Origin of the sequence: Rhizobium sp. 862_C5_N1_2, from assembly GCF_051811205.1 — a bacterium.
In the GTDB taxonomy this organism is placed as follows: domain Bacteria; phylum Pseudomonadota; class Alphaproteobacteria; order Rhizobiales; family Rhizobiaceae; genus Rhizobium; species Rhizobium leguminosarum.
Genome location: NZ_JBPWPT010000001.1, coordinates 3,810,677 through 3,925,694, shown reverse-complemented (window position 1 = coordinate 3,925,694; position 115,018 = coordinate 3,810,677). Strand labels below are relative to the sequence as shown.

At 61.4% G+C, this 115,018-nt stretch carries 106 protein-coding genes and 1 pseudogene (2 of these 107 cut by a window edge); 63 read left to right on the top strand and 44 right to left on the bottom strand.

The features are described from left to right. Both ACD590_RS19490 and ACD590_RS19485 read left to right on the top strand, forming a co-directional pair. Positions 1-2,565, top strand: the 3' portion of a protein-coding gene (locus ACD590_RS19490; protein ID WP_130717952.1) for an efflux RND transporter permease subunit. Its footprint begins 582 nt before the window's first position; only the last 2,565 of its 3,147 coding nucleotides appear in the window; the start codon falls outside the window, past its left edge; it ends in the stop codon at positions 2,563-2,565. 214 nt (positions 2,566-2,779) lie between these two features. Further along, positions 2,780-4,690, top strand: a complete 1,911-nt coding sequence (locus ACD590_RS19485; protein ID WP_439003195.1) for a beta-N-acetylhexosaminidase — start codon at positions 2,780-2,782, stop codon at positions 4,688-4,690. Between the two features lie 51 nt (positions 4,691-4,741). Here the strand turns inward: ACD590_RS19485 and ACD590_RS19480 are convergent, their stop codons facing one another. After that, complete coding sequence (locus ACD590_RS19480) at positions 4,742-5,653, bottom strand: ROK family protein (protein ID WP_018243664.1); 912 nt, start codon at positions 5,651-5,653, stop codon at positions 4,742-4,744. Positions 5,654-6,048: 395 nt separating this feature from the next. Between ACD590_RS19480 and ACD590_RS19475 the strand changes: the two genes are divergently transcribed. The 9 genes from ACD590_RS19475 (at position 6,049) to ACD590_RS19435 (ending at position 15,985) form a co-directional block, all read left to right on the top strand. After that, a complete protein-coding gene (locus ACD590_RS19475) occupies positions 6,049-6,627 on the top strand; it encodes an exopolysaccharide biosynthesis protein (RefSeq protein ID WP_026230768.1) in 579 nt (192 codons plus the stop codon). A gap of 151 nt (positions 6,628-6,778) precedes the next feature. Then, on the top strand, positions 6,779-7,732 hold the full coding sequence (locus ACD590_RS19470; protein WP_018072680.1) for a sugar-binding transcriptional regulator: 954 nt from the start codon (positions 6,779-6,781) through the stop codon (positions 7,730-7,732). Between the two features lie 146 nt (positions 7,733-7,878). Further along, entirely contained in the window at positions 7,879-9,189 is a 1,311-nt protein-coding gene (locus ACD590_RS19465; protein ID WP_115157150.1) for an ABC transporter substrate-binding protein, read from the top strand. Positions 9,190-9,327: 138 nt separating this feature from the next. Beyond that, complete coding sequence (locus tag ACD590_RS19460; protein ID WP_018497491.1) at positions 9,328-10,200, top strand: carbohydrate ABC transporter permease; 873 nt, start codon at positions 9,328-9,330, stop codon at positions 10,198-10,200. 1 nt (position 10,201) lies between these two features. Further along, positions 10,202-11,032, top strand: a complete 831-nt coding sequence (locus ACD590_RS19455; protein ID WP_018072683.1) for a carbohydrate ABC transporter permease — start codon at positions 10,202-10,204, stop codon at positions 11,030-11,032. Positions 11,033-11,050: 18 nt separating this feature from the next. After that, complete coding sequence (locus ACD590_RS19450) at positions 11,051-12,049, top strand: ABC transporter ATP-binding protein (RefSeq protein WP_018445985.1); 999 nt, start codon at positions 11,051-11,053, stop codon at positions 12,047-12,049. 84 nt (positions 12,050-12,133) lie between these two features. Beyond that, on the top strand, positions 12,134-13,615 hold the full coding sequence (locus ACD590_RS19445) for a mannitol dehydrogenase family protein (RefSeq protein WP_047622371.1): 1,482 nt from the start codon (positions 12,134-12,136) through the stop codon (positions 13,613-13,615). Positions 13,616-13,712: 97 nt separating this feature from the next. After that, on the top strand, positions 13,713-14,402 hold the full coding sequence (locus ACD590_RS19440) for an HAD family hydrolase (RefSeq protein WP_018243658.1): 690 nt from the start codon (positions 13,713-13,715) through the stop codon (positions 14,400-14,402). Continuing rightward, complete coding sequence (locus tag ACD590_RS19435; RefSeq protein ID WP_026188533.1) at positions 14,402-15,985, top strand: FGGY-family carbohydrate kinase; 1,584 nt, start codon at positions 14,402-14,404, stop codon at positions 15,983-15,985. The genes ACD590_RS19440 and ACD590_RS19435 overlap by 1 nt, the downstream gene beginning before the upstream one ends. Before the next feature lie 27 nt (positions 15,986-16,012). Here ACD590_RS19435 and ACD590_RS19430 read toward each other — a convergent pair whose 3' ends face one another. Next, positions 16,013-16,867, bottom strand: a complete 855-nt coding sequence (locus ACD590_RS19430; protein WP_018243656.1) for a MurR/RpiR family transcriptional regulator — start codon at positions 16,865-16,867, stop codon at positions 16,013-16,015. A gap of 237 nt (positions 16,868-17,104) precedes the next feature. Here ACD590_RS19430 and ACD590_RS19425 point away from each other — a divergent pair, with 237 nt between their 5' ends. Beyond that, on the top strand, positions 17,105-17,818 hold the full coding sequence (locus ACD590_RS19425) for a sulfate transporter family protein (protein WP_334545095.1): 714 nt from the start codon (positions 17,105-17,107) through the stop codon (positions 17,816-17,818). 272 nt (positions 17,819-18,090) lie between these two features. Here the strand turns inward: ACD590_RS19425 and ACD590_RS19420 are convergent, their stop codons facing one another. After that, positions 18,091-18,516, bottom strand: a complete 426-nt coding sequence (locus tag ACD590_RS19420; RefSeq protein WP_334545094.1) for a VOC family protein — start codon at positions 18,514-18,516, stop codon at positions 18,091-18,093. 83 nt (positions 18,517-18,599) lie between these two features. On the opposite strand from ACD590_RS19420, the gene ACD590_RS19415 reads away from it, so the two are divergent. Next, a complete protein-coding gene (locus tag ACD590_RS19415) occupies positions 18,600-19,178 on the top strand; it encodes a TetR/AcrR family transcriptional regulator (protein ID WP_018445990.1) in 579 nt (192 codons plus the stop codon). Here the strand turns inward: ACD590_RS19415 and nth are convergent. Next, positions 19,143-19,949, bottom strand: coding sequence for an endonuclease III (nth, locus tag ACD590_RS19410; protein WP_018243652.1), 807 nt, complete (start codon positions 19,947-19,949; stop codon positions 19,143-19,145). The genes ACD590_RS19415 and nth overlap by 36 nt on opposite strands. On the opposite strand from nth, the gene ACD590_RS19405 reads away from it, so the two are divergent. Then, the gene (locus ACD590_RS19405; protein ID WP_439003560.1) at positions 19,948-20,445 is read left to right on the top strand and encodes a DUF2244 domain-containing protein; all 498 of its coding nucleotides are present in this window, start codon (positions 19,948-19,950) and stop codon (positions 20,443-20,445) included. The genes nth and ACD590_RS19405 overlap by 2 nt on opposite strands. A 180-nt stretch (positions 20,446-20,625) precedes the next feature. Further along, positions 20,626-21,498: a methylated-DNA--[protein]-cysteine S-methyltransferase gene (locus ACD590_RS19400; protein ID WP_028733924.1), complete on the top strand. Its 873-nt coding sequence runs from the start codon at positions 20,626-20,628 to the stop codon at positions 21,496-21,498. Positions 21,499-21,533: 35 nt separating this feature from the next. On the opposite strand, the gene ACD590_RS19395 is transcribed toward ACD590_RS19400, so the two are convergent. After that, positions 21,534-22,559, bottom strand: coding sequence for a sugar-binding transcriptional regulator (locus tag ACD590_RS19395; RefSeq protein WP_018243649.1), 1,026 nt, complete (start codon positions 22,557-22,559; stop codon positions 21,534-21,536). Positions 22,560-22,964: 405 nt separating this feature from the next. On the opposite strand from ACD590_RS19395, the gene tal reads away from it, so the two are divergent. Further along, positions 22,965-23,930: a transaldolase gene (gene tal, locus ACD590_RS19390; protein ID WP_439003193.1), complete on the top strand. Its 966-nt coding sequence runs from the start codon at positions 22,965-22,967 to the stop codon at positions 23,928-23,930. Positions 23,931-24,023: 93 nt separating this feature from the next. Then, positions 24,024-24,692: a DUF1345 domain-containing protein gene (locus ACD590_RS19385; RefSeq protein ID WP_018243647.1), complete on the top strand. Its 669-nt coding sequence runs from the start codon at positions 24,024-24,026 to the stop codon at positions 24,690-24,692. A gap of 54 nt (positions 24,693-24,746) precedes the next feature. Here the strand turns inward: ACD590_RS19385 and ACD590_RS19380 are convergent, their stop codons facing one another. Both ACD590_RS19380 and ACD590_RS19375 read right to left on the bottom strand, forming a co-directional pair. Then, entirely contained in the window at positions 24,747-25,547 is an 801-nt protein-coding gene (locus ACD590_RS19380; protein WP_439003192.1) for an anti-sigma factor family protein, read from the bottom strand. After that, positions 25,544-26,296 (bottom strand): sigma-70 family RNA polymerase sigma factor, encoded by a 753-nt coding sequence (locus ACD590_RS19375; RefSeq protein WP_439003191.1) that lies wholly within the window; start codon positions 26,294-26,296, stop codon positions 25,544-25,546. The genes ACD590_RS19380 and ACD590_RS19375 overlap by 4 nt, the downstream gene beginning before the upstream one ends. Before the next feature lie 303 nt (positions 26,297-26,599). On the opposite strand from ACD590_RS19375, the gene ACD590_RS19370 reads away from it, so the two are divergent. From ACD590_RS19370 to ACD590_RS19335, 8 genes are all read left to right on the top strand, one after another. Continuing rightward, positions 26,600-27,574 (top strand): MBL fold metallo-hydrolase, encoded by a 975-nt coding sequence (locus ACD590_RS19370; protein ID WP_439003190.1) that lies wholly within the window; start codon positions 26,600-26,602, stop codon positions 27,572-27,574. 20 nt (positions 27,575-27,594) lie between these two features. Further along, a complete protein-coding gene (locus ACD590_RS19365; protein WP_439003189.1) occupies positions 27,595-28,059 on the top strand; it encodes a tetratricopeptide repeat protein in 465 nt (154 codons plus the stop codon). 57 nt (positions 28,060-28,116) lie between these two features. Then, positions 28,117-28,566, top strand: a complete 450-nt coding sequence (locus ACD590_RS19360) for a DoxX family protein (protein WP_439003188.1) — start codon at positions 28,117-28,119, stop codon at positions 28,564-28,566. A gap of 123 nt (positions 28,567-28,689) precedes the next feature. Continuing rightward, on the top strand, positions 28,690-29,181 hold the full coding sequence (locus ACD590_RS19355; RefSeq protein WP_439003187.1) for a hypothetical protein: 492 nt from the start codon (positions 28,690-28,692) through the stop codon (positions 29,179-29,181). Between the two features lie 194 nt (positions 29,182-29,375). Continuing rightward, complete coding sequence (locus tag ACD590_RS19350) at positions 29,376-29,654, top strand: hypothetical protein (protein ID WP_439003186.1); 279 nt, start codon at positions 29,376-29,378, stop codon at positions 29,652-29,654. A 231-nt stretch (positions 29,655-29,885) separates the two neighbouring features. Next, complete coding sequence (locus tag ACD590_RS19345; RefSeq protein ID WP_439003185.1) at positions 29,886-30,626, top strand: response regulator; 741 nt, start codon at positions 29,886-29,888, stop codon at positions 30,624-30,626. Next, positions 30,623-31,999 carry a sensor histidine kinase gene (locus tag ACD590_RS19340; protein ID WP_439003184.1) on the top strand — a complete coding sequence of 459 codons (1,377 nt, stop codon included), beginning with the start codon at positions 30,623-30,625 and terminating at the stop codon, positions 31,997-31,999. Before ACD590_RS19345 ends, ACD590_RS19340 begins: the two co-directional genes overlap by 4 nt. Before the next feature lie 166 nt (positions 32,000-32,165). Further along, the gene (locus ACD590_RS19335; RefSeq protein ID WP_439003183.1) at positions 32,166-32,825 is read left to right on the top strand and encodes a DUF3313 domain-containing protein; all 660 of its coding nucleotides are present in this window, start codon (positions 32,166-32,168) and stop codon (positions 32,823-32,825) included. A gap of 129 nt (positions 32,826-32,954) precedes the next feature. Here the strand turns inward: ACD590_RS19335 and ACD590_RS19330 are convergent, their stop codons facing one another. From ACD590_RS19330 to ACD590_RS19300, 7 genes are all read right to left on the bottom strand, one after another. Beyond that, positions 32,955-33,128, bottom strand: coding sequence for a DUF1328 domain-containing protein (locus tag ACD590_RS19330; RefSeq protein WP_003552965.1), 174 nt, complete (start codon positions 33,126-33,128; stop codon positions 32,955-32,957). A 150-nt stretch (positions 33,129-33,278) separates the two neighbouring features. Beyond that, positions 33,279-34,706 carry a gamma-aminobutyraldehyde dehydrogenase gene (locus ACD590_RS19325; protein WP_130717914.1) on the bottom strand — a complete coding sequence of 476 codons (1,428 nt, stop codon included), beginning with the start codon at positions 34,704-34,706 and terminating at the stop codon, positions 33,279-33,281. A gap of 13 nt (positions 34,707-34,719) precedes the next feature. Then, positions 34,720-35,532, bottom strand: coding sequence for an ABC transporter permease (locus ACD590_RS19320; RefSeq protein WP_130653081.1), 813 nt, complete (start codon positions 35,530-35,532; stop codon positions 34,720-34,722). Further along, positions 35,522-36,484, bottom strand: a complete 963-nt coding sequence (locus ACD590_RS19315; RefSeq protein WP_018446008.1) for an ABC transporter permease — start codon at positions 36,482-36,484, stop codon at positions 35,522-35,524. The genes ACD590_RS19320 and ACD590_RS19315 overlap by 11 nt, the downstream gene beginning before the upstream one ends. Then, on the bottom strand, positions 36,481-37,467 hold the full coding sequence (locus ACD590_RS19310) for an ABC transporter ATP-binding protein (protein WP_439003182.1): 987 nt from the start codon (positions 37,465-37,467) through the stop codon (positions 36,481-36,483). Before ACD590_RS19310 ends, ACD590_RS19315 begins: the two co-directional genes overlap by 4 nt. A gap of 232 nt (positions 37,468-37,699) precedes the next feature. Then, positions 37,700-38,860, bottom strand: a complete 1,161-nt coding sequence (locus ACD590_RS19305) for an ABC transporter substrate-binding protein (protein WP_018446010.1) — start codon at positions 38,858-38,860, stop codon at positions 37,700-37,702. A gap of 116 nt (positions 38,861-38,976) precedes the next feature. Then, on the bottom strand, positions 38,977-39,885 hold the full coding sequence (locus tag ACD590_RS19300) for a LysR family transcriptional regulator (RefSeq protein WP_018446011.1): 909 nt from the start codon (positions 39,883-39,885) through the stop codon (positions 38,977-38,979). 179 nt (positions 39,886-40,064) lie between these two features. Here ACD590_RS19300 and ACD590_RS19295 point away from each other — a divergent pair, with 179 nt between their 5' ends. Further along, complete coding sequence (locus ACD590_RS19295) at positions 40,065-40,814, top strand: hypothetical protein (RefSeq protein ID WP_047622386.1); 750 nt, start codon at positions 40,065-40,067, stop codon at positions 40,812-40,814. A 168-nt stretch (positions 40,815-40,982) separates the two neighbouring features. Here ACD590_RS19295 and lysS read toward each other — a convergent pair whose 3' ends face one another. The 5 genes from lysS to ACD590_RS19270 form a co-directional block, all read right to left on the bottom strand. After that, a complete protein-coding gene (lysS, locus tag ACD590_RS19290; protein ID WP_439003181.1) occupies positions 40,983-42,479 on the bottom strand; it encodes a lysine--tRNA ligase in 1,497 nt (498 codons plus the stop codon). A gap of 22 nt (positions 42,480-42,501) precedes the next feature. Beyond that, positions 42,502-43,968, bottom strand: coding sequence for a glutamate--tRNA ligase (gene gltX, locus ACD590_RS19285; RefSeq protein WP_439003180.1), 1,467 nt, complete (start codon positions 43,966-43,968; stop codon positions 42,502-42,504). Positions 43,969-44,213: 245 nt separating this feature from the next. Further along, positions 44,214-44,963: a TerC family protein gene (locus tag ACD590_RS19280; protein WP_026188530.1), complete on the bottom strand. Its 750-nt coding sequence runs from the start codon at positions 44,961-44,963 to the stop codon at positions 44,214-44,216. 215 nt (positions 44,964-45,178) lie between these two features. Further along, positions 45,179-46,018: an AraC family transcriptional regulator gene (locus tag ACD590_RS19275; RefSeq protein ID WP_018446016.1), complete on the bottom strand. Its 840-nt coding sequence runs from the start codon at positions 46,016-46,018 to the stop codon at positions 45,179-45,181. A 208-nt stretch (positions 46,019-46,226) separates the two neighbouring features. Next, the gene (locus tag ACD590_RS19270; RefSeq protein ID WP_018243625.1) at positions 46,227-46,907 is read right to left on the bottom strand and encodes a TetR/AcrR family transcriptional regulator; all 681 of its coding nucleotides are present in this window, start codon (positions 46,905-46,907) and stop codon (positions 46,227-46,229) included. Positions 46,908-47,058: 151 nt separating this feature from the next. On the opposite strand from ACD590_RS19270, the gene ACD590_RS19265 reads away from it, so the two are divergent. The 5 genes from ACD590_RS19265 to xylA all read left to right on the top strand — a co-directional run bounded on the left by ACD590_RS19265 (position 47,059) and on the right by xylA (position 54,181). Beyond that, positions 47,059-48,276 carry an HlyD family secretion protein gene (locus ACD590_RS19265; protein ID WP_282681532.1) on the top strand — a complete coding sequence of 406 codons (1,218 nt, stop codon included), beginning with the start codon at positions 47,059-47,061 and terminating at the stop codon, positions 48,274-48,276. A gap of 129 nt (positions 48,277-48,405) precedes the next feature. Continuing rightward, positions 48,406-50,004: a DHA2 family efflux MFS transporter permease subunit gene (locus ACD590_RS19260; RefSeq protein ID WP_018243623.1), complete on the top strand. Its 1,599-nt coding sequence runs from the start codon at positions 48,406-48,408 to the stop codon at positions 50,002-50,004. A 208-nt stretch (positions 50,005-50,212) separates the two neighbouring features. Next, the gene (locus ACD590_RS19255) at positions 50,213-51,238 is read left to right on the top strand and encodes a LacI family DNA-binding transcriptional regulator (protein WP_018446020.1); all 1,026 of its coding nucleotides are present in this window, start codon (positions 50,213-50,215) and stop codon (positions 51,236-51,238) included. Positions 51,239-51,259: 21 nt separating this feature from the next. Then, on the top strand, positions 51,260-52,714 hold the full coding sequence (gene xylB / locus ACD590_RS19250) for a xylulokinase (RefSeq protein WP_439003179.1): 1,455 nt from the start codon (positions 51,260-51,262) through the stop codon (positions 52,712-52,714). 156 nt (positions 52,715-52,870) lie between these two features. Next, positions 52,871-54,181 carry a xylose isomerase gene (xylA, locus tag ACD590_RS19245; RefSeq protein WP_018243620.1) on the top strand — a complete coding sequence of 437 codons (1,311 nt, stop codon included), beginning with the start codon at positions 52,871-52,873 and terminating at the stop codon, positions 54,179-54,181. Positions 54,182-54,261: 80 nt separating this feature from the next. Here xylA and ACD590_RS19240 read toward each other — a convergent pair whose 3' ends face one another. Continuing rightward, on the bottom strand, positions 54,262-55,293 hold the full coding sequence (locus ACD590_RS19240; protein ID WP_028733942.1) for a LacI family DNA-binding transcriptional regulator: 1,032 nt from the start codon (positions 55,291-55,293) through the stop codon (positions 54,262-54,264). A gap of 170 nt (positions 55,294-55,463) precedes the next feature. Here ACD590_RS19240 and ACD590_RS19235 point away from each other — a divergent pair, with 170 nt between their 5' ends. The 5 genes from ACD590_RS19235 to ACD590_RS19215 all read left to right on the top strand — a co-directional run bounded on the left by ACD590_RS19235 (position 55,464) and on the right by ACD590_RS19215 (position 61,821). After that, positions 55,464-56,990: a sugar ABC transporter ATP-binding protein gene (locus ACD590_RS19235; protein ID WP_168298710.1), complete on the top strand. Its 1,527-nt coding sequence runs from the start codon at positions 55,464-55,466 to the stop codon at positions 56,988-56,990. Between the two features lie 78 nt (positions 56,991-57,068). Further along, the gene (locus tag ACD590_RS19230; protein WP_003552935.1) at positions 57,069-58,073 is read left to right on the top strand and encodes an ABC transporter permease; all 1,005 of its coding nucleotides are present in this window, start codon (positions 57,069-57,071) and stop codon (positions 58,071-58,073) included. Between the two features lie 84 nt (positions 58,074-58,157). Then, complete coding sequence (locus tag ACD590_RS19225) at positions 58,158-59,105, top strand: substrate-binding domain-containing protein (RefSeq protein ID WP_018072728.1); 948 nt, start codon at positions 58,158-58,160, stop codon at positions 59,103-59,105. 252 nt (positions 59,106-59,357) lie between these two features. After that, complete coding sequence (locus ACD590_RS19220) at positions 59,358-60,410, top strand: sugar phosphate isomerase/epimerase family protein (RefSeq protein ID WP_439003178.1); 1,053 nt, start codon at positions 59,358-59,360, stop codon at positions 60,408-60,410. 223 nt (positions 60,411-60,633) lie between these two features. Further along, positions 60,634-61,821, top strand: a complete 1,188-nt coding sequence (locus tag ACD590_RS19215) for a Gfo/Idh/MocA family protein (protein WP_439003177.1) — start codon at positions 60,634-60,636, stop codon at positions 61,819-61,821. Between the two features lie 76 nt (positions 61,822-61,897). Here ACD590_RS19215 and ACD590_RS19210 read toward each other — a convergent pair whose 3' ends face one another. After that, on the bottom strand, positions 61,898-62,302 hold the full coding sequence (locus tag ACD590_RS19210; protein ID WP_439003176.1) for a DoxX family protein: 405 nt from the start codon (positions 62,300-62,302) through the stop codon (positions 61,898-61,900). A gap of 252 nt (positions 62,303-62,554) precedes the next feature. Here ACD590_RS19210 and ACD590_RS19205 point away from each other — a divergent pair, with 252 nt between their 5' ends. After that, entirely contained in the window at positions 62,555-63,928 is a 1,374-nt protein-coding gene (locus ACD590_RS19205; protein WP_439003175.1) for a GH1 family beta-glucosidase, read from the top strand. Positions 63,929-64,041: 113 nt separating this feature from the next. Continuing rightward, a complete protein-coding gene (locus ACD590_RS19200; protein ID WP_439003174.1) occupies positions 64,042-66,255 on the top strand; it encodes a putative bifunctional diguanylate cyclase/phosphodiesterase in 2,214 nt (737 codons plus the stop codon). Between the two features lie 50 nt (positions 66,256-66,305). On the opposite strand, the gene trhO is transcribed toward ACD590_RS19200, so the two are convergent. The 4 genes from trhO to ACD590_RS19180 form a co-directional block, all read right to left on the bottom strand. Next, positions 66,306-67,235, bottom strand: a complete 930-nt coding sequence (gene trhO, locus ACD590_RS19195) for an oxygen-dependent tRNA uridine(34) hydroxylase TrhO (protein ID WP_439003173.1) — start codon at positions 67,233-67,235, stop codon at positions 66,306-66,308. Positions 67,236-67,306: 71 nt separating this feature from the next. After that, positions 67,307-67,783: a VOC family protein gene (locus ACD590_RS19190; RefSeq protein WP_018446027.1), complete on the bottom strand. Its 477-nt coding sequence runs from the start codon at positions 67,781-67,783 to the stop codon at positions 67,307-67,309. A gap of 138 nt (positions 67,784-67,921) precedes the next feature. Further along, positions 67,922-68,830 (bottom strand): CHAD domain-containing protein, encoded by a 909-nt coding sequence (locus ACD590_RS19185; RefSeq protein ID WP_130653067.1) that lies wholly within the window; start codon positions 68,828-68,830, stop codon positions 67,922-67,924. Beyond that, entirely contained in the window at positions 68,808-69,296 is a 489-nt protein-coding gene (locus ACD590_RS19180) for a CYTH domain-containing protein (protein ID WP_018243610.1), read from the bottom strand. Before ACD590_RS19180 ends, ACD590_RS19185 begins: the two co-directional genes overlap by 23 nt. Positions 69,297-69,450: 154 nt before the next feature. On the opposite strand from ACD590_RS19180, the gene ACD590_RS19175 reads away from it, so the two are divergent. From ACD590_RS19175 to ACD590_RS19160, 4 genes are all read left to right on the top strand, one after another. After that, on the top strand, positions 69,451-70,089 hold the full coding sequence (locus ACD590_RS19175) for a 2-dehydro-3-deoxy-phosphogluconate aldolase (RefSeq protein ID WP_018243609.1): 639 nt from the start codon (positions 69,451-69,453) through the stop codon (positions 70,087-70,089). A 112-nt stretch (positions 70,090-70,201) separates the two neighbouring features. Further along, on the top strand, positions 70,202-70,921 hold the full coding sequence (locus ACD590_RS19170; protein WP_112905199.1) for a tellurite resistance TerB family protein: 720 nt from the start codon (positions 70,202-70,204) through the stop codon (positions 70,919-70,921). A 64-nt stretch (positions 70,922-70,985) separates the two neighbouring features. Further along, a complete protein-coding gene (locus ACD590_RS19165) occupies positions 70,986-71,681 on the top strand; it encodes a GNAT family N-acetyltransferase (RefSeq protein WP_283185621.1) in 696 nt (231 codons plus the stop codon). Further along, the gene (locus ACD590_RS19160; RefSeq protein WP_018243606.1) at positions 71,678-71,884 is read left to right on the top strand and encodes a hypothetical protein; all 207 of its coding nucleotides are present in this window, start codon (positions 71,678-71,680) and stop codon (positions 71,882-71,884) included. Before ACD590_RS19165 ends, ACD590_RS19160 begins: the two co-directional genes overlap by 4 nt. A gap of 58 nt (positions 71,885-71,942) precedes the next feature. On the opposite strand, the gene ACD590_RS19155 is transcribed toward ACD590_RS19160, so the two are convergent. The 3 genes from ACD590_RS19155 to ACD590_RS19145 all read right to left on the bottom strand — a co-directional run bounded on the left by ACD590_RS19155 (position 71,943) and on the right by ACD590_RS19145 (position 74,789). Next, positions 71,943-73,019: a nickel/cobalt transporter gene (locus tag ACD590_RS19155; RefSeq protein WP_439003172.1), complete on the bottom strand. Its 1,077-nt coding sequence runs from the start codon at positions 73,017-73,019 to the stop codon at positions 71,943-71,945. Continuing rightward, a complete protein-coding gene (locus tag ACD590_RS19150; RefSeq protein WP_018446031.1) occupies positions 73,013-73,654 on the bottom strand; it encodes a DUF1007 family protein in 642 nt (213 codons plus the stop codon). Before ACD590_RS19150 ends, ACD590_RS19155 begins: the two co-directional genes overlap by 7 nt. Positions 73,655-73,895: 241 nt before the next feature. Beyond that, complete coding sequence (locus ACD590_RS19145; protein WP_171377090.1) at positions 73,896-74,789, bottom strand: LysR family transcriptional regulator; 894 nt, start codon at positions 74,787-74,789, stop codon at positions 73,896-73,898. Positions 74,790-75,316: 527 nt separating this feature from the next. On the opposite strand from ACD590_RS19145, the gene odc2 reads away from it, so the two are divergent. From odc2 to ACD590_RS19125, 4 genes are all read left to right on the top strand, one after another. Beyond that, on the top strand, positions 75,317-76,450 hold the full coding sequence (gene odc2, locus ACD590_RS19140) for an ornithine/lysine decarboxylase (RefSeq protein WP_018517632.1): 1,134 nt from the start codon (positions 75,317-75,319) through the stop codon (positions 76,448-76,450). 94 nt (positions 76,451-76,544) lie between these two features. Then, positions 76,545-77,135 carry a GNAT family N-acetyltransferase gene (locus tag ACD590_RS19135; protein WP_018243601.1) on the top strand — a complete coding sequence of 197 codons (591 nt, stop codon included), beginning with the start codon at positions 76,545-76,547 and terminating at the stop codon, positions 77,133-77,135. A 228-nt stretch (positions 77,136-77,363) separates the two neighbouring features. Continuing rightward, positions 77,364-78,392 (top strand): serine hydrolase domain-containing protein, encoded by a 1,029-nt coding sequence (locus tag ACD590_RS19130; RefSeq protein ID WP_427148641.1) that lies wholly within the window; start codon positions 77,364-77,366, stop codon positions 78,390-78,392. Positions 78,393-78,555: 163 nt separating this feature from the next. Further along, positions 78,556-79,713: a GGDEF domain-containing protein gene (locus ACD590_RS19125; protein ID WP_439003170.1), complete on the top strand. Its 1,158-nt coding sequence runs from the start codon at positions 78,556-78,558 to the stop codon at positions 79,711-79,713. 31 nt (positions 79,714-79,744) lie between these two features. Here ACD590_RS19125 and cysE read toward each other — a convergent pair whose 3' ends face one another. The 5 genes from cysE to ACD590_RS19100 form a co-directional block, all read right to left on the bottom strand. Next, positions 79,745-80,560, bottom strand: coding sequence for a serine O-acetyltransferase (gene cysE / locus ACD590_RS19120; RefSeq protein ID WP_018243598.1), 816 nt, complete (start codon positions 80,558-80,560; stop codon positions 79,745-79,747). 96 nt (positions 80,561-80,656) lie between these two features. Further along, on the bottom strand, positions 80,657-81,154 hold the full coding sequence (locus tag ACD590_RS19115) for a GNAT family N-acetyltransferase (RefSeq protein ID WP_018243597.1): 498 nt from the start codon (positions 81,152-81,154) through the stop codon (positions 80,657-80,659). Between the two features lie 15 nt (positions 81,155-81,169). After that, on the bottom strand, positions 81,170-82,159 hold the full coding sequence (locus ACD590_RS19110; RefSeq protein ID WP_018243596.1) for a WD40 repeat domain-containing protein: 990 nt from the start codon (positions 82,157-82,159) through the stop codon (positions 81,170-81,172). After that, positions 82,159-83,271 (bottom strand): CobW family GTP-binding protein, encoded by a 1,113-nt coding sequence (locus ACD590_RS19105; protein ID WP_018243595.1) that lies wholly within the window; start codon positions 83,269-83,271, stop codon positions 82,159-82,161. Before ACD590_RS19105 ends, ACD590_RS19110 begins: the two co-directional genes overlap by 1 nt. Positions 83,272-83,419: 148 nt before the next feature. After that, positions 83,420-84,208, bottom strand: a complete 789-nt coding sequence (locus tag ACD590_RS19100) for a creatininase family protein (RefSeq protein WP_028733957.1) — start codon at positions 84,206-84,208, stop codon at positions 83,420-83,422. An 85-nt stretch (positions 84,209-84,293) separates the two neighbouring features. On the opposite strand from ACD590_RS19100, the gene ACD590_RS19095 reads away from it, so the two are divergent. The 3 genes from ACD590_RS19095 (at position 84,294) to ACD590_RS19085 (ending at position 86,932) form a co-directional block, all read left to right on the top strand. Continuing rightward, on the top strand, positions 84,294-84,806 hold the full coding sequence (locus ACD590_RS19095) for a MarR family winged helix-turn-helix transcriptional regulator (RefSeq protein ID WP_018243593.1): 513 nt from the start codon (positions 84,294-84,296) through the stop codon (positions 84,804-84,806). A 117-nt stretch (positions 84,807-84,923) separates the two neighbouring features. Further along, entirely contained in the window at positions 84,924-85,946 is a 1,023-nt protein-coding gene (locus tag ACD590_RS19090) for a LacI family DNA-binding transcriptional regulator (RefSeq protein WP_003542973.1), read from the top strand. Positions 85,947-85,975: 29 nt separating this feature from the next. Next, positions 85,976-86,932, top strand: a complete 957-nt coding sequence (locus ACD590_RS19085) for a 2-hydroxyacid dehydrogenase (RefSeq protein WP_439003169.1) — start codon at positions 85,976-85,978, stop codon at positions 86,930-86,932. A gap of 69 nt (positions 86,933-87,001) precedes the next feature. On the opposite strand, the gene ACD590_RS19080 is transcribed toward ACD590_RS19085, so the two are convergent. Next, entirely contained in the window at positions 87,002-87,781 is a 780-nt protein-coding gene (locus ACD590_RS19080; RefSeq protein ID WP_018243591.1) for a gamma-glutamyl-gamma-aminobutyrate hydrolase family protein, read from the bottom strand. A gap of 293 nt (positions 87,782-88,074) precedes the next feature. Between ACD590_RS19080 and ACD590_RS19075 the strand changes: the two genes are divergently transcribed. Beyond that, positions 88,075-89,181 carry a TRAP transporter substrate-binding protein gene (locus tag ACD590_RS19075; protein WP_018243590.1) on the top strand — a complete coding sequence of 369 codons (1,107 nt, stop codon included), beginning with the start codon at positions 88,075-88,077 and terminating at the stop codon, positions 89,179-89,181. Positions 89,182-89,265: 84 nt separating this feature from the next. Here the strand turns inward: ACD590_RS19075 and ACD590_RS19070 are convergent, their stop codons facing one another. Further along, positions 89,266-90,759, bottom strand: coding sequence for a TRAP transporter large permease (locus ACD590_RS19070; RefSeq protein WP_018243589.1), 1,494 nt, complete (start codon positions 90,757-90,759; stop codon positions 89,266-89,268). A 21-nt stretch (positions 90,760-90,780) separates the two neighbouring features. Beyond that, on the bottom strand, positions 90,781-91,320 hold the full coding sequence (locus ACD590_RS19065) for a TRAP transporter small permease subunit (protein ID WP_047622406.1): 540 nt from the start codon (positions 91,318-91,320) through the stop codon (positions 90,781-90,783). Positions 91,321-91,648: 328 nt separating this feature from the next. Between ACD590_RS19065 and ACD590_RS19060 the strand changes: the two genes are divergently transcribed. The 6 genes from ACD590_RS19060 to ACD590_RS19035 all read left to right on the top strand — a co-directional run bounded on the left by ACD590_RS19060 (position 91,649) and on the right by ACD590_RS19035 (position 98,419). After that, positions 91,649-93,952, top strand: coding sequence for a putative bifunctional diguanylate cyclase/phosphodiesterase (locus ACD590_RS19060; RefSeq protein WP_439003168.1), 2,304 nt, complete (start codon positions 91,649-91,651; stop codon positions 93,950-93,952). A gap of 142 nt (positions 93,953-94,094) precedes the next feature. Beyond that, positions 94,095-94,847: an N-acyl amino acid synthase FeeM domain-containing protein gene (locus ACD590_RS19055; RefSeq protein WP_003542957.1), complete on the top strand. Its 753-nt coding sequence runs from the start codon at positions 94,095-94,097 to the stop codon at positions 94,845-94,847. A gap of 244 nt (positions 94,848-95,091) precedes the next feature. Then, positions 95,092-95,316: an aa3-type cytochrome c oxidase subunit IV gene (locus ACD590_RS19050; RefSeq protein WP_018243586.1), complete on the top strand. Its 225-nt coding sequence runs from the start codon at positions 95,092-95,094 to the stop codon at positions 95,314-95,316. Between the two features lie 155 nt (positions 95,317-95,471). Then, positions 95,472-96,620, top strand: a complete 1,149-nt coding sequence (locus ACD590_RS19045; RefSeq protein ID WP_193444315.1) for a Re/Si-specific NAD(P)(+) transhydrogenase subunit alpha — start codon at positions 95,472-95,474, stop codon at positions 96,618-96,620. Further along, positions 96,620-97,018 (top strand): proton-translocating transhydrogenase family protein, encoded by a 399-nt coding sequence (locus ACD590_RS19040; RefSeq protein ID WP_003542949.1) that lies wholly within the window; start codon positions 96,620-96,622, stop codon positions 97,016-97,018. Before ACD590_RS19045 ends, ACD590_RS19040 begins: the two co-directional genes overlap by 1 nt. A 6-nt stretch (positions 97,019-97,024) precedes the next feature. After that, positions 97,025-98,419: an NAD(P)(+) transhydrogenase (Re/Si-specific) subunit beta gene (locus ACD590_RS19035; RefSeq protein ID WP_018446045.1), complete on the top strand. Its 1,395-nt coding sequence runs from the start codon at positions 97,025-97,027 to the stop codon at positions 98,417-98,419. Positions 98,420-98,507: 88 nt separating this feature from the next. Here ACD590_RS19035 and ACD590_RS19030 read toward each other — a convergent pair whose 3' ends face one another. From ACD590_RS19030 to ACD590_RS19010, 5 genes and pseudogenes are all read right to left on the bottom strand, one after another. After that, positions 98,508-98,990, bottom strand: coding sequence for a DUF992 domain-containing protein (locus ACD590_RS19030; protein WP_130717868.1), 483 nt, complete (start codon positions 98,988-98,990; stop codon positions 98,508-98,510). Between the two features lie 100 nt (positions 98,991-99,090). Further along, positions 99,091-100,746, bottom strand: coding sequence for a sensor histidine kinase (locus ACD590_RS19025; protein WP_439003167.1), 1,656 nt, complete (start codon positions 100,744-100,746; stop codon positions 99,091-99,093). A gap of 448 nt (positions 100,747-101,194) precedes the next feature. Beyond that, entirely contained in the window at positions 101,195-102,064 is an 870-nt protein-coding gene (locus ACD590_RS19020) for a tetratricopeptide repeat protein (RefSeq protein ID WP_018446048.1), read from the bottom strand. 134 nt (positions 102,065-102,198) lie between these two features. Further along, the gene (rpsU, locus tag ACD590_RS19015; protein WP_003585885.1) at positions 102,199-102,411 is read right to left on the bottom strand and encodes a 30S ribosomal protein S21; all 213 of its coding nucleotides are present in this window, start codon (positions 102,409-102,411) and stop codon (positions 102,199-102,201) included. 178 nt (positions 102,412-102,589) lie between these two features. Further along, a pseudogene (locus ACD590_RS19010) lies at positions 102,590-104,195 on the bottom strand (adenylate/guanylate cyclase domain-containing protein). 275 nt (positions 104,196-104,470) lie between these two features. On the opposite strand from ACD590_RS19010, the gene ACD590_RS19005 reads away from it, so the two are divergent. Next, a complete protein-coding gene (locus ACD590_RS19005; protein ID WP_018446050.1) occupies positions 104,471-106,642 on the top strand; it encodes a CHASE2 domain-containing protein in 2,172 nt (723 codons plus the stop codon). 5 nt (positions 106,643-106,647) lie between these two features. Here ACD590_RS19005 and ACD590_RS19000 read toward each other — a convergent pair whose 3' ends face one another. Further along, positions 106,648-107,658, bottom strand: coding sequence for a FecR family protein (locus ACD590_RS19000; RefSeq protein ID WP_439003166.1), 1,011 nt, complete (start codon positions 107,656-107,658; stop codon positions 106,648-106,650). Positions 107,659-107,910: 252 nt separating this feature from the next. Between ACD590_RS19000 and ACD590_RS18995 the strand changes: the two genes are divergently transcribed. The 6 genes from ACD590_RS18995 to ACD590_RS18970 are packed head-to-tail and all read left to right on the top strand — an operon-like array spanning position 107,911 to position 113,893. Beyond that, entirely contained in the window at positions 107,911-109,164 is a 1,254-nt protein-coding gene (locus ACD590_RS18995; RefSeq protein ID WP_130717860.1) for a sarcosine oxidase subunit beta family protein, read from the top strand. Further along, on the top strand, positions 109,164-109,565 hold the full coding sequence (locus tag ACD590_RS18990) for a hypothetical protein (protein ID WP_439003165.1): 402 nt from the start codon (positions 109,164-109,166) through the stop codon (positions 109,563-109,565). The genes ACD590_RS18995 and ACD590_RS18990 overlap by 1 nt, the downstream gene beginning before the upstream one ends. 12 nt (positions 109,566-109,577) lie before the next feature. Next, complete coding sequence (locus tag ACD590_RS18985; RefSeq protein WP_018243575.1) at positions 109,578-109,919, top strand: sarcosine oxidase subunit delta; 342 nt, start codon at positions 109,578-109,580, stop codon at positions 109,917-109,919. After that, the gene (locus ACD590_RS18980) at positions 109,916-112,909 is read left to right on the top strand and encodes a sarcosine oxidase subunit alpha (RefSeq protein ID WP_439003164.1); all 2,994 of its coding nucleotides are present in this window, start codon (positions 109,916-109,918) and stop codon (positions 112,907-112,909) included. Before ACD590_RS18985 ends, ACD590_RS18980 begins: the two co-directional genes overlap by 4 nt. Continuing rightward, positions 112,902-113,450 (top strand): sarcosine oxidase subunit gamma, encoded by a 549-nt coding sequence (locus ACD590_RS18975; RefSeq protein WP_439003163.1) that lies wholly within the window; start codon positions 112,902-112,904, stop codon positions 113,448-113,450. Before ACD590_RS18980 ends, ACD590_RS18975 begins: the two co-directional genes overlap by 8 nt. 44 nt (positions 113,451-113,494) lie before the next feature. Then, the gene (locus tag ACD590_RS18970; RefSeq protein WP_028733969.1) at positions 113,495-113,893 is read left to right on the top strand and encodes a VOC family protein; all 399 of its coding nucleotides are present in this window, start codon (positions 113,495-113,497) and stop codon (positions 113,891-113,893) included. Positions 113,894-113,908: 15 nt separating this feature from the next. Here ACD590_RS18970 and ACD590_RS18965 read toward each other — a convergent pair whose 3' ends face one another. Further along, on the bottom strand, positions 113,909-114,397 hold the full coding sequence (locus ACD590_RS18965; RefSeq protein ID WP_018446055.1) for a MaoC family dehydratase: 489 nt from the start codon (positions 114,395-114,397) through the stop codon (positions 113,909-113,911). 90 nt (positions 114,398-114,487) lie between these two features. Then, on the bottom strand, positions 114,488-115,018 hold the 3' end of the coding sequence (gene glgX / locus ACD590_RS18960; protein WP_439003162.1) for a glycogen debranching protein GlgX. 1,449 nt of this gene lie beyond the right edge of the window; only the last 531 of its 1,980 coding nucleotides appear in the window; the start codon falls outside the window, past its right edge; its stop codon occupies positions 114,488-114,490.

Sequence of the window (115,018 nt, the reverse complement as noted above, 5' to 3'; positions counted from 1 at the left end):
ATCTATATCGACGTCTCGTCGAAGGCGCTCGCCGAGCGCGGCCTGACGATCCTCGATCTGCAGAACGCCATCAAGGGCCAGAATAATGTCGATCCGGCCGGCTCCGTCGATACCGGCCTGCGCTCGGTGCGCATATCGGTCGAAGGCGACGTGAAGAAGGCGGCCGATATCCGCGAGCTGCGCCTTCGCGCCGGCGGCCAGGTCACGCGCCTCGGCGATATCGCCACCGTCAGTTCCGGGCTCGAAGATCCCTACCAGCGCAAGTACCGTTTCAACGGCCACGACAGCGTTCAGGTCGGCGTCGTGATGGCCAAGGGCTTTAACGTAACCGATGTCGGCAAGGGCGTGGAAGCGACCTATCAGCGTTTCGAAGAGGCGCTGCCCTACGGCGTCGCCGTCGATCAGATCGCCAACCAGCCGGACGTGGTGACCGATGCGGTCAGCGAATTCATGCATGCACTCGGCGAAGCTCTCATCATCGTGCTCGTCGTCTCGTTTGTGTCGATCGGCTGGCGATCGGGCCTCGTCATCGCTATTGCCATTCCGCTCGTGCTGGCCGCCACCTTTGCGCTGATGTACGAACTCGGCATCGACCTGCAGCGCATCTCGCTCGGCGCACTGATCATCGCGCTCGGCCTGCTTGTCGACGATGCAATGATCGTCGTCGAGATGATGGAGCGAAAGCTGGAGGAGGGGCTCGTCAAGATCGACGCGGCAAGCTTCGCTTATTCCTCGACTGCCTTCCCGATGCTGACCGGCACGCTGATCACCACGGCCGGCTTCATTCCGGTCGGCTTCGCCGCCTCGACGGCCGGCGAATATGTGCGCTCGCTGTTCTACGTCGTCGGCATCGCGCTTGTCACCTCGTGGTTCGTCGCGGTCTACTTCACGCCGTGGCTCGGCTATATGATCCTCAAGCAGCGCCATCACGCCGGCGAGCATCGCGACGCCTTCGACACCGGCTTCTATCGCCGGCTGCGCGGCACGGTCAGCTGGGCGGTGCGCCACCGCGTCATCGTGCTGCTGCTGACGCTCGGCACCTTCGTCACCAGCCTCTGGGCCTTCCAGTTCATTCCGCAGAATTTCTTCCCGCAATCCTCGCGGCCGGAAATCCTCGTCGATCTCTGGCTGCCCGAGGGCACCAGCATCAAGGAAGTCGAGGTGCAGGCAAAGGCGCTCGAAGCCAAGATGATGGATGATCCCGACAAGCGGTTCATCGCTACCTATATCGGCGAAGGCGCGCCGCGCTTCTTCCTGCCGCTCGACCAGCAGCTGCGCAATCCGAACTTCGCCCAGCTGCTCGTCATGGCCAACGACGAACCGGCGCGCGAGCGGCTGATCGTCAAGCTGCGGACGATCCTTGCGGAAGACTTCCCCGATATTCGCGGCAAGGTCGACCGCCTCTTCCTCGGTCCGCCGACCGGCTGGCCGGTGCAGATGCGCGTCATGGGGCCTGACCGCCAGGAAGTCAGGGAGATCGCCAACCAGGTAAAGGCGCGCTTCCAGGCCAATCCAATGCTCGGCGCCATCCATGACGACTGGCTGGAAGAGGTGCCGGCGATGAAGCTGGTGATCGACCAGGATCGCGCCCGGGCACTTGGCGTCTCCTCGCAGCGTGTCCGTCAGATGCTGCAGACCGCCATGTCAGGGGCTGCGCTCGACGATTTCCGCGACGGCGAGGAGACGGTTTCGATCGTCGCCCGCGAGCCGGATGCCAGCCGTTCGCTGCTGTCGGCGGTCAACTCGGTCTATGTCCCGACGGATTTCGGCGGCTTCGTGCCGGTCTCGCAGGTCGCCAAGGTCGTGCCCGTCATGGAGCAGGGCATCGAATGGCGGCGCGACAGGCTGCCGACGATCACCGTGCGCGCCACGTTGCCTGACGATGTGCAGCCGAACGACGTGGTGATGAAGATGTATGCCGACATGAAGGACCTGCGCGACAGCCTGCCAGCCGGCTACAAGGTTGAGATCCAGGGCGGCGCCGAGGATGCAGCGGAAAGCCAGATGTCGATCGCCGCCAAGGCGCCGATCATGCTCGCCGTCATCATCGTGCTGCTGATGGTGCAGCTGCAGCATTTCGGCAAGGCGATGCTGGTGCTCGCCACCGGACCGCTTGGTATCATCGGTGCGGCGGCCGCATTGCTGATCAGCGGCGCGCCCTTCGGCTTCGTGGCGATCCTCGGCGTCATCGCGCTGCTCGGTATCATCATGCGCAATTCGATCATCCTGGTCGACCAGATCGACCAGGATATCAAGGCCGGCATGCACCGGCAGGAGGCGATCGTCGGCGCGGCCGTGCGCCGTTTCCGGCCGATCATGCTGACGGCGCTGACCGCCGTGCTGGCGCTGATCCCGATCTCGCGCGGTGTCTTCTGGGGTCCGCTCGCCTACGCGATGATGGGCGGCATCCTGGTTGCGACCGTGCTTACCATTCTGGTTCTGCCCGCCGGTTACGCCCTTTTCTTCGGCCGAGAGCCGAAGGCAAAGGACGAGCCAGGCCGGCATGCCGACGCCATCCAGGAAGAGGCGGATGACAGACATCCGCCGGCGTTGGCAGCTGAGTGAGGACGGCGCGGCGAAAGCCGCGCCGTTTTCCTTGCAGATCACAGCTTACTCATCAAGCAGCGTCGCTGCCTATAGCGCCGCGCAGTCTTTACTGCCTGCTTCGTCTTGGAGCTGCGCGCCGATTCCATTGCCCCCTCGAAAAAGCTAAGCTGCGAAAGCATGCCGGGAGACCAACCACGATCCCGACCACCAACTGACGGGGCAAGGCACGATCATGGCCGATTACCATCTGGAAGCAAGCTGGAGCCCGATCGAAGGCAGCTTTGGGCGCCTGACCTTCACGCTGTTCAATCTTTCGGCCGAGCCACTGTCGACATTCTTGCTCGCCTATACATCAGAGACGCGGGTTGCCGACAAACATGTCTGCGATGGCGGCAGCCTCAAGCGGCGGGTCGCGCATTTCCATGAATTCCTGCCGCCCGAAGACCTGAGCGTGCCGCCCGGCGGGCGCTGGCGGTTCACCGTCGAGGGGCTGACCAGGGAGCCGAAACATGCGACATCAGGTGTCAAATCGGCCTATCTGACACTCGGTGACGGGCGCCACGTTCCTGTCGGTTTTGGCGATCTCATGCTCGAAGGCCGGAATGGCGGCGTGGCGCCGCCGCTTCTGCCGCCGGGCCGGGCCGAGGAACCTTACTCGCTGCTGCCCTGGCCGCTGGCGCTCGGGCTGAAGGCGGGAGAGCTGCCGGTTATCCTTTATCCGGCCGAGCGGATGCGGCCCGATGCGGTCAAGGCGCTCTCGCTGGTTCTCGCGCTCTACCAGCGGCTCTATCCGGCCGACAACGTGCCGTTTTCCCTCAGTGCCGTCGAAGGCGGGCGGGCCATTCGTTTCGTCACCGAATCGTCGATCGCCGCCTTTGCCTACGAATTGCGTTTTACGGCGCATGAGATCGTGCTTTCGAGCGCGGATGTCGCCGGGCGGCAATACGGGCTGATCAGCCTGGCGCAACTGCTGCACGGCGCCCGCGCCGATCGCGAGCGCTTCAAATTCCCCAATTTCGGCACGATCGCCGACCAGCCGCGTTATGACTGGCGAGGCTGCCATCTCGATGTGTCCAGGCAGTTCTATCCGGTGGCGGACGTCGTGCGGCTGATTGATATTCTCGCCTGGAACAAGCTCAACATCTTCCATTGGCATCTGACGGATGACGAAGCGTGGCGGCTGGAGATCAAGGCCTATCCCGCGCTGACGGAGATCGGCGCCCGGAGCGGGCCGGATGAGGTGCTCGTGCCGCAGCTCGGCGACGGGGCGCAAACGCGCTCCGGCCATTATACCCAGGAGGACGCCAGGCGGATCGTTGCGCATGCAGCCTCGCTGTATATCGAGGTGGTGCCGGAGATCGATATTCCGGGCCACAGCATGGCGACGCTGTTCTCACTGCCCGAGCTCGTCGACGGGCAGGAGGCGCCGGACAGTTACCGCTCGGTGCAGGGTTATCCGAACAACGCTCTCAATCCGGCGGTGGAATTCACCTATGAATTTCTCGGCAAGGTGTTTGACGAAATGGTGGCGCTGTTTCCCGGCGAATATCTTCATATCGGCGGCGACGAGGTGGCGCATGGCTCCTGGCTGTCCTCGCCGCTCTGCAAGGCACTGATGGAGCGGGAGAAACTTGCCGGCACCGCCGAGCTGCAATCCTATTTCCTGAAACGTATCAAAGCCATGCTGTCGGAACGCGGCAGGAAACTTGCCGGCTGGAACGAGGTCTCGCATGGCGGCGGCGTCGACCGCGACGGCACGCTGCTGATGGCCTGGGAAAAGCCCGCCGTCGGCATCGAGCTGGCACAGGAAGGCTACGACGTGGTGATGACGCCAGGGCAGGCCTATTATCTCGACATGGCGCAGGCTGAGGCCTGGGCCGAGCCCGGCGCCGCCTGGGCGGGCTACGCGCCGCCGGAACACACCTATGCTTACGAGGCCGAGGGCGAGTTGCCGGAGGCGCTGCAGGATAAGATGCGCGGCATCCAGGCCTGCATCTGGACCGAGAACTTCATCTCGCGCGCCTATTTCAACCGGCTGGTTTTTCCGCGTCTCCCGGCGGTCGCCGAGGCTGCCTGGACGCCTTCTGTGCGTAAGGACTGGGATCGCTTCGCCGCGATCGTGCGGATGTGGCCGGTGCTTTAAGGAATCGCAATTCCGGATGGAAAATCGCTTCGCACTTTTCGTGGAATTGCTTCAGGCCGTCTCGGCCTTCAGCCCCAAAAGCGCTGCGCCGATCAGGCCGGGTTCGATGCGGCATTCGCTGCGCACCACCAGTGGGCGATCGAACTTGCGCAGGATGCGGGCGCGCACGGCGTGGTCGAGTTCGGCAAGCAGCGGCTCGACATTGGAAAGCCCGCCGCCGACCGGTACGATGGTCGCGCCGGTGATGTTGATCGTCAGCGCCAAGGGCGAGGCGACGAGATCGACATAGACGTCGATCGTCCGTGTCGCCCTCTCCTCTCCACGGCGCCACTGAGCGATGATCTCTTCGCTGGCAAGGTCGAGATCGTGCAGCGTCTTGTGCAGTCGCTCCAGGCCGCGGGCGCCGCCGACAGTGTCGACGCAGCCCTTCTGGCCGCAGCCGCAGGCATAGGCGGGAATGGCCGCAGGCGGATTGCCGGCCGCGGATGCGATGATCGGCCCATGGCCCCATTCGCCGGCAAAGCCGCCGGCCTCGTTGACGAGGCGCCCGTCGGCAACCAGGCCGCCACCGACGCCGGTGCCGAGGATGGCGCCGAAGACGATGCGGTGGCCGCGGCCGGCGCCGAGACCGGCTTCGGCAATAGCGAAACAGTCGGCATCGTTGGCAATCAGCACAGGCAGGCCGAGTTCGGCTTCGAGATCGGCCGCGAGCGTGCGGTCGTGGATACAGGGAATGTTGGCGCAGATCAGGCGCTGCGTATCGGGATCGACGACGCCGGCGATGGAGAGGGCGATGCCGTTCGGCTGTTCGCCGGTTTCGGCGATGATGTCGCGCAGGGTCTCGACGAAAGCGGCAAAGTCATCCCTGGGTGTCGGGCGGCGGCCGAGGGGAACGATGTCTGTCTCGGAACGAGCGATGCCACCCTTGATGGCGGTGCCACCGATGTCGAATGAAATGATCATTGCCACTCTGCCGTTTCTCTGGTCTCCCAGCGTCTGCTTGCATTGTTGGCGGGGAATTTCAAGCGCTCATTCGGCGGGCTGTCGCCGGCTTTAAGGTCGTGTCGTGTGCCATCCCCTCTGTTCTGCAGGACATCTCTCCCGCAGGTCGAATAGGCGGGACGGTTCTCCGTCTTCCATACCGTCATGGCAAGACGTTGGAGAAATCTGGTGATCCCCAGCCCATCGGCTCCGATCGCAACGGTAATTTCTAACCCCGCAAGTCATTCAATTGGCATATTGCATCGCCAGAATCCGGCCCTACACTTTTATAAACTGTCGGACCCACGACCATCGATACGAGAGAAAACAGTACCATCCGAAGACCACGTCCCAAAGGCCGCCGCCTCTCATCCATTTTGCGGCAGATGGCCGCCGACCACAGCCGCGAACGGATCTCGATCGGCGATCTATTCGACACGATGGGTGACAGGGCGATCAGCGCGTTGATGCTGATCTTCGCGCTTCCGAACGCCTTTCCTACTCCGCCGGGCACCTCGGCCGTGCTCGGGGCGCCATTGATCTTCCTGGCAGCGCAACTGACCTTCGGGCTGAAACCCTGGCTACCGAAGGTGATTGCCAACCGTTCGATGCGCCGGGAGGATTTCGAGACCATTGTCGGCCGCATCCACCGCTGGCTCGCCTGGGCCGAACGCATGCTGAAACCGCGGCTGGCGATCTTCGCCGAACCGCCGGCGGAATATCTGGCCGGGGCGGCATGCCTGCTGCTGTCGATCGTGCTGTTGCTGCCGGTCCCGCTCGGCAATATTCTGCCGGCGATCACGATCTCGGTCTTCGCTTTCGGCATATTGGGCCGTGACGGTCTTTTCGCGCTCATCGGCTTCGTGATGACGGCCGTGTCGCTCGTTATTGCTGGCGGGGTGATTTACGGTCTCGTGAAGGCAGCGATCTATCTCGTCCTGCGATGGCTTGCCTAAGCGGGGGTTTGCCCGAGTGAAGGCGGTTATTTGGCTGGGCTCCCTGCAACAGGCTCGACATTTGCCGGAATTTTGTTTTGATCTGGCGCGATACAGACTCAAACCATGTTCGGCGACGGCGCGCCGGCTCACTTTGCGCGGTAGGCATTAGATGGTAAAAAGATCCGAGACCCCTGCACGGCTCGACGATGCGGCGCGTGCCGGCTGGCTCTACTACGTCGCCGGGCGCACGCAGGACGAAATCGCCGCTGCGATGGGCATCTCGCGGCAATCGGCGCAGCGGCTGGTGTCGCTGGCGGTCGCCGAGCGCCTGATCAAGGTGCGGCTCGATCATCCGATCGCAGCCTGCCTGGAGCTCGGAAGTCAGCTGCGCCGTAAATTCGGGCTGAAACATGTGGAGGTGGTGCCGAGCGATCCCGCGTCGTCGTCGACGACGGTCGGTATCGCCGAGGCAGCGGCGGCCGAGATCGAGCGGTGGCTGAAACGGCCGGAGCCCATCGTACTCGCCATCGGTACCGGCCGCACCTTGAAGGCGGCGGTCGACCAGCTTCCGGCGATCGAATGTCCCAATCACCGCATCGTTTCGCTGACCGGCAATATCGCCCCGGACGGATCGGCGGCCTATTACAACGTCATCTTCAGCATGGCCGATGCGGTGAAGGCACGACACTATCCGATGCCGCTGCCGGTGCTCGTCACCTCGGCGGAGGAGCGCGAGTTGCTGCATGGCCAACAGCTGGTGCGCTCGACGCTTAATATGAGCGCCCAAGCCGATGTCACCTTCGTCGGCATCGGCGAGCTCGGCATCGATGGGCCGCTCTGCGTCGACGGTTTTCTCGAGAAGGACGAGATGATGGAGCTGATGCGGGGGGGCGCTGTCGGCGAAATCTGCGGTTGGATCTTTGATGTCGATGGCAGGTTGATCGACAACCCGATCAACGAGCGCGTCGCGTCCGCGCCGATCCCATCCCGCGATGCATCGATGGTCATTGGGCTGGCCAAGGGCAAGCGCAAGTTCAAGGCGATCAGGGCCGCCGTTGTCGGCCATCAAATCAACGCTCTGATCACCGACGAAGAGACTGCTGAGTTTTTGCTCAAGAACTGAGCAAAAAATATTATATTTAAATCAATGGGATGACTGTTGCCTTCGGCACTGCAGCAACGATTGCCGATTGACATTCTTTGTTGTTTGTTGAGTAATTGCCCATGAGCGAAGCGAATGCTCACACCCCATCTTCTGGGAGGAAGATTATGACATTGAGAACTTTTCTGCTGGGCGCCTGCTCAGCACTGGCGTTTGCCGGCATGGCTTCGGCCGAGACGCTGACGATCGCGACCGTGAACAACGGCGACATGATCCGGATGCAGAAGCTGACGGATGACTTCAAGGCGAAGAATCCCGGCATCGACCTTGAATGGGTAACCCTCGAGGAAAACGTGCTGCGCCAGAAGGTCACGACCGACATCGCGACCAAGGGCGGCCAGTACGACGTCTTGACGATCGGCACCTATGAAGTTCCGATCTGGGCGAAACAGGACTGGTTGCTGCCGCTCGACAATCTCGGCGCCAACTACGACGTCGACGACCTGCTGCCGGCAATCCGCAGTGGCCTGACTGTAGACGGCAAGCTCTATGCTGCGCCGTTCTATGGTGAAAGCTCGATGGTCATGTACCGCAAGGACCTGTTCGACGCTGCCGGCCTGAAGATGCCCGACGCGCCGACCTGGGACTTCGTCGCCGACGCTGCCCGCAAGATCACCAACAAGGACAAGGAAATCTACGGCATCTGCCTGCGCGGCAAGGCCGGCTGGGGCGAGAACATGGCCTTCCTGACGGCCATGTCCAACTCCTTCGGCGCCCGCTGGTTTGACGAGAAGTGGAAGCCGCAGTTCGATCAGCCGGAATGGAAGGACACGCTCGACTTCTACGTCAAGCTGATGAAGGATGCCGGCCCTCCGGGCGCCTCCTCCAACGGCTTCAACGAGAACCTGGCGCTGTTCCAGACCGGCAAGTGCGGCATGTGGATCGACGCAACGGTTGCCGCTTCCTTCGTCGCCGATCCGAAGCAGTCGCAGGTCGCCGACAAGGTCGGCTTTGCGCTCGCCCCGGACAAGGGCCTCGGCAAGCGCGGCAACTGGCTCTGGGCCTGGAGCCTGGCCATCCCGGCAGGGACCCAGAAGGCCGAAGCTGCTGAGAAGTTCGTCGCCTGGGCAACGAGCAAGGAATACAGCAACCTCGTCGCCGAGAAGGAAGGTTGGCTGAACGCACCTCCGGGTACCCGCAAATCGCTCTATGCGAATGCGGACTACCAGAAGGCGGCTTCGTTCGCCAAGATGACGCTCGACTCGATCAACTCGGCCGATCCGAGCAAGCCGACCGTCAAGCCGGTCCCCTATGTCGGCGTGCAGTTCGTGGCGATCCCGGAATTCCAGGGCATCGGCACGGCAGTGGGCCAGCAGTTCTCGGCAGCTCTTGCCGGCCAACTTTCGGTCGACCAGGCCCTGCAGAGCGCCCAGCAGCTGGCAACCCGCGAAATGACCAAAGCCGGCTACATTAAATAAAACCTCCTGAGCAAGAGGCGGATCCTTGACAATCCGCCCCTCTGGGTCGCCGATTGCCCGAACTGCATCGGCGGCCTCTTTTTTCAACCAAAGCTGCCTTGCGGCCGCTCCCCGCTTCCGTCCAGATCGGTGATTGCCATGGCAACGTTACATACCCGCTCCGCCGCGCGCCTGATGATTGCGCCCTCCGTGCTGCTGCTCTTTGCGTGGATGATCGTCCCGCTTGTGATGACGATCTATTTCTCACTGCTGAACTACAATCTGCTCAGCCCCGGCATGGAGAGCTTCGTCGGCTTTCTGAACTACGAATACTTCCTGACGGATCCGGCCTTCTTCGCGGCGCTGATCAATACGTTGTTGCTCGTCGCCGGCGTGTTGCTGATCACCGTCATCGGCGGCATCGCCTTTGCGCTGCTGCTCGACCAGCCGATGTACGGCCAGGGTATCGTGCGCATTCTGGTGATCGCGCCGTTCTTCGTCATGCCGACGGTGGCAGCACTGGTCTGGAAGAACATGTTCATGAACCCGGTCAACGGCCTCTTCGCGCATCTTGCCAAGGCGCTCGGCCTGCAGCCGATCGACTGGCTGGCGAATGCGCCGCTGTTTTCCGTCATTCTGATCGTCGCCTGGCAGTGGCTGCCCTTTGCTACCCTCATCATGCTGACCGCACTGCAGTCGCTCGACGAGGAGCAGAAGGAAGCCTCCGAAATGGACGGCGCCGGGCCGATCTCGAAGTTCATCTACATCATCCTGCCGCACATGGCGCGTGCCATCACCGTGGTGATCCTGATCCAGACGATCTTCCTGCTTTCGGTCTTTGCCGAAATCCTCGTCACCACCAATGGCGGGCCGGGCACCGACAGCACCAACCTCACCTATCTCGTCTATGCCCAGGCGCTGCTGCAGTTCGATATCGGCGGGGCATCGGCCGGCGGTATCGTGGCTGTTATCCTCGCCAATATCGTCGCGATCTTCCTCGTGCGCCTCGTCGGCAAGAATCTGGAGGCTTGAGATGGCCAGAAAAGTCACAACGCAGCGCAAGCTCATCGTCACCGCGATCGCCTGGACGCTCGGCATCCTGATCTTCTTCCCGATCCTCTGGACGTTTCTGACCAGCTTCAAGTCGGAAGCCGACGCCATCGCCTCGCCGCCGCAATTCCTGTTCTTCCACTGGACGACGGAAAATTACGCCGAGGTGCAGAGCCGGTCGAACTATCTCAGCCACTTCATGAACTCGGTGATCATCTCCTTCGGCTCGACGCTGATCGGCCTGATCATCGCTATTCCCGCCGCCTGGGCGATGGCGTTTTCGCCGACCAAGCGGACCAAGGACGTGCTGATGTGGATGCTGTCGACCAAGATGATGCCACCTGTGGGCGCGCTGATCCCGATCTACCTGCTGTTTCGCAATTCGGGCCTGCTCGACACGCGCACCGGCCTCGTCATCGTGCTGACGCTGATCAACCTGCCGATCATCGTCTGGATGCTCTATACCTACTTCAAGGAAATCCCCGGCGAGATCCTCGAGGCGGCGCGCATGGATGGGGCGTCGCTGATGAAGGAGATCGTCTACGTGCTGACGCCGATGGCGGTGCCCGGCATTGCCTCGACGCTGCTTTTGAACATCATCCTTGCCTGGAACGAGGCGTTCTGGACGCTCAATCTCACCGCCTCGAAGGCGGCGCCGCTGACGGCCTTCATCGCCTCCTATTCCAGCCCCGAGGGCCTGTTTTACGCCAAGCTGTCGGCGGCATCGACGATGGCGATCGCGCCGATCCTGATCCTTGGCTGGTTCAGCCAGAAACAACTCGTCCGCGGCCTGACCTTCGGCGCTGTGAAATAACATAAAAGGGAGAGAAACATGGGCAGCATTACCCTTCAGAAGGTTTCCAAGGTCTTCGGCGAAGCCAAGGTCATCCCTTCGATCGATCTCGACATCAAGGACGGCGAGTTCGTCGTCTTCGTCGGTCCGTCGGGCTGCGGCAAGTCCACGCTGCTCCGGCTGATCGCCGGGCTCGAGGATGTCTCCGGCGGCAAGATCGTCATCGACGGCAGGGACGCCACCGAAAAGGCGCCGTCTGAGCGCGGCCTGGCCATGGTGTTCCAGTCCTATGCGCTTTATCCGCATATGAGCGTGCGCAACAACATTGCCTTCCCGCTGAAGATGGCCGGCGTCGACAAGGCGGAGATCGACCGCAAGGTGAGCGATGCCGCCCGGGTGCTGAACCTCACCGATTATCTCGAACGCAAGCCGCGTCAACTGTCCGGCGGCCAGCGCCAGCGCGTGGCGATCGGCCGCGCCATCGTGCGCCAGCCTTCGGCCTTCCTGTTCGACGAACCGCTGTCGAACCTCGATGCGGCGCTACGTGTCAACATGCGCCTCGAAATCAGCGAGTTGCACCAGCAGCTGAAGACGACGATGGTCTACGTCACCCACGACCAGGTCGAGGCGATGACCATGGCCGACAAGATCGTCGTCCTGAACAGGGGCAATATCGAGCAGGTCGGCTCGCCGCTCGAACTCTACAGCCGCCCCCGCAACCTCTTCGTCGCCGGCTTCATCGGATCGCCGAAGATGAACTTCATCACAGGCCAACACGCCGCCGCGCTCAACGCACATACCATCGGCGTCCGGCCCGAACATGTGCTGTTGTCGATGGAGAGCGGCGATTGGAAGGGCAGGGTCGTGGTCGCCGAACATCTCGGTTCCGACACCTTCCTGCATATTGATGCCGATGGCATCGGTATGGTGACGGCGCGCGGTAGCGGCGACTTCCCGGCCAAAGCGGGAGACACGGTCTTCCTGACGCCGGACCGTTCGCGTATTCACAAATTCAACGAGGGCGGCCTTGCCATCTGAGGCAGGCGGCCGGGCTGGGGGCAGGCATGCGAGCCGGACAATGGCGCCCGGCCGCTTCCGGAAGACCTTCAAGAGGACTGAAACATGACGTGCAAATTATCGCTGGCAACGCTTTCGGATGTGGCGCGCACTGCCGCCATCCCTGGATATGACAGGGCATCGCTGAAAGCCGGCATCGTGCACTTCGGCGTCGGCAATTTCCACCGTGCCCACCAGGCGATCTATCTCGACGATCTCTTCAACGCCGGCACGGATCACGACTGGGCGATCGTCGGCGCCGGTGTACTGCCGTCGGATGCCGCCATGCGCGAAAAGCTCGCGGCGCAGGATTTCCTGACGACAGTGGTCGAACAGGACAACAACAAGACGGCGGCGCGCGTCACGGCACCGATGATCGACATCCTGCCGGTCGGTGATGCCACTGCGATCATTGCCAAGCTTGCCGATCCCGAGATCCGCATCGTCTCGATGACGATCACCGAGGGCGGCTATTTCATCGACGCATCAGGCACATTCAATCCGACCCATCCGGCGATCGCCGCCGACGGACAAAATCCCAACGCGCCGAAGACAGTGTTCGGCCTGATCGTCGCCGGCCTGAAAGCGCGCAAGGACAAGGGCATCGGTCCCTTCACCGTCATGTCCTGCGACAACATTCCCCATAATGGCGTCGTCACCGCCAATGCCGTCGTCGGCACGGCGGCACTTTCGGACCCTGACTTTGCCGACTGGATCCGGGCGAATGTCGCCTTCCCGAACGGCATGGTCGACCGCATCACGCCGGCGACCAGCCAGCGCGAGGTCGATTTCCTCCGGGACAATTTCCAGATCGAGGACAGTTGGCCGGTCTATTGCGAGGAATTCAAGCAATGGGTGCTCGAGGATAAGTTCACGGCCGGCCGGCCGGCGCTGGAAAAGGTCGGCGTCACCTTCGTCCCCGATGTCACGCCCTACGAGCACATGAAGATCCGCATCCTCAACGGCGGGCATGCCGCGATCGCCTATCCGGCGGCGTTGATGGACATTCATTTCGTTCATGATTCCATGCAAGACCCGCTGATCCGCGCCTTCCTTGCCAAGCTCGAGAAAGACGAGATCATCCCGATCGTGCCGCCGGTGCCGAACACGTCGCTGACGGATTATTTCGCCCTGATCGAACATCGCCTGCTCAATCCGAAAATTGCCGATACCATTCCGCGGCTGGCGCAAGACGGCTCCAACCGCCAGCCGAAATTCATCCTGCCGTCGACGCTCGACAATCTGCGTCAGGGCAGGGACGTCGTCGGCCTGGCGCTGGTTTCAGCTCTCTGGTGCCGCTATTTCGCCGGCAAGTCCGACAGCGGCAAGGATATCGTCTTCAACGATGCGAGCGCAGAGCGCCTGCATGCGGCGGCGCTGAAAGCCAAGGACGACCCGTCGGCCTTCCTCGTCTTCGACGATATTTTCGGCGAAGTGGCGAAATCCGAACTTTTCCGCAAGCGTTTCGCTTATGCTCTCAAAACCCTGTGGGAAAAGGGCACGCGGGAGACGCTGCAGCTCTATCTCGACGGCAAGCTCGCAGTGTAAGGAATCCGGATGGCGGTATCTGCTGCCGCCATTCGTCCGGCCTTGCGAGTGACGCGGGACGGTAACGCGTCCGAATTGAACTCAGGTTGGGTCTTCCATGGCTGATGCTGAAACACGGCTGGTCATCTTCGATTGCGATGGCGTACTCGTTGACAGCGAGCCGATCTCGATCAGCGTGCTCGTCGGGGCGATGAACGATCTCGGCGTCTCGATCACCGAGGACCAGGCTTATGAGCGTTTTCTCGGCCGCAGCCTGTCTACTCTCATCGATACGCTGGAAACCGAATTCAACGTTCATGCCGGCGAGGAATTCCTCGAGCGTATCCGCACCGATCTCTACGCCCGTTTTCGCACGGAACTGAAGCCGATCGAGGGTATCGCCGCGACGATCGACGGGCTTGGCCTTCCCTGTTGCGTTGCCTCGTCGAGCCAGATGGAGCGAATCCGGCTGTCGCTGTCGGTGACCGGACTTCTCGACAAACTGCCCGACATCTTCAGCGCGACGATGGTCAAGCGCGGCAAACCGGCGCCTGATCTCTTCCTGCATGCGGCGCGTGAAATGCAGGTCGAGCCTGCTCATTGCCTTGTCGTTGAAGACAGCCCGGCCGGCGTTGCCGCCGCCAAGGCGGCAGGCATGACGGTCTTCGCCTTCACCGGCGGATCACACGCCAACTTCGCCGGATACCGTGCCGAACTCGACCGCCTTTCGCCGGAAGTGGTGTTTGACGCCATGCCGGATTTGATACACCTTGTCCGCAACCATAAGCTGGACGGGACCAAGACTTGATGCGTGATCATGTGGTTGCGGTAGATATCGGCACGGGCAGTGCGCGCGCCGGCGTCTTCGATGCACGTGGCCGACTGCTCGCCAAGGCGGAGCATCCGATCGTGATGAACCGGCCGCGCGAAAACCATGCCGAGCACGATTCCGAAGATATCTGGTCGGCCGCCTGCATGGCGGTGCGCAGGGCGATGGAGCAATCCGGCATCGCCGCCGCCTCGGTCGGAGCGATCGGCTTCGACGCCACCTGTTCGCTCGTCGTCCGTGACGTCGAGGGCCGGCAGCTCAGCGTTTCCACAGGCGGGGAGAGGCGTTTCGACACGATCGTCTGGCTCGACCATCGGGCGCTGAAGGAAGCCGATTTCTGCACGGCGACGCAGCATAGAGTGCTCGAACATTCCGGCCACGTGATGTCGCCGGAAATGGAGATGCCGAAGCTGATGTGGCTGAAGAAGAAGCTGCCCGCCACATGGGAAAAGGCCGGCTACTTCTTCGATCTCGCCGATTTCATGACATGGAAATCGACCGGATCGCCCGCCCGCTCGCGTTGCACGCTGACGGCGAAATGGAACTATCTCGCCCATCTCGAAAAGGGCTGGCAGCAGGATTTCCTGGAACGGATCGGCCTTGAGGACCTTCAGGCGCGCGGCCACCTGCCGGATGAGACCACGCCTGTCGGAGACAACGTCGGCCGGCTGACGCAGGAAGCGGCGGAAGCGCTGGGGCTGACGACGGACTGCCATGTCGCTGCCGGGATGATCGACGCCTATGCCGGCGCACTCGGCGCGCTCGGCGGCTACGCCGCCGATCCTGTCAAACGCGAGCACCAGCTGGCGCTGATTGCCGGCACGTCGAGCTGCATCGTTACCTTCTCGCGGGAACGTAAACCGAGCCATGGCATGTGGGGTCCCTATTACGAGGCTGTCTTCCCGCAGTCCTGGCTGGTGGAGGCCGGGCAATCGGCGACCGGCGCGTTGCTCGACCACATCGTGCGCATGCATGCGGCCGGTGGCGAGCCGACGGCAGCGCTGCATCAGAAGATCGTCGCGCGCATCGCGGAATTGCGGGCTGAGGAGGGCGATGACTTCGGTGCGCGGATCTTCGTGCTGCCGGATTTCCATGGCAACCGTTCGCCGCTCGCCGATCCGCATGCCGTCGGCGTCGTCAGCGGGCTGACACTTGATACGTCCTTCGACGGGCTCTGCGCGCTCTATTGGCGGTCTGCGGTGGGGATTGCGCTCGGCATCCGCCATATCCTGGAAATGATGAAGGAATACGGCTACATGCCCGATACGCTGCATATTGCCGGCGGGCATGTGAAGAACCCGGTGCTGATGGAGCTTTATAGCGATGCGACCGGCTGCAAGGTCGTGGTGCCGAGGATGAACGAGGCGGTGCTGCTCGGCACCGCGATCGCAGCATCCGTCGCCTGCGGCTTGTACAAGGATCTGGCGGCGGCCGGCGAGGCGATGTATCCGGGCGGCGACGAACGGCTTCCCGACAAGGCCAAGCGGGCGCTTTACGACCGCGACTACCGCCGTCTTCTCGCCATGCACCGGCACCGCGCCGAACTGGAAACGATGCAATAGACGCCGCCTATGCGCTGGCCTTTTAAATTAGTGGTTTGCCGTCTCGCCGAGGACTGTCGCGAATTCCATCATGCGGCGGCGGCGAAGCGCAGCCTCTTCTCCGACTTGGAGGATGACGGATTCCGACAGGCAATCGAGCAGCGCGATCAGCGGCGGAAGATTATCGAGATCGGGGGCGCGAGCGGGCGGCAAGGGCAGCATGACGTTCGACTGGTCCGCCATCCAGTCCGCTTGCTGCGGCGAAATGAGCACCACCTTATAACCGTAGCGCCGCGCCGTTCTGGCAAGCAGCCGTGCCTTGGCGAAGCGGCGGCAATCGATGATGACAAGCAGCGCGTCGTCGACCGCCAGCCGGGCGAAGAGTTCCGCAAAACGGTTGTCGGCGGCGTCGAGGGTGCGCACGCCGTCGCGGGCTTGCGTCAGCCGCTGACAGAAATGATTGGCCAGGCTTGAGAGCCGCGCATGCGTGGCGATCGACACTTCGCGGGCAGTGCTGATCAAGCCGACGGCCTCCGACCAGTGCGCCTGCGCCGTCAGATGATAGATATGATGGAGGGCCTGGATCTGTTCGGCGACCAGCACGGCGAGCGGTTTACCCTCCGCGGCGTCCGCATGCAGCTCGCTCATAGCGCTCTGCAATTGCGCCGGCGATGTCGTCACGGTCTCGCGAATCTCCACCTTGACGCTGTCCAGTCCCTGATAGCCGAGCGCGCGCAGGAAGCGCCCGACGGTCATCGGCGAAAGATCCAGCCTGTCGGCGACGGACGCAGCCGTCTCGAACGGCAGATCGTTCAGGTGCTCGGTGAAATATTTCGCGATACGGCGTTCGGCCGGCGTGCCGGTTTTTGCGTATTGCCTGAGTTTGTGCACAAAGTCTTCCACATCAGCCTCCCCCGTCTTCCCTCAGAGGCGTTCCGGGGGTGCGCTGTTGCGCGCCCTTGTCTTTGCAACTATTCTCGGAAGCTGCTTCTCAGGCCCATGCGTATTTTAGATGCCTTACAATATTATATTAGCATTCAGTTTTCGACAAGTTTTCTATTACAGAATGCAATTTTATTCTCTCTTGTCGATGGCCTCCACCTTTCCTACATCTTCGGCGCAACCGGAGACGCCTGAGACATGATTCTTGACGCCGCTCGACTTTCGCTCGCCAATTTATTCGCATCGGAAACACGTTCTGTCTTCTGGAAGGTGCTCGGCCTGACGATTCTCGTGCTCGTCGGCCTCTGGTTCGCTTTGCGCGGGGCCTTCATGGCCTTCCTCTTTCCCTGGCTCACGGGCTTCTTTCCCGATATGCCAGATTGGGCGGGGTGGCTCGCTTTCCTCTTCGCGATCCTTGCCGGTATCGGCCTTGCGCTGATGCTGGCGTTGCTGCTGTCGCCGGTGACGGCGCTGATCGCCGGCCTGTTTCTCGACGATGTCGCCGATGTCATCGAAAAGCGCGACTATCCCAAGGACGCGCCGGGCACCGCCATGCCGCTCGGTCCGGCGATGGCAAGCTCGATCAAGTTCCTCGGCGTGGTGATCCTCGGCAATATCGTGGCATTGTTGTTGCTGTTTATCCCCGGCGTCAATCTGGTCGCGTTCTTTCTGGTGAATGGCTATCTGCTCGGACGGGAGTTCTTCGAATTCGCCGCTATGCGCTCCCGTTCTCCTGATCAGGCACGGCTCTTCCGCGCCAAGCATGCCTCCACCGTCTTTCTCGGCGGGCTGGTGATCGCCCTCTTTCTGGCGATCCCGATCGTCAATCTGCTGACACCGCTTTTTGCCGCCGGCATGATGGTGCATCTGCACAAACTGGTTTCCGCACGCGATAGCGGTTTGCGGACCTAGAGCCTTTCCGGGTTAGATTGAAGCATTCTGTTGGCCAAACGGAGTCGGATGGTCGACCGGCCGGCGCGCGTCGTAGCCCAGTTCTACGGCCAAGCCGGCCGGTCGATCAGCCGGCCCGTTTCAGCCAACCCGAAGGGCCGGGCATCTTTCCGTCAGGTCAAAGGCGATCGGCTCGGACGTACCTTGGGGTATGCCCGTCGCCAATCGCCTTTGCCCTGACGAAAACCTGCTCCGGCAGAATGCTTCAATCTAACCCGGAAAGGCTCTAAGGCTCAACCAGGCAGGGCGGAGACGTCGTACATCGCCGCAAATTCAGCGCTCGGCGGGATCGGCTTGATGATGTCGATCAGCACACCGTTCGGATCGGCAGTGATGAAATGCCGCTGGCCGAAATCCTCGTCGCGGATTTCTCTCAGAATTGGCAGGCCGGCGCTCCGGCAGGCTGCATAGATTGCATCGACATCGGCGACCTCGAAATTGAGGAGCAGGCCAGACACCTTGCCGCGGGCTATAGTCGGGATGGTCTCGTGGCTGCTGTCAAGGATGGCAAGCGCGATGTGCTCATTCTCTGCCGATTGCAGGTGAACGTACCAGTCGCTCTCGAACAGAGCTTTGAAGCCGAAATGCGTGCAATAGAAGCTGGCGGTGCCGGTAACGTCGTCGGTCATGATGACAGGATAATAGCTCGTCGATTTCATCTCTTTTTCCTCCTTTGCATTTACATGCAATCTGTATGTTTTTGCCTATTAACATACATTCTGTTTGTATGTAAAGAGAGCGTATGAGCCGCAGCAATCGCGAGAGAACGGAACAGACGAGACAGGCGCTGATCGACGCCGGTCGGCGTCTCTTCGTCGAGAAAGGTTATGCCGAAACCGCGACGCCGGAGATCGTGGCGGCGGCAGGTGTCACGCGTGGCGCGCTCTATCATCATTTTGAAGACAAGAGGGCGCTTTTTCGCGCGGTTATCGAATGCGAGGCGAAAGCGGTGGGCGAGGCCATCGAGGCGCGCTCGGCGTCTTACGACGCGCCGCGTGCCACGCTGATCGCCGGTGCCTCGGCCTATTTCGATGCGATGAGGGCGGAAGGGCGCACGCGGCTGCTGCTGATCGAGGCACCTGCCGTTCTCGGCTTGTCGGCGACCGCGGCGATCGATGCAGAGAATGCGGAAGCGACGCTGCGGGCAGGGCTTGCAGCCATGCTTCCGGAGGCCGGCGCTATGCTCGAACCGCTGACGTCGCTGCTATCGGCGGCCTTCGATCGCGCGGCGATCGCGATAGAGGCGGGCGCTGAGAGGCGGCAGTACGAACAGGCGATCGCTGTTCTACTCGACGGCCTCGCCGATCATCTGTGGTGGTAGCTCGACGAGCGGCGCCGGCACATCCCAACTCTTCTCCGGCGATTTGCAGAGATCGGCAATGACGCAACGCTCGCATTCGGGCCGGCGCGCCTTGCAGGTGTAGCGACCATGCAGGATCAGCCAGTGATGGGCGTGATAGAGGTAATGCTTCGGGATCACCTTCATCAGCCGCGCCTCGACCTCGTCTGGCGTCTTTCCGGGGGCAAGCCTGATACGATTGGCGATGCGGAAGATGTGCGTATCGACGGCCATCGTCGCCTGGCCGAAGGCCATGGACAGCACGACATTGGCGGTCTTGCGGCCGACGCCCGGCAATCTCACCAGTTCGTCGCGCGTCTCCGGCACCTTGCCGCCGAATTGGTCGACCAGCATCTGCGAGAGCGCGATAACGTTTTTCGCCTTGTTGCGGTAGAGGCCGATCGTCCTGATGTAATCGCGCAGCCGCTCCTCGCCGAGATCGAGCATTTTTTCCGGCGTATCGGCAACCTTGAAGAGCGCGCGCGTCGCCTTGTTGACGCCGACATCGGTCGCTTGCGCCGAAAGTGCCACGGCGACGACGAGCGTGAAGGGGTTGGTGTGCTCGAGCTCGCCCCTCGGTTCCGGCCGCTGCACCGAGAAACGACGGAAGATTTCCTCTCGCTCGGCCAGTGAATAGGCGGTGCGCACCGCTGCCGCCGATTTGCGGCTGACGATCACTTTCGTATCCTGAGGCGTCTTGGTAACGGATTTGAGTTTCGGATTTGCCATGGAAACTCTATACTCAGCAGCCATGATGGAAAGCAACGCCGACAGCTCCAACGAGCAGCCTGTTTTCGCTGCCGAACTCTTTCCCCACCGGTCACTTGGCCGCCGGGGCTTCAAGGTGCTGCTTGCCCTGTCCGGTGCCGTCTGCTTCCTCTACGGCATGTTCTTCATCGCGACAGGCGCCTGGCCGATCGGCTTCTTCTTCGGACTGGATTTCGTGCTTCTCTACGGCGCCTTCTGGCTGAATTACCGCTCCGGAAAAGCGCGCGAACAGGTGACGGTGTCGCGTATGGACGTGTCGGTGCGCAAGTTTACGCCATCGGGACGGATGGTAGAGCATCATTTCAATCCGTTCTGGGCACGCTTCCTCGTTCGCCGGCACCAGGAGATCGGCATTCTTTCCATGCATATCTTCGGTGAGGGTCGGCGCACGAATATCGGCTCCTTCCTCAATCCCGACGATCGCGAAAGCTTCGCCAAGGCCTTCAAGGGAGCACTGGCGACGGTCAAGCAGCGGATCTGAGCTAGAGCGGTTCAGCTTTTTCACGGAAGCGCAGAACCGCTCTAGCTTTTGCTTTTACGCAATTCCGGACGGAAAACCGCTTCGCACTTTTCCTGGAATTGCTCTATCCAGCGGCTACGCAAGAATCGGGTGGTTTGCTCACCCCCTATTGACTATCTCCTTGTGACAAGGAGAAAGACGATGAATATGATTGCCAACCTGCAGACAGACATCACGCCTGACGGCCCTGATTATGACATTGTCCGTCGGGTAATCGAACTCATCACCGAGGATTACCGCGACCAGCCTTCGCTGGAGGCGATCGCGGCACGGCTCAACCAGTCGCCGACCCAGCTGCAGAAGACCTTCACCCGGTGGGCCGGCCTGTCGCCCAAGGGCTTCCTGCAGGCGGTGACGCTCGACCACGCCAAGCGATTGCTGCGTGGGGAAGACATGCCGTTGCTCGAGACCTCGATTGAGGTCGGTCTCTCCGGGCCGAGCCGCCTGCACGACCTCTTCGTCACGCATGAGGCGATGTCGCCCGGAGAATGGAAGGCGAAGGGCGGTGGTCTCACCATCCGCTACGGCTTCCACATCTGCCCCTTCGGCGTGGCGTTGATCATGGTGACCGACCGCGGCCTTGCCGGCCTTGCCTTCAGCGATTCCGGCGACGAGCGGGCCTGCCTCGAGGATATGACTTGCCGCTGGCCGAATGCCGAATATGTCGAAGACCTGCAGGCGACGGTTCCCTATGCCGCTCGCATCTTCGAGCCCGGCAAATGGTCCTCGGACCAGCCGCTGCGTGTCGTGTTGATCGGCACGGACTTCCAGGTGCGCGTCTGGCAGAGCCTGTTGAAAATCCCGTTCGGCAAGGCGGTCACCTATTCCGATATCGCCAACGATATCGGCCGGCCGACGGCGCAACGCGCCGTTGGTGCGGCGGTCGGGGCAAACCCGATCTCCTTCGTGGTGCCCTGCCATCGGGCGCTCGGCAAGAATGGCGCGCTGACGGGCTACCATTGGGGCCTCACCCGCAAACGGGCGATGCTCGGCTGGGAATCGGCGCACGCCTGAGCGGGTTTCCTGGGCGGAGGCGGGTCGTTCGCCGCTTATCGCTCCGGCAGTTCTCCCTGCTGGGGAGAAGTGGCAGACGGTGATGTCTCGGCCAGTTCCAGCAATGCCCGGGCAGCACTTTCGTCGGTGATCAGCGTGTTGCAGCCGATGCGCTTGATCGTCGCACGGATTGCCACGGCCCGATGGGCTCCGCCGGAGGAGAGCACGATGTGCTTGGCCTCCTTCAGCGTGTCGAGATCGACGGACATGACGCGCCGATTGATCGAATGGTCAACCGAATTGCCGTCCCTGTCGAGGAAGTTGAACATCGTGTCGCAGACGCAGCCGGCATCGATCAATTGCTGCAACTCGGCCTTTGATATCCAGCCCTCCGACAGCGAGGTCGAATGCGGGCCGATATCGCCGCAGCTGACGATCGCCAGATCGAGGTTCTCGGCGAGGCGATAGATCGTGTCCAGCCCGCATTTCTCGATCAGATTGCGCTTGGTCTCGATGGAATCGACGAGAAGCGGCGCCAGGAACATGTAGCATTCGGCGCCGAGCTGGTTTGCCAGCCGCCATGTGTAATCGATCGGGTTCGTCTGGTGCACGGCGACGATGCCGCCGAGCAGCGAGACGACCTTGCAATTGGCGCGGCGCGGCGGCCGGAAGCTCGACAGCGAGGCGGTCATGGTGCGGCCCCAGCCGACGCCGATGGTATAGTCGTCGGGGATGGCTTCGGAGAGGAACTGGCCAAGCGCCAGGCCGACATTTTTAGCCAGCGAATTGACGTCACCATTGACCGGCGCAGGGACGACGATCGCCTCGTCGAGGCCATAGGCACGCTCCAGCTTCACCGAAAGTTCAACGCAGTCCCCGATCGAATCGTTGATCCAGATCTGGACTTCGCTGCGCTTCATCGCCTCGTCGAGCAGGCGGATCACCGTCGTGCGGCTGATGCCGAGCTGTTCGGCGACGTCCTTCTGGGTCAGGCCCTCGTTGTAATAGAGCCATGCCGCCCTTAGCCGCAGCGAGGATGCCTCCGAATAGGCCGTGTGCGTGCCGCGTTTGAGCTTGACCACATCTCCTCCGCACGATTTCCTGCCCTAGATCCCTCATGGGATGAAAGGCCTTAGCGACGCTTTTGTTGCCGGGGATAATGACGGGTGTGACACTTATGTCAATTGAAATGCACAAATGTCCTTGACTTTTCGTTAGGCGAATGGCGATAGTCCGGGTGACACACGTCGTTCTTGTCCGTCCGAGGAGGACATAGTGCGGGCATGCCGAAAGTCACGACCGGCCTTCCAGCCGCAAGCGGCATCGCTTGCGTTCGGGAACACGGCTACCGTCCTTCACGTTTGTGAATCATCCGTGACGGATGCGCGCATTTTCGCCTGCAGCATGCAAACAACCTGTCGGTAGATCACCTTTGCCCGGCGGAACTCGCGCCGGTCGCAGCCCAAGTTCAACAAGGATTATTGACCATGACATCCAAGCTTGACCAACTCCGCGAGATTACCACCGTGGTCGCCGATACCGGCGACATCGAAGCCGTCGCACGCCTGAAGCCTGTGGATTGCACGACGAACCCGAGCATCGTGCTCAAGGCTCTCGGCACGCCGATGTTTGCTGACGCCATCAAGGAAGCCGTCGCCTGGGGCAAGAAACAGGGCGGCAATCCCGAAGCCGTTTCATCAGCCATCGCCGATCGTCTCGCCATCTCCGTCGGCGCAGCCCTGGTGAAGCTCGTCCCAGGCCGCGTCTCGACCGAAGTCGACGCCGATCTTTCCTTCGATACCGAGGCTTCGCTTGCCAAGGCGCGCGCAATCATCGCCGCCTACAAGGATCGCGGCATCGGCCAGGACCGCATCCTCATCAAGCTCGCTTCCACCTGGGAAGGCATCCGCGCCGCGGAAGTCCTGCAGAAGGAGGGCATCGACTGCAACCTGACGCTTCTTTTCAGCAAGGCCCAGGCGATCGCTTGCGCCGACGCCAAAGTGTTCCTGATCTCGCCCTTCGTCGGCCGCATCCTCGACTGGTACAAGAAGTCGACCGGCAAGGACTACACTGCCGAGGAAGATCCGGGCGTCATCTCCGTCCGTGAAATCTACAACTACTACAAGGCGAACGACATCAAGACGATCGTCATGGGCGCCTCCTTCCGCAGCGCCGGCGAAATCGAAGCCCTTGCCGGCTGCGACCGCCTGACCATCAGCCCGAACCTGCTCGACGAGCTGGCCAAGGATGAAGGCAAGCTGGAGCGCAAGCTCTCGCCGGACAGCCGCAAGCCGGATCCGAAGGTCTCGGTCGACGAGAAGACCTTCCGCTGGATGATGAACGAAGATGCGATGGCGACGGAAAAACTCGCCGAAGGCATCCGCGCCTTCGCCAAGGATCTGGGAACGCTGCGCACCATGGTGCAGAAGGAACTGCAGCTCGCCGCCGCCTGATAAGGCACGGCATGCATTCGGAGGCGCGGCTGCCGGCTGGCAGGCGCGCCTTTTTCGTGGTGTTATCAAGCGCATATGCTGCCGGAGACCGATATGGCGGATGAGGAACGAGCAAATTCGCTGGCGGCATTTGCCTACAAGCATGCGAGCTTCATCATCGCCGCCCTTGCCGGACTGGTGGTCTTCCTGCTTCTGACGTCGCGCGACGTCAGCGCAGGCAACATCTTGTTCGGCTGGAATGTCAGCGCCGGCGTTTTTGTCGCTCTCAGCTGGCGCAAGATGCTACGGGCGACGGTCGAAAGCATCCGGAAACGTTCCGCGGATCTCGACTTCTCCGACACCGTCCTGCTGGCTCTTTCGATCGGTGCGGCACTTGCCAGCATTGCCGGGATCGGCCTGGAGCTTCATTCGATCAAGGAGGCGGCACCTGATGTTGCGCTGGCACGGGCAGGTGCCGCGGTTCTGACGATCCTGATCTCCTGGATCTTCCTGCATACGCTCTTCACCATCCACTATGCCCATTATTTTTACGGCGGGGCGGACGAGGAGGGCGGGCTTAAGTTTCCTGACGGGATCGAAGAGCCTGGCTACTGGGATTTCCTCTATTTCTCCTTCACCATCGGCGTTGCCGCACAAACGGCGGATGTCGCGGTCAGTTCGACCAGCATGCGCAAGCTGACGCTGTTGCATGCCGTGCTGTCGTTCCTGTTCAATACGACGATCCTGGCGCTGGCGATCAATGTCGGGGCGAGCCTGCTTTAGATCATCAAAAAGCAGAACATGATGTCATCCGAAAACCGCTCACACTTTTAGGCATCATGCTCTCGCCGCCGCCCTGAAGAAGGACTCGAACTCGGCCAGGTCGCCCGCGGCGACATCCGAAATCGCCCAGAACACGAGCCCGCCATCCGACCATTGCGTCATGTTGTAGCCGTCATGCACCGCCGTCGTCTGCGCGGCCGATGCCGCCGGCCAGATGAACAGGTTGATGACATGGCCATGGCGCCGGTAGACGAGGGCCGCAACGGCGCGATCACCGATATAGTCGACACGTCCGCCGACCAGCGGAAAGCCATCCTTGGCGAGATCGCTGACCGGCGGCGAAAAATCGATCTTGCCGTTAAACCAAGGTTTTACTGTATGCTGATCCGAGGTCAGCACGTCGGTCAGATGATCGGCCATCATCGACCTGACATGGCTTGCCATGATCTGGTCCTGCAAAAGCACAGTCTGCGACGGCGCGTTGACAAATAGGATGGCGCCTGCCGCCAGCACCGCGAGCGAAGGCACGAAGCTCCATTGCCGAATGAAATCCAAGGCGCGGCGCCAGACAGGCGTCTGGCGCGGCGGGAGCAGGCTGGACGCCGCCGCTGCCTGTTCGAATGACAACATCGACAGGACCTGCGAACGCAGTGCCTCCGGCGGTCGCCACTTGACGCCATCCTGATCGATGATCTCTCTCACGGCACGGACCCTTTCCATCTCCGCCCTGCAATGCGCGCAGGTGGCAAGATGATCCTCGAATTGCGCTGCATGGGCGGAATCCAGCTCGCCATCGACAAAGCCGTGCAGCATGACGCGCCATTCCGGGCAGCTTTTCCGTTGGACTTCACTCATCCTGCGGTCTCGCTCTTGTTGCATGCATCCCAGGCTTCGCCAAAGTCACGCCGCGCCCTGGCAAGCCGAGACATGACAGTGCCAATCGGCGCATCGATGATCTCGGCGATCTGCCGGTAGGAGAGATCCTCAAGCTCGCGCAAGACAAGAATTTCCCGCATCGCCTCCGGCAGCCGGCTGATAACAGCGCGCACGCGCTGCTGTTCGCTTCGCCGGATGGTTTCTGTCTCGGGCGAATCCTCCTCCGAGGCGATCTGGTACTCACCACCCTCATCAGGGTCAGCATAGCCATCATTGCCCATAGGCTGCTCGAACCGCGCCTTGCGGCGATCCTGCTGGCGCCAGACATGGCAGCAGTTCCTCACGATGGCAAAGAGCCACGCGCGCGGATCGCCGCCACGATAGGTTTCGAAATTGCGGTAGGCGCGCAAGAACGCTTCCTGCACAATATCCTGTGCGGCATCTGCGTCGCGGCTGAGGAAGCGGGCAAAATTATAGGCCGCGTCAAGATGCGGAACGATCATATCTTGAAAGCGCTGCATGAACTCGTGCTGCATGGTCGCATCCGCCGTCGAAACGATCGGATCGCTGCTCGATTTTTCCGAGACCATGAGGTGCAATAGTCGGCCCACGCCGCCGAGAAACTCCGCTAGCGGTGATGGCCGAATGCGGGTTCTTGACGCGTGCCGGGCCAACAGCAGCGTCCAATCGGTCGATCCGACGGGATAGGTGATCTGAGCGTCTGTCATCCTCCTCCCTGCCTCAACAGCAGCCGAATTTAGGCGTGAGACCGGCAGGCATGCAATGCGGTCCCTTGCCGTCTAGACCGGTCGGCACGCGGTTTTATTCCACGCCGGCGCCGATTTTTCTGCACGCAGCGGGATACCGGTCGCGCGCGATAGAAATTACGCTTGTTTTTCAATCGCTTGAAGAAATAACGCTGGAGATCGGGAATAAGCGTTCCTTGCCGGCGATCTAGTTCGTCAGCGAGGACATCTGAGCAATGGCCGTCTTCGTCACCAGAAATGCCATCAACAAGAGGAGGCATATTCATGTTTACCATGTCACGTCGCGCCGTCCTGGGGTCGGCTGCTGCGGCCGCTGCATTCGGGCTGTCGTCGAAGCTTGAATTCGTCATGCCGGCATTTGCTGCAACACCGCTGGAGCCGACGGTCGGCTTCTATAAATACAAGGTCGGCGATATCGAGATCACGGCAATCTACGACGGCATCTGGAGAAAGCCGCATGACCCGGCCTTCATCAAGAATGCCTCGATCGAGGATACCAAGGAGGCGCTATCGAAAGCCGGGCTTACCACCGAGTTCATGCCGATCCCGCTGACTGTCGTGGTCCTGAAGCTCGGTAACCGCCTGATCATGATGGATGCCGGCTCGGGCGTCGGCCAGTGGCAGGAAAATGCCACCCATCTGCCGGCGAACATGGCCGCGGCGGGGATTGACTACAAGAAGATCGATACGATCATGATCTCGCATTTCCATCCCGACCATGTCTGGGGACTGATGGAAAAGGGCACCAACAATCCCGTCTTCCCGAATGCAGAGTTCATCGTCAATGCCGACGAATACAATTGGTGGACCGCGCCCGGCCGCGTCGAAAAGCTCGCCGAAGGCCGCAAGCCGGCAGGCAAGCGCATCGCCGAGGTCTTTCCGAAATGGAAGAACTGGAAGCTCGTCGCCGATGGCGCCGAAGTCGCACCCGGCGTGCAGCTTGTCGCCGCACCCGGTCACACGCCCGGCCATTCGACCTATCTTGTCGCCTCCGGCAGCAAGCAACTGCTCGTCTCGGCCGATATCATGTATGTGCCGGCGCTGCTCGCACCCCATCCTGAATGGCAGGGCAGCTACGACCAGGATGGGCCAACGGCCATCGACACGCGCCGCCGTCTTGTCGACCGCATCATTGCCGACGATATCGCGATTTGCGGCTCACATTTCCCGTTCCCTGGCTCCGGCACCTTTGTCAAGGACGGAAGCGCCTATGGCTTCACGCCGACAATCCAGCCCTGAAGGGCCGAAAGGAGATCACCATGACGAAATATGCAATTCTCGGATACATCTGGCTTTGCGCTATATCCGCAGGCCTTTCCGCGGTGACGGCGCTTCCCGCCTTTGCCGTCGACAACATGCAATCGACAGACGCTCCCGACCTGACCTCGGTGCGGGCCAAGATCGATGCCAGGGACTATGCTGGTGCGTTGGCAGAGCTTCGCGGCCTTGCCGAAGACAACCAGCAGGCGGATGTCTATAATCTGATGGGATATACGCTGCGCAAGACGGGCGACTACAGAACGTCGCTGACCTACTACACCAAGGCGCTAGAGCTGCAGCCAGATCACAGGGCAGCGCGTGAATATCTCGGCGAACTCTATGTCGAGACGGGCGAGATGGCGAAGGCGGAGGAGCAGGTGTCATCGCTGAAGCAACTTTGTCCGAGCAGCTGCGAGGAACTCGAAGACCTGCAAGAGGTCATCGCGGCCAAGGGCGGCAATTGACCCGCATATGAACGCAAGAACAGGCGGGAGAGCCGCCTGCTCTTCTAACTGGAGGGTATGATGGAAAACGCGTCAAGCCGGCCCCGACTGGCCGATCTTATTCTTCTCCTGGGCAGGCTTCTGCTGTCACTGATCTTCCTGCACGAAGGTTGGTCACTCGCGGCAGATATCACCGCGACCATCGACACTTTCGCGAAACTGGGACTGTCGGCACCGGTCGCGCTTGCCACCATTGCCCTTCAGATCGGCGCCGGCCTTTCCGTTGCGACAGGGCTCCTCAGCCGGCTTGGCGCACTGGCGCTGGCGCTCTTCTGCCTGGCGACCGCCTTGCTCTTTCACACGAATTTTGAGAGCCAGAACGAGCTGCTGCATTTCGAGAAGGACCTGGCGATTGCCGGCGGTATGTTCGTCCTGGCGGTTTCGGGTGCGGGATCGATATCGATCGACAAGCTGCTGAGAAAGCAAACAAACAGAATGCATCCTTGGCTCAGGGCGATGTTGTCGTGAATGCGCACCGAAATCCGAAGGCCTGATGAATTTCACGAGCCCTCAGTGGCGCAATAAAACCGAATAAAACCGAACAAACAGAAGCGTCGATGCGGGCTACACTTTTGGCGACAGGTCAGGAGTGTGCCAGTGATGTATTCCGCGCAAAACAATCAGCAAAAGCCAATTCTCGTCTTTCTCGCAAAAGACGCTGCCTGCGACATCGTCTCGAAATTGAATGGGAACGGATATGTTGCGGCGGCCGTGTCCGCGGTGCCGGAACTCTTCGACTCGTTGCGTTCGGACCGATATTTTCTGGTCGTAACGATGCGATCGGATATCGACATGGTCCGAAACATCAAGCCGATACCGGTCATCAATCTGGAGGTGTTCTTCCACACTGTCCAGTCGGCCACAAAGTCTGTCCGCTCCTCGAAAGAATTCGACAGCGATGCATTTCTAAGAAGGATCGCGGCCCTCACGGAGTCAAGGACAAGCAGGATTGCTGTTGTTCAAAGAGCCCCGGCTGCAAACGAGGCAGTGACTGCCGGCAAGGCGAAGGCATCCCGGTGGCGTGCTGCCACATCTCTTCTGTTAAGTCGCCGCGCCGCGCCCAGCGCAGAACGAGCCGATTAGACGTGGGCGCATTCTCATCGCCGACAGACCGGTCTTCGCCTGATTCAGATCCCGATGACCCGGCGCGCGCGCTCCGGCCGGCGACGCTGGGCCACGTTTCCGACGGATCCTATGGGCATCCTTCTACCGGGTTTCGTCGGCTTGAAAGCATCATTCCGAAACCAGAACTTCTTACTTGGTGCGGGTGTCTTCTCATGTTTCAGTTGCTCGGGGCAGCGTCAGCGAGCGGATATATCATCACGGCATTGTTCGTGCTCGTGGCGATCGGCCGTCTCGCCAGAAACGTTCTCCACAAGCTCACCGCACGGCTCCCGAAGCGCTCAGCGTTGAAGCATTACACGACGGCGATCGTCTCTCTGGTGTTCTTTTGCCTGCTGGTCGTTCGGATGTGTTTCATCGCCACCGTCATCATCGATAGCGCAATCCGAGGTGACCGTGTGGAAGTCAGTGGCGACCCCGAAGGGCAGTTTTGACGGCGGACTCCGTGTCGGAAATCCCACAACATATCTCAACATTATCGAATATAGCATTGCACGATACTCGATATCCTAAAGGCGAAGCCGTGTCGGCGCGGCGACAGATCGTGTGGTGTCTGATGTCCGGGAGATTAACCACGGCGGTTGACAGTGGTCGAGGCCGCCTGATGTAGACACGGTGAAACGTGGTAGTTTCGCGCCGAGAGACATCTCCCGGCAAGAGAACGAATGACGATGGCATATGAAATGGCAGTTCCCAATCAGGCTCATATCCTCATCGTCGAAGACGATCCCGCAATCGCAGATATGCTGGTGGACCTTGTTCGAACCAGCGGCTTCGAGGCCTCGTCGGTGGAGAGCGGCGCGGCTATGGATCGAATGATGGCGCGACAGCAATTCGATCTCATCGTCCTCGATGCGATGTTGCCGGGCGAGGACGGCTTCAGCATCTGCAGGCGGCTTCGTGCGTCGTGCTCGGTGCCAATCCTGATGCTGACGGCACTCCAGGAGGATATCGACCGCATTCTCGGCCTGGAGCTCGGAGCCGATGACTATGTCACGAAACCATTCAACTCCCGCGAGCTGCTGGCCCGCATCAAGAGTATTCTCCGCAGAGCGTCATATGCTCATCATCAGGAGGAAGCACTTGGACCGATGACGTTCTCGGGATGGCGCATCGATCCAAAAAGCCGTCAACTTCACGACGCCGACGGAGCGCAGGTTTCCATGACAACCGCGGAGTTCGATATCCTCCTGGCCTTCTGCTGCAATCCCAACAAGGTTTTGACGCGTGAACAGCTCTTGTCGATGACACATGCCGGATCAGCGGGGCCGGTCGAGCGCAGCATCGACGCCCACATCAGCCGGGTCAGGCAAAAGATAGAGCCAAATCTGAAAGATCCGACGTTCATAAAGACGGTGCGGCTGGGGGGCTATCTCTTCGCATCCAAGGTAGAGCGTCTCTCTTGAGAAATTTCCGGCGAGCTTCGATCCAAAGCCAGATCCTCATATTGGCGACCTTCCTTGTCGTGCTCGTTTCCGTGGTGGCGACCGCCATGGAGCCCTATATTTACGGCCGTCATGATCGCGGGTTTCAAAATGGCCTGTTTGCTGCCAGAGCGGCGATGGTCGCGGAGCAATTTGCCCAGGCAAATTCAGCGCAAGATGAAGGCGCCGTTCTCACGAGAGCAGCTTCTCTCGGTATTGGCGTTGAAAAATTGCCCCCGGATCAGCCGCTTGCCAGCAAACAGAGGATGATATCTCCAAACGAGCTCGTAGCGCGTATCGACACACTGCTCGCCGACAATATCTTCGCGGCATTTCATCGTTTCGTCATGGGTCAATCGCACCCCGATATTCTGACTGTCGGAATTGACGACAAGCGCGCCCTCATCTTTCAACTGCCGGTTTTTTCGAGCCATTTGTGGTTCGTTCCCGCAGCCGTGAGCGGATTTCTGAAAATCGTCATCCCATTGGTGCTGCTCGCATATTTCAGCAGCCGGCTTATCACCGAACCTCTGAGGCGCTTTGCTGCGGCTGCAAAACGAGCGAGCATGGAGGGCAGCTGGGAAAAGCCTTTCGAGCCGGACGGCGCATCCGAGATTCGAAGTCTGGCGGAATCGCTGAACGTCATGAGCGATCGAATCCAGAGCATGGCGGAGGATCGAACAAGAATGCTGAGTGGCGTGGGTCATGATCTCAGGACACCGCTGACGAGATTGCGCATGCGTGCCGAGCGTTCCGGCGAGCCCGAGCTTCGCAGCCTGATGCTGACCGATATCGCCACCTTGAGTTTCATGATCGACGAGTGCTTGGCCTATTTCAAAGACGCATCCACTGCGGAGGCTGATCGAAAGGTCGATATCTCAAGCCTGCTGCAGACGATTGCGACAGACTTCTCCGACATGGGCATCGATGTGAGCTTCACGGGTCCGCGGCGACTGGCGTTTATCTGCAAACCTCAGGCCCTTACTCGGGCAATTACCAATCTGGTTGACAATGCGTCTCGTTATGCAAAGCAAGTCGAAATCGATCTGCGAGAGAGCGGCGATGGCGGGATCAAAATATCGGTGGGCGACAACGGCCCTGGTTTGACCGATGAGGCCAAGGCGAAAGTTCTGGAGCCGTTCTTCAAAGTGGATAAATCCCGCCAGATCAGTGCCAAAGGCGGTTCTGGGCTTGGGCTCGGCCTTCCGATCGCCAAAGGGATCGTCACCAAAGCGCACAATGGACAATTGACGTTGTGGGACAGGAAGCCAACCGGCCTGGTCGTCGTGATCGATCTTCCCGCCCGTCAGGGGATCCAGCCCGGAGGCTCGCCGTCGATCCCTCCATCACATTGACTTACTGCCCGTCGTGGCGTCGTCACGCATCGCGCTGCCTTCGCAGCAAAAGACGGCTCGCGAACATTTCCGCATATCATAGCAAACACAGCAACATTCGAATTCCATAAAACCGGTGCCAGCAGATCCCATGCCATTCGGCATTTCCAAAGCTGGAGCCAAGTCCTTGATGAAAAATCTGAAAATCGGCGTTGCAGTGATGCTCGCCTGTTCGAGCGTTGCCGCATGTACGACCCCTGACCCCACGGTTTATTCCGGACTTGCTTCGGCATCACAGCTCCAGCCGAACACTGAGGATAAAACCGGCCGCGTGCCGTATCGCTATCAGACGAAAGTCAACTGGAGCCAGTACAGCAGGATCATCGTCGATCCCGTTACCGTCTATAACGGTCCCGACAATCAGTTCGGCAAGCTGCCGGGAAAAGACAGGACCTTCCTGGCCGACTACATGCAGGCTCAATTCACCGAAAAATTGAAGACGCGCTTTACGATCGTCAGCACACCCGCTCCGGCAACGCTCAGATTGCATCTGACGTTGACGGGGGCGAAGGCGACGACTGCGGTACTCGGAACGGTCACCCGCATCGATGTTGCAGGCGGATTGTACAACACCGTCCAGGCCGCTCGCGGCCGAGAAGGTTCGATGACCGGTTCGGTGAATTATGCCGTGGAGGTCTATGATGCTGCGAGCAATCGTCTCCTGTCTTCCTATGTCACCAAGCAATATCCCAATGCGATGAATATCGGCGCAAGCTTCAGGGCGATGGACGCCTCCATGGTGGGCGTCCGCAAAGGTGCCGATGCTCTCCTTGCCGAGTTGAAATAGGCGATAGGAGCAAAAGACCTAGCCGTGTTCCATGTACGGCCGAACTAGCCGAGACGTTCGACAACAGAGAGGAAGGGCCGCATGCAGAAGTGATGCGGCCCCGATGTCTTCAAGCAGCTCCGCAACCGATCAGAGGATCGCCTGACCGGCCATCAGCGCAAGGACAAGGAAGATCAGGAAGATCACCAGCGCGATGCCGAAAAGAACGCGTGCGATCGTCGCGGTAGCTGCGGAGACGCCCGAGAAACCGAAGAAGCCGGCGATGATCGAAATCACGAAAAATATCAGAGCCCATTTCAGCATGACATCATCCTTTGCGTTTGCCTGGGAAAGACGCAGCAACCGGGAAAATGTTCCAGATCGCTTGAATGGATCGGCGATCTCTGTGAAGCACCTCCCGGTGCTACTGATGGGCATTGCGTCGAATTTCGTACCCTTGCTTTTCCCGCCGGTTCAGCCGTGATTGATCATCACGTGGCGTACGGCGGTGTAGTCCTCCAGTGCGTAGACCGACATGTCCTTGCCGTAGCCCGACTGTTTGAGGCCGCCATGCGGCATCTCGTTGACCAGCATGAAATGCGTGTTGATCCAGGTGCAGCCATATTGCAGGCGGGCGGCGGTCTTCATGCCGCGGCCGATATCCTTGGTCCAGACGGAGGAGGCCAGGCCGTAATCGCTGTCGTTTGCCCAGGCAACGGCATCATCGGCATCGGAGAAGCGGGTGACCGAGACGACCGGGCCGAAGACCTCGCGGCGGACGATTTCGTCGTCTTGCAGGGCGCCTGCAATGACGGTCGGCGTGAAGAAGAAGCCCTTGTCGCCGGAGACCTTGCCGCCGGCAGTGATCTCCATGTGCTTGTGCTCGGAAGCACGGGCGACGAAGCTCTCGACGCGGTCGCGCTGGCGCCTGGAGATCAGCGGGCCGATCTCGTTTTCGGTATCGTCGACCTGGTTGAAGCGGATGCTCGAGACGGCCGAGGAGAGGTCGGCGACGAAATTGTCGTAGACCTTGGCATCGGCATAGATGCGGCAGGCGGCCGTGCAATCCTGGCCAGCATTGTAATAGCCGAAGGTGCGGATGCCTGCGACGACGGCATCGATATCGGCATCGTCGAAGACAATGACCGGGGCCTTGCCGCCGAGTTCCAGATGGGTGCGTTTGACGGTCTTGGCAGCGGCCTGCAGCACCTTCTTGCCGGTTGCGACATCGCCGGTGATTGAGATCATGCCGATCTTGGCATGATTGATCAGGGCGTTGCCGACACTTTCGCCACGGCCGAGAATGACGTTGACGACGCCTTCGGGAAGGATCCCGGAGAGCAGCTTGGCCATCTTCAGCGCCGTCAGCGGCGTCTGCTCCGAAGGCTTGAAGACGACGGTATTGCCGCCGGCGATGGCCGGCGCCAGCTTCCAGGCCATCATCATCAGCGGATAGTTCCACGGCGCGATCGAGCCGACGATGCCGATCGGGTCACGGCGGATCATCGAGGTGTGGCCGGGCAGATATTCGCCGGCCGCCGGTGCGTGCAGGTTGCGCACGGCGCCGGCGAAGAAGCGATAACAATCGACGATCGCCGGGATTTCGTCGTTCAGCACGGCATTGATCGGCTTGCCGCAGTTCAAAGCCTCCAGTGTGGCGAAGCCGACGGCATCCTTCTCGATCGCGTCGGCGATCTTCAGCAGGTAGCCGGAACGCTCGCCAGGCGTCGTCTGCGACCAGCTTGTGAAGGCTTTTTCGGCGGCATCGACGGCGGCGTCGACCTGGGAGAGCGAGGCTTCCGGAAGGTCGATCACTGTCTCGCCCGTCTTCGGGTTCAGGATGTGCTCTTCCGTCTCCGTGCCTCTTTCGAAGCGGGAACCGATCAGCATTTGGATATCCATGATGTTCTCCCTGTTATTTGCCAGCGCCGGCGATCTGGTCGCCATCGCGGGTGAGGTAATAGGCTGCCAGGATTGGCAGGAAGGTGACGAGCACCACGACCATGGCGACCACATTGGTGACAGGGCGCTGGCGCGGGCGGATGAGTTCCTCGAGCATCCAGATCGGCAAGGTCGATTGCTGGCCGCCGGTGAAGGTGGTGACGATGACCTCGTCGAAAGACAGGGCGAAGGCAAGCATGCCGCCGGCAAGAAGAGCGGTGCCGATATTCGGCAGGATGACATGACGGAAGGTCTGGAAGCCGTCGGCGCCGAGATCCATCGAGGCCTCGATCAGCGAGCCGGATGTGCGGCGGAAGCGAGCGACCGCATTGTTGTAGACGACGACCACGCAGAAGGTGGCGTGGCCGAGCACGATGGTCCAGACCGAAAACGGGATGTCGAACAGGCTGAAGGCGGAGCGCAGGGCAATGCCGGTGATGATGCCGGGAAGGGCGATCGGCAGGATTACCAGCAGCGAGATCGCCTCGCGGCCGAAGAACTTCGTCTGGCTGACGGCTGCAGCACAGAGCGTGCCGAGGACCAGCGCGATCGCGGTGGCGATGACGGCGACCTGCACGGAAAGGCCAAGCGCCGACCAGACGTCCGGCCGGTTCCAGGCGACGGCAAACCATTGCAGCGTCAGCCCGGGCGGCGGCCACTGATAGCTCTTCTCCTCGGTCGTGAAGGCATAGACGAAGATCAGCAGGATCGGCAGGTGCAGGAAGAGCAATCCGACGGCTGCGGCGATCTTCAAGGTCAGTGGCGATGTCCTGTGGTCAGAGCGCATCGAAAGCCCCCAATTTCCTGGCGAGCGACAGATAAAGCGCCATGATGACGATCGGCACGACGGAGAAGGCGGCGGCGAGCGGCACATTGCCGGCCGTTCCCTGCTGGGCATAGACCGCCTGGCCGATGAAGAGCCTGGACGAGCCGATGATCTGCGGGATGATGTAATCGCCCAATGTCAGCGAGAAGGTGAAGATCGAACCGGCGACGATGCCGGGGAGCGCTAACGGCAGGAGCACGGTGCGGAAGGTCTGGCGCGGCGTGGCGCCGAGATCCGCCGAGGCCTCGATCAGGTTGCCGGGCACCCGCTCGAGGGCCGCCTGCGTCGGCAGGATCATATAGGGGAGCCAGATATAGACGAAGACGATGAAGGTGCCGAGGTAGCTGACCGACAGTGAGTTTCCGCCGATGACGGGCAGGTTCAGGATGGCATCAAGCAGCCAGGAGAGATGGAGCTTTTCGAAGATCCAGGTGAGGATGCCCTCCTTGGCGAGGATTAGTTTCCAGGCGTAGATCTTGACGAGATAGCTCGACCAGAGCGGCAGCATGACGCCGAGATAGAAGAGCGCCTTCCATTTGCCTTGCGCATAACGCGCCGCATAATAGGCGATCGGGAAGCCGATCAGGGCGGCGGCGGCGGTGACCAGCGCCGACATCACCAGGGTGCGGATGATGATGTCGAAATTCGCAGGATTCAGCAGTTGCGCATAGGTCGAGAGGGTGAATTCAGTATTCACCAGCCCGGAGAAATCGTCGATCGAGAAGAAGCTCTGCAGAAGCAGGGCGATCAATGAGCCGATATAGATGATGCCGAGCCAGAGCAGCGGCGGCGTCAGCATCAGGAAGAGCAAGAGCTTCGGGTGCCGCCAGAAGGCATCCGACAGTTGGCCGAAGAAACCGCCACGCCCCGGAAGGATCGAAGTCTTGCCGCCTGTGATGGTGAGCGCCGTCATGCCGCATCATCCATGTAGTGGATATCGGCCGGTTGCCAGGCGAGGCGGATACCGGTGCCGAGATCCGGCACTGGCACGCCGGCCGGCAGCATGACATGCAGCCGGCTGCCCTTGAGGTCGACGCTGAGACGCGTCGCCGCGCCGAGGAAGCTTGCATTTTCGACTTTCGCCTCGACGCCATCGCTTGCCAGCCGGATCGCCTCGGGGCGGAGGCTCGCCCAGCGTTTCTCGCCGCCGAGCAAGGCCATCAGATCAGGCGCGATGACGTTCGACGAGCCGACGAAATCGGCAACGAAGCGGGTCTTCGGGCAGCGGTAGATATCCTGCGGCGTGCCTTGCTGGACGATGTTGCCATTGTTGAAGACGGCGACGCGGTCGGCCATGGACAGAGCCTCGCCCTGATCGTGGGTGACGAAGACGAAGGTGATGCCGAGCGCGCGCTGCAGGCTCTTCAATTCTTCCTGCATCTGCTCGCGCAGCTTCAGGTCGAGCGCGCCGAGCGGCTCGTCGAGCAGCAGCACCTTCGGCTTGTTGACGAGCGCGCGGGCGAGCGCCACGCGCTGCCGCTGGCCGCCGGACAACTGACCGGGGCGGCGGGCGCCGTAGCCCGGCAGCTTGACGAGTTCGAGGGCATCGCCTGCCGCCTTCATCCGCTCCGCCTTGCCGACGCCCTTGACCATCAGCCCATAGGCAACATTGTCGAGGATGTTGAGATGCGGAAAGAGCGCATAGTCCTGGAACACGGTGTTGACGTTGCGGCGATAGGGCGGAACGCCGTCTGCCGTCTCGCCGAAGATCTGGATATGGCCCGCGGTCGGCTGCTCGAAGCCGGCGATCAATCTCAGGCACGTCGTCTTGCCGGAGCCGGATGGCCCGAGCATGGCAAAGAATTCGCCGGGCGCGATCTCGAGATCGACGCCGTCGACGGCGCGAACCTGGCCGAAATGGCGTGATACCTGTTGGAAACGGACGGCGGATGTCATGAGGGCTCCGGGTCTTGAGATGCACTGAACGGGTGAGATTCTTGCAGACGCAAAAACTCCTCCCCAACCCCTCCCCAGAAGGGGGAGGGACTTAACCTTCAGCACCCTCCGGATACAACCTTACTGCTGCATACAGCAGGGACGAGGCGGCGCCGCTGAAGCCCCTCCCCCTTGTGGGGAGGGGTTGGGAAGGGGTCTTACGCTACAACAGTCCCCTCAGTGAGAACGCAAGTCACCGTCCGCCGATCACGCCGATATAATCCGACACCCAGCGATGATAGGGCACGCATTCGCCCTGCGTCGTGCATTTGGCGACAGGGGTTTTCCAGAACTTGATCTTGTCGAAGTGATCGAAGCCGTTGGTGGCGCAGCCGCTATCCCCCATCAGTTCATTGCCCTTGCAGGCCGCAGGAACGGAGGGCACGGCGCCGAACCAGGCGGCGGCGTCGCCCTGGACCTTGGCCTTCAGCGAATGTTCCATCCACATATAGGCGCAGTTTGGATGTTCGCTGTCGGCATGCAGCATGGTGGTGTCGGCCCAGCCGGTGACGCCTTCATCCGGAAAAGCGGAGGCGATCTTCTGCTTGTCGGCCTGCAGCAGGTTCACCTGGAAAGGCCAGGAGCCGGAGGCGACGACGCCTTCGTTCTTGAAGTCGTCGATCTGGATCATCGCGTCGTGCCAGTAGCGGGAGACGAGCTTGCGTTGGCCGCGCAACAGGTCGAGGGCGGCCTTGTACTGGTCCTCGTTCAGCTCGTATGGGTCCTTGATGCCGAGATCCGGCTTGTGGGCCATCAGGTAGATGGCGGCATCGGCGATGTAGATCGCGCCGTCATAGGCCTGGACGCGGCCCTTGTTGGACTTGCCGTCGGGCAGTGTCTGCTCCTCGAAGACGACGTTCCAGCTGGTCGGCGCCTTGTCCTTGAAGGCATCGGTATTGTACATCAGGACATTCGGTCCCCAGAGATAGGGCACGCCGTAATGCACGCCACCGACCGTATACCACGGTCCGTTCTGCAGGCGCTCGTCGACGGTCTTGAAGCTCGGGATCAGATCGGTGTTGATCGGCTGTACACGCTTGCCGGCGATGAGACGGAGCGAGGCGTCGCCCGATGCCGTGACAAGATCGAAGCCCCCTTCGTTCATCAGCGACACCATTTCATCCGAAGTGGCGGCGGTCTTGACGGAAACCTTGCAGCCGGTCTCCTTTTCGAAATCGGTGACCCAGTCGTAGTTCTTGTCGGTTTCGCCGCGTTCGATATAGCCGGCCCAGGCGACAATGCTGACCGCGCCTTCGCCCTTGCCCAAGGCCTTCAGCGGTTCGGCGGCGATCACCTGCGTCGCGAAGCTCAGGCAGGTGAGCGCCGCCGTGCAGGATTTCAACAGATTCGTCATCATCCGTCTCCCGGTTTGCCACTTCTGTGGCGGTTTGTTCCCGGATGAAAAGGTGACGCGAAAAAGCCGCTTTCGCAAATTCATTTATCAGAAAGACGGTATCGGAAATTCCGATATCAGCGGATGCGGCCGGATCTTAAGGTTTCGGCGATACCGACGAAGTCGCGCGCCGCCTGCGGCAGGCTGGAGCCCTTGCGCCAGACCATGCCGACCTGGACGACCGGCAGCGAACCGGAGACGTCGCGGCTCTCGATGCGGTCGCCTTCCAGCGACCATGGACGGTACACGAGATCGGGAAGCAGAGCCACGCCAGCGCCTGTTGCAACCAGGCTGCGCACCGCCTCCACCGAGCGGGTGCGGAAGGCGACATGCGGGCGGGCGCCGAGTGCTGAGAGCAGCTTGCCGGTATTCTCCTCGATTTCGTCGACCGTCAGCATGATCAGCGGTTCGCGGGCGATGTCGGCGACCGAGATGATGTCGGCCGATACCAAGGGATGGCCCATCGGCAGCCATAGTCGATAGGGCGAGGTTTCCAAGATCTCCGCCTGCAGCGCCATGCGGTCGCGCAGGTTTGATATCACCATGACGGCGACATCAAGTTCGCCGCCGACCAGGAGATGTTCGAGGTAACCACCATTGTCCTCGATGGCGCTGACCTCGATGCCCGGACAGGCGCGCCGATATCGCGCCAGCAGGTCGGAGAGGACGTAGCCGGCGACGAGCGAAGTGACGCCGATGTTCAGCGTGCCGGAGAGGGCGCTTTGCTGGCCGGAAAAGCTGGTCCTTGCATCGGAGACGGAGGCCAGGATCTTCGTCGCATGACGCAGGAACTGGTGGCCGTTATGGGTGATCGTCAGGCCGCGCGGATGGCGCTCGAAGAGTTCGACGCCGAGGTCGGTTTCGAGCTCCTTTAGTGCTTCCGTCACCGAGGATTGCGAGATCGAAAGGTTCTGTGCGGCTCGCGTCACCGAACCCTGTTCGGCGACGGCGACGAAATATTGAACCTGGCGAAGCGTGAAGGCCATGGGCGTTTAGAGCATGGCGGAATAGGCCGTGGCAAGCGACCCAAAAAAGCGGACCTTTTTTGGTGTTTTCTCAAAATGGCGCAGGCTTCACACGCCCACTTAAACTTTCGGAAACGTCATTTCTTTAGCGTTCTCAACACTTGTCCTGCGTTGGAGTTTCAGATGGCGGAGCAGTTGGCGTGAAGGCCTTACTGCGCATCTTCCGGCCTTCCCGGAAATTGGCAATCATCATCGGTGGAGTCGCTCTTCTGGCGGGCGTTTCCGGCGGTGCGGCGGTCTATGTCGGCAAGGACAGGCTGATCGGTGCAACTGGTGGTGGCTACGGGCTCGAATGCAGCGACGTCAACCTGGTGACGATCCGGAAGCAGGACCACGTCTGGGTGCGCAAATACATCAAAACCGAACCGACCGACGGGATGACGCGCGTCAAGACCGCGCTTCGTGTCGCCCAGGCCGTTTATGCCGCGCAGAAGCCGGATCTGGTCCAGGTGGTGGTGCTCGACGAGAACGGCCCGACCTTGCGTGCGGATATTCGCGGCCGGGCGATCGGCGCCGATGTCGTCTATATCCCGCATCCCGACAAGACCGTTCCCGGCCTCGACGACAAGTCCTATACGGCGCGCTACTACGACGGCAAGGCCAGTGAAAACGGGCTGTTCTTCGGCGAGCGGATTGAGATGCCACTCGACGAGATCGCCATGATCAGCGCTGGTTTCAAGGACCCCGAGGATTGCGTCGACCCGGTCGCGGTTGGCTCGACGAAGAACGGGGAAAAGGGCAAGGAAAAGAAGCCGGCAGGCGGCGCACATGGCGCAGCACCGGCAGCCGAAAGCGAAGCGGCGCCTGCCGAGAACGCGGGTGCCGATGTGGTGGCGGAAGCGCCGGCCGAAGAGCCGCCGGCGGAAACTGCACCATCTAAGGCCCATTGAACGAACAGCATGAAAAAAGCGGAGTGCCGGCTACAGCGCCGCGCGTCTTTTCGGACGCGCAAAGGACGCTGTAGCACTTTGAGTTGCTGCATAATTTATCCTTAAATCGATCCCGATTTAAGGAATTATGCAGTTGCACCCCGCTTCGATTTTTTGCTTTTCTTCCGGTCAGTCGGCTTTGCTGCGGCGGGCCGGGAAGAGGATGACGTCGCGGATCGACGGCGCATTGGTCAGAAGCATGATGAGACGGTCGACGCCGATGCCGAGGCCACCGGCCGGTGGCATGCCCTGGTCGATGGCGTCGAGGAACTCCTCGTCCAGCTGCTTTTCCTTTTCGCCGCGGGCATGCGCCTGTTCGAGCTGCTCGACCATGCGGCGGCGCTGCTCTTCGGGATCGTTGAGCTCCGAGAAGGCGTTGCCGAGTTCCCAGGCGTTGCAATAGGTCTCGAAGCGCTCGACCAGGCGCGGCTCGCCCGGCACTTCCTTGGCGAAGGGCGAAATGTCCTTCGGGAAATGCGTGACATGCGACGGCTGGATCAGGGTGGATTCGACCTTTTCCTCGAAGATGAAGGCGAGGCATTCGCCCCAGGTCCAATCCTTCTCGACCGCAAAACCGGCAGCCTTGGCGGCCGCGCGCGCCTCTTCATCGGTCTTGATGGCGAGGAAATCGATGCCGGTCGCTTCCTTGACGGCATCGGGCATCGGCACGCGCTTGAACGGACCCTTGAAGGACATGGTCTTGTCGCCGAAGGGGAATTCCGTCGCGCCGTGAATGGAGAGCGCTAAGCTCTCGAACAACCGCTCGACGAGGTCCATGATGTCCTCGTAGTCGGCATAGGCCCAGTAACACTCCATCATGGTGAATTCGGGATTGTGCCGGGTGGAGACGCCTTCGTTGCGGAAGTTCCGGTTGATCTCGAAGACCTTGTCGGTCAGCCCCGACACCAGCGTGCGCTTGAGGAACAGTTCCGGCGCGATGCGCAGGTACATGTCGAGTTTCAGCGTGTTGTGATGGGTCTTGAACGGCTCGGCGGTGGCGCCGCCATAGACCGAATGCAGCATCGGCGTCTCGACTTCCATGAAGCCGTCATTTTCCATGAAGCGGCGGATGCCGGAGAGGATCTTCGAGCGCTGCTGGAAGCGGAGCTTCGAATCCTCGTTGGTCATGATGTCGAGATGGCGCTTGCGATAACGCAGCTCGATGTCGGAGAGACCGTGCCACTTCTCGGGCATCGGCAGCAGCGACTTCGTCAGCATGGTGATCGTCTGCGCGTTGATCGTCAGCTCGCCACGCTTGGTGCGGCGCACGATGCCGGTGACGCCGATGATGTCGCCGATGTCGATCATCGGCAGCAGGGCGCGGGCTTCCTCGCCGGTGACATCCTTGTGCGAGAAGATCTGGATCTTGCCGGAGGCGTCATGGAGATCCATGAACATGCCGGAGTTGCGCGAGGAATAGACGCGGCCGGCGACGGTGACGACATCCTGCGTCTCGGTGTCCGGCTCCAGGCTCTCGTATTTCGCGGTAAGCTCGGCATTGCCCATCGTGCGGTGGAAATGCGCCGGATAGACATCGCCGACCTGCTCGCGCAGCAGCTTCAGCTTCTGGGCGCGCACTTCCGTCGCGTCGGAGGAAAGGGTGTTTTCGGTCTTGTTGTCAGCCATTGTCGAAATCCTCTGACTGTTCTTACTTCGAGCCGACGAGGGCGGCGACCGCCTGCGAGGCGAGCTTCAGACGCTGGCGCACGACGGACCGGCCGAGGATCGCCATGGAATCGAAAAGCGGCAGGGAACGCGATGAGCCGGATACGGCGACGAAGAGCGGCGAGACCACGACCTTCAGCTTCTTGCCCATGCGGTCGGCGATCGCGCGCAGCTCCGCCTCGATCGTCTCGACGTTCCATTCCAGGATCTTTTCGAGATCCGGCTGAACGGTGTTGAGGATCTCCAGGATCTCCTCCGGCGGTGACTTGATCTTGGCGAAGTCGGAAGGCTGCAGGCCGAGATCGGACTTCAGCAGGAAGCCGGCGAGATCGGGCAGTTCGCCGAGCTTGGAAATGCGCGTCTGCGACAGGCGCAGACCTTCCTTCAGGCGGTCGTTTTCCATCGCCCAGGTCAGCACACGCGCCTGGAACTCCTCTTCGGACAGCTTCTCGCGGATCCAGCGGCCATTGAGCCAATCGAGCTTTTGAATGTCAAAGATCGCACCGGCCTTGGAGAGGTTTTCCGGGTCAAACTTCTCGGAGAGCTCGTCCATCGTCAGGAGCTCTTCGCCCTCGGCGATCTGGACGAAGAACAGACCGAGGAAGTTCATCAACGCTTCGGGAATGTAGCCAAGCGCGGAATAATAGGAGATCGAGGTCGGGTTCTTGCGCTTCGACAGCTTCGACTTGTCGGCATTGCGCATCAGCGACAAGTGCATGAAGACCGGCTGGTCCCAGTCGAAATAGCGATAGAGCAGGATGTGCTTCGGCACGGAGGCCAGCCATTCTTCGCCGCGTGCGACGTGAGTGATCTTCATCAGATGGTCGTCGATGACGTTGGCCATATGATAGGTCGGCATGCCGTCGGCCTTGATGAGCACCTGCATGTCGACTGAATCCCACGGAATGGAGACATCGCCGTAGACGCCGTCCGTGAAGTCGCACGAGCCTTCGGCCGGAATCTTCATGCGGATGACGGTCGTCTCGCCGGCGGCGATACGCGAGGTGACTTCCTCGGCCGTGAGGTTGAGGCAGAGACCATCGTACTTCGGCGGCTTGCCGGCGGCGCGCTGGGTTTCGCGCATCTGCTCCAGCCGCGCGGGTGTGCAGAAGCAGCGGAAGGCATGGCCCTTGTCCAGCAATTCCTGCCCGTAAGGCTGGTACATTTCCTTGCGGTCGGACTGGCGATAGGGGCCGTAGGGGCCGCCGATATCGGGGCCTTCCTTCCATTCCAGCCCGCACCATTTCAGCGCGTCCAACACCTTCGTCTCGAATTCCGGGGTCGAGCGCGTCGCATCGGTATCCTCGATACGCAGGATGAACTCGCCGTCGTGCTTCTTGGCGAAAAGGTAGTTGAAGAGAGCGATGTAAGCGGTGCCGACATGCGGCTCGCCGGTCGGCGAGGGAGCGATGCGAACGCGGACGCCGGTAGCTGTCCCGGAAACTGTCATTGTGTGTGCCCGTCAATAATGCCGGACGGCTTTCATGGGGAAAGCGACGTTCGGCCGGAAGGATGCAGATATCTTCATCGGCAAACCGGCCGGAAAAGGGCATGCGCCCGCACTATCCACCGATCGTCCGTTCGGCTGGCCTTAGGCCATATTCAACCGGGCGCGTCAAGAAAAACCACGCCTGCAAAGGCCTGATGGTGGTGCGTGAGGGCGCGTCGGTTCCGCCGCGCCCTCGTGCCCAAGCCTCAATGCGCGGCGTCGCGTTTTCGCTTGCGGGCGTTGCGTGCGATCATGTTCAGCACCTCGACCAGCGCCGAGAAGGCCATGGCGGCATAGACGTAGCCCTTCGGCACATGGAAGCCCATGCCTTCGGCGATCAGCGTCGTGCCGATCATCAGCAGGAAGGCGAGCGCCAGCATGACGATCGTCGGGTTCCTCTCGATGAAGTTGGCAAGCGGGGTTGCGGCAACAAGCATGACGGTGACGGCGGCGACGACGGCGACCACCATGATCGGCAGATGCGGCGTCATGCCGACGGCGGTGATGATGCTGTCGACGGAGAAGACGAGGTCGAGCAACAGAATCTGGCCGATGGCCGATGCAAAGCCTGTCGTGGCCGACTTGGCGATGAAATCCTCTTCATGGTCCACGGGGTCGACGCTGTGGTGAATTTCCTTGGTGGCCTTCCAGACGAGGAACAGACCGCCGGCAATCAGGATCAGATCCTTCCAGGAGAAGCCGTGGCCGAAGGCTTCAAACAGCGGTTCGGTCAGCTGCACGATCCAGGCGATGGTGCCGAGCAGGACGAGACGCATGACGAGCGCAAGACCGATGCCGATCTTGCGGGCCTTCTCGCGGTGTTCGGGCGGCAGTTTGTTGGTGAGAATGGAAATGAAGATCAGGTTGTCGATCCCGAGAACGACTTCCATCACCACCAGCGTGATGAGCGCCACCCAGGCGGCCGGATCCTGAATGAGCGTCATGATTTCCTGCATCAGCGTATATCCCTTTCGCGTCACATGCGTGAATGACGCTCGCAATGTAATGTCGCCGGCCTGCCAAGCAAGCGCAGCAAGGGGTATACGAATCCGATGTGACTTTTATTCCCTAGAACAGGATTTAAGGCCGGGTCGGCCTTAAATTTGAATCCTGTTCTAAATTAAAGAGTTGGAGCATGACGTCGTCCGAAAACCGCTCGCACTTTTCGGCATCATGCTCTGATCGGCAACCAGATTTCGGTGACGCCCATGCCCGTATAGGGGTCGAAGCGCTCGTCATAGCGTTCGAACATGTCGGGTGTCTCGCCGTGCTCCAGGCCCGAGGTCGGCCACCATGCGCCAAAAATCCGGTTCATCGTCGCCGGAATGCCGGAGACGTGGCCGCGATGGGCAAAGACGACGTAGCGCTGGCCTGGAAGCTTGAGCGTTGCAAAATCTCCCGGCAGATCGTCGGCATCGGAGATTTCGACCGCGGCCATATAGCGGAATTTCTCCGCTTCGCCGTCGATATGCGTGCAGATGCCGTAGGCGACATTGCCTTTCTGACCGGAGATATGACCGAAATGGGCATTGAACTTCTGCCAGAGAGAGGGAATGGCGGCGTTGCCGCCATAGGGGTAAATCTCCTGCAAGCCGGCAAACAGCATCGGTTGGAGGGTTTCGAAGCGGGGCGGTTCGAGGTCGTTGAGGTGGGCAGGGTCCATTCTGATCGGCTCCAGCAAGACAAGGTTACGGGCGTGCCCCTGTCTGCGCACCGCATCCGGCGTCATGCCGAACTGGTCGCGGAAGGCACGGGTGAAGGCCTCGTGCGAGCCGTAGCCCGCGCAAAGCGCAACCTCGAGAATGGTGGATGAACCGCCGACCAGTGTGGGCACGGCGCGGCTGAGGCGCCGCCCTCTTATATAGCCGCTGATCGAGTGACCGGTGACGAGCCCGAAGACGCGCGACAGATGGTAGCGCGACAATCCGGCTGCTTCCGATATCTCTTCCAGCGATATATCGCTTTCGAAATGGCTCTCGATGAACCAGATCGCCCGTCCGACGGCGCTCATCCTCACTCTCCTACAGCGTCGCGCGTCTTTTTGAGAGGCGCAAAGGACGCTGTAACACTTTGAAGTGCTGCATAATTTTATCCTTAAATCGATTCCGATTTAAGGAATTATGCAGTGTTGCAGCTTCTTCCTTAAAGAAAAGCCGGCAGCCGGATTTGATCGCTATTGCGGGATTTTGGCCGATGGAGTGCGGCGGTCTAGGGTGTGGTCAGGCGGTCTCGTGCCGGCGCACGCCATAGGCGGCCATGAAGACCCGGATCGCGCCGCGGATGACGCGCTCGATTTCGTCACGCGGCGGCGGCTCTTCCATGCTTCCGAACAGGCGGAGTTTGAAGAAACTACCGCTGGCGAGATCGAGAAACTGGCCGGCGGCGAGATCGATGTCGTCGATCTCCAGCCTGCCTTCGGCGATGTGCCGTTCCAGGAAGTCGCGCATGATGGTGCGCAGGTTTACCGGGCCCTTGAAGAAGCGTTGACAGAGCACCGGCATGCGGTCGCGAACGCCGAGAACGGTGCGCATGGCGTTGATGACCTTCTCATCGGTCATATGGGTGACGAAGCTTATCCCGAATTCGTACAGGCCGGCTTCGGGATCGTCATGTTCGGCAAGCGCCGTGCGCACGGCCGCCACGAAGGCGGCGCGCTCGGTCTCGATCATCGCCGAAAACAGCTCTTCCTTGTTGGTGAAATAAACGTAGAGCGTTCCCTTGGAGACTCCGGCCTCGCGCGTCACGTCATTCATGCTGGCGGCGTCGAAACCCATCTTCATGAAGACGCGCTTGGCGCCGGCGAGAATCTGTTGGCGCTTAGCCGGATCTTCGCCTGCGGCAAATCGGCCTCCGGCAGCGGGAGGACTGAATACGGCGGCGTGGTCGGGTTTCAGCGTCATGTCCTCTTAACCGTGTTGACGGTTTCGCATTTTCTTTAAAGAAATCGAACCGATTGGTTCTATACATCTTGATATGACGATAAAACAGGTTTAAGTCAACTGAACCGAACCGTTCAGTTCGATTATTTACTCCAAGATCGGTTAAGTGGCTATGTCGAGCAACCAGAAGAGCAACGTCGCGCGTATCGTCAGCGAAAACGCCGAGACCGAAGAGGTAAAGGCCGAGGTCGCGGCCGTTGCAGAAGCTCCGACGGCGGAAGCCCGCGAAGTACCTTCCGCTCCCGCGCAGTCGGCGCCGGCTTCGGTCGTCGCCGCACCTGCGGCTGCAAAGAAGCGCCGCAGCCCGGTGCTGCCGATCGTCGTGCTCGCCCTTCTCGCAGGCGGCGGCTGGTATGGTTACGAATGGTGGACGAACGGCCGCTTCATGGTGTCGACCGACGACGCCTATATCGAAGGCGATATCGCAACGATTTCGCCGAAGGTCACGGGCTACGTCGCGAAGGTGAACGTTGTCGCCAACCAGGAAGTCAAAGCGGGCGACGTGCTTGCCACGCTTGATAACGGCGACTATCAGAACGCCCTCGACTTGGCCCAGGCCCAGATCGTCACCGAACAGCTTTCGCTGCAGCGTATCGACGCGCAGATCGAAGGCGCGAATGCGAGCCTCGTGCAGGCGCAGGCGCAGAAGGTGGCACTCGAAGCGGCCGTTCGCGGTGCCGAGATCACGCAGAAGCGCCAGAGCGACCTTCAGGCGAAGTCGGTCGGCACCGCCGCCGATCTCGACAACGCCAATATCGCCCTCGACCAGGCCAAGGCCAATCTTGCCGGCGGCGACGCCAACATCACCGCTGCACAGGCCAACATCACCATCCTCCAGGCCCAGCGCAAGGAAGCGGAAGGCTCGGTCCGTTCGCTGGAAATCTCGCGCGACAAGGCCGTCCGCGACCTTTCCTTCACCGTGCTCAAGGCGCCTTATGACGGCATTGTCGGCAATCGCTCCGTCCAGGAAGGCGACCTCGTCTCTCCCGGCCAGCGCCTGATGGCACTCGTTCCAGTGCGCCAGCTCTACATCGACGCCAATTTCAAGGAAACGCAGATCCAGCATCTGGTGCCGGGTTCGAAGGTCAACGTTCAGGTCGATGCCTATAGCGATCATCCTGTTGTCGGCACCGTCGAATCGATCTCACCGGCCTCCGGCTCGGTCTTTTCGATGCTGCCGCCCGAAAACGCCACGGGCAATTTCACCAAGGTGATCCAGCGGGTGCCAGTGCGCATCGCGCTGCCGCAGGATGCGCTCGACAGCGGGCGTCTGCGCGCGGGCCTGAGCGTCGTCGTCGACGTCGACACCCGTACGGCGCCGAGCAAGTAAGCCTTTAGAGCAATTCCTGCAAAAGTGTGCAGACGGTTTTGCACCCGGAATTGCCTGAAAACAAAGAGATAGAGCAATTCCGTAATTCGAAGAAAAACGGAATTGCTCTGGAAAGGCGGAGGTGGTCTGATGGCCGGGAGCGCGACAGCAACAGCGGGGACGATTCCGGCAGCGCCTGCCCATGCCGACGAGCGCATGGACCCGAAGAAGCTCATCGCCTTCTTCGCGATGGTGCTCGGCATGTTCATGTCGATCCTCGACATCCAGATCGTTTCGGCCTCGCTTGCGGAGATCCAGGCTGGCCTTTCGGCCGGCAGCGACGAGATCGGCTGGGTGCAGACGTCCTATCTGATCGCGGAAGTGATCATGATCCCGTTGTCTGGCACGTTGGCGCGCATCATCTCGACGCGTTATCTCTTCGCGATCTCGGCCGCCGGCTTCACCATGGCGAGCGCGCTGGCGGCGACGGCGACGAATATCGACCAGATGATCGTCTATCGGGTCATCCAGGGCTTCATCGGCGGCGGCATGATCCCGTCGGTCTTCGCGGCCGCCTTCACCATCTTCCCGCCGTCGAAGCGTAGCATCGTCTCGCCGATCATCGGCCTGATCGCGACGCTGGCGCCGACTATCGGCCCGACGGTCGGCGGTTATCTCAGCCATGCCTTTTCCTGGCATTGGCTGTTCCTCGTCAATATCGTTCCCGGCATCATCGTCACGATCGTCACCTGGAACTTCATCGATTTCGACAAGCCGGAACTGTCGCTCTTCAAGAAGTTCGACTGGTGGGGGCTGATCTCGATGGGCGTGTTCCTCGGCGCGCTGGAATATGTGCTCGAAGAGGGCAATTCGAACGATTGGTTCAACGACAGTTCCATCACCATCGCAGCGGTTGCCTCCGGCGTTGCAGCCATCGTCTTCTTCTATCGCGCCTTCACGGTGGATTTCCCCGTCGTCGACCTGAAGGCTTTCGCGAACCGGAATTTTTCCTTCGGCTCGGTGTTTTCTTTCGTCATGGGCATCGGCCTCTATGGCCTCACCTATATCTATCCGGTCTATCTCGGGCGCATCCGTGGATATGACTCATTGATGATCGGCGAGACGATGTTCGTCTCCGGACTTGCGATGTTCTTCACCGCGCCGATCGCCGGCCGGCTGTCGACCAAGATGGACCTGCGCCTGATGATGGTGATCGGCTTCGTCAGTTTCGCTGCCGGCACTTTCATCATGATGCATCTGACGGCGGATTGGGATTTCTACGAACTGTTCATCCCGCAGATCCTGCGTGGCTTCGGGCTGATGATGTGCATGGTGCCGATCAACAACATCGCGCTCGGCACGATGCCGCCCTCGCGCATGCGCGGCGCGTCCGGCCTGTTCAATCTGACCAGAAACCTCGGCGGCGCCGTCGGCCTTGCCGTCATCAACACCGTGCTCACCAATCGGCAGGACGTGCATTACGAGCGGCTGCGGGAGAATATGGATTGGGGCAATCCGGCGGCGATCGACCAGATGAACAACATGGCCGCGAATTTCAACACCTATGGCATGGATGGCGCCTCGGTCGCGATCAAGCAGATGGTCGGGCTTGCCACCAAGCAGGCGATCATCCTCTCCTTCAGCGACGTGTTCCTGATCCTGACTGCGCTTTTCCTCGCGATGATCCTCGGTGTCGCGATGATCAAGAAACCCGCGCCGCAAGGCGGGGGAGGCGGTGGCGGCCACTGACCTCCGGCCTGCCGCCCCTTGAAAAGGCCCTCTTCGGAGGGCCTTTTTGTTTGCCGTTTTCTGGCCTCCGTGCCATCAGGCAGATAAGCGTTGGCCGGATCGGTGCGAAGCGGACGGCAATACCGGAAAACAAAGCGGAAATTGGCCTATTCGATTTTTTGATTTACGTACATCAAAAATGGCGCTAATGGTCTCGTCAGGAGGAATGATGAGGCCAACCGTTCACGATATCGCCGCTGCCGCCGGTGTCAGTCTCGCGACTGTCGACCGGGTTCTCAATCAGCGCCCCGGTGTGCGCCACGTCACGCGGGAAAAGGTCGAGACCGCGATCCGCGAGCTCGGTTATGTCAGAGACGTCGCCGCCGCCAATCTTGCCAAGGGGCGCACCTATCCGCTGGTCTTCATCCTTCCGGCCAGCGACAATTCCTTCATGTACGGGCTCAATGCCGAAATCCGGCAGGCCGCTCTCCGCTCGCCGGCCGAGCGTACCGATATCCGCACCATCGAGGTGCCGGCCTTCGATCCGGCCGCCCTCGTCTCCGTGCTCGAAGGGCTTTCCCAGGAAAAACCTTGTGGCATCGCACTGGTCGCGACCGATGCGCCTGAGGTGCGCGCCGCCGTCGACCGGCTGGTGCGCGAGCGCTTTCCCATCGTTACCCTGGTTTCCGATCTCACGGGCTCGCTGCGCCATCACTATGCCGGCGTCGACAATATTGCGGCCGGCCGTACAGCCGCCCGACTGCTCGGTCGATTTCTTGGGCGGCGAAAGGGCGAGATCGCTGTGCTCGCCGGCTCCATGCTGGTGCGCGATCATCGCGAGCGGCTGGAGGGCTTTAGCGCAGTCATGGCCGAGGAATTTCCTGATCTGGCGATCCTGCCGGTTCTCGAAGGCCGCGACGACCCCGAGGTCGCCCACATGCTCGTCGCTGACGCGCTTTCGAGGAATGCCGGAATCATCGGCGTCTACAGCCTCGGCGCCGGCAATCGCGGCCTGATCCGGGCGCTGAAGGAGAAGGCCGTCGACCGCATACTGACCGTGATTGCCCACGAGCTGACCGCCCATACCCGTGCAGCACTCATCGACAACACGATCGACGCGATCCTCAACCAGGATGCCGGCCATGAGGTGCGCAGCGCAATCCGCGTGCTGAAAGCCAAGGCGGACGGGCTTGCCGTCATCGAAGCGCAGGAGCGCATCCGCCTCGACATATTCCTGAAAGACAATCTGCCGTAACGGCAAAGGGAGAAATACCACATGTATCTGGGTCTCGATCTCGGAACCTCCGGCGTCAAGGCGATGCTGATCGACGGTGATCAGAAGATCGTCGGCTCGGCCAATGGTTCGCTCGACGTCTCGCGTCCGCATTCCGGCTGGTCGGAGCAAGAGCCGGCCCACTGGGTGCGCGCCACGGAGGAGGCTGTCGCCGGCCTCAAGGCAAAACATCCGAAGGAGTTAGCTGCGGTCAAGGGCATCGGCCTTTCCGGCCAGATGCACGGCGCAACGCTCATCGATGCCTCCGACAAGGTCCTGCGCCCCTGCATCCTCTGGAACGACACCCGCAGCTATGTCGAGGCCGCGGCACTCGATGCCGATCCGCGCTTTCGCGCGCTCACCGGCAACATCGTTTTCCCCGGCTTCACGGCGCCGAAGCTCGCCTGGGTCGCAAAACATGAGCCCGATGTCTTCGGCAAGATCGCCAAGGTGCTCTTGCCGAAGGACTACCTGCGTCTTTGGCTGACTGGCGAATATATCTCGGAAATGTCGGATTCTGCCGGCACTTCCTGGCTCGACACCGGCAAACGCGCCTGGTCCTCCGAACTGCTCGCCGCCACCAAGCTTTCCGAGGAGCAGATGCCGGCGCTTGTCGAAGGCACCGAGCAGGCCGGCAAGCTGCGGTCCGAACTGGCGGCGCAATGGGGTATATCAGGTGATGTCGTCGTCGCCGGTGGTGCCGGCGACAATGCGGCTTCGGCCTGCGGCATGGGCACGGTCAGCGATGGCGCCGCCTTTGTCTCGCTCGGCACATCAGGCGTACTTTTTGCCGCCAACGGCTCGTATCTGCCGAAGCCGGAAAGCGCCGTGCATGCCTTCTGCCACGCGCTGCCGAACACCTGGCACCAGATGGGCGTCATCCTGTCGGCGACCGATGCACTGAACTGGCATTCCGGTGTGACCGGCAGATCGGCCGCCGATCTTACCGGGGAGGTCGGCGAGACGCTGAAGGCGCCCACCGGTGTCACCTTCCTGCCTTATCTCTCCGGCGAGCGCACACCGCACAATGATGCCGTCATCCGCGGCGCCTTCATCGGCCTCGAACACGAAAGCAGCCGTGTCGTTCTGACCCAGGCAGTGCTCGAAGGTGTCGCCTTCGCCATTCGCGACAATCTCGAAGCGCTGCGCTCGGCCGGCACCGGCATATCCCGGGTCACGGCAATCGGCGGCGGTTCGCGCTCGCGTTACTGGCTGGCGTCGATCGCGACCGCGCTCGGCGTTCCGGTCGACCTGCCGGCCGACGGCGATTTCGGCGCGGCCTTCGGCGCAGCCCGCCTCGGCCTGATTGCAGCAACGGGGGCAGATCCCATTGCCGTCTGCACGCCGCCGGTAACAGCCGGAACGATCGAGCCGGTGTCGGCACTGAGCGGCGCTTATGAGGATGCTTACAAGCGCTACCGCGCGCTCTACCCGGCGATCAAGTCGCTGGCGCATTGATATTGGGCAGCCCCTCATCCGCTTGTCGGCACCTTCTCCCCAAAGGGGCGGAGAGACCAGCAGCGGCGCCTCTTTCCCTCTCGCCAGCGGGAAGAGGCTAGGGTGAGGGGGAACCCCACGGAACAACAGACAAGAGTGAACCCAAGGAGAAACGACATGAGCACCGGATTTTTCGGCGATATCCAGAAAGTAAAATACGAAGGCCCGGACAGCACCAATCCGCTGGCCTTCCGCTACTACCAGCCGGACGAGATCGTCATGGGCAAGCGCATGGAAGACCATCTGCGCTTTGCGGTGGCCTATTGGCACACCTTCACCTGGCCGGGCGGCGACCCGTTCGGTGGCCAGACCTTCCTGCGTCCGTGGTTCGAGGACACGATGAAGGCCGCCAAGCTCAAGGCCGACGTCGCCTTCGAATTCTTCTCGCTGCTCGGCTCGCCCTACTACTGCTTCCATGACGCCGACGTGCGTCCTGAGGGCAAGAGTTTCGCCGAAAACACCAAGAACCTCAACGAGATCGTCGATTATTTCGCCGAGAAGCAGGCCGCAACCGGCACCAAGCTGCTCTGGGGCACGGCGAACCTCTTCTCCCACCGCCGCTATATGTCGGGCGCTGCGACCAATCCGGATCCCGATGTCTTCGCTTTCGCAGCTGCGACGGTAAAGACCTGCATCGATGCCACGCAGAAGCTCGGCGGCGAAAACTACGTGCTCTGGGGTGGTCGCGAAGGTTACGAGACGCTGCTCAACACCGATATCGGCCGCGAGCTCGACCAGCTCGGCCGCTTCCTCAACCTCGTGGTCGAATACAAGCACAAGATCGGCTACAAGGGCACGATCCTGATCGAGCCGAAGCCGCAGGAGCCGACCAAGCACCAGTATGATTACGACGTCGCGACCGTCTATGGCTTCCTCAAGAAGCACGGCCTTGAAAACGAGGTGAAGCTCAATATCGAGCAGGGCCACGCGATCCTTGCCGGCCACTCCTTCGAGCACGAGCTGGCGCTTGCCAATGCACTCGGTATCTTCGGCTCGATCGACATGAACCGCAACGACTACCAGTCCGGCTGGGATACCGACCAGTTCCCGAACAATGTTCCGGAAATGGCGCTCGCCTATTACCATGTTCTGGCAGGTGGCGGATTCAAGACCGGCGGCACCAACTTCGACTCGAAGCTTCGCCGTCAGTCTCTCGACCCGGCGGATCTGCTGATCGGCCATATCGGCGGCATGGATTGCTGCGCCCGCGGCCTGAAGGCCGCCGCCAAGATGATCGAGGACAAGGCTCTGTCGCAGCCGCTCGCCGATCGTTATGCCGGCTGGGAATCCGCCGAGGCGCAGAAGCTCTTCCGCGGCGAGTATTCGCTGGATGAGATCACCCACTATGTCGAGAGCCACGACGTGAACCCGCAGCCGAGATCCGGCAAGCAGGAACTGCTGGAGAACGTCGTCAACCGTTACGTTTGATGAAGCGCGCCGGCGGTCATCGACCGCCGGCGCAGCCTCTTCGGCCGGGCGAGGGCGCAAAGCCTTCAGCCTCTATCGGTTTACCGTTTCGACCAGTTGCGCGATGGGGCTGAGACGGAGTTTCGAACCACCAGATCCGGGCGCAGCAGGATTTCCGTTTCGGTCGGCCGGCCATCGGACAGGAGTTCGAGCAGCAGCGCCATCGCCTGCTTGCCGATTGCCGTTCTCGGCTGGCGGATCGTGGTCAGCGGCGGCGATATGAAGACCGCCTGCGGCACGTCGTCGAAACCGGTTACCGAGAAATCCCGCGGTATATCGTAGCCTCGCGCGCCGAGCCCGATCATGACGCCGATCGCCGTCTGGTCGTTGACGCACATGAAGGCGGTCGGAAGCGTGTCGCGCATGAAAAGCTGTTCAACCGCATGCCGCCCACTTTCGATCGTGCCGTCACCTTCGAGCACGATCCTGGTGTCGGGCGGGATGCCGGCGGCGTCGAGACCGGCATCGTAACCCATGCGGCGCCTGGTATAGGCAAGCCGGGTGCGCGAATCGCCGATGAAGGCGATCTTGCGATGCCCTTCGGCCAGCAGCAGGTCCACCGCTTTCCGAGCGCCCTCGGTATCGTCGACGCCCACATAGGGTATGCCGCCGTTGAAGACGGGCTCGAAAACACCGACGCTCGGCGGCAGCCGTGCGGTCATCGTCTGATGCCCGAACGGCAGGATACCGGTGAAGAGGATCAATCCGGCCGCCTGGTTGGAATTGAAGAATTTCAGATATTCCAGACCGCGCTGGGCATCGTTCTGCGTGTGGCCGATCAGGATGCCGTAGCCGTGCGCGCGCGCTTCGTTCTCCAGCCCGACGAGAATGTTGGAGAAATTGGGATCGCCGATATCGGGCGCCACGACAAGGATCATGTTGGAGCGGCCGAGCCTCAGGCTGCGCGCCATGGCATTGGTGGTATAGCCGGTGATGGCGATCGCCTGGTTGACCTTGAGGCGCGTGGAGTTGGCGACCTTCTCCGGCATGTGGATTGCCCGGGAAACCGTCGCGATAGAGACCTCGGCGATCCGGGCGACGTCTTCGATGGTTGCGGGCGTGGAATTCGACACTGAGCTCTGCCTTGGGCTGTCTTCGCCGCGACACTACACAGACTTGTCGAGAGGTCAAAGGCAGGCTTCAACTGATCTGTGTAAATCAACGATGTAAACCTTTACACGATGTATGTAAAGGTTTACATAAGGCTTCAGAGCGGACGGGGAGCCGCTTTGGGGAGGATCAGATGACCGTGGAGATCGCCGACACCGCACCCGTGGTGCTGTCCGCCAGGCGCATATGCAAATCCTTCAGTGGAGTGCAGGTCCTCTTCAGCGTGAACTTCGATCTCCGCGCCGGCGAAATCCATGCGCTCATGGGTGAAAATGGCGCCGGCAAATCCACGCTTGTCAAGGTTTTGTCCGGTTTCGAACAGCCGAGTTCCGGCGAAATCCTGCTCGACGGCAAGCCCGTCGTCCTGCCGCCCAATGGCGCCGCCGAGGCGCTGGGCATCGTCATCATTCACCAGGAATTCAACCTTGCCGAACATCTGACCGTGACGGAAAGCCTCTTTCTCGGGCGCGAAGTCACCCGTTTCGGCATGCTCGACCGCAAATATATGCGGTCGGAGACACGCAAGGTTCTCGACGTGCTCGGTTCGCATGTCGATGAGAATGCGCTGATCAGCACGCTTTCCATCGCCGACAAGCAGATGGTCGAAATCGCCAAGGCGATCAGCCGCGATGCGCGGGTGGTGTTCATGGACGAGCCGACCGCGGTGCTGTCGCGGGAAGAGACCAATATGCTGTTCAAGCAGGTTCGCAAGCTTCGCGACCAGGGTACCAGCTTCGTCTTCGTGTCCCACAAGCTCGACGAGGTGATGGAATTGACCGACCGCGTCACGGTGCTGCGCGACGGCCAGTGGATCAAGACTTCGGCGACGTCCATTCTGGACGGGGAATCGATCGCACAGCTGATGGTTGGCCGCGAACTTTCCAGCCTCTATCCCGCCAAGGTCGAGCCTGATGTCGACGAGGAGATCGTCCTCAGCGTCGCCTCGGTGTCGACGGGCTATGTAAAGGATGCGAGCTTCGAGGTGCGCAAGGGCGAGATCATCGGTTTTTCCGGCATGATCGGCTCGGGCCGCACCGAACTGATGGAAGCGATCGCCGGATTGCGGACCCGTCTCGAGGGCGAGGTGGTCATCAAGGGGGAAACTGTTCCCTCCGGCGACGTGCATGCCGCCAATCGCTGCGGGCTCGCCTACATGACCAAGGACCGCAAGTCGAAAGGCCTGCTGCTGCGCTCCGGCATGGTGACCAATCTGACGCTGCAATCGCTCGGAAGGCACGCTCGTCACGGCTATCTCAGCCCAGGCAGCGAGGCGGCCGCGATGGCAAAGGCCAAGCGCCGCTTCGATATTAGGGTTCGCGACGGCAATATCGTCGCCGGCCGGATGTCGGGGGGGAACCAGCAGAAGCTGCTGCTGGCCAAGGTCATGGAGACCGATCCTGATATCATCATCATCGACGAGCCGACGCGCGGCATCGATGTCGGCACCAAGCAGCAGATCTATCATTTCATCTCGGCGCTCGCCCGCGACGGCCGGTCGATCATCGTCGTGTCCTCGGAGATGCCGGAGGTCATCGGCCTCTGCACGAGAGTGGCGGTGATGCGCGAAGGGCGTATCGTCGGCGTGCTCGAAGGAGACGAGATTTCCGAGCAGGAGATCATGCGTTACGCCGCCGGGCTCAAGAAGAAGGCGGCCGCCTGAAGGCCGAAGCAGGGCTTTGCCGATCAGGAGGACACATAAGATGCCCAGAAAATATGGGACGGGAGGTTGGTTTTGGAAATGAGTGTCAACGAGGAGACCAGGGAAATCCGGCGCCGATCCTGGCGGGATGTCGACCTGCGTGCGGTCGCGCCCTTCGTCGCCCTGGCGCTGCTGCTAATCGTCGGAGCCCTGGTCAATCCGAATTTCATCGGCATTACCAACCTTGCCAATGTCGCGACGCGCAGCGCTTTCATCGCCATCATCGCGGTCGGTGCGACCTTCGTGATATCAGCAGGCGATCTCGACTTGTCTGTCGGCTCCATGGTGGCCTTCGTCGCCAGCCTGATGATCCTGCTGATGAATTCGGGCGCCATCGAAAACCCGGCTTTGATGCTGACGGTCGCCGCCGTCTTCACCATCGTCGCCGGCGCGCTCTGCGGTCTGGCAAACGGCCTGATCACGACGGTGGGCAGGATCGAGCCCTTCATCGCGACGCTCGGCACGATGGGCATCTATCGCGGCCTGACGACATGGCTGTCGCAGGGCGGCGCGATCACGCTTCGCTCCGCCGATATCCAGACGCTCTATCGCCCTGCTTACTTCGGCAATGTCGCCGGCATACCGGTGCCGATCGTGGTGATCCTGGCAGTGACGGCGGTTGCGGCCTTCATCCTCTATCGCACCCGCTACGGGCGCCACGTCGTCGCTGTGGGATCAAACAGCGATGTCGCCCGCTATTCAGGTATCGCGGTCAATCGCGTCAGGACGATCGCCTTCGTCATCCAGGGACTGTGCGTCGCCATCGCCGTGCTGCTCTATGTTCCCCGTCTCGGCTCGACGTCGGCGACGACGGGCATCCTGTGGGAGTTGCAGGCGATCACGGCCGTCGTCGTCGGCGGCACGGCGCTCAAGGGCGGCGCGGGCAGGGTCTGGGGCACGATCTGCGGCGCCTTCATTCTCGAACTGGTCGGCAACATCATGTTGCTTTCGAATTTCATCAGCGAATATCTGATCGGCGCCATCCAGGGTGCGATTATCATCATCGCCATGTTCGTCCAGCGCTCGCTGGTGCGCAAATCATGAATTGACCGGGCTTGCAATTGATCGGGCTTACAGGGCGTCCGGTCCCGATATGGAAAAGTCCCTGAATTATTGGGAGGAAATAGCATGCGTAAATTGATGTTGGGCCTGGCGGTTGCGGCGGTGACCTTCGCCGGCGCCGCTCACGCCCAGGACAAGAAATTCACGATCGGCGTGTCCATTCCGGCCGCCGACCACGGCTGGACGTCGGGCGTGGTGTTCCATGCCGAACGCGTTGCCAAGCTGCTGATGGCCGAACATCCCGGTCTCAACGTCATCGTCAAGACCTCGCCGGACGCCGCAAGCCAGGCCAACGCCGTACAGGATCTCGATACGCAGGGCATCGACGCCCTCGTCATCCTGCCGTCGGATCCGGATCCGCTCGTCAACGCCATCAAGGAAGTCAAGGGCAAGGGCAAGTTCGTCGCCCTCGTCGACCGTGCGCCGAGCAACAACGACAATTCCGTGCGCGATCTCTATGTCGCCGGCAACAACCCAGCTCTCGGCGAAGTCGCCGGCAAGTACATCAAGGACACCACGCCGGATGCCGAAGTGGTCATCATCCGCGGTCTGCCGATCCCGATCGACCAGCAGCGCCAGGACGGCTTTGACAAGGGCATTGCCGGCTCGAACGTCAAGGTTCTTGACCGCCAGTACGGCAACTGGAACCGCGACGATGCCTTCAAGGTCATGCAGGACTATCTGACCAAGTACCAGAAGATCGACGTCGTATGGTGCCAGGACGACGACATGGCCGTCGGCGTTCTGCAGGCGATCGAGCAGGCCAAGCGCACCGACATCAAGTATGTCGTCGCCGGTGCCGGCTCAAAGGACATGGTCAAGAAGGTCATGGATGGCGACAAGCTAATCCCGGTCGACGTTCTCTATCCGCCGGCAATGGTCGGTACGGCGATGGAGCTGACGGCGGCGGCACTTTACGACCAGGTCCCGGTTCACGGCAGCTACATCCTCGACGCGACGCTCGTCACCAAGGACAATGCCAAGGACTTCTACTTCCCGGATTCTCCGTTCTGATCCATTCATTGGAGATGTGCGCCCATTCGAAAGGATGGGCGCATTTTTTATGCTTTCCATAGAGCGGGTGGCCGAAAATGCTGCACGTACCTCTTGCCCGCCAAAGCCCATCATGATTAGCTCGCCGCCATATCGCATCTGGCTTCGCGCCAAATCACGAGCCAAGGGCGAGGAGGCGCCTTGCTCCCGCCAAATTGCGTGCTACAACACTTTCAGAAACGTTTACGGTCGATATTCAGGGAGGAATCTGACATGAAGACGATCAAAGGCCCCGGCCTTTTCCTTGGCCAGTTCGCGGGCGATACTGCTCCTTTCAACTCGTGGGACGCGATCACCAATTGGGCGGCCGACATCGGTTACAAGGGCGTCCAGGTGCCGACCTGGGCCAGCCAATTGATCGATCTGAAGAAGGCTGCCACGTCCAAGGATTATTGCGACGAATTCGCCGGCAAGGCGCGCGAAAACGGCATCGAGATCACCGAACTCTCCACTCATCTGCAAGGACAGCTCGTCGCCGTTCACCCGGCCTATGACGAAGCCTTCGACGGGTTTGCTGCACCGGAGGTGCGGGGCAATCCGAAGGCGCGTCAGGAATGGGCTGTCGAGCAGGTCAAGATGGCACTGACGGCGTCCAAAAACCTCGGGCTCAAGGCGCATGCGACCTTCTCCGGCGCGCTTGCCTGGCCCTTCATCTATCCCTGGCCGCAGCGTCCTGCCGGTCTGGTCGAGACCGCCTTCGACGAACTCGCCCGCCGCTGGACGCCGATCCTCAACCATGCGGACGAGAACGGTATTGATGTCTGCTACGAGATCCACCCGGGCGAAGACCTCCATGACGGCATCACCTTCGAGATGTTCCTGGAGCGGGTGAAGAACCATCCGCGCGCCAACATGCTCTACGATCCCTCGCACTACGTCCTGCAGTGCCTCGATTATCTCGACAACATCGACATCTACAAAGACCGCATCAAGATGTTCCACGTCAAGGATGCTGAGTTCAATCCGACCGGACGTCAGGGCGTCTACGGTGGCTATCAGGGCTGGGTCGAACGCGCCGGCCGGTTCCGTTCGCTCGGCGACGGCCAGGTCGATTTCGGCGCGGTGTTCTCGAAGATGACGGCGAATAATTTCGACGGCTGGGCCGTGGTCGAATGGGAATGCGCGCTAAAGCATCCGGAGGACGGTGCCCGCGAAGGCGCCGAATTCGTTGCCGCCCATATCATCCGAGTCACCGAAAAAGCCTTCGACGATTTCGCCGGCAGCGGCACGGATCAGGCGGCGAACCGGCGGATGCTGGGGCTCTAAGCTTCTATTCCCTTCTCCCGAGTGGGGAGAAGATGCCCGTAAGGGCAGATGAGGGGGATGAGGAGCGATAGCGACGAATGCCTTGAGCGACAAGCGAAAGGCATATCTGTCGCCAGGCCCCCTCATCCGGCCCTCCGGGCCACCGACCGGGGTTGAGCCACGGGGCTCAACCCGTCCTTCGAACCCCCGAGGGGAGAAGGGAAGAAAAATTCAGGAGGAATCAATGGCAATCGAAGCATCATCCGAACAGACACGTGAGCCGCGCATCCGGCTCGGCATGGTGGGCGGCGGCGCGGGCGCGTTTATCGGCGCGGTGCACCGTATCGCGGCACGTATCGACGATCAGTACGATCTCATCGCCGGCGCGCTGTCGGCTTCGCCCGAAAAGGCGATCGCATCCGGCCGCGACCTCGGCCTCGATCCGTCGCGGACCTATTCCAGCTATCGCGAGATGGCGATCCGCGAAGCGAAGCTGAAGAATGGCATCGAGGCGGTGGCGATCGTCACGCCGAACCATGTTCACTACGATGCGGCCAAGGAATTCCTGAAGCGCGGCATTCATGTCATCTGCGACAAGCCGCTGACATCCAACCTTGCCGATGCGAAGAAGCTGAAGAAGATCGCCGACGAGAGCGGCGCGCTCTTCGTGCTGACGCATAATTACACCGGCTATCCGATGGTCCGCCAGGCGCGGGAGATGATTGCGAATGGCGAACTCGGCGACATCCGCGTGGTCCAGGCCGAATACCCGCAGGACTGGCTGACGGAAGCGGTCGAGCAAACCGGCCAGAAACAGGCTGCCTGGCGCACCGATCCGGCGCAGTCCGGCGTCGGCGGCTCGACCGGCGATATCGGCACGCATGCCTATAATCTCGCCGCCTTCATCACTGGCCTGGAGCTCGACAGCCTCGCCGCCGATCTCGACAGTTTCGTTCCGGGCCGCCGGCTGGACGATAATGCGCATGTCATGCTGCGCTTCAAGGCGAAGGGCTCGGAGAGGCCGGCCAAGGGTATGCTCTGGTGCAGCCAGGTGGCGCCCGGCCATGAAAACGGCCTGATGGTGCGTGTCTACGGCACCAAGGGCGGGCTGGAATGGACCCAGAAGGACCCGAATTACTTGTGGTACACGCCTTTCGGCGAGCCGAAGCGGCTGATCACTCGGGGTGGCGCCGGTTCAGGCGCTGCTGCCGGCCGTGTCACGCGCGTGCCATCAGGGCATCCGGAAGGTTATCTCGAAGCCTTTGCGACGATCTATACGGAAGCCGCGCATGCGATCAACGCCCGCAAGAAGGGCAAGGCCGTCGACAAGGCGGTGGTCTATCCCACAGTCGATGACGGCGTGAAGGGTGTGGCCTTCGTCGAAGCCTGTGTCGCGTCTTCGAAGAAGAACGGCGCCTGGATCAAGGTCTGAATTTACCGATCCGCGTGGCCCAATGAAAAACGCCGAGGCGATCTCAAGTCGCCTCGGCGTTTTATTTTATTTTCGGTCAGGCGGCAGCAGTGCGGCCACGCTTCAGTAGGTTATCGACGCTCAAGGGTCCGGCGCCTGCCGCCACCAGATAAAGAAACACGAAGCAGAACAGGATCGCCGCAACGCCGCCGTTCTGGGCGGGGTAGATGCCCTTCGAGGCATGCCCGATGAAATAGGCGAAGGCCATCAGGCCGGAGAGCACGAAGGCTGCGATACGGGTCTGGAATCCCACCAGGACCAGGAAGCCGAGGGTGAGTTCGAGCAGCCCGGCAATCCAGGAGAGCGAGCCCGCGGGCGGCACACTTGCCACAGCCGGAAAATGCAGGATCTTCTGTGTCCCGTAGCTGAAAAGTACAAGTGACGAGACAATGCGCAACAGGCTCAGCAGATGAGGCTGCAGCGAATGGACCGAAGAGAGCATTGGATTCCTTTCATATTTGTGATGCCATTTCCCCCGTGTAAGGATCGCGGTCTCAACGGCCAAATCACGACTGCTGACATTGCCGTTATGAGGGCAGCTCCGTGGTGGGGGAGGGGTGGCTGCAACGCCGTTGCAGCTGTTCTGTTTTTCCTCCTGCAACGTTGCAGTTTTTCTTCCGGCCAGCCTGTACTTTGCCTTCAGGCTTGGCTAAATCCGGCGCAAACGGCTCAACCTGAGAGATAGGATTTACAGATGATCGATCCGAAGAAACTCGCGGAGCGCTTTCCCGGCGACTTCACTTTCGGCGTTGCCACCGCTGCCTTCCAGATCGAAGGCGCCAGCAAAGCCGATGGCCGCAAGCCATCCATCTGGGATGCTTTCTGCAATATGCCTGGCCGCGTCCATAATCGCGATAACGGCGACGTTGCCTGCGATCACTATAACAGGCTGGAACAGGACCTCGATCTCATCAAGGAAATGGGTGTCGAAGCTTATCGGTTCTCGATTGCCTGGCCGCGCATTATCCCCGAAGGCACGGGTCCGGTGAACGAGGCCGGCCTCGATTTCTACGATCGGCTGGTCGACGGCTGCAAGGCGCGGGGCATCAAGACCTTCGCGACGCTCTACCACTGGGATCTGCCTCTGTTGCTCGCCGGCGAGGGCGGTTGGACGGTGCGCTCGACCGCCTATGCGTTTCAGCGCTATGCCAAGACGGTGATGAACCGCCTTGGCGATCGCCTCGACCGGGTCGCGACCTTCAACGAACCCTGGTGCATCGTCTGGCTCAGCCATCTCTACGGCATCCATGCTCCGGGCGAGCGCAACATGCAGGCCGCCCTTCACGCCATGCATTACATGAACCTTGCCCACGGTCTCGGCGTCGAGGCGATCCGCTCGGAAGCCCCAAATGTGCCCGTCGGGCTTGTGCTCAACGCCGCTTCGGTCATTCCCGGCTCCGACAGCCCGGCCGATCTTGCCGCCGGCGAGCGTGCGCATCAGTTCCACAACGGCGCCTTCTTCGATCCCGTCTTCAAGGGCGAGTATCCGAAGGAATTCGTCGAGGCGCTCGGCGACCGCATGCCTGTCATCGAAAATGGCGACTTGAAGCTAATCAGCCAGAAACTCGACTGGTGGGGCCTGAACTACTACAAGCCCGAGCGGGTCACTGATGATGCCGAACGCAAAGGCGATTTCCCCTGGACGGTGGAAGCGCCGCCGGCAAGCGAGGTCAAGACCGATATCGGCTGGGAAATCTATGCGTCGGGCCTGAAGCTCTCGATCGAGGATCTCTACCGCCGCTACGAACTGCCGGAATGCTACATCACCGAGAACGGCGCCTGCGACAACACCGATGTCATCGACGGCGAGGTCGACGACACGATGCGCCTCGACTATGTCAGCGATCACCTCGAAATCGTTGCCGGCCTCATCAAGGACGGCTATCCCCTACGCGGCTATTTCGCCTGGAGCCTGATGGACAATTTCGAATGGGCGGAAGGCTACCGCATGCGCTTCGGTCTGGTCCATGTCGATTATGAGACCCAGGTGCGTACGGTAAAAAAGAGCGGCAAATGGTATCGCGAACTCGCGGCCAAATTCCCGAAGGGCAATCATAAGCCGGGTTAGGGGGTGCGTCCTCAGGCGGGGCACAAAAATAGCTCGTCAGAAACCTGCAACAGCCGGTTGCTTAAACGTTTTTGAACCCTTGGCTGGCAAAGTCCGACGGTCAGGGAGTCGTAATGCAGACAGCCGGAAAGTCGCAGAGCAAAGGATCGGGAGTAAGCCGTCACATCACCGTCACCGGCGTGCTTTTCTCCTTCGCGGTCATCGTCGCAGTCGTCACCGTCATGGTGCTGACGGCGCTCGAACGCGTGGCTGAAAATGCCAATCTCCTCGATGACGAGCGCTCGCGCGAAACGACGGTCGGCGCGCTGAAGACCTTCGAGGATCAGCTCGGCGCGACGCTCGACGATTACGCCGCCTGGGACGACGCCGCCGTCAACGTCTACGCGCCTGACGGCATGGCCTGGACGGTAAGCAATTACGGCGAGATGTCGGTCAACAGCTCGCTGTTCGACATGGCGATCGTCATCAATGGTGAGAAGCAGGCGATCATGGCCTATCGGGACGGCAAGCCGATGGAGGAGCCGCTCACGGATTTCTTCGCGCCGTCGCTCTGGAGCCTGCTCGACATGGTGAAGGCGGCCGGTCCGGCCGATCGTCCCCAGGCGATCGGTTTCGTCACCACCAAACGGGGCATTGCCGCCGTCGGCGTGGCATTGGTTCGGAAAAAGTCCGGTGCGCTTGATGTGCCCGCCGGCCAGCACCGCTACCTCGTTTTCGCCCGCCATCTCGATGACGACAGGGTGGCCGCTCTCGGCCAGACCTATGTCATCGGCGGGCTGAGGCTGGCGCCGCCGAGCTTTGCGGCCGACTATCGCGTACCGATCGTCGATCCGACGGGCGCAACGCTCGGCAAGCTCGTCTGGATCTCGCGTTCACCCGGCGATATCGCCTATGCACAGGTGCGGCCGATGGTCATCCAGGCGCTCGGCCTCGTCGGATTGTTTTTCGCAGTACTGCTGGCTATCGGCTGGCTCGCCGGCCGCCGCCTGAAGGCGGAGGAAGGCAGCGCCCGCGAGGAGGCGCTGCGCGACAGGCTGAGCGGCCTTTCCAATCGCGACGGTCTCGGGCTCGCCGTCGATCGTTTTGTCGTCGAGGCACGCCAGACCAAGCGCAATGTGCTGCTCCTCTATCTCGACCTCGATGGCTTCAAGGAAGTCAATGACAGCTATGGCCACGGCACCGGTGACCAGTTGATCCGCGCGGTCGCGGCCGGGCTCGACGTGCTCATTCCGCAAGGTGCGGTTCTTGCCCGTATTGGCGGCGATGAATTTGCGATCGCCTTTCTCTCCGACAGCGAGAATGCCGCCGCCCTGCAGCTTGCCGAGCAGATCCTCGATTTTCTCGTCGAGCCATTGGAGATCGGTCGCCGTGTCGTCGTCGTTGGGGCAAGCATTGGTATCGCCATGTCGCCTTTCGGGGCGATCGGGCGTGAGGAGCTGGTGCGCCGTTCCGACCTTGCCATGTACAAGGCGAAGGAGGCCGGCCGCGCGCGCATGACGCTCTACGACCCGTCGATGGACGCCGATCGAGAGCAGCGCAATGCGCTGGAGCTCGATCTCCGGATCGCCATCGAAAGCGGCGACCTGACGCTTGCCTACCAGCCGCTGATCGATGCGGCGACGCATGCCATGACCGGCGTCGAGGCGCTGGTGCGCTGGAACCGTCCGGGCCATGGCCCTGTGTCGCCCGAGCTGTTCATCCCGATCGCCGAGACCAGCGGCCTCATCGAATCACTTGGCCTGTTCGTGCTGCGCAAAGCCTGTGAGACAGCCAAGCAATGGCCGGACCTCAACGTCTCGGTCAACGTCTCGCCCGGCCAGTTCCGCAATCCCGCCTTTACCGACTATGTGCGCTACGTGCTGAAGCAGACGGAGATCGAGGCCGGTCGTATCACGCTCGAGATCACCGAAGGCTACATGATCCAGAATCCGCAGCGCACCCGCCAGTCGATCGAACGGTTGAAGGGGCTGGGGGTTAAGGTGGCGCTCGACGATTTTGGCTCCGGCTTCTCCTCGATCGGTTATCTCAGGCAGTTCGGCTTCGACCGCATCAAGATCGACCGCTCGCTGGTCATGGGTGTCAACGAGGACAAACGCCAGCGCGAGATGCTGCAGGCGACGGTAGCGCTTGCCCGCTCGCTCGACATTCCGGTGACGGCCGAAGGCATCGAGACCGAGGAGCAGGCGATAGCCATGCGCCTGTTCGGCTGCGACTGCCTGCAGGGCTATTGGTTCGGAAAGCCTGTGACATCAGACCTTATCACCGAGATGCTGAACGAGCGGCGTGCAGCGGAGCCGCAAGCTCGGCGCCGCATCGGCGCTGTCTGACCGGTGGCCTGATCCTCAGACAGCAAGGCTGTTCCAACCGGAATCCCGGCTTAGCTGCCGAAATGTCGCTGGCCGCGCTTTTTTGCGAGGGCGATCTGGTGCTGCCGCTGACGGTAACGCAGCCGGTCTTCCTCCGTGCGCTTATGATAGCAGTGGCTGCAGGAAACGCCTTCCTCGTAGAGCGGTGAGGTGATTTCTTCTGCGGTGATCGGGTTGCGGCAGGCGTGGCACAGCCTGTGTTCGCCTTCCTTCAGACCGTGCTCGACGGAGACGCGCTCGTCGAAGACGAAGCAGGCGCCATCCCAGAGGCTTTCCTCCTGCGGCACTTCCTCCAGATATTTCAGGATGCCGCCCTTCAGATGATAGACCTCGTCGAAGCCCTCAGCCTTCATGAAAGCGGTGGCCTTCTCGCAACGTATGCCGCCGGTGCAGTACATGGCGACCTTCGGCTTGTTGTGCAGGCCGGGATTGTTGCGCACCCAATCGGGAAATTCACGGAAGGTCTTGGTCTTCGGGTCGAGCGCGCCGCGAAAAGTGCCGATTGCCGTCTCGTAATCGTTGCGGGTGTCGATGACGATCGTATCGGGATCGGAGATCAGCGCATTCCAGTCCTTGGCCGCCACGTAGGTTCCGACCACTTTGTTGGGGTCGATGTCCTCGACGCCCATGGTGACGATTTCCTTCTTCAGCTTCACCTTCATGCGCAGGAAGGGCATTTTCGAGGCGCGGCTTTCCTTGTGCTCTAGGCCCGAAAATTCCGGCTGGGCGCGCAGGAAGGCGAGCGCGGCTTGAATGCCGGCATCCGGGCCCGCGATCGTGCCGTTAATGCCTTCATGCGCCAGAAGCAGCGTTCCCTTGACGCCATTCTCCTCGCAAAGCGTCTGCAGCGGTGCCTGCAGGCTGGCAAAGCGCGGCACGGAAACGAAATGGTAAAGTGCGGCCACGAGGAACGGGCTGGTGTGTGTCAGGCTGTCGGTCATGGGCCGGAAATACAGAAAATCAGCGGGCGGCGCAATTGCCTTCGCCGGTGGCGGCCTTGACAGGTAATCGATTATCCCTGCGCCTGCCATTCGGAAAACGGCCGCACGCCGAAGCTCCGGTCGGGGTCGGCGTCGAGAACGCTGATGAACTCGATTGAGTGCCCGTCCGGATCCTTGAAATAGATCGACAGCGCCGGCATCCAGCCGAGAACTACCGGCTCCGTTACCGGTTCACCGGTAAAGCCGAGAGGTTCCACGCCCTTTGCCCTGAGAATGTCAGGCGCCTGCAGCACGCCATCGGCGGTCATGCGGAAGGCGATGTGCAGCCGCATCTTCAGCGGCCCGGTTCCGGTTTCCCAAAGGCCGAGCATACCGGTCTTCCTGTCGTCCACCCAGAGGAAAGTGACTTTGCGCTCCTCGAACGACGCTGCGAGTTCGAGCCCGACGACATCGCGGTAGAATTCCGTGGAGGTCTTGAGATCGGCAACGGTCAGATGTGTTTCGTAGAGCCCGAGTACCTTCGGCATCGCGGCATTTTCGGCGGTCATTTTTTCCTCGCGGATCAGGTCTCTGCTTGTTTGACCACCGCAAGCTAGGACCTCAAGATTGGTTGAGGTCAACAGGGTTCTTTGTGATATTGCAGGAAATGCAGAGCAACGCGCAGGCACTTCCAGTTTCGCTGTCTCTCAACTCCCGGCCATCAGCCAGAGAAGCTCGATGCGCTGGGCTTCCTCGTCGGCATCATCGGCGAAGACGGCTTCGGCTTTGATCAGCGCTTGCCGCCGGTCTTCCTGCTGGCGGAAGATGATGATGTCGAGCAGATGCGTCAGGTCGTCATTGCGAGTGAAGAGCTGCGGTTCTGCCTCGACCAGTTCGGAGAGTACGGTGAGATCATGGATGTGGCCGAGATCCTCGACGAGTTCGCTGGCCGCATCGCGCTTGGCCTTCATCGCGCCCGGCCAGATGTCGCGCAAAAGGGCATGGTAGAGCCGATAGTCGTAGGTGCGTTTGCGCAGATCGTGGAAATCGTCGGCCGATGCCTCGCCGTGACAGGCTGTAAGCGCGGTCTTGGCCTTCAGCGCGATGCGGCGCCAGCTCTTCGCCAGCATGCGTGCATTTTTGCGGTGGCCGCCATCAAAGGAGACGGCGTCTAAGGCGGCGATCGCCTCCTTCAGAACGTCGGAGGTTTCCGCGAGCCGCTGTTCCAGGCCGCTTTCGGCTTCCGCCATCCAATCACGGCGGCCTTCGAGGATGGTGACGATGCGGCCGAGCGCCTCGCTCTCCTCGTTCCCGCGGGCTGCATGCTGCAGATATTGGGCGGTGCCGATGAGGGCGGTAGCGTCGCGGATCGCCGAAAGCGAGTTTGCGGCATCGCGCAGCCTCGCATTTTCTTGGGCTTGGAAATCCGGAATTTCGCGGGCCACGAGGCGGTAGAGCGAGCGTAGTCGCTTCAGGTTCTTGCGGAAGGAATGGATCGCCTCATGCGCGCCGTCCGGGCGCTTCCTGAGGACAGTGATGGCGTGTTCCAGCTGCTTGGTGGCGACGCTACGGAACGCTTCGGTGAAATCGGCGTCAGGCCGAATGCGATAGGCCATGCCTGTCGTGCCCGTATTCTGTGGCAAGGGCCTGGTTGGAATAGCGGAAGTCCCCGGTTACTTCGCGGCCGAGCCAAGCGGGCAGGGCCGGATCGTCGGTTTCCGCCGTCATCTCCACCTCGGCGATCACCAGTCCGCGATGCTCGCCGGTAAAGACGTCGACTTCCCAGACGAAACCCTCATGCGGAACGCGGTAGCGCGTCTTCTCGATGACGACGCCGATTGCGTTCAGCAGCAACTCTTCGGCATCGGCGATTGGGATATCGTATTCGAATTCGTCACGAGTGATGGTGCTGCGGCCGATCTTGATCGTCAATCTCGCCTTCCTGCCGTCGAGGATGCGCACCCGCACGGAACGGTCGTCCATCGAGGCGATGTAACCCTGCCTGAGGACAGACTTCGTCTCGACGGCGGAACGCCATCCATCGCTGCGTACAAGAAACTTCCGCTCGATTTCTTTCGCCATGCCGGTGAACCTTTTGTGACGATTGCGGCACGGTAGCCCACTTTCCAGGCATTTCATACCCTTCTTGTGATGCGGTCCGGTTTTATCTCGACAAGGTTCCGCGGGGGCGTTATTCGGGATGCAAATTCAATCGTTTCAAGGAAGTCGCACGACCATGGGCGAGAAAACAGAGAAGCTCCTTTCCATCCTGAAACTCCAGCCTGTCGTTCCGGTATTGATCGTCGACGATGCGAAGTCAGCGGTGCCGCTCGCCCGCGCGCTCGTCGCGGGCGGGCTGAAGGCGATCGAGATCACGATGCGCACGCCGGCGGCACTCGAAGCCGTGCGCGCCGTCGCTGCCGAGGTCGAGGGCGCCGAAGTCGGCGCCGGGACGATCCTGAATGTCGCCCATTGGGAAGCCGCCGTCGCCGCCGGTTCGAAGTTCATCGTCAGCCCCGGCACGACGCAAGAGCTGCTCGATGCCGCCGCCGATTCCGACGTGCCGCTGCTTCCGGGGGCCGCGACCGCCAGCGAAGTCATGGCGCTGCGGGAAGAAGGCTACCAGGTATTGAAGTTCTTCCCGGCGGAGCAGGCCGGTGGCGCCGCTTATCTCAAGGCGCTGTCCTCGCCGCTTGCAGGCACGTTGTTCTGCCCGACCGGCGGCATTTCGCTGAAGAACGCCCATGATTATCTCTCGCTGCCGAACGTCATCTGCGTCGGCGGCTCCTGGGTGGCGCCGAAGGAACTGGTTGCAGCTGGCGACTGGGCTGGCATTACCAAGCTCGCAGCAGAGGCGGCAGCGCTGAAGGCCTGAGTTTTGGCAGGGGGCGGGCGAACCTCACGGCTCAATCCCGCTCCCCCTATTTGTATTTCAGCCGTCGCAAACCTATGTTCTCCTCCAGTTTCAAACAGGGAGACGACGAGGAATGTTCGACGCAAAGAAGCTTCTCGACCAGTTCTTGGGTTCACAGATGCCGGGTCTTGGCGGTTCCGTCCGCGACAGGGCCGGCGACGCCGTGCAGACGGCAAAGAACAATCCGCTGGCGACTGGCGCCATTGCCGCCGTACTTCTCGGCACCAAGACCGGCCGCGGTATTGCGGGCAATGCACTGGCGATCGGCGGTCTTGCCGCCATTGCCGGCCTCGGTTACCAGGCCTACAAGAATTACCAGGCGGGGCAGGCGCCGGCAGCCCCCTCGGATGCGCCGTCGGCAAACAACCCGGTTCTCCTGCCGCCGCCTGCCGAGTCCGGTTTCGGGCCGGCGTCGCCTGCCGGCAGCAACGAATTCGTGCTGGTGCTGATCCGGGCGATGATCGCCGCCGCCAAGGCCGACGGCCATATCGACGATGCCGAACGCGCCCTCATCATGGACAAGGTCAAGGCCGCCGACGTCAGCGGCGAGGCTGCGGCCTTCATCGAGCAGGAACTCGCTTCGCCGACGGATATCGATGCGCTCGTTGCTGCCGCGACGACGGAAGAACAGCGTGTCGAGCTTTACACCGCCTCGCGGCTCACCATCGACCCGGATTCGCGCGCCGAGCGCGGTTATCTCGATCTGCTTGCCGGCCGCCTCGGACTTGCTGACCAGCTGGTCGACCATATCGAGGCAACGGTGTCCTCCGCCAAGGTGACCTTGTCACAGTGACATCTAGGCCGGTTGCCTTTGTCGGGCGGCTGGCCTATCCACTCTTCCGAAAAGGGGAGTGGACATGCGCGATCTTGCAAATTTCAAGGGCTGCCCGGCGCCGAAGCCGGTCACGCTGAAGGGCCGTTTCGTCACCGTCGAGCCTTATCGGCGCGCCGAACATCTTGAGGCGCTGTGGGATGGGCTTGGCGGCATGGGCATCAATCCGCTGCTTCTCTATTTCGCGCAGGACGACTTCTCCGGTATCGACGATTTCGCCAGCTGGCTGGAAACCGTCAACACCAAGTCCGGCTGGATCACCCATATCTTCCGCGACCATGCCACCGGCAAGATTGTGGGCATGGCGAATTACATGCGCGCCGACCCGGCAAACGGCGTCGTCGAGATCGGCGGGGTGGCGCATGGGCCTGAGATGAAGCGGTCGCCGCTTTCGACCGAGGCGCATTATCTGATGGCCAAGCATGTCTTCGAGGATCTCGGCTACCGCCGCTACGAATGGAAATGCGACAATAAGAACGAGGCGAGCAAGACGACGGCCGCCCGTTACGGCTTCAGCTTCGAAGGCGTCTTCCGCCAGCACATGATCTCCAAGCATCGCAACCGCGACACCGCGTGGTTCTCGATGATCGACAGTGAATGGCCGCTGATCAACGATGCCTTCGAAACCTGGCTTTCGCCCGGTAATTTCGATGCCGAGGGCAACCAGATCCGCCGCCTGCAGGACATCCGCGCCGATCTTGAAAAGGAAAGGCTGGTATGAGCCCGGAAAGCCGCTCGCAGGCGACCGCCGCTGGCATCATCCTGCTTAGCGCCGCCCTCGTCATCTATTTCCTGCCGACCATCGTGCTGTGGATCGGCAATTTCTCGCCGACGCTGGCGATCGTCGTCGGCATCTGCCTGATCATGGCGTTTTTCGCAGTTTTCTGGCTGCGGGCGCGCTACCAGCGCAGCCGGGGGAAATAGTCTACAGCATTGCGCAATTCCGGACGCAAAACCGCTGCGCACTTTTGCTGGAATTGCTCTAGCCCTGCAGCGAGGCCCCGAGCAACAGGGCGCCCATCAGCATGACGAGTACGGCGCCGAGGATTTCGATGGCGTTGCCGATCCAGATCGAGGCGGTCGAGCCGCGTCCGGAGAGGCGGACGGCCGCACTCTTGGCGGTGACGGCAAGTGTGGCAAGCAGGGAAACGGTGATCGCCGTGCCGAGCGACATGGCGGCGACCGAAAGCACGCCGCCGAGATAGAGCCCGTTGAGCAGCGAGAAGGTCATGACCAGCAATGCGCCGGAGCAGGGGCGCAGTCCGACGGCCACGATCGCCGACCAGGCCTCGCGGGCGCTGAACCTGTCGCCGGCGAGCAGGGACGGATCAGGCACATGGGCATTGCCGCAGGTCTCACAGACCATGCCGGGAACGAAGGTGTGGCCGGCTTCCACAGCCTGCGCCTTGCCGTTGAAGGCATAGGCCTGGCGTTCGGCGGCATTGTCCTTCCAGTCGAGCATCATGCTGACCGGACCGGCCGGCGTCGCCATCAGCCGGCGGCGCGGCATGTTACCCACCAGCGAGCGCAGTTTGCGAAACAGCAGCCAGCCGCCGAAGAGCATGACCATGACGAAGCTTGAGATCTCCATCGCGTGGGTCGCCGCCGTCAACGTAATGCCGGTGCCGCGCAGCACCAGCCAGGCGCCTCCGACCAGCGCCACCGCCATCACGCCCTGGACAAAGGCCGAAATGAAGGAAATCACCACGCCGCGCTTCAGTTCGACCTCGTTGGCGATCATGTAGGAAGAGATGACCGCCTTGCCGTGGCCCGGGCCGGCGGCATGGAAGACGCCATAGGCGAAAGAGAGGCCGATCAGCGATGCCAGCTGCCAGGGGTCTTGGCGCATCGCCTTCAAGGCACCGGTCAGCGCCCGGTAGAAGGCTTGCTGCTCGTAATTGACGTAGAGAAATAGCGGCGCAAACGGCCCGCCTGTCGGCTGGAAGCTCGGCTCCGCCGTGCCGATGCCAAGCGGCGATTGCGCATGAGCGAGGCTTGCAGCCGTCACCAGCGCAAGGGTCGCAGCGGAAAGGATGAGGGGCAGGCGTTTCGTCAGCATGTGACCTCCAGCCGGGTGGCGAAGAGTTTGGACATGTTGGTGCCGGTGGGATCGTTGAAGAAGGCGTCCGTCAGCGACTGTTTGTTTTGCGAGATCACCTCGTCGGCATCCGGCCGCACCACCTGATGTTTGCAGGCCTTGAAACCGTCTCCGACGATCGCAAGCTCGTTGTCTGTCGGAAAATCGATCGAGGTGTAGAGCGTCGGGTCGTAGACGCCGAAGGTGAGCCGGCCCTTCAGCGGCATCTTTTCCACCGGCTTTACCGCGAAGAACATCAGCAGCTGGCCATCCTTGTAGTCGACATGGATGATGTCGGGTTTCTGGACGGTGATGTTCTTCCCGTTGATCGTCAGGTTCATGTAGTAGTCGTAATCGGCTAGCGACTTCTTGACCGTGTTGCCGACGTCGGTCAGCTCGTTCGGCTCCAGCTTCAGGTCGGTGTTCTTGTCGAAATCCATGACCACGGAGGACGAAAAGACCTCGTCGAAGCGCCAGACATTGCGCAGTTCCTCGACACTGCCGTCCTTGCCGGCCACGACTTCGAGACGCGCCTCCACGAAGATGTGCGGATGAGCAAAGGCGGCGGTCGGCGCCAGCGAAAGAAGCGCGGCGATCAGTATCTTCGAATGTCTCATCTATCTCGCTGCTCTGTTCGCTGCCCCTGACTTCTTGCCAGAAATTGGGACGGAATTGGGACCGGCTCAGCATCGGTTTCGCGGGGTCGGATGTTAATGCGGGGCGGAATGTCGCATCGCTTCGCAAGGGCACTGCGCTAAAGCATGTCGCGATCTTTCAGATTCGCTTGCCACGCTTTGCATCTTTGGTTCTTCGCATGCCTTTAGCGCAAAACCGCTGCACACTTTTGCGCGACATGCTCTACGGATGCTTCTTGAACCAGTTGTGCAGGTAGTCGACGAAGATCCTTACCTTGGCCGGCAGGTAGCGCCGGTGTGGATAGACGGCATAAATGCCGCGGTCGGTCGGGATGTAATCGTTGAACAGCGTGACCAGTTCGCCGCTCTCGATCGGCTTGCGGGCTATGAAATCCGGGATGAAGGCTATGCCGATGCCGGCGAGTGCTGCGCGTAATGTTGCATGCGGACTGTTGACCTCTATCGGTCCGGATACGGCGACGGCGAACGAGGTGTTGTCGGGATTGTGGAAGCGGATGCTCGCCTGGGTGCGCGCGTTGGTGTCGACGATGAAGGGGACGTTGGAAAGGTCCGTCGGATGCTCGAGGTTGGGATGACGCTCGAGAAACTCGGGGGTGGCGCAGATATGGATGCGGAAATCCGAGATCTTACGGGCGATCATGCCGGAATCTTCGAGCTTGGTGATCCGGATCGCCACGTCGAAGCCTTCCTCGATCAGATCGACGAACCGGTCATCGGCGGCGATCTCCAGCGAAAGGTCCGGATTCTCCTTGGCGAAATCGATCAGCGACTGGCCGACATCGGCATCAACGAAGGTGCGCGGCACGGAAATGCGTAGCCGTCCTTTGAGCTGTGCATTGTTCTCACGCACGAGATCGGCGAGGTTGTCGATCTCCTTTAAGATATCGGAGGCGGTGCGGTAATAGGTATGGCCGGCTTCGGTCATGGAGAATTGCCGGGTGGTGCGGTTGAGCAGCAGGGCGCCGAGCTCATCCTCCAGTTCGCGCACATATTTGGAGAGCAGCGCCTTTGAGCGGCCGGTGCGTCTTGCCGCGGCGGAGAAGCCTTCGGCCTCGACGACATCGATGAAGGCACGTATGCGGGTCAAGGTATCCATGGCACCCCTCAGGCTGTTTCGGAATGTTGAACAAATTGGCTCGTCTTGTTCAATTATTTTTTTAGCCCGAGATCAAAAAATCGCTTGATTATGAAGGCGAATATTCTTATTTCCCACTCAGCCCAAAGTCGCACGTGCCCATGGGTGTCCGCCGAACCCTCGAATTGGTGAGGAAATCGGTAAGGTACCTGGAATTAACCCCTCCAGTCGCTATTCCGGCCAACCGGAAAATGCGAGGACGCCTGAAGCAACGACGGTGCGGGCCTTTTTGTTCTCTCCCTGCTTTCCATCAGCGGGGGTTACTGAAGAGGCACACCATCATTGCCGGAAGTGCGGTTGGGACTCTCCCTCCAATCCATGGCAGACAAAGCCGAACTTACACCGCACCGCGGCGTTGGTTCACCATCCGCGCATCGAGCGCTTGCTATGGTTCCGGGGTCTCCACCGGCTGGTTCCAATGCGAGCTATCGTATGCCCTTTGTCCTCCGGTTCATGCCGGAGCTCTGGAATTGGAAGAGGGAATCGATATGACCACTCAGCGCATCCGCGACTTTCTCGCAACCCGACGTCCCGATGGTCCCTGCCTCGTGGTTGACCTCGACGTCGTTCGCGACAATTTCCACGCCTTCCGTCACGCTATGCCGGACAGCGCCATCTATTACGCCGTCAAGGCCAACCCGGCTCCGGAAGTGCTGAAGCTGCTCGCAGGCCTCGGCTCCAATTTCGATTGCGCATCCGTTGCCGAAATCGAAATGGCGCTTGAAGCCGGTGCGACCGCCGCCCGTATCTCCTACGGCAACACGATCAAGAAGGAACGTGACGTTGCCCGCGCGCATGCGCTCGGCGTCAGCCTCTTTGCGGTCGACAGCCACGAGGAAGTCGAGAAGATCTCGCGCGCCGCTCCCGGCGCCCGTGTCTTCTGCCGCGTGCTCACGGATGGTGAAGGCGCTGAATGGCCGCTGTCGCGCAAGTTCGGCTGCGTCCCGCAGATGGCTGTCGACGTTCTCGTCTACGCCCATCAGCTTGGCCTGCAGTCCTATGGCGTCTCGTTCCATGTCGGTTCGCAGATGACCAAGGTCGATGCCTGGGATTCGGCACTCGCCGATGCCAAGCGCGTCTTTGTATCGCTTGCCAAGCAGGGCATCCACCTGCAGATGGTCAACATGGGCGGCGGCTTCCCGACCAAGTACCTGCGTGACGTTCCGTCCGCAGAAGCTTACGGCAAGTCGATCTACCAGGCGCTGCGCACGCATTTCGGCAACCAGATCCCGCAGACGATCATCGAGCCGGGCCGCGGCATGGTCGGCAATGCCGGTGTGATCAAGGCGGAAGTCGTGCTGATTTCGAAGAAGTCGGACAATGACGATGCCCGTTGGGTATTCCTCGACATCGGCAAATTCGGCGGTCTCGCCGAGACGATGGACGAAGCCATCCGCTATCCGATCCGCACGGATCACGACGGCGACGAGATGGAGCCCTGCGTCATCGCCGGCCCGACCTGCGATTCGGCCGACGTGCTCTACGAGAAGAACCTCTATCCGCTGCCGATCTCCCTTTCGATCGGCGACGAGGTCCTGATCGAAGGCACCGGCGCCTATACGACGACCTATTCGGCGGTCGCTTTCAACGGTTTCGACCCGCTGAAGGCCTACATCATCTAAGGTCGTTTCCGCCGGCCCCGTAACCAATCGGGGCGGCAACTTCACAATTTTCTTTCATCGCCGCTGATAACGGTATTGGGTACGGGAGGCCAAGATGGCCGCTGTTCTTGATTCTGTCCGCGCATTCTTTGCGCCTACCACTTTCGCCATCGACGCCGAAAATCCCTCGGATGTCGTTGCTCGCGAAAACCTGCTCGACCGCGTCATGGGCCCGGATCGCCGCAAAAAGTCGTCGGAGAAGATCCGCCGCAACCGCGTTCCGGCCGAGGGCCTTGCGCTGGTGGCGCGCGATCGCGACGGCCATGTCATTGGCTCGGTGCGCCTCTGGAACATCGAGGCCGGCGTCAATGACGAAGGCACGCCGATCAATGCGCTGCTGCTTGGACCGCTCGCCGTTGCGCCCCATCACGGCGGCAAGGGCATCGGCTCGGCGCTGATGCGCGCAGCGATCCTCGAAGCGAAGAAGCGCGGGCATGGCGCCGTCCTGCTCGTCGGCGATGCTGCCTATTACGAGCGTTTCGGCTTCTTTGCCGAGAGGGCTCGCCATCTTGTCATGCCGGGTCCGTTCGAACGTTCGCGCTTTCTTGCGCTCGAACTCACGGAAGGCTGGCTTGACGGCGCGGCCGGCATGATCGTCCCTTCGGGACGCATGCTAGCCAGCGCGCCGGTTCGCCGCGCCGCTTGAGCTGTGCCGATCGGCCGGTCGGGGTTGGGAATCTTTCCCTCCTGACCGGCAATGTCCGCGCCGCTTGACCATGGAGGCAGGCGGGCCTGTCGTGGGTGCGGCGCGGATTGTCTTTTGACGGGTGCGCGGCTGTGGTCAGCTGGGTAAGCGTCGCAGGCGAAAACACAATCGCGTGAAAAGTGGCGCCGGCACGCGAACAAATCGCTGCGATATCCTATCTTGCGCCGCATGATCCGCCTTCTCTCCCTTCTGCTTCTCTTCTGCCTGCCGCTTGCCGCAACGGGGCCGGCGGCTGCCCAGAGCACGGCTTCCGGCGTCAGCGGGCTTGGCCCGCGTCTCGACCACGCGGCGAGCGAGCCCGCGATGAGGCCTCTCAAGACGGTGATCGTCGCTCGCGACGGACGCGTGCTCGGCGAACGCGGGTTCCATGGTCATTCGCCCTCGGAATCGACCAATATCAAATCCGCTTCGAAATCGATCATCTCGGCGTTGGTCGGTATCGCCATCGATAAAGGCCTGCTGAAGGGGCCGGATCAGAAGATCGCGCCGATCCTGAAGGCCGATCTCCCGGTAACGCCAGACCCGCGCATCAACGACATCACCATCGGCAATCTTCTCTCCATGCAGGCTGGGCTCGATCGCATGTCGGGGCAGAACTACGGCCGCTGGGTCTCTTCGCGCAACTGGGTGCGCTTTGCGCTCTCGCAGCCTTTCATCGATCAACCCGGTGGCGAGATGCTCTATTCCACCGCATCCACCCATCTGCTGTCGGCCATTCTCACCAAGGTCGGGGGGCGGTCGACGCTGGCGCTGGCGCGAGAATGGCTGGGTCCTGTCGAAGGCTTCCGCATTGGCGCATGGGAACGCGATCCGCAGGGCATCTATCTCGGCGGCAACCAGATGGCGATGAGCGCCCGGTCGCTGCTTGCCTTCGGCGAACTCTACCGCAACGGCGGCAAGACCGCCGACGGCCGCCAGATCGTCCCTGCCGACTGGATCTCCCAGTCGTGGCAGCAGCGCACAAACTCGCGCTTCTCGGGCGATGAATATGGCTATGGCTGGTTCACGCGGCAGATCGGCGGCGAACAGGTGCATTTCGCCTGGGGTTATGGCGGGCAGATGCTCTATATCGTGCCATCGCTCGATCTCACCGTCGTCATGACCTCGGAAGAGAGCGGTCCATCTGCCCGAAACGGCTACAGGGACTTGCTGCACGATCTGTTGGCGGACATTATCGGCGCGGTGCGGGCCGCCTGACGACAGTGCCGCGCGTCTCTGCGGACGCGCAAAGGACGCTGTAACGCTTGAATTGCTGCATTATGCCGCAGGAAAACCTCGCGATCGTTAAATTCTTAGCGAAGCGCCCAATCAAACCGCAAAACGCTTCCTGTAAATTCCGCAAGAATTTCGGGAAAGCGCCATGCTGCTGGATCTCAGGACAATCTATTTCATTGTTGCCGTGAGTTGTTTCGTGCTGGGCATCCTCCAGCTTGCTGCCTATGCGACCGGCCGCTTCGAGAAGCGGCCGCTTTGGTGGGGTTTGAGCAACCTTCTTGTCGGCGTCGGGTCCTTCCTCGTCGCGTTGCGCAATCTCGTTCCCTACTCCGTCTCGATCGACGGCGGCAATATCGTCACCATCGCCGGCTACATGCTGATGTTCTTTGCCGTGCGGGTGTTTTCGGGGCGGGCGCTCGACCAACGCACTTTCTGGCTTGCCATCTTGCTCGTCAGCGTTCCTGTCGTCCTCATCGTCAGCGATCCATCGGCAGTCTCGGCGAGGCTCCTCTACGTCTCCGTCATCTGCTGCCTCTGCGATCTTGCCGTCGCAAGGGAGGCAATCAGCATTGTCCGGCGCGAGAAGCTGTATTCGGCAGCCCTGCTTGTCGGCCTCTATATTTGCACTGCGGCGATCTTTGCGGTTCGCAGCATTCTCGCGGCGACCGGTGAGATCGGTGGGCCGGATCCTTTCGGCGGTAGTGCAATTCACAGCTGGATGGCGGTATCGGCGGTCGCGTTCATCATGCTTCGCAGCATGGCGATGGTGCTGATGGCTGCCGAGCGCAGCCGAAATCAGCTGACGGAACTCGCTCACCACGATCCGCTGACCGGCGCCCTCAATCGCGGTGGCCTTGCCCAGCATCTGCCGGCTCTCGGTTCCCAGCCGGTCTCGCTGCTGATCATCGATATCGACCATTTCAAGCAACTGAACGACAGGCACGGCCATGCCGCCGGCGACGATATCCTGCGGCTTTTCGCCAGCGTTTCGAGAAGCATCATGCGCTCCGACGACCTGCTTGCCCGTCAAGGTGGGGATGAGTTCCTGGCGGTGCTGAAAAATGTTTCCCGGGAGGATGCAGTGGCGATTGCCGAGCGCATTCGTCTCGCCTTCGCCGCCGCCGTCCTGCAGCGGCCGGATCTGGTAGTCTTTCCGACGCTGAGCATCGGCGTTGCCGCGCGTGCGGAAAGCGGCGGAGATTTTGAACGGCTGGTGCAGAAGGCGGACGAGGCGCTCTATCGTTCGAAGCGCGAGGGCCGCAACCGGGTCGAAGCCTTCGGGGAGAATCAGCAGGCAGCGTAGGAACGGGGCGCGCGCCTATCTCAGCGCGTGCCTAGATATTCTGGTCCATCGTTTCGGCCGGGATCTCGTCCGCGCGGTGGACGCGCACGAGCGTTGCCGGCACGCCGGCGACGGTGCAATGCGTGGGAACCGATTTGAGCACGACGCTGCCGGCGGCGACTTTGCTGAAGGCGCCGATTTCGATATTGCCGAGGATCTTGGCGCCCGCGCCGATCATCACGCCGTGGCGGATCTTTGGGTGGCGGTCGCCGGTCTCCTTGCCGGTGCCGCCGAGCGTGACGTTCTGCAGGATGGACACTTCATCCTCGATGACAGCCGTTTCGCCGATGACGATGCCCGAACCGTGGTCGAGCATGATGGACGCGCCGATCCGTGCCGCCGGATGGATATCCGGGCCGAAGACCAGCGAAACGAGATTGGCGAGCCAACTGGCGATCTCCGGACGGCCTGAGACCCAGAGCGCATGGGCGATACGATGCGTCTGCAGCGCATGAAAGCCCTTGAGATTGAGAAGCGCGTGCAGAAATGTCGTGCAGGCCGGATCGCGCTCGCGCACGGCGATGAGATCGGCCTCGACCTTCCGCATGATATCGCCATCAAGTGTGGACAGGATGAGATCGAACAGATCACCGGTTTCCACCTGCGCCACGGAGAGCCGCGCGGCCAGCACGCGGGCGATGATCTCATCGTTGCCAGCGGTGTCCGTTACCTGAGCGGCAAGCAGCTGCTGCAATATCGGCTCGCGTGCGGCAAGCTCAACGGCCTCGGCGCGGATCACGGTCCAGACGGATGCGTCGCCCAAAGTCTGCGGTTGTTCGGTCAAACCGAGGCCGGTCGATTTCGACATTCCCGTTTCCTCCGTCAGCCACGGCAGCGCAAAGCGTTTCCCGCGCGTGGTTTATGTTTCGCCCGGGCCAGGCATTTGGCAAGCCCCGATTATAGTCTAGCCGTCCGACGGCTGCAGGTCAGGTGTCCGCTCCGGAAGCCGGCGCCAGTGATAGAGCACATCCGGCTCCCGTTCTTCGTTGTCGGCGCCATCGGTCTCCTCTTCGGCGGTAAAGCCGTGCTGTTGGTAGAACGCACGAGCGCCCGCATTGCGCTGGAACGTCCAGAGCCTGATCTCGTCCATCTCTTCCTTGGCGCAGCCAAGAAGCAAGGAGCCAATGCCCATGCCCTGAAAGTCGGGAAGAACGTAAAGCTGCTCTATCCAGTTGTCGCCATAGGCGATGACGCCGACGAGCCGGTTGCCCATGGCAGCGCCGAGGATCGAGCAATTCGGCAGCAGATGCATGCGCCAGTACTGCTCCTCTTCCTCGGGTGTATGCAGATCCGGCAGCCAGGGCAGCCGCTGCCATAGGGCGACACGTCTGATTTCAGCTGCGGCTTGCATGTGGTCGGCCGTCAGCGCCACGATTTCGGGTTCCGTCAGGGCGTCGTCCATTACCGGCAGCGGGGCTCAGGCCGAAATATCGATGACGCCGCAGTCGCCGGCTTCGGAGCCGAAGGCGAGCAGCTTGCCGTTTTTGCTCCAGCTCATCGCCGTGATCGCGCCCTTGCCAGGTCGGCGCAGCAGCGCTTCCTTGCTGTCGGCGATGCGCACGGCCAAGATCATGCCGTCGATGAAGCCGATGGCGAGGATATCCTCAAGCGGATGGAACTTCACCGCGGTCGCCATGATATTGGCGCGAGTGCCGAGCTCCAGCGGCGCCTTGCCCATCGGCCCATCCTTGCCCTGGAAGGGCCAGACGATTGCCGCAGGCGCGCCTGAAGACGCGAGCCACTTGCCCTTGACCGACCATGAGAGCGATTTCACCTTGGAGGGGTAGCCGGTCATGCGCATGTGGCGGGCTTCGGTGCCGGGCTTGATGTCGAGCTTCCAGCCGTGCAGTGCGTTTTCCTGCATCGAGGTGACGAGAAAATTACCATCAGGCGAGAAGGTGACGCCGGTATGCGCACCCTTCCATTCAAGATCGACCGGCTTGGCGTTCATGCCGATCCAGTGCAGCGACACGCCGTTGTAGCGCGCCGCCGCGATGCGCAGACCTTTCGGCGCAAAGGCAAGGCCTTCAACCGTGCGCTCCTCGGGGAATTCCTTGGTCGTGCCGTCGGCAAGGCGGACAAGCGAACTCTTGCCGTAGGAATAGGCAACGGCACCCTGCGGGCCGGCTGCGACCTGCGAAATCCACTTGCGAGGCGCGGTCGCGATTTCGCTGACGCTGCCGTCGGCGGCAATGCGCAGCACCTTACCGTCCTCGCCACCCGAGATCAGGCTCTCGCTGTAGGGATCACGAATGGCGGTGAGCATGCCCTGATGGGCTTCGGAAACCCTGTCGCCGCCATCCAGCCGGTGGAATGTACCGTTTGCGCTTGCGAAGAAGGGAACATCACCTAAAAATTCGACGGCCAGAACGTGGCCGTCGAGATCAAGCGGTGCAACTGTCGGCATCAGGCGGCTGCCCCGCAGGCCTTGAAGGAGGCTTCGAGCTTCTCGCGGTCGAGTTCGCGGCCGATGAAGACGAGACGGCTCTCGTGCTTTTCGCCTTCCTTCCACGGACGCTGGTGATCACCCTCGATGATCATGTGCACGCCCTGAACGACGTAACGCTCGGGATCGTCCTTGAAGGCGATGATGCCCTTGAGACGCAGAATATTCGGCCCCTGCGTCTGGGTGATCTTCTGGATCCAGGGGAAGAAGCGCTCCGGGTTCATCTCGCCGCCGCGCAGCGACACCGACTGCACCGTCACATCGTGAATCGCTGACATCGCGCCATGTTGATGGGCGCCATGGTGATGATGGTCGTGACCGTGGTCATCATGCTGATGACCGTGATGATCATGGTCATGATGGTGGTGGTCATGATCGCAATCGGGGCCGCAGACATGGTCGTCATGGCCCTGCTCGAGGAAATGCGGATCGTTTTCGAGCGCGCGTTCCAGGTTGAAGGCGCCCTGATCGAGCACGCGGGCGAGATCGACGCCGGAGCGGCTGGTCTTGTAGACGCGGGCAGCCGGGTTGATGGCGCGGACGATATCCTCGATCACATCAAGTTCTTCCGGGGTCACCAGGTCACTCTTGTTGATGATGACGACGTCGGCGAAGGCGATCTGGTCTTCGGCCTCGCGGCTGTCCTTCAGGCGCAGCGGCAGGTGCTTGGCATCGACGAGGGCGACGACGGCATCGAGCTCGGTCTTGGCGCGTACATCGTCATCCATGAAGAAGGTCTGGGCGACCGGCACCGGATCGGCAAGGCCCGTCGTTTCGACGATGATGCCATCGAAGCGGCCAGGACGGCGCATCAGGCCTTCGACGACGCGGATCAGGTCGCCGCGCACCGTGCAGCAGACGCAGCCATTGTTCATCTCATAGATTTCCTCGTCCGACTCGACGATCAGGTCGTTGTCGATGCCGATCTCGCCGAATTCGTTGACAATGACCGCATATTTCTTGCCGTGATTTTCGGAGAGAATGCGGTTGAGCAACGTCGTCTTGCCGGCGCCGAGATAACCGGTGAGCACGGTAACGGGAATAGGCTTCAGGGTGGAGATCGCGTCGGTCATGAGAACCTCTAGGATTAGGCGGGCGGCCGAGCGGCTTGGGATCGGCTGCTTGAACGGTTGGTCTCATATAATGGCTTGAGCGTGGCAGTTCAAAGGGTTTTATAATGTTATAAGATCACATCGTTTGCGCGGCGCAGACGAGCCATATTTACCGGAGCTCAGTGATGTCGAATGCATCGACATCACTGAGCAGTTCCACCAATCCTTTGACCGCATGCGCGATCAGCGCCTCACCCTTTTGCGCCGTCGCAGCCGCGGCGTTGCCTGCCACGCCTTCCGTGTTGAGATCCGACATCTTCCAGCCGAAGGCGTGCGGCCCGTAGGCGCGCAGATGCTTGAAGCGCCCGGCGAATTCCGTCTGTCGCGAGGGAAAGTCCGCCGCCTTCGCCATATCAACCTTGTCGGGATGAATCGCCAGCATCACCGAGGTCTCGATATCGCCGCCATGAATGCCGATCGCCTTTTCCTCCGACGTGATCACGCCATCCGGCACGCCGAAGCGGGTCCAGCTCGTTGCCACCGCCAGCATGGCAAAGCGGACCCGCGCCTCGGTGGCGACGACTGATATGACGGGCGAATTGCCGCCATGGGCATTCAGCATCACGAATTTACGGATGCCCTGCTTCGCCAGGCCTTCGGCGATGCCGAGCCAGCGGTTTACCGCTTCGTCGAAGGCAAGCGTCTTCGTTCCTTCAACGTCCATATGCTCTATGGAATAGCCGATGGCTTCGGCGGGCAGGAAGGTGACCGGCAGGCCGGCGGGCAGGGCTATCTTCAATCGCCCGGCAATGCCTTCGGCAATCAGCGTGTCGGTTTCGAAGGGCAGGTGAGGGCCGTGCTGTTCATGGGCGCCGAGCGGCAGCACGGCGATCAGGTTGCGCCCATCAGGGGCAAAGGCCGGGTTGCCGTCCTCGAAGCGCGGCGAAGGTGTCATCATCCGGTCGTTACCTCTTGTTTATGACGAGATCCTGCGCAATGTCATATCGCAGCGGCGTCGGGGCTTAAAGATCAAAGGGATGGCTATGGGAAAGAAGCGCAAGGACGGCAAAAAGAACAAGTCCAAGAAGAAGGACCAGACCGAGTATACGCTCGTCGATCTCTCCCCGGCTCTGACCCAGGCGGCGCGTTCCATGCGGACGGTGCTGTCGCGCAACCTGCTGGAAAGCGGCCTTTATGCCGGCCAGGATGGTGTCATTCTGTTGCTTGCCGAGAGCGATGGTATGACGGCCGGCGGCCTTGCCCAGAAGCTCGGCGTCAAGGCGCCGACGATGACGCGCACGATCGGCCGCATGGAGGCGCAGGGCTTTCTCGAGCGCAAGCCGGATGCCGAGGATGCACGCCTGACCAAGGTCTACCTCACCGACCTCGGCCGTGGCAGCGTGCAGGGGATCGAGATGGCGGCTTCGGCCTGCGACATGCTGGCGACGCAGGAGTTCTCCGAGAAGGAAATTCGCAATCTTGTCCGATTGCTGAAGGCGATCGATGCCAATCTACAAGCCGAAGCCATTCATATCGAAGAACCGGACGAAGACTGAAATTTCCCCGAAAGACGAATTGCTTCCACCGATTAAATCTTTTAATTAAACATTTTAAGGGCCGCGCCGGTTTGACGGCGGGGTCTTGCTGCTTGCGTGCTGCCTGGAGGAGGACACGTGGTCCAGAAGATCAAGCTTTCGACTATTGCCGAAACGCTCGGCATTTCAACGGCGACCGTATCGCTAGCCTTACGCGACAGTCCGCTCGTCGCCGGCAATACCCGGGAGAAGATCAAGGAACAGGCGCGCGCGCTCGGCTATATCTACAATCGCCGTGCCGCCAGTCTTCGCACCTCGCGCTCCGGCATCATCGGCGTCGTCGTGCACGACATCATGAACCCCTTCTATGGGGAGATCCTGAAGGCGATCGAAAGCGAGCTCGACCGCAGCCGCCACACCTTCATCCTTTCCAACCATTACGACAATGTCGAGAAGCAGCGCACCTTCATCGAGACGCTCCTGCAGCTCGGCGGCGACGGCGTCATCATGTCGCCGGCGATCGGTACGCCGCCTGAGGACGTGCAGCTGGCGGAAGACAACGGCATGCCGGCGATCCTCGTCGCTCGCTCGATGGAAGGGCAGGACCTGCCGACCTATCGCGGCGACGACAGCTATGGCATCTCGCTTGCCACCAACCACCTGATCGGTCTCGGTCATCGCTCGATCGCCATGATCGGCGGCACGGACCAGACATCCACCGGCCGCGATCGCTACCAGGGTTATGTCAACTCGCTGCGCAAGGCCGGCATCGAGGTCGATCCGAACTTGCGCATTCCCGGTCCGCGCTCGAAGCAGGGCGGTTTCGAGGCTGCAGTGCATTTCCTTTCGCTGCCGCAGAAGCCGACCGCAGCCGTCTGCTGGAACGATCTCGTGGCGATCGGCCTGATGAACGGCATTGCACGCGCCGGGCTAGTGCCGGGACGCGATATTTCCGTCACCGGTTATGACGATCTCGAGGAGGCCTCCATCGCCACCCCGGCGCTGACGACCGTCTGGAACGGTCAGGCCGAGGTCGGGCGCCTGGCCGCCCGGGCGCTGCTCGATCGCCTTGCCGGCAGTCATGAGCCTGATGGCATGCATCTGATCAAGCCGGAAATGCGCATTCGCCAGTCCACCAGTCCCCATCGGCCCCGCGCCTGAACCACGACCGCCATCCAAGAGGAAAAGCCATGTCCCGCATCGCCATTCTCGTTCCTGGGAAGATACACGAGCGTGTTCTTGCAAGGCTGAAGGATCGTTTTGAGATTATTGCCGTCGCACGCGAGGAGAAGCTTGCGCTGGACGGCGAGACCGCCGGCCGCATCCGCGGCGTCGCCGTTTCCGGCTCCTTCCCGGGCGCCTGGATGGAGCAGCTGCCGCATGCTGAAGTGATCGCCAATTTCGGTGTCGGTTATGACGGCGTCGACGTGAAACATGCTGCCGAAAAGGGCATCATCGTCACCAATACGCCTGATGTGCTGAACGACGAGGTCGCCGATACGGCGATCGGCCTACTGCTGAACACGGTTCGCGAACTGCCGCGGGCCGAAGCCTGGCTGCGTGCGGGCAACTGGAAGCCGGGCACGGCCTATCCGCTGTCGCGCTTCTCGCTCAAGGGCCGCCATGTCGGGCTTTATGGCCTTGGCCGCATCGGGCTCGAAATCGCCAAGCGGCTGGAGCCGTTCAAGGTGAAGATCAGCTATCACACGCGTTCGCGCCATGCCGACGTGTCCTACGACTATCACCCGACGTTAAAGGGGCTGGCGGAAGCGGTGGATACGCTGATCGCCATCGTTCCGAAGACGCCGCAGACTCACAAGACGATCGATGCGGATGTTCTGGCAGCACTCGGCCCTAACGGCATTCTCGTCAATGTCGGCCGTGGCTGGACGGTGGACGAGGCGGCGCTGAGTGCCGCCCTTGCCTCCGGCGCGCTCGGGGCTGCCGGCCTCGACGTCTTCTATGAAGAGCCGACAGTACCGGCCGACCTGCTTGAACCGACCAATGCCGTGCTGCTGCCGCATGTCGCCTCCGCATCCGTGCCGACGCGCAATGCGATGGCCGATCTCGTCGCCGACAATCTCATTGCCTGGTTCGAGAAGGGTGCGGCTTTGACGCCGGTGCCGGAGACGCCGCAGAAGGCTTAGGCGCGGGTTGGTTCGGCGGACGATGCTTGCTGCCAAGCAACAGACATAGCGCTTCGCGGGCGCCTGGAATCAGGCGATCGCCTGCGCGGAGATGACCGGCAGCTTGGCGGCGGCATAGGCGCGGACGGCGTCGCCGAAAGCGGCGAACAGCTGGTTCGAGGACTTGTCGGTTTCAGCCCAATATTCCGGATGCCATTGCACGCCGACGGCGAAAGCCTTGGCGTCGATAACGGAAACGGCCTCCACCGTGCCGTCCTCGGCGATCGCTTCCACCTGCAGGCGTGGGGCGGTTCTGGCGATTGCCTGGCGATGCAGGGAATTCACGCGGATCTCGCCCGGACCGAGAATGCCTGCGATGCAGGAACCTTCCTTGACGTGGACGGTCTGGCGAATGGCGTACATGCCGTCCCGGTCGACGCCTTCCGGCCGGCGATGGTCCCAGATGCCGGGCTGCTCCTGGATCTCGCTTGCCAGCGAGCCGCCGAGGGCGACATTCAGCTCCTGGATGCCGCGGCAGATGGCGAGCAGCGGGATGGCGCGGTCGATGGCGCGGCGGATGAGCGGCAGGCTGGTGGCGTCGCGGGCGGGGTCGAAGGGGCCGTCCTTGTCATTCGCCTCGGCACCGTAGAGGGAGGGATGAACATTGCTGGCCGAACCCGAGACCAGCAGGCCGTCGACGCGGTCGAGGATCGCGTCGGTATCGTAGCCCTCCTCGAAAGCGGGGATGATGAAGGCCATGACACCGGATGCGTTCAATGCGGCGCGCAGATATTGATGCTGCACGGCATGCCAGGTCGCGCCGTCGAAGCTACGGATATCGGCAGGAATGGCAACGATCGGTTTCGTCATATCAGCCCCGGTCAAAATCTTTATTCTCGTCGTTTCTTCCGCCTGAACGGCTGTCAAGTCAACGCTTGGCTGTATCAGGCGGCCAAATTGCGACGGAAGCGGCGCTCTGCCTTTCCGGTTTACCGCTAAGCCGCTGATTCTGATGGATACGTGCGCGTTGCCTTATTGCCGTCTTGATGCCAAAGGCTAATAGACTAAAGCTTGAATCGCGGCTTGCGCCATGCTTAGCTTTGCCCTTGCTGCGGGTAGGGGTGAGATTGGCCGCGCAGTGTCATCTATATGGGAGGTTTTTGATGGATCGTCGTTCGTTTTTCAAGAAGGCGGGAACCGCCAGCGCCGGTGCGGTTGCCGCAACGGCATTGGCAGCGCCTGCGATCGCGCAGGAGAATCCGAAGATCGCGTGGCGCATGACGTCGTCGTTTCCGAAGAGCTTGGATACGATCTATGGCGGAGCCGAGGATATCGCCAAGCATGTTGCCGCCGCGACGGACGGCAATTTCACGATCCAGCCCTTCGCGGCCGGTGAAATCGTGCCCGGCCTGCAGGCCGTCGATGCCGTTGCCGCGGGTACGGTTGAGGCAGCCCACACCACTTCCTATTATTTTGTCGGCAAGGACCCGACCTATGCCATCGGAACGGCCATTCCGTTCGGGCTGAACAGCCGCCTGACCAATGCCTGGTACTATGAAGGCAACGGCAATAAGCTGATGAACGAATTTTATGCCACACAGGGCATGTATGCGCTGCCGGCAGGCAATACCGGTGCGCAGATGGGCGGCTGGTTCCGCAAGGAAATCAACACGCTCGATGACCTCAAGGGTGTCAAGATGCGTATTGCCGGTCTCGCCGGCCGCGTCATGGAGAAGGTCGGCGTCATCCCGCAGCAGATCGCCGGCGGCGACATCTATCCGGCGCTGGAAAAAGGCACGATCGATGCGGCGGAATTCGTCGGCCCCTATGATGACCTGAAGCTCGGCTTCCACAAGGTGGCGAAGTACTACTATTATCCCGGCTGGTGGGAAGGTGGCCCGACGGTGCATGGGTTCTTCAATCTCGAAAAATGGAGCAGCCTGCCCAAGCATTATCAGGCAGCGCTGACCGACGCCTGCGCTTTCGCCAACACCAACATGCTGGCGAAGTACGACACGAAGAACCCGACCGCGCTGAAGCAGTTGGTGGCGGAAGGCGCGACGCTGCGCCCGTTCAGTCAAGAGATCATGGAAGCCTGCTTCCAGGCGGCGACGGGCATCTACAGCGAAATCTCGGGCACGAACCAGTATTTCAAGAAGATCTACGACGACCAGACCGCCTTCAAGCGGGATGCCTATCTCTGGATGCAGCTGTCGGAATACACCTTTGACACGTTCATGATGATCCAGCAGCGGGCCGGGAAGCTTTAAGGCTTTCCGCCGGCAGGCTCGGCGCTTCAGACGAATGCGATGCCAGAACCCCGGATTTCCGTCCGGGGTTTTGTTTTTGCTGGACTATTTTGCCGGTGGCGGCGGTGCTCCCGGCAGGCCGTTCAGTGGCGGCAGGGTCAGGCCGGGGATCTGCGGTGAGCCATTGCCGCCGCCGCCCATCGGCGGCAGGCCGAGCTGGCCGCCGAAGCCCGGGACTTCGATCTTGATCGAGTTCGGGTCGACCTTCGGACCGTGATCCAGCCAATAGGTTACCGATTGCGGCCAGAAGATCACGATCGCCACCAGGATCAGCTGCATGCCGACCCAGGGGAGAGCACCCATGTAAATATCCGAGGTCTTGACGTCCTTGCTGGCGATGGAGCGCAGGTAGAAGAGCGCGAAGCCGAAGGGCGGGTGCATGAAGCTCGTCTGCATGTTGACGCAGATCAGGACGCCGAACCAGATCAGGTCGATGCCGAGACTGGAGGCGACCGGTGCGAGCATCGGGATGACGATGAAGGCGATCTCGAAGAAATCGAGGAAGAAGGCGAGCACGAAGATGAAGATGTTGACGAAGATCAGGAAGCCGACCGGGCCGCCGGGAATGCCCGACAGCATGTGCTCGATCCAGCGCGAGCCGTCCATGCCCTGGAAAACCAGGCTGAAACAGGTGGAGCCGATCAGGATCATCACCACCATGGAGGTGATGTGCGTGGTCGATGCCATTGCCTCGCGGATCAGCGGCCAGGTGAGGCGCCGGTTCATGGCGGCAAGCAGCATGGCGCCGACGACACCGAGCGCGCCTGCCTCTGTCGGCGTCGCAAGGCCCATGAAGATCGTGCCGAGCACCAGGAAAATCAGGACGATCGAGGGCACCATGCCCATCAGCACTTTCACGAGCAGCGCCCAGTTGAAGTCGCCGCGCACCTCCTTTGGCAGCGGCGGCATCGATTTCGGCCTGATGATCGACAACACCAGGATGAAGAGCACGAAGATCGTCACCTGCAGGATCGAGGGGCCGATCGCGCCGAGATACATGTCACCGACCGACCTGCCGAGCTGATCGGCAAGAACGACGAGCACCAGCGAGGGCGGGATCACCTGGGTGATCGTGCCCGAGGCGGCGATGACGCCGGTGGCAAGGCGCGGATTGTAGCCATAGCGCAGCATGATCGGCAGCGAGATCACCCCCATGGTGATGACGGAGGCGGCTACCGTTCCGGTGATCGCGCCCAGCACGGCGCCGACGAGGATAACGGCATAGGCGAGGCCGCCGGGAATGCCGCCGAAGAGTTTGCCGGTGCCTTCGAGCAGATCCTCGGCAAGCCCGCAGCGCTCCAGTATCGCGCCCATGAAGGTGAAGAAGGGGATGGCGAGCAAGAGGTCGTTGGAAAGGATGCCGAAGAAGCGCAGCGGCAGAGCCTGCAGGAAGACTTCGCCGAAATGGCCGGTGACGATGCCGACGATGCCGAAAAACAGGCCGACGGCGGCGAGCGAAAAGGCGACCGGAAAGCCGTAGAGCATGAAGATGACCATGCCCAGGAACATGGCCGGCGGGATGATGCCGAAATCAAACAAGTCCGTTTCTCCCAGCCCGCGCTACTGCAGCGGTTTTTCGTATTTTGTATCGATGCTGATATGGCCGGTAACGGCTGCGATCCGCTTGATCAGTTCGGAAACCCCCTGAAGGGAAAGCAGCGCGAAGCCGGCGACGAGGATCAGCTTGACGGGCCATCGGATGAGCCCGCCGGCGTTGCCCGATATTTCTCCCTGCTGGTAGGATAGTGCGAAGAACGGCCAGCAGATCCAGGTGAGGAAGACGCATGCGGGAAGGAGGAAGAGGATGAGGCCGACGATGTCGATCCAGATCTTCGCCCTGTCGGAAACCGAACCATAGATCAGGTCGACGCGGACATGCTCGTTGTTGCGCAACGCATGCGAGGCGCCGAGCATGACGACGAAGGCGAAGAGATACCACTGGATCTCGAGCCAGCCGTTCGAACTGTAGTTGAAGGCATAGCGGACGATGGCGTTTCCGGCGCTGATCAGACAGCAGAACAGCACCATATATTCGGAAATTTTGCCCATGAACTGACTGATCGAATCGATCAGCCGGCTTGCTGCCAGAAGTACCGACATTCGCCTCCCCTGTTCTTGTCCTGCCGGTTTTCCGGCAGCTTTTCCCTCTTGCAATCGATGTAGACCACGGCCTTTGAAATTGGAAGGATAAATGCCTCGCGTTGGAGTATAGTCTTAGACGCACCGGCCCCGCGGTATGGCCATCAAATATTTCGACAACCCAGGCGTGGATAAATTATTTCAATAATCTCGCCAGTAGGCTGCATTAACGCGCGTAAGCTGTGCGGTTCATCCTATGGTTTTAGAAAATTTGACCAAATGTTTGATTCCATTGAAATCAATTTTTAAAGGGTTGGGCTTAGAATTCCCGCGCACAGGGAAAGTGTGGATGAAGCCAGATAACCCGAACAGGGTCCCTTTAGATGTGTATCTGTCGTTTGTGAGTTCCCTTTCCGGGAACCGCATGACGCTGCTTGCTGGCGTGATCGTGCATGTTGCGACCTGCCTTGCCGTTGCTGCCAAGACGCAGTCCTTCGTCTACATCCTGCTGTCGGTCTCCTTCCTCCTGGTCTTCTGCGTTCGCATGGTCGTCTTCCGGCAGTTCGATCGCGTCGACAAGGAGAGCCTGTCGCACGCCGGGATCGAGCGTTGGGAAAGGATCCTGGTTGCCGGCGCGGCCTGCACCACCGCGCTGCTTGGCATCGCCAGCGGATACGCCATCTTCGTGGTCCACGATTCCTTTGCGGAACTTGCCTGCATTGCCGTCACTATGGCGACCATGGTTTCGGTTGTCGGCCGCAATTACGGTTCGCGCCTGGCGGTCGACCTCCAGACCTTCTCCTGCTGTCTGCCGATGATCGTCTGCAGCCTGTTGGCGCTGGATTTCTATCGTGGCCTGCTGTCGATCTTCCTCATTCCGTTCTGGCTGACGACGCGGGCCATGGCGAACGGCGTGCGCGAGTTCCTCTATGAGAATGTCATCGCGCGCCGGGAAATCACCATCATCGCCGACCGCTTCGACACGGCGCTCAACAACATGCCGCATGGCCTGGTGATGGTCGATGCCGAAAACCGTATCCAGGTCGTCAATCGCAAGGCCTGCGAGCTTCTGAAGATCGGTGCGCCGGAGCGGTTGAAGGATCGCGAACTCGGCGCCGTGCTGCGCTACGGTGCGCGCTACAGCTTCATGGACGCCTCGCAGCCGGAGCTCATTCTGCGCCAGCTCACCCAGGTCGCCGAAGGCAACCTGTCGCGCACGCTCATTCATTTCCCCGAGGGCCTGTCGCTCGAATTCTCCGCCAGCCGAAGGGCCGACGGCGGCGCCGTGCTGATCTTCGAGGACGTGTCCAGCCGGGTGAAGGCCGAGCAGAAGATCATGCACATGGTCCGCTTCGATGCGCTGACTGGCCTGCCGAACCGCGAATATTTCGGCCAGCTGGTGCAGGAGTATCTCGCCAAACATCAAAGGAAGTCCGGGCCGCTCGGCTTCATGGTCCTCGATATCGACGAATTCAAACATGTCAACGACATGCGCGGCCACGTTACGGGCGACCACCTGCTCTGCGCCATCGCCGCCCGCATCAAGCAGGCCTCCGGCAACGCCATCCTCGGCCGGTTGATGGGAGACCAGTTCATCCTGTTCTTCCCGCATGCCAAGGACCCGGCTTCGCTCGACGTCGAGATCCGCCGCGTGCACGCCGCAATCCAGGGCAATTACGCGGTCGACGAGCTGACCTTCCTGGTTTCGCTCAGCGCCGGCTACGCGATTCTCGAAAGTGCCGCGTTTGCGATGGATGAATGGAGCGTCAAGGCGGATCTGGCGCTGTTTGAAAGCAAGTCGCGCTTCAAGGGCGGCATATCAGGCTTCGAGCGGGAGATGGATGGCCGCTATATCGAGCAGCAGAAGCTGAAGGCGGATCTGCGCGAGGCTGTCTCGGCGCAGGCGTTGCATCTCGCCTTCCAGCCGATGTTCCGGTCCGACGGATCGCGGATCGAATGCGCCGAGGCGTTGGCGCGCTGGGTTCATCCGGAGAAGGGCTCGATCCCGCCCGACGTCTTCATCCGGCTCGCCGAGGATATGGGCATCATCTCCGACATCACCCGCTTCGTCCTGTTCAAGGCGTGCAGCGAATGCATGAACTGGCCCGAACATATCGCCGTCTCGGTCAATCTCTCGGCGCGGGATCTGCGCGATGCCGATATTCTTTCGGTGGTCGCCGAAGCACTTGCCCATTCCGGCCTCGACGCAGCGCGGCTGCATCTCGAAGTCACCGAAAGCTGCCTGATCGACGAGCCGGCGGCCGTGCGCGCCATCCTGGCGGAGCTCAGGGCCCGCGGCATCACCATCGCTATCGACGATTTCGGTACCGGCTTCTCCAGCCTCAGCTATCTCGACACGCTGCCGCTCGATATCGTCAAGATCGATCGCTCCTTCGTGCGCAACATCGTCGAGGATAGCCGCCGCCTGAAGCTGCTGCGCGGCACGGTCCATCTCGCCCGCGAACTGGGCCTGAAGATCGTCATCGAAGGCGTCGAAACCGAGGAACAGCTCGCACTGCTCAACAAGCACCGCAGCGCCGATCTTGTTCAGGGCTACGTTTTCTCGCCGCCCGTGCCTTCCCAGAATATCCCGCTGTTGCAACACGGCATCGGCCGCCGCGTCGTGCAACGCCGCCGCAGCAAGGTCGCCTGAGCGGTCTCAACGGACAGTTTTCCCCCTGAAGAGCGCGTTCCGCGTTAACCTTAACGATTTAAAAACGGCCGAAATTATCGGATTTCCTTGCCTAAATGTTGCTGGCGTATGATTAATGATCCGTTAACGAGCGGATCGAGAAATGTCAGAGACACTGTTCAAGCGTAGTGATTTCAGCACAAAAATTTTGGAAGTTTTGGATCATGTCGAGTATCGCCGCGTCGAAAGCAGCGAAGACATGGAGCAGGTAGAACGGTTGCGCTACAAGGCCTATAAGGCCCATGACGTGCTGGCGCTCGCCCCGAAAGGGCTGCTGGACGACAGCGATTTCGACAGCCACGCCTATATCTTCGGTCTGTATTATTATGGGGAACTGGTCAGTACGATCCGGGTTCATTATGTGACACCGGAACATCGTCTCAGTCAGTCCGGTGGCGCCTTTCCCGAGGCGATGGATGAACTTCTGGATGCGGGGCTGACCTTGATCGATCCGGCGCGTTTCGCAGCCGACCCCGAACTCACCGCCGATCTGCCGTGGGTTCCCTATCTGACGCTAAGGCCCACCATCGTGGCGGCGGCGTATTTCCGTGCCGACCGCGTTCTTCAGTTCGTTCGGCCGCCGCATGCGGCCTTCTACAAGCGGGTCTTTTATGCCGATACGGTCGTGCCCGGCCGGCTGGCGAAAAATTACGGGATCGACATGACGCTGATGGCGACGAATGTGATCGAGGTCGGACGAAAGCTGCTGACGCGCTATCCCTTCTTCATCTCCAGCGCCAGCGAGCAGCGCATGATGTTTTCGCGCAATCCCAACGACACCTTGCCGCCGCTCACCATCATTCCGACGGCGCGTTTCGTGCCGCAAGGCGAACTCGGCACCGACCTGCCGCTGTAATTTGCCCTCGTCCCCGACGGCGAGACGATCTTCGCCGGCGCAAATGAGGTGGACGACGGACGCAGGCGATATCGGCCGTCCTCAGGTCATATTCCGGGCCTCTGACATGGCGGTTGCCACACGCGCCTGCGGCATTCTCATGCATTGCGCTTTCGCCTGTCATTGTGTAATCCCTGCACGTAGGGATTTCCCTCGCCTAGAGGGAAATTAGGCAGCGCAGAGGCATTTCAGGGAGACGATATTTATGGCCGAACATCATACCGGACCGGTCGAGACCGGCGCGCCGATGGATTACAAAGAACATGAAAAGACCTACGACATGTTCATCGCCGGCGCGAAATACGGCTCGATGCTTCTCATCGTCCTCCTGCTTGCGATGACCGCCGGTTTCTTCGGCGGCGCCGGCCTTCTTGGCGGCCTCTTCGTCTTCATCATTCTTCTCGCCGCCGGCATCTTCCTGTTCCGCTGACCGCGTGGATTCAGAGGGTCAGAGCGTCCTTTGTGCGTCCGAAAGGACGCGCGGCGCTCTGAGGGGAGGAGAGCTTCTCTGAAGCTTTGTGAATTAGATGCTTGGCCCGCGCAGGGGAGCCTGCGGCGGTCTGGCTGACCCGGAGGAGGGGGCAGTTGGGCAATATCGTTTTCGTTGCAAGGGAAATCACGGGCGAGGAGACACGTGTCGCCGCTTCCCCCGAGACCGTGAAGAAGATGAAGAGTTTCGGCTTCGACGTCATCGTCGAAGCCGGTGCTGGTGCAGCTTCACGCATTCCGGACGGAGAATTCGAGACCGCGGGTGCCAGGATCGGCAGTTTTGCGGATGCAGCCTCCGCCGACGTGGTGCTGAAGGTGCGCCGGCCCAGCGGATCGGAAATCTCCGGCTATAAAAGCGGCGCGGTCATCATCGCCATCATGGATCCCTACGGCAATGACGAAGCGATCGCGGCTTTGGCAAGCGCGGGGCTTTCGGCTTTCGCGATGGAACTGATGCCGCGCATTACCCGCGCCCAGTCTATGGATGTACTTTCGTCCCAGGCCAATCTCGCCGGTTACCAGGCCGTCATCGAGGCGGCGGCGGTTTATGACCGCGCCATGCCGATGATGATGACGGCGGCCGGCACCGTGCCGGCCGCCAAGGTCTTCGTCATGGGCGCCGGCGTCGCGGGTCTTCAGGCGATCGCGACCGCGCGCCGCCTCGGCGCGGCGGTCTCGGCCACTGACGTTCGGCCCGCCGCCAAGGAGCAGGTCGCCTCGCTGGGCGCCAAGTTCATCGCCGTCGAGGACGAGGAGTTCAAGGCGGCGGAAACGGCCGGCGGCTATGCCAAGGAAATGTCCGCCGACTATCAGGCGAAGCAGGCGGCTCTGGTTGCCGAACACATCGCCAAGCAGGATATCGTCATCACCACCGCGCTGATCCCCGGTCGTGCGGCGCCGCGGCTCGTTTCGCACACCATGCTCGCCTCGATGAAATCAGGTGCGGTCGCCGTCGACCTTGCGGTCGAGCGCGGCGGCAATATCGAGGGTGTCGTCCCCGGCGAGATCGCCGATATCGAAGGCGTCAGGGTGATCGGTTTCGCCAACATGCCGGGCCGGGTTGCGGCCAGCGCCTCGGCGCTCTACGCCAAGAACCTCGTCACCTTCCTCGAGACCATGGTCAACAAGGAAACCCGGAGCGTCGTCGTCAATCTCGACGACGAGCTGGTCAAGGCGACGATGCTGACCTATGCCGGCGACGTGGTTCATCCCGCCTTCGGCGGCGCGAAGAAGGGAGACATCTGATGGCCAGTGAAGCAATGGACAGAGCGCTGGAGCAGCTCGACCAGGCGGTGACCGCCGTCATCACGGCGGCGGCCCAGGCACCGGAAGCGGCAAGTGCTGCGACCGGCGGGGCGATCGATCCCTTCGTCTTCCAGCTCGCCATCTTCGTATTGTCGATCTTCGTCGGCTATTACGTCGTGTGGTCGGTGACGCCGGCGCTGCATACGCCGCTGATGGCCGTCACCAATGCGATCTCCTCCGTCATCGTCGTCGGCGCGCTCCTGGCGGTCGGCATCTCGACCAGCGGGCTTGCGACCGGTTTCGGCTTCGTGGCTCTCGTGCTCGTCTCGGTGAACATCTTCGGCGGCTTCCTCGTCACGCAGCGGATGCTTTCGATGTACCGCAAGAAGGACCGGTGAGGACTGATGACCAATATCGCAGCCTTCCTCTACCTCGTCTCCGGCGTGCTCTTCATCCTGGCGCTACGCGGCCTGTCGCATCCGGCCACCAGCCGCAAGGGCAATCTCTACGGCATGATCGGCATGGGGATCGCGATCCTGACGACGCTGGTGCTGGCGACCCCGAATTTCGGCGGCTTCGTGCTGATCATCCTTGGCCTTGCCATCGGCGGCAGCGTTGGCGCCTATGTCGCCCGCACCATCCCCATGACCTCGATGCCGCAGCTCGTCGCTGGTTTCCATTCGCTGGTCGGCCTTGCCGCCGTGCTGGTCGCGGCCTCCGCGCTCTACACGCCTGCTTCCTTCGGCATCGGCGAGATCGGCCACATCCACACCGAGGCGCGCATCGAGATGGCGCTCGGCGTGGCAATCGGAGCGCTGACCTTCACCGGCTCGATCATCGCCTTCCTGAAGCTTGACGGACGCATGTCCGGCAAGCCGATCCTGCTGCCCTACCGGCATGTGATCAATGCCAGCCTGCTGGTGCTGATCGTGCTCTTCATCATCGGGCTTGCCGCCACCGAAAGCCATTTCGACTTCTGGGCCGTCGTGGCGCTGTCGCTGGCGCTCGGCGTTCTGCTGATCGTGCCGATCGGTGGGGCCGATATGCCGGTCGTCGTCTCGATGCTGAATTCCTATTCAGGCTGGGCCGCGGCCGGCATCGGCTTCACGCTCGGCAATCTGGCGCTGATCATCACGGGCGCGCTCGTCGGTTCTTCCGGCGCGATCCTCTCCTACATCATGTGCAAGGGTATGAACCGTTCCTTCGTCTCCGTCATCCTCGGCGGTTTCGGCGGTGAGACGGCGTCCGGCGGACCTGACACATCAGACAGGACGGTCAAGCTCGGCTCGGCCGAGGATGCGGCTTATCTGATGGCAAACGCATCGAAGGTCATCATCGTGCCGGGATATGGCATGGCGGTCGCCCAGGCCCAGCATGCGCTGCGCGAGCTTGCCGACAATCTCAAGAAGAACGGCGTCGAGGTGAAGTATGCGATCCACCCGGTCGCAGGCCGTATGCCCGGCCACATGAATGTGTTGCTCGCCGAAGCGAATGTTCCCTATGACGAGGTTTTCGAGCTCGAGGACATCAACTCGGAATTCGCCCAGGCCGACGTCGCCTATGTCATCGGCGCCAACGACGTCACCAATCCGGCGGCGCGCGACGACAAGACCTCGCCGATCTACGGCATGCCGATCCTCGACGTCGACCGGGCAAAGACCTGCCTCTTCGTCAAGCGCTCGCTCGGCTCGGGTTATGCCGGCATCGACAATACGCTGTTCTACAAGGACGGCACGATGATGCTGCTCGGTGACGCGAAGAAGATGACCGAGGATATCAACAAGGCGATCGCGCACTGATCGGCGCAGATACAGCCGCCCTTCGGGCGGCTGCTTGATTCATGCGGCAGGCCACTCACGTCTGCCTTGGCCGGGCCGGCCGCTTTCGTCAGGTCTCTCCCGGCACGAGTGTCATCTTTTCGACGCCGATCGCCAGGTTCAGGCCTTCCTGAGCCTGGACGTTCAACGGCTGCAGCATGAAGGCCTTGTTGTTGCCGCCGGCGATGACCTTGGCGCCGGCCCCTGCACCGATGCTCGCATCGGCACCGATCCCGTAATATTCGCCGGCAAGGGCGAATTGCGGAATATCCGTCCCGGTCTTTGCCAGCACCTGCCAGATCATGACGCTCTTGCCGGTCTGACCGATATCGAGGCCGAATTTCTCGATTTTGCCGGCATAGACCGCCTTGGCGCCGCCGGCCGCCGGCGTATAGGTGCAGATGAGGTTCTTCTGCGAGGTGACGATCAGACCCTGGCCGCCATCCGATCCGCAGACAAGACGGCCAAGCGTGACATAGTTTTCCGCGCCCGCCGGGCTCCCCAAGGCAGCGGCCGTCAGTGCCGCGGCTGCGATCATCGTTTGCTTGAACATGGTCTTTCTCCTTTGGAACGACCTGTCCGAAACGGGTGGAGGTAGCGAATGTTCCGGGCGCGGATTCAAACTTAGCGCGTCTGAAGAGACGCGCGGCGCTCTATTCCCGCTCCAGCGTGGCGCGCTGCGCCGTCAGCACCCATAACAGGCCTTCGGGCCGGAAATCGATCTCAACCGTGCCGCGAAAGGCGGAGGCGGCATGGGCTTTGATAACGGTCGTGCCGAAGCCCGAGCGCGATGGCTGCTCGGTGACCGGCGGGCCGCCTTGCTCTTCCCAGGTGAAGCGGAGCAGGGCATCCGGCTTGTCTTCCTCCTTGAGGTCGTCCCATTCGAAGCGGACCCGGCCTTGCGGTACGGAGAGCGCCCCGTATTTTACCGAATTGGTGGCGAGTTCATGCAAGGCGAGGCCGAGATTCTGCACGGCATCCGGCTTCAGCACGAAGTCTTTGCCGCTGATGTCGATCTGCTCGCGCGATTGCGGGAAGGCCTGCAGATGGATGTCGACGACCCGCCGCAGCGACACGCCTCCCCATTGTTCGCTGGTCAGGAGCTCGATCGAACGCACCAAACCCTCGAGCCGGTCGGCGACGGCGGCGCGAAAGGACTCGACGCTGTCGGACTGCTTGGCGAGCTGGCGCATCATTGCCTGGGCAAGCGTCAGAAGATTCTTGGTGCGGTGGACGAGCTCATGCATGACGAAACGCAGCCGGTCCTCGGTCTGGCTACGATCGAAAGAGGCATTCGAAAGGGCAATCGCCACCTGGTTCGCCTCGATGACGCTGGTCTCGACTGGCGAGACGATATGGCCTTCGCCCATGCGGTTCGCCATGTCGGCGATATCGCGGATGGTGGTGCGCACCTGTCTTGCGACGGCATAAGCGCCTAGCACGGCGACGAGCACCAGTGCCACGCCGCCGATGATGAGGAAACGCCAGGTGCTGAGGATCGACGCCTGGGCGACCGGTCCCCAGATCACCGTCTTCCACGACCAACCGGGAATTTGGGCATAACCGAGGAGCATGTGCGGCAGGATTGTCTCGTCTTGGAAGACGCCGCGGGACACGGTGAGCGCCGGCAGAATGCGCGGGTCGAAGGGCGTGCCGGGTTCGAGGTTGGCAGGGCCGGTGGCCGCGACGACGTGGCCGCTCTCATCTATGACGGCGGCCGACCAGCCGGGCGCAAGGCCCTCGGTGGTCACGAGCTTGCCCAGATCCTTGGCGTCCTGCGTGATGATGAGGGCTGCGACCGGATCATTCTTCCGTGGCAGGGTGACGTTATAGACCCATTCGCCGCTGGTCCGGCCGCGAAACACGTCTGATGCTTCGATGCGACCAGAAGCCATGACCGCTTCGAGGGCTGTCATGTTCGCCGTCTTGCCAAGCGGCGTGCCGAACGCCCGACGCGTGTTCAACAGCTGCTGGCCGGTGCGGTCGACGGCAATGACGAAAAGCGTGTTGTCTCTGAGGGCCGTTTCCGTGCGCTCGTGGAAGGAGGCGAGATTGCCGTTTTCAAGCTCGGGCGAACTCGAAAGCAGCCGCAGGGTCGTCGCCATGTCCTGAAGCTGGCGGTCGATGATGCGTGAAAGGGCAAGCGCATCCTGGGCCGTCTCGCGCTTCAGCGTCGAACGCTGGTTGTCCTCCAGCTGTAGCAGAAGCAGCGCCACGAAGGCGAAGATCGGCAGTGCGATCGCCACCGCCATGGCGACGAGGTAGGTTCCGATCGAGGCTTTCGGAAAGAACAGCGCGACGATCTTCATCTGTCGCAATTCAAAATGTTACAGCGCCCTTTGCGCCTCTGAAAAGACTCGCGGCGCTGTAATGCGCGTGGCCCGCAACGGTTTTCGCTTGCGGCCAGGACAGCAAAGATCCGCATCTCTCGCAAATCGCCCCCAACACGTGTTCGACCGCTCGATAGCGGGCTATCGAAGCAGGTCCATGTTAGGGGGAGCAAGAGCAGGTTGCAACATACTATGACAGGCATCGACGACGACGGACGCTTTTTCGGCGTCTCGTCTTAATGTCGGTGCGGCCGCCTTTGCGCCACGTCGCTTCCACTGCCTGGCGTGGCACGATATCACCTCGATGATATCCAGAGCCGGAAGATTCGATTGAATCATCAGGACCTTTGCCGGCGTCCGATGGGTGGTGCGACCGGCAGGTGGCCGTTGCGGGCCGCCCGATGCTCAGGGCCGCCCAATCATATCTTTAGCCGGCTGGGGCGACGCCGACGCGGGCAAGGCCGTCGCGAGCCGGCTGGTATTTGGGGTCGAGGCCGATCGCGTGGCGATAGGACCGGGCGGCCTTTGCCTTGTCGCCGCGGCGTTCGTAGACGAGCGCCTGGTTGGCCCAGGATTCGGCGATGTTGCCGTTGAGCTCGATCGCATGATTGAAATCGGCAAAGGCGTTGTCGTCGTCGTTCAGCGCAATATAGGAAATGCCGCGGCCATTATAGGGCTCGGGTGAATTCGGCGCGAGCGAGATCGCTTTCGAGAAATCGTCGATCGCCTTATCCTGCTGATTACGCTTCTGATAGATCAGGCCACGATTATGATAGGCGCGGCCATCGGTGGTGCCGAGCTGGATCGCCTTGTCGAAGTCGTTGAAAGCCTGATCGTCCTGGCCGGCCATCCGGTAGACATTGCCGCGACCGATATAGGCGACATCGTAGCTCGGATTGATCTGCAGGGCGGCATTGTAGTCGCCAATCGCCTGGGCCTGCTGGCCCATATTGCGATAGACGAGAGCACGGTTGGCGTAAGCCTGGAAAAACCGCGGATTGATCTGCAGCGCCGTGTTGAAATCGTTCAGCGCCGGGCGGAACTGGCCGGCGCGGCCATAGGCGGAACCACGGACGTTGTAACCTTCCGGGTCCCTCGGATTGGCGTTGATAACCGCCGTCAGGGAAGCGATATTCTCTTCCGAACCCTGCGCCTTATCGATGCGGATCACGGCATCCGAGGTATTGGTCGTCTCGCAGCCGGCGAGGCCGAACATTGCCGCCAGCGCCAAAGCGGGCAGGAATGCCGTTTTCTGCAAGCGCAAAGCGCGGGACGGATTGAAGGTGTTGACAGCCATTCGGGCTCGCTTTCCCCATGCGGCATATCCGGTGCGCGGATATGCGATCTTCAGCGGCAAACTAAAAAAGCGGCGGCGAACCCATCGCCCCCGCCACAATGCATCTGAAAACGTCGAAAAAACGACGGAAACGCTCAGCGTGCAACCAGACCTTCGCGCTGGGCGCGCTTACGGGCCAGCTTGCGAACGCGACGAACGGCTTCGGCCTTCTCGCGAGCACGCTTCTGCGACGGCTTCTCGTAGTAGTCGCGCATCTTCATTTCGCGGAAAATGCCTTCGCGCTGCATCTTCTTCTTGAGAGCGCGGAGAGCCTGATCAACATTGTTATCGCGGACAAGTACCTGCACGAGAATCACGTTCCTTTGGTTGGTTGATGCCGGAGGCGGCGCAGCGGCCAGAGGCAAAACAATAACGTTCGCGCGGCCGGGGCCTTGCGATTGGTGATGCGAAATAGCAGATCGGGTACGGGAAGTCTAGACGGGATATGGGCGGCGGCGGAAAAATCACGCTTCGCCTGATATCCGGTCATGATCGGGCCGGTTCGGGCGCAGCTTCATCCAGCACGGCAATTGCCTCCTTGAGAGCGGTTCTGACCCGGAGGCGGTCGGCAGGCTCCAGCCGGCTCATATCCAGATGCAGGTCAAGGCCCGAGAGGTGCTCGCTGAGAACGCGGCTCTTGTGATCCGCACCGAGGGTCAGCCCATCCACCGCATAGGGCACGATCTCGCGCTGTATGCCCTTCATCGTGATCGGCGGCAAGGGATGGGCGTCGACGATTTCGTTCACCAGCGCATAGGTTTCGTAGCTGATGACGATCTCTCCTCCCTGGGCGATCGATTGCAGCCGGGCTGCGAGATTGGCCTCCGCCCCGATGATCGTATAGTCCATGCGGTCGCTGCTGCCGAAATTGCCGACGTTGCAATAACCGCTGTTGATTCCCATGCGGACGACGAAAGGCTCTTCGGTGCCGTTTCTGCGCCATCTGTCTTTGAGTTCGCCGAGACGGCGCTGCATGTCGACGGCCATGCGCAAACACGCTTTCGCGTCCTCCTCCGGCCCCTTGGTTTCGGGATCGCCGAAGAAGACCAGCATCGCGTCGCCGATGAACTTGTCCACCGTGCCGCCATGCTCCAGGGCAATGTTCGACATCTCGGTCAGATATTCGTTGAGCATCTCCGTCAGGGCTTCAGGCTGCAGACGCTCTGTGGTCGCCGTGAAATCCTTGATGTCGGAGAAGAAGATCGTCAGACGCTTGCGCTCGGTATGGACGACCACGTCCTTCTGCCCGGAGAAGATGCTCTTGTAGATCTGCGGTGAGAGATAGCGCGAGATCTTCAGGGAAACGCTGGCGAGGAATTCGTTCGCCGCTTCCAGATCCCGGTTGGTTGGCGCTGTGGATGGTGCGCGTCTGCTGCCGCTGGAGCACAATGAAGCTGATGCCGATGAAGGCTACGAAAAGGAAATAGCAGAGCAGGTATTTGAAGGCGAAGACGTTGCTCGCATAGGGCTGCCGGATGATGACTTCCTGAATGCCGCGCACATCGCCCACCTTCCAATCGGTCTTCGGGCTTTCGGGATGGCTATTGTGGCAGGCAACGCAGGCCTGGCCCATGACGACAGGGGTGATGAGCCGCAAGGTATCGGTCAATCCGACACGGGTGAGGTCGTTCAGCGTCTGCTGCGGATTGGCGCGCAAGGCAGCGAGCGCATTCTTTTCGAAGTCGTCGAGCTCGTGGGATGCGCGGCTTTTGAACGGCAGGTCGGAGACGAAACGGTAGGTGATATTGGCCTGCTGCTCCTTGATGACGTCGCCGAGCTCCAGGGAAAGCGTGGCCGGCAGCGGGATGGCGCCTGGAATATTCGCATAATTGTGAGAGACGACCGTGCCCTCAGTCGTGCCGTTGGCGTGAGCGGCCAGAACGCGCCCCACGACATTCGTGGAATAATAGGAGCGGATGCTCGATATCAGCGAGCTCATATCGCGGGCCTGGCGGCGCAGGGTATTTCCCGAGAGATCGCTGATATCAAGCCAGACGGCGAGCGGCAGCCCTGCGAGCATTGCCAGCACGACGACAATCAGCCAATAGCCGCTGCGACGCGCGGCGGTTTCGGAAATCACGGCGACCTTCATTCTTCTCTCGAAAAAGCATCCGATTTTCGATCGTTACAAGAACATTTCGCCGCGCACCGGGCAAGGTCGAAGCCTCGTCGTCCAGCCAAAAGCCGGGTGAAAACTGGAGGCGTAGCCGTATTCATGGCGCTTCTCCGCCGCCCGGCGGAGGTGACCGAAAGGAGAGTGCCCCGGAACGCAGGTGCGAATGGCATTTGGATGGAAAGCGGCGTAGCCTGTCCGCCGGCAGGTGCGGGTCGCCCTGCCGGCCGTGGGAGGGGACACCCGGTGAGATCATGACGCGCGCGCAGCAAATCGGTGTCGTTCTCGGTCTGGCGATCGTGACTGCGCTTACGATCCTTCGAGCAAGTGATCCCGGGATCTTCAAGTTGATCCGCGGCGTGACCTTCGACGAGTATCAGCGGCTGGTTCCCAGGACCTTCGAGCCGATGCCGGTCCGCGTGATCGACATCGACGAGACTTCGCTGCACGAATTCGGCCAATGGCCATGGCCGCGGGACCGGATGGCGCTGCTGGTGGACCGGCTTTCGGAAATGGGCGCCTCGGCCATCGCCTTCGATATTCTCTTCGCCGAGCCGGACCGGCTGTCGCCGCGCAATGTCATTCGCGAGGTCGCCGGGGTCGATCCTTCCCTTGCCGCGAAACTGCCTGATAACGACGAGATATTCGCCCGTGCAATTGCCGAAAAGCCCGTCGTGCTCGGCTTCGGACTTTCCAACGAGGGCAATTACCGGCCGCCGGTCAAGGCGGGTTTCGCCTTCACCGGCGAAAGCCCCGTCTCAGCCCCCCCCTATCTCGGTGCTTCGACGCCGTTGCGGCCGCAGTTGGAAGCCAATGCGGCGGGGCTCGGTCATATCAGCCTCAATCCCGGCAATCCCTCGCCGGTGGTACGGGCGGTCCCACTGTTCCTGACCGACGGCGAGCAGCTCTATCCGAATCTCGCGATCGAAGCGCTGCGTGTCGCACAGGGGGCATCGACCTACGTGCTATCAGGCGCACCCGATCGCGCCGGCATCATGACATCGGTAAAGATCGGGGATTTTGTCGTGCCGCTGACGGCGGCGGGTGAGCTTTGGCTCTATGTCACCCCCGACCGGGCGGAGCGTTATATATCCGCCCGGCAGGTGCTTGCGGCCGAAGGGGCCTCTCCAGATGTCGCCGCCGCCGTCGCCGGCAGCATCGTCTTCGTCGGGACATCGGCGGCCGGCCTGCAGGACATCCGCGTCACCGCGCTCGGCGAGAACGTTCCCGGCGTTTCGCTGCATGCGCAGGCCGTCGAGCAGATCCTCTCGGGCCGCTTTCTCTCGCGGCCCGACTGGGCGGACGGGCTGGAAATCCTGATGATCGCCGTGCTCGGATGCCTGCTCGTCGGGGTGACGACCTTCGTCAGTCCGGCCGTCGCGCTGGCCTGCGGCCTGCTGATCACAGCCATGGCGCTGGTGGCGTCCTGGCTCTCGTTTCTTTATGCGGGGCTTCTCCTCGATCCCCTGGCTCCGATCATCAGCGGATCGATCACCCATTTCGCCTCGACCTCGTTCCGGATCCTGGTGATCGACCGGGAGCGGCGCGAGGTGCGGCGCGCCTTCGGGCATTATCTTTCCCCGTCGCTGCTCCATCGCATCGAGCATTCCCGCGACGCGTTGCGCCTCGGCGGAGACGATCGCGAGCTGACGGTCATGTTCGTCGATGTCAGAAGCTTTACCGAGATCAGCGAGCGCCTGGCGCCCACTGCCGTGGTCGCGTTCCTGAATACCTTGCTCGATGCGCTGAGCCGCCATGTGGTGGCCAATGAAGGCACGCTCGACAAGTTCATCGGCGATTCGATCATGGCGTTCTGGAATGCACCCGTCGATGTGGCGGATCATGAAATCAAGGCCGTTCGCGCAGCGCTTGCCATGCGTGAAACGCTGGCCGAACTGAACGCCGGCGACGCCTTCGGCTTCGGGCCTGGACAGCAAGTCGGCATCGGCATCGGCATCCATACCGGTCTCGCCTGTGTCGGTAACATGGGCGCCAAGACCCGCTTCAACTATTCGGCGGTCGGCGATGCCGTCAATGTCGCGGCGCGCCTGGAGTCGTGCTGCAAGGAGGTGGGCTTCGATATCCTCATATCAGACAGCACGGCGAGATCGGTGCAGGGAATGGCGCTGATCGAGGCCGGCGCCATCCCGCTCAAGGGAAAGAGTAGCCGAACGCAGATTCTCGCCGTTGTCGGCGACGAGCGCGTCGCAGCCTCCGCGGAGTTCGCCGCGCTTACGGTCGTTCACGAGCAGCTGACGCAGGCGCTGCATTCGCATTCGAAAAACACGCGCAAGCTTATCGGCACGGCAAAGCTCAGGGCGGCGCAGGTGATCGGCGGGCTGGCGGAATTCTACCAGCGGATATCCGGCAGAAGCGATCACTTCCGCGAGGTGCCGGATGGCTTCGAGAAGAGCGTCGCCGATTGACGGCATCAGCGGTTGCGATTGAAATTCCGGCCCCTATCGTGGTTCCGGTCCCCATCACGATCGCGATCCTTGTCGTGATCGCGGTCACGATCTCGATGATGCCCTTTATCGTGATAGTCGTGATCATCGTGCTGATCGTGATGTTCATGCCGGCCACGGCCATCATGCTTGTCGGGTTTATCCGGTTTGTCGTGATGCGGCTTGTCAGGCTTGTCAGGCGTGGCCGGCCGCTCCTTCTGCGGCTCGGCCTGCCGCTGCGGCGGATCCTGCCTCTGCGGACTGGGTGCCGGTGCCGGATCGCGAGGAGGCGGGGGCCGGTTTCTGTCTTTTCTTTCCGGCGTGACGGAGGCCATATTGCAGCCGCCGAGCATGCCGATGCCGCCCGCAAGCCGCTGATTGCCGGAGAGGAAGGGGAGGGCGCGCTGATTTCCGAGCGTCGCGAGGATGCTGGGATCGACCCGGCGTGCTGCCGACATATCGCCGTTCGGCTTGGCCACCACGCAGTCGCAGCGCTGCTGCAACTGCCGGCAACCGCCCGGACCGCAGAAGCGGGCTGCGCCGTTCAGCAGGACGACGGCGGTCGTGCCATCCGGGCCGACGTAGAAATCGAAAGCGGTGCCGCGTACGCCGATCGTGCCGGCCGGCGTCAGGATCTGGTAGGCCGAAGAATTGGAACTGCCGCTGACCCAGCGGAATGTGCCCTTTGCCGCCCTGATGGTGAGTTTCTTGACCGATTGGGAATCATCGAAGACATATTTGTCAATGACGACCGACGAACCCCAGCCGACCGCGAGCTTCGTGCCGTCACGAAACAGGAATTGGCCAAGCCCGGATTGCGATGTCTTGATGCGCTCGTTGCGATGGACGCTGGTGTCGACCTCGATCGGGCCGCTCTGTCCCGTCACTTCTGTCTTTATGACGACAGCCTGGCCAACCGGCTCGGCGGCGGGTGCCGGCGATGCGCTGCTTAACGCGATGCAAAGCGTCGCGACTGATACTGAGCGCCAACCCCACATGATACACGTACCCCGGAACACGCGATTGTTAACATTTTAGCAATTGCTTGTCTTCTAACCCTCTTGGGTTAGGTCGCCGGCCGACGGTTAGCGGAAATGCCGCGGCTTCTGTCTTCCGCTTGAAGCGGCATTCTCTTCGGCGTGTCGAAACCAAAGCTCTCGCGCGTCGCAAAAGAACCGTTGTGCCGCATTTGGATTTGCGATTTGTATGAGCGCGGAGAACAAGCCCTTTCCCGAAGGAGAAGAAGGCGGATGCGGAAATATTCGGTTTTTGCCGTGGCACGGGAGGCCCTTCGTGGCCACAAGGGTTGGGAGAAGCAGTGGACTTCGCCTGAGCCACGCGCCGAATACGACGTCGTCATCATCGGTGCCGGCGGCCACGGGCTGGGTGCTGCCTACTATCTCGCCAAGGAGCACGGCATCACCAATGTGGCGGTGATCGAGAAGGGCTGGCTCGGCGGCGGCAATACCGGGCGCAACACCACCATCATCCGCTCGAACTATCTCTACGAAGAGAGCATGCACATCTACGAGCATTCGATGAAGCTCTGGGAGGGGCTTTCCCAGGAGCTCAACTACAATGTGATGTATTCGCCGCGCGGCGTGATGATGCTCTCGCACAATATTCACGACCAGCAATCCTTCAAGCGGCATATCCATGCCAACCGGCTCTACGGCATCGACAATGAATGGCTGACACCGGAGCAGGCGAAGGCCTATTGTCCGCCGCTCGATATCTCGGCCAGCGCGCGCTACCCGATCAACGGGGCGGCACTGCAGCGGCGGGGCGGTACGGCGCGGCACGACGCCGTTGCCTGGGGTTATGCGCGGGCGGCTTCAGACCGCGGCGTGCACATCATTCAGAATTGCGAAGTGACCGGTATCCGGCGCGGTCCGGACGGAGGGGTGACCGGGGTCGAGACCTCGCGTGGCTTCATCGGCGCCAGGAAGGTGGCGGTGTCGGCGGCTGGCCATACGACCACTGTCATGCAGATGGCTGGCGTACGCGTGCCGCTGCAATCGAGCCCGCTACAGGCGCTGGTTTCCGAACCACTGAAGCCAATCTTTCCCTGCGTCGTCATGTCGAACACGGTGCATGCCTATATCTCCCAGTCCGACAAGGGAGAACTCGTCATCGGCGCCGGCACCGACCAGTATAATTCCTATTCCCAGACCGGCGGGCTGCAGATCATCACGCACACGCTCGACGCCATCTGCGAGCTCTTCCCGATGTTCCGGCGCGTCAAGATGATGCGGCAATGGGGCGGCATCGTCGACAATACGCCGGATCGTTCGGCGATCCAGTCGAAGACGCCGGTTCCCGGGCTCTACGTCAATTGCGGCTGGGGTACAGGCGGCTTCAAGGCGACGCCGGGCTCTGCCAATCTCTTCGCGCATCTGATTGCCCGCGACGAGCCGCACAAGTTCAATGCCGGCTTGACGCTGGACCGTTTCCGCAGCGGCCGGCTGATCGACGAAGCGGCAGCGGCGGCGGTGGCGCACTGATGTGGACGGCGGCTCTCCTCGCAATCGGGATCGACGGCGGGGCCATGCCGGCTGGTGACGTCTTTCCCGGCGCCGAGGATTTCCGCCTGCAGAAGATCCACAGGGCTGCCGGCGAAAGCGAGTGGCCCTTCGTCGCCGAGAGCGGCACGCTGCTTTGCGCGATGATCCTGCGCAAACCAGCCGTCTATTTCGTGCCTGAGGTCGGCGGAACGCCGGGACGTGCCTTCGTGATCGACAACGATATCGCCAAGATGGCTTTTGCGAATATCGGCATGACCGATGTACTGGAGCCCTACGACAATTTCGAACAGCTTCTCAAGCGCCTCATTCCCTACGTAACGATGGGAAAGCGTCTCTGCAATCAACCTCCGGGAACCAATGTTTCCGGATCGGAACTCTAAGACGGGTAACACATGCTGCTGATCTATTGCCCATACTGTCAGGAAGAGCGCTCCGAGCTCGAATTCCGTGGCGCAGGTGACGCGCATATCGCGCGGCCCACCGATATCGCTTCGATCTCGGACGAGGAATTCGAGGCCTATTTCTTTCTGCGCGACAATCCGAAGGGGCTGATCTTCGAACGCTGGCGGCACATTCACGGCTGCGGGCGCTTCTTCAATGCAGCGCGCGATACGGTGACCGACAAGTTCATCATGACCTACAAGGCGGGTCAGCCGAAGCCTGAGATCGGCGCGGCGGCCCAGCAGCATGGGCCCGTCGAAACATATGAAGCCGTGGAAGGAGAGGCGCAATGAGCGGCGTGAACCGTATCGCCGGCAAGGGGCGCCTGACACCGGCCAGAACCGCGCGCTTCAGCTTCGACGGCAAGAGCTATACGGCGCTCGAAGGTGATACCGTCGCCTCGGCGCTGATCGCCAACGGTGTGCATCTCGTCGGCCGTTCGTTCAAATATCACCGGGCCCGCGGTATTCTGTCTGCAGGGGCCGAGGAGCCGAACGCGCTGATAGACGTCGCCCGCGATACGGCGCGCAAGCAGCCTAACGTGCGCGCCACGGTGCAGGAAGTTTTTGACGGCATGATCGTCAACTCGCAGAACCGCTGGCCCTCGCTTGCCTTCGATGTCGGCGCGGTCAACAATCTGATGTCGCCGTTCTTCGCCGCCGGCTTCTACTACAAGACATTCATGTGGCCGCGCGCCGCCTGGAAACACGTGTACGAACCGCTCATCCGTCGTGCCGCCGGCCTCGGCGTCGCGCCGACGGAGGAGGATCCGGACCATTATGCCAGCCGCTATGCGCATTGCGACGTGCTGGTGGTCGGCGCCGGCGTGGCCGGGCTTTCGGCGGCGCTGGCCGCCGCCGAGACCGGTGCCCGGGTGATGCTTTGCGACGAGCAGGCGGAAGCGGGCGGGGCGTTGCGTTATGATACCGGCGTGACGATCGACGGACAGGACGGCAATAGCTGGGCACAGAAGGCCGTGGCGCGGCTGGAGGCGATGGACAATGTCGAAGTGCTGGTCCGCACGACCGCTTTCGGCTACTACAACCACAATTTCGTCGGTCTTGCCGAGCGCGTTACCGATCATGTCGCCAAGCCTTCCCGTGATCTGCCGCGCGAGCGGCTTTGGCAGGTCCGGGCAAAGCGCGTGATCCTCGCCACCGGCGCGATCGAGCGTCACATGGTATTTCCGAACAACGACCGGCCGGGCATCATGCTGGCCTCGGCGGGGCGGATGTATCTCAATCATTACGGCGTGGCGGTCGGGGCCAAGGTCGGCATCTACACGGCGCACGACTCGGCCTATGAGGCGGCCTTCGATCTGAAGCGGGCTGGTGTTTCGATCGCCGCCATCGTCGATAGCAGGCAGGCGCCGGGAGCGGCGGTGCTGGCCGAGGCGCGTGCACTCGGTATTGATGTTCTGGCCGGCCAATCGGTCGTCAACACGGCCGGGCGGCTGCGCATCTCCTCGATGACGGTGGCGCGCAACGGCGGCGGTTCGCCGCGCAAGATCACGGTCGATGCGCTGCTGGTTTCGGCCGGCTGGACGCCGTCGGTCCATCTCTTCTCGCAGTCGCGCGGCAAAGTGGCCTTCGATGCCGAAAGCCAGCGATTCCTGCCCGGCTCCTATGCCCAGGACTGCCTCTCGGTCGGCGCCTGCAACGGCACCGACGACCTGCAGCGGACGATCGAGGAGTCGCTTGCCGCCGGCGAGCTGATGGCGCAGGCCACCGGCAAAGGCAGCGACGCGAAGATCGCAATTTCGGCCGAGCAAGCCTATGACTGGACGGGCGGCATGATCGGTGCTGCCGAAGGCGCCGGGCCGAAGACCAACGCCAAGGCCTTCATCGATTTCCAGCATGACGTCTGCGCCAAGGATATCCGCCTTGCCGTGCGCGAAGGCATGCATTCGATCGAGCATATCAAGCGCTTCACGACCAACGGCATGGCCTCGGACCAGGGCAAGCTCTCCAACATGCATGGCCTGGCGATTGCCGCCGAAATGCTCGGCAAGGAAATTCCGCAGGTCGGCCTCACCACTTTCCGCGCGCCCTATACGCCGGTCACCTACGGTACGCTGATCGGCCATTCGCGCGGAGAACTGTTCGACCCGACACGCAAGACGCCGCTGCACGACTGGGAAGAAGCGCATGGCGCGGTCTTCGAGGATGTCGGCAACTGGAAGCGTGCCTGGTTCTATCCGCAGGCAGGCGAGAGCATGCACCAGGCGGTGGCTCGCGAATGCCGGACGGCTCGCGAGGCGGCCGGTATCTTCGACGCCTCGACACTCGGCAAGATCGAGGTGGTGGGGCCGGATGCGGCGGAATTCCTCAACCTCATCTACACCAATGCCTGGGACACGCTGAAGCCCGGCAAGGCCCGTTACGGCATCATGACCCGCGAGGACGGCTTCGTCTATGACGACGGTGTTGTCGGACGCCTGGCAAACGACCGTTTCCATGTGACGACGACGACCGGCGGCGCGCCGCGCGTTCTCCATCACATGGAAGATTACCTGCAGACGGAATTCCCGCATCTGAAGGTATGGCTGACCTCGGTGACGGAACAATGGGCTGTCATTGCCGTGCAGGGGCCGAAGGCGCGCGAGATCGTCGCGCCACTGGTCGAAGGGCTCGATCTTTCGAACGAAGCCTTCCCGCATATGAGCGTTGCCGAGTGCACGGTCTGCGGCGTGCCGGCGCGGCTCTTCCGCGTCTCCTTCACCGGCGAAACCGGCTTCGAAATCAATGTGCCGGCCGATTACGGCCAGTCGGTACTCGAAGCGGTCTGGGCCAATGCCGAACCGCTCGGCGCCTGCGTCTACGGCACAGAGACGATGCACGTTCTTCGCGCCGAGAAAGGCTACATCATCGTCGGGCAGGATACGGATGGGACCGTGACCCCCGATGATGCCGGACTTTCCTGGGCGGTTTCGAAGAAAAAGACGGATTTCGTCGGTATTCGCGGGTTGAAGCGGCCGGATCTCGTCAAGGACGGGCGCAAGCAGCTCGTCGGCCTCGTCACCAAGGACCCGAAGCTGGTGCTCGAAGAAGGTGCGCAGATCGTCGCAAGCCCGAACGAGCCGAAGCCGATGACCATGCTCGGCCACGTCACATCTGCCTATTGGTCGGAAAATTGCGGCCGGTCGATCGCCTTCGCGCTCGTCGCCGGCGGCCGGGCGCGGATGGGCGAGACGCTCTATGTACCGATGCCGGACAGGACGATCGCCGTCGAGGTGACGGATCTGGTATTCTTTGACAAGGAAGGGGGCCGCATCCATGGCTGATGTCGCAATTCGCAAACCGGCGCTTGCCGGACGTCTCGGCGGCTCCGCAACGGTGCGGCTGACGACCGCTCCCACTGCCAGCCGGGTGGTGCTACGCGCGCCGGCGGAATCGCTCTCGGCATTTTCCTCGGCACTCGGCCTGACGTTGCCGGATGCCCCGAAGACATCCGGCCGGGCCGGCGCCCGATCGGCGCTCTGGATCGGGCCGGACGAGTGGCTGGTGATCGACGAGGCCAGTGCCGATCTGATGGCAACACTTTCGGGTGTCGGCACGCTGCATTCGGCGACCGACGTTTCCCACCGCAATCTCGCGATCATCGTCTCGGGACCGGGTGCTGAGGCCACGCTTTCGGCCGGCTGCCCGCAGGATCTGTCGCTTTCTTCCTTTCCGGTCGGGGCTGCATCGCGCACCGTTTTCGGCAAGGCGGAAATTGTGCTTTTCCGCACGGAAGAAGACACGTTCCGGGTGGAATGCTGGCGGTCGTTTTCGGATTATGTCTTCGGGCTGCTGAACGAGGCGGCTGAAGACGCGGGGCATTGAGCCTCAGCGAATCGCCGGCGTGCGCTCATTTAAGAGTTAAACGAATGCTGCACCATGCCTCGCTTGGCGTTTCCGATATCGAGCGGTCGGCGGCATTTTACGATGCTGCCCTCGCCGCGCTCGGTTATATCAGGGTCTGGGACGATATCAGGCCGGGGCAAACAGGGCAGGCAATCGGCTACGGCCTTCCCGGCGGCGGGGACAAACTGGCGATCAAGCATCGCCCGGACGGCCAGCGTGCGCCCGGCCCGGGTTTTCATCTGGCGTTTGCCGCGCCGAGCCGCCAGGCAGTCGATCAGTTTTATGCGGTAGCAATCGCGCAAGGCGGCAGTGACAATGGCCGTCCCGGCCTGCGGCCCCATTACGGTGAGCACTATTATGCGGCGTTCGTCATGGATCCCGACGGACACGCGCTCGAAGCCGTGTTCAATTCGGCCGAGTAACAAAAGCAGTTTTGCTCAAACGTCGTCGGGACGGTCCTTCGGGTCGAATTGGATGATGGTGATCCACTTTGCTGTCAGCGCCGGCTTCTTCTCGTTTTCGATCTCGATCGTGACGTCATAGGTGGTCATCAGCATGCCGGCGCCGCGGAAGCGGGCTTCGGCGAGCAGGAAACGGCCGCGGACGCGGGCGCCGCTTTTCACCGGCGTCATGAAGCGGACGCGATCGAAGCCGTAATTGATGCCGAGGGTCTGCTCGCGCACTTTCGGCAGGCAGTTGTAGTTCATCGTCGACAGCAGAGACAGTGTCAGGAAGCCATGGGCGATGGTTCCTCCAAAGGGGCTCTCGGCGGCCGCTCGCTCAGGATCGACGTGGATGAACTGATGGTCGTCGGTCGCCGACGCGAAGGCGTCGATCATCGTCTGGTCGACGGTGACCCAATCCGAAAGGCCCGTTTCCATGCCGATCAATCCCCGCACGTCGGAGAGTGAAATTTCCGTGACCATGAATTCCTCGTGAAACAAGCCGCCGCGGCAAAGCCTTATCGTGCATTTGTGACGATTGCGACAAGGATTTGGGTGAGGGAGGGGAGGCGGTCAATTTTCTACGAAAAAGGCGACGGAGCGTGGCTCGACGGTTACGGGGCCAGTAGTTTTCTTTGCTCCATCCGGCGTCAACTGGCGCCAGCCCGGTTCGCCCTTAGAGGGAAGCGTGAAAAATTGGCGGTTCCCCGAGCGGTTGAAAAGCACGCCAAGCCGGGTCTGCCTGCCACGCGCGGAGCGGTCACCGGTCGATAGTAACATGCCGAGGGTGGAAAGCGACGGCGTCTCCCATTCGGCAACGGTCATCGACTCGCCGGAAAGCGAAATCCATTCGACATCGCCATTTCCCGCCAGGAAGCCCATTTCGGAAAAGACGGTGAAGCGGCGACGCAACCCTGCAACGAAGGCAGTATGGGCGATGAGACCCTCGTCCAACGCCTTCCAGTCCAGCCAGGTGATCTCGTTGTCCTGGCAATAGGCGTTGTTGTTGCCGTGCTGACTGCGGCCGCCCTCGTCGCCCGCCGTCAGCATGATGCTGCCGCGGGTGGCAAAAAGCGTCGATATCAGCGCCATCACATCGTCCCG

Coding starts and splice junctions, on each gene's coding strand:
- ACD590_RS19485 (WP_439003195.1), top strand. CDS start 2,780: ATGGCCGATTACCATCTGGAAGCAAGCTGGAGCCCGATCGAAGGCAGC.
- ACD590_RS19480 (WP_018243664.1), bottom strand. CDS start 5,653: ATGATCATTTCATTCGACATCGGTGGCACCGCCATCAAGGGTGGCATC.
- ACD590_RS19470 (WP_018072680.1), top strand. CDS start 6,779: ATGGTAAAAAGATCCGAGACCCCTGCACGGCTCGACGATGCGGCGCGT.
- ACD590_RS19465 (WP_115157150.1), top strand. CDS start 7,879: ATGACATTGAGAACTTTTCTGCTGGGCGCCTGCTCAGCACTGGCGTTT.
- ACD590_RS19460 (WP_018497491.1), top strand. CDS start 9,328: ATGGCAACGTTACATACCCGCTCCGCCGCGCGCCTGATGATTGCGCCC.
- ACD590_RS19455 (WP_018072683.1), top strand. CDS start 10,202: ATGGCCAGAAAAGTCACAACGCAGCGCAAGCTCATCGTCACCGCGATC.
- ACD590_RS19450 (WP_018445985.1), top strand. CDS start 11,051: ATGGGCAGCATTACCCTTCAGAAGGTTTCCAAGGTCTTCGGCGAAGCC.
- ACD590_RS19445 (WP_047622371.1), top strand. CDS start 12,134: ATGACGTGCAAATTATCGCTGGCAACGCTTTCGGATGTGGCGCGCACT.
- ACD590_RS19440 (WP_018243658.1), top strand. CDS start 13,713: ATGGCTGATGCTGAAACACGGCTGGTCATCTTCGATTGCGATGGCGTA.
- ACD590_RS19435 (WP_026188533.1), top strand. CDS start 14,402: ATGCGTGATCATGTGGTTGCGGTAGATATCGGCACGGGCAGTGCGCGC.
- ACD590_RS19425 (WP_334545095.1), top strand. CDS start 17,105: ATGATTCTTGACGCCGCTCGACTTTCGCTCGCCAATTTATTCGCATCG.
- ACD590_RS19420 (WP_334545094.1), bottom strand. CDS start 18,516: ATGAAATCGACGAGCTATTATCCTGTCATCATGACCGACGACGTTACC.
- ACD590_RS19415 (WP_018445990.1), top strand. CDS start 18,600: ATGAGCCGCAGCAATCGCGAGAGAACGGAACAGACGAGACAGGCGCTG.
- ACD590_RS19405 (WP_439003560.1), top strand. CDS start 19,948: ATGATGGAAAGCAACGCCGACAGCTCCAACGAGCAGCCTGTTTTCGCT.
- nth (WP_018243652.1), bottom strand. CDS start 19,949: ATGGCTGCTGAGTATAGAGTTTCCATGGCAAATCCGAAACTCAAATCC.
- ACD590_RS19400 (WP_028733924.1), top strand. CDS start 20,626: ATGAATATGATTGCCAACCTGCAGACAGACATCACGCCTGACGGCCCT.
- tal (WP_439003193.1), top strand. CDS start 22,965: ATGACATCCAAGCTTGACCAACTCCGCGAGATTACCACCGTGGTCGCC.
- ACD590_RS19385 (WP_018243647.1), top strand. CDS start 24,024: ATGGCGGATGAGGAACGAGCAAATTCGCTGGCGGCATTTGCCTACAAG.
- ACD590_RS19380 (WP_439003192.1), bottom strand. CDS start 25,547: ATGAGTGAAGTCCAACGGAAAAGCTGCCCGGAATGGCGCGTCATGCTG.
- ACD590_RS19375 (WP_439003191.1), bottom strand. CDS start 26,296: ATGACAGACGCTCAGATCACCTATCCCGTCGGATCGACCGATTGGACG.
- ACD590_RS19370 (WP_439003190.1), top strand. CDS start 26,600: ATGTTTACCATGTCACGTCGCGCCGTCCTGGGGTCGGCTGCTGCGGCC.
- ACD590_RS19365 (WP_439003189.1), top strand. CDS start 27,595: ATGACGAAATATGCAATTCTCGGATACATCTGGCTTTGCGCTATATCC.
- ACD590_RS19360 (WP_439003188.1), top strand. CDS start 28,117: ATGATGGAAAACGCGTCAAGCCGGCCCCGACTGGCCGATCTTATTCTT.
- ACD590_RS19350 (WP_439003186.1), top strand. CDS start 29,376: ATGTTTCAGTTGCTCGGGGCAGCGTCAGCGAGCGGATATATCATCACG.
- ACD590_RS19345 (WP_439003185.1), top strand. CDS start 29,886: ATGACGATGGCATATGAAATGGCAGTTCCCAATCAGGCTCATATCCTC.
- ACD590_RS19330 (WP_003552965.1), bottom strand. CDS start 33,128: ATGCTGAAATGGGCTCTGATATTTTTCGTGATTTCGATCATCGCCGGC.
- ACD590_RS19325 (WP_130717914.1), bottom strand. CDS start 34,706: ATGGATATCCAAATGCTGATCGGTTCCCGCTTCGAAAGAGGCACGGAG.
- ACD590_RS19320 (WP_130653081.1), bottom strand. CDS start 35,532: ATGCGCTCTGACCACAGGACATCGCCACTGACCTTGAAGATCGCCGCA.
- ACD590_RS19315 (WP_018446008.1), bottom strand. CDS start 36,484: ATGACGGCGCTCACCATCACAGGCGGCAAGACTTCGATCCTTCCGGGG.
- ACD590_RS19310 (WP_439003182.1), bottom strand. CDS start 37,467: ATGACATCCGCCGTCCGTTTCCAACAGGTATCACGCCATTTCGGCCAG.
- ACD590_RS19305 (WP_018446010.1), bottom strand. CDS start 38,860: ATGACGAATCTGTTGAAATCCTGCACGGCGGCGCTCACCTGCCTGAGC.
- ACD590_RS19300 (WP_018446011.1), bottom strand. CDS start 39,885: ATGGCCTTCACGCTTCGCCAGGTTCAATATTTCGTCGCCGTCGCCGAA.
- lysS (WP_439003181.1), bottom strand. CDS start 42,479: ATGGCTGACAACAAGACCGAAAACACCCTTTCCTCCGACGCGACGGAA.
- gltX (WP_439003180.1), bottom strand. CDS start 43,968: ATGACAGTTTCCGGGACAGCTACCGGCGTCCGCGTTCGCATCGCTCCC.
- ACD590_RS19280 (WP_026188530.1), bottom strand. CDS start 44,963: ATGCAGGAAATCATGACGCTCATTCAGGATCCGGCCGCCTGGGTGGCG.
- ACD590_RS19275 (WP_018446016.1), bottom strand. CDS start 46,018: ATGAGCGCCGTCGGACGGGCGATCTGGTTCATCGAGAGCCATTTCGAA.
- ACD590_RS19270 (WP_018243625.1), bottom strand. CDS start 46,907: ATGACGCTGAAACCCGACCACGCCGCCGTATTCAGTCCTCCCGCTGCC.
- ACD590_RS19265 (WP_282681532.1), top strand. CDS start 47,059: ATGTCGAGCAACCAGAAGAGCAACGTCGCGCGTATCGTCAGCGAAAAC.
- ACD590_RS19260 (WP_018243623.1), top strand. CDS start 48,406: ATGGCCGGGAGCGCGACAGCAACAGCGGGGACGATTCCGGCAGCGCCT.
- ACD590_RS19255 (WP_018446020.1), top strand. CDS start 50,213: ATGAGGCCAACCGTTCACGATATCGCCGCTGCCGCCGGTGTCAGTCTC.
- xylB (WP_439003179.1), top strand. CDS start 51,260: ATGTATCTGGGTCTCGATCTCGGAACCTCCGGCGTCAAGGCGATGCTG.
- xylA (WP_018243620.1), top strand. CDS start 52,871: ATGAGCACCGGATTTTTCGGCGATATCCAGAAAGTAAAATACGAAGGC.
- ACD590_RS19235 (WP_168298710.1), top strand. CDS start 55,464: ATGACCGTGGAGATCGCCGACACCGCACCCGTGGTGCTGTCCGCCAGG.
- ACD590_RS19230 (WP_003552935.1), top strand. CDS start 57,069: ATGAGTGTCAACGAGGAGACCAGGGAAATCCGGCGCCGATCCTGGCGG.
- ACD590_RS19225 (WP_018072728.1), top strand. CDS start 58,158: ATGCGTAAATTGATGTTGGGCCTGGCGGTTGCGGCGGTGACCTTCGCC.
- ACD590_RS19220 (WP_439003178.1), top strand. CDS start 59,358: ATGAAGACGATCAAAGGCCCCGGCCTTTTCCTTGGCCAGTTCGCGGGC.
- ACD590_RS19215 (WP_439003177.1), top strand. CDS start 60,634: ATGGCAATCGAAGCATCATCCGAACAGACACGTGAGCCGCGCATCCGG.
- ACD590_RS19210 (WP_439003176.1), bottom strand. CDS start 62,302: ATGCTCTCTTCGGTCCATTCGCTGCAGCCTCATCTGCTGAGCCTGTTG.
- ACD590_RS19205 (WP_439003175.1), top strand. CDS start 62,555: ATGATCGATCCGAAGAAACTCGCGGAGCGCTTTCCCGGCGACTTCACT.
- ACD590_RS19200 (WP_439003174.1), top strand. CDS start 64,042: ATGCAGACAGCCGGAAAGTCGCAGAGCAAAGGATCGGGAGTAAGCCGT.
- trhO (WP_439003173.1), bottom strand. CDS start 67,235: ATGACCGACAGCCTGACACACACCAGCCCGTTCCTCGTGGCCGCACTT.
- ACD590_RS19190 (WP_018446027.1), bottom strand. CDS start 67,783: ATGACCGCCGAAAATGCCGCGATGCCGAAGGTACTCGGGCTCTACGAA.
- ACD590_RS19185 (WP_130653067.1), bottom strand. CDS start 68,830: ATGGCCTATCGCATTCGGCCTGACGCCGATTTCACCGAAGCGTTCCGT.
- ACD590_RS19180 (WP_018243610.1), bottom strand. CDS start 69,296: ATGGCGAAAGAAATCGAGCGGAAGTTTCTTGTACGCAGCGATGGATGG.
- ACD590_RS19175 (WP_018243609.1), top strand. CDS start 69,451: ATGGGCGAGAAAACAGAGAAGCTCCTTTCCATCCTGAAACTCCAGCCT.
- ACD590_RS19170 (WP_112905199.1), top strand. CDS start 70,202: ATGTTCGACGCAAAGAAGCTTCTCGACCAGTTCTTGGGTTCACAGATG.
- ACD590_RS19165 (WP_283185621.1), top strand. CDS start 70,986: ATGCGCGATCTTGCAAATTTCAAGGGCTGCCCGGCGCCGAAGCCGGTC.
- ACD590_RS19160 (WP_018243606.1), top strand. CDS start 71,678: ATGAGCCCGGAAAGCCGCTCGCAGGCGACCGCCGCTGGCATCATCCTG.
- ACD590_RS19155 (WP_439003172.1), bottom strand. CDS start 73,019: ATGCTGACGAAACGCCTGCCCCTCATCCTTTCCGCTGCGACCCTTGCG.
- ACD590_RS19150 (WP_018446031.1), bottom strand. CDS start 73,654: ATGAGACATTCGAAGATACTGATCGCCGCGCTTCTTTCGCTGGCGCCG.
- ACD590_RS19145 (WP_171377090.1), bottom strand. CDS start 74,789: ATGGATACCTTGACCCGCATACGTGCCTTCATCGATGTCGTCGAGGCC.
- odc2 (WP_018517632.1), top strand. CDS start 75,317: ATGACCACTCAGCGCATCCGCGACTTTCTCGCAACCCGACGTCCCGAT.
- ACD590_RS19135 (WP_018243601.1), top strand. CDS start 76,545: ATGGCCGCTGTTCTTGATTCTGTCCGCGCATTCTTTGCGCCTACCACT.
- ACD590_RS19130 (WP_427148641.1), top strand. CDS start 77,364: ATGATCCGCCTTCTCTCCCTTCTGCTTCTCTTCTGCCTGCCGCTTGCC.
- ACD590_RS19125 (WP_439003170.1), top strand. CDS start 78,556: ATGCTGCTGGATCTCAGGACAATCTATTTCATTGTTGCCGTGAGTTGT.
- cysE (WP_018243598.1), bottom strand. CDS start 80,560: ATGTCGAAATCGACCGGCCTCGGTTTGACCGAACAACCGCAGACTTTG.
- ACD590_RS19115 (WP_018243597.1), bottom strand. CDS start 81,154: ATGGACGACGCCCTGACGGAACCCGAAATCGTGGCGCTGACGGCCGAC.
- ACD590_RS19110 (WP_018243596.1), bottom strand. CDS start 82,159: ATGCCGACAGTTGCACCGCTTGATCTCGACGGCCACGTTCTGGCCGTC.
- ACD590_RS19105 (WP_018243595.1), bottom strand. CDS start 83,271: ATGACCGACGCGATCTCCACCCTGAAGCCTATTCCCGTTACCGTGCTC.
- ACD590_RS19100 (WP_028733957.1), bottom strand. CDS start 84,208: ATGATGACACCTTCGCCGCGCTTCGAGGACGGCAACCCGGCCTTTGCC.
- ACD590_RS19095 (WP_018243593.1), top strand. CDS start 84,294: ATGGGAAAGAAGCGCAAGGACGGCAAAAAGAACAAGTCCAAGAAGAAG.
- ACD590_RS19085 (WP_439003169.1), top strand. CDS start 85,976: ATGTCCCGCATCGCCATTCTCGTTCCTGGGAAGATACACGAGCGTGTT.
- ACD590_RS19080 (WP_018243591.1), bottom strand. CDS start 87,781: ATGACGAAACCGATCGTTGCCATTCCTGCCGATATCCGTAGCTTCGAC.
- ACD590_RS19075 (WP_018243590.1), top strand. CDS start 88,075: ATGGATCGTCGTTCGTTTTTCAAGAAGGCGGGAACCGCCAGCGCCGGT.
- ACD590_RS19065 (WP_047622406.1), bottom strand. CDS start 91,320: ATGTCGGTACTTCTGGCAGCAAGCCGGCTGATCGATTCGATCAGTCAG.
- ACD590_RS19060 (WP_439003168.1), top strand. CDS start 91,649: ATGAAGCCAGATAACCCGAACAGGGTCCCTTTAGATGTGTATCTGTCG.
- ACD590_RS19055 (WP_003542957.1), top strand. CDS start 94,095: ATGTCAGAGACACTGTTCAAGCGTAGTGATTTCAGCACAAAAATTTTG.
- ACD590_RS19050 (WP_018243586.1), top strand. CDS start 95,092: ATGGCCGAACATCATACCGGACCGGTCGAGACCGGCGCGCCGATGGAT.
- ACD590_RS19040 (WP_003542949.1), top strand. CDS start 96,620: ATGGCCAGTGAAGCAATGGACAGAGCGCTGGAGCAGCTCGACCAGGCG.
- ACD590_RS19035 (WP_018446045.1), top strand. CDS start 97,025: ATGACCAATATCGCAGCCTTCCTCTACCTCGTCTCCGGCGTGCTCTTC.
- ACD590_RS19030 (WP_130717868.1), bottom strand. CDS start 98,990: ATGTTCAAGCAAACGATGATCGCAGCCGCGGCACTGACGGCCGCTGCC.
- ACD590_RS19025 (WP_439003167.1), bottom strand. CDS start 100,746: ATGAAGATCGTCGCGCTGTTCTTTCCGAAAGCCTCGATCGGAACCTAC.
- ACD590_RS19020 (WP_018446048.1), bottom strand. CDS start 102,064: ATGGCTGTCAACACCTTCAATCCGTCCCGCGCTTTGCGCTTGCAGAAA.
- ACD590_RS19005 (WP_018446050.1), top strand. CDS start 104,471: ATGACGCGCGCGCAGCAAATCGGTGTCGTTCTCGGTCTGGCGATCGTG.
- ACD590_RS19000 (WP_439003166.1), bottom strand. CDS start 107,658: ATGTGGGGTTGGCGCTCAGTATCAGTCGCGACGCTTTGCATCGCGTTA.
- ACD590_RS18995 (WP_130717860.1), top strand. CDS start 107,911: ATGCGGAAATATTCGGTTTTTGCCGTGGCACGGGAGGCCCTTCGTGGC.
- ACD590_RS18990 (WP_439003165.1), top strand. CDS start 109,164: ATGTGGACGGCGGCTCTCCTCGCAATCGGGATCGACGGCGGGGCCATG.
- ACD590_RS18985 (WP_018243575.1), top strand. CDS start 109,578: ATGCTGCTGATCTATTGCCCATACTGTCAGGAAGAGCGCTCCGAGCTC.
- ACD590_RS18980 (WP_439003164.1), top strand. CDS start 109,916: ATGAGCGGCGTGAACCGTATCGCCGGCAAGGGGCGCCTGACACCGGCC.
- ACD590_RS18975 (WP_439003163.1), top strand. CDS start 112,902: ATGGCTGATGTCGCAATTCGCAAACCGGCGCTTGCCGGACGTCTCGGC.
- ACD590_RS18970 (WP_028733969.1), top strand. CDS start 113,495: ATGCTGCACCATGCCTCGCTTGGCGTTTCCGATATCGAGCGGTCGGCG.
- ACD590_RS18965 (WP_018446055.1), bottom strand. CDS start 114,397: ATGGTCACGGAAATTTCACTCTCCGACGTGCGGGGATTGATCGGCATG.